The 103605-nt window shown below is 35.8% G+C and carries 80 protein-coding genes, 1 tRNA gene and 1 pseudogene; 23 read left to right on the forward strand and 59 right to left on the reverse strand.

What is annotated here, in order from left to right:
- Window positions 1-290 precede the first annotated feature (290 nt).
- From CQ046_RS15580 to CQ046_RS15590, 3 genes are all read right to left on the reverse strand, one after another.
- Window positions 291-761 carry a hypothetical protein gene (locus CQ046_RS15580; RefSeq protein WP_105703167.1) on the reverse strand — a complete coding sequence of 157 codons (471 nt, stop codon included), beginning with the start codon at window positions 759-761 and terminating at the stop codon, window positions 291-293.
- 66 nt (window positions 762-827) lie between these two features.
- Window positions 828-2189 carry a DUF5458 family protein gene (locus CQ046_RS15585; protein WP_105703168.1) on the reverse strand — a complete coding sequence of 454 codons (1362 nt, stop codon included), beginning with the start codon at window positions 2187-2189 and terminating at the stop codon, window positions 828-830.
- A 19-nt stretch (window positions 2190-2208) separates the two neighbouring features.
- A complete protein-coding gene (locus tag CQ046_RS15590) occupies window positions 2209-2655 on the reverse strand; it encodes a type VI secretion system contractile sheath small subunit (RefSeq protein ID WP_164976673.1) in 447 nt (148 codons plus the stop codon).
- A 342-nt stretch (window positions 2656-2997) separates the two neighbouring features.
- On the opposite strand from CQ046_RS15590, the gene CQ046_RS15595 reads away from it, so the two are divergent.
- On the forward strand, window positions 2998-4044 hold the full coding sequence (locus tag CQ046_RS15595) for a hypothetical protein (RefSeq protein WP_105703170.1): 1047 nt from the start codon (window positions 2998-3000) through the stop codon (window positions 4042-4044).
- A gap of 59 nt (window positions 4045-4103) precedes the next feature.
- Here CQ046_RS15595 and CQ046_RS15600 read toward each other — a convergent pair whose 3' ends face one another.
- From CQ046_RS15600 to CQ046_RS15615, 4 genes are all read right to left on the reverse strand, one after another.
- Window positions 4104-6200: a M13 family metallopeptidase gene (locus CQ046_RS15600; RefSeq protein WP_105703171.1), complete on the reverse strand. Its 2097-nt coding sequence runs from the start codon at window positions 6198-6200 to the stop codon at window positions 4104-4106.
- A gap of 327 nt (window positions 6201-6527) precedes the next feature.
- Window positions 6528-8585: a M13 family metallopeptidase gene (locus tag CQ046_RS15605; protein ID WP_105703172.1), complete on the reverse strand. Its 2058-nt coding sequence runs from the start codon at window positions 8583-8585 to the stop codon at window positions 6528-6530.
- A 266-nt stretch (window positions 8586-8851) separates the two neighbouring features.
- Window positions 8852-12250: a polysaccharide deacetylase family protein gene (locus CQ046_RS15610; protein ID WP_105703173.1), complete on the reverse strand. Its 3399-nt coding sequence runs from the start codon at window positions 12248-12250 to the stop codon at window positions 8852-8854.
- A gap of 83 nt (window positions 12251-12333) precedes the next feature.
- Window positions 12334-13590, reverse strand: a complete 1257-nt coding sequence (locus CQ046_RS15615; RefSeq protein ID WP_105703174.1) for a CinA family nicotinamide mononucleotide deamidase-related protein — start codon at window positions 13588-13590, stop codon at window positions 12334-12336.
- A gap of 114 nt (window positions 13591-13704) precedes the next feature.
- On the opposite strand from CQ046_RS15615, the gene CQ046_RS15620 reads away from it, so the two are divergent.
- Window positions 13705-14178: a hypothetical protein gene (locus CQ046_RS15620; RefSeq protein WP_105703175.1), complete on the forward strand. Its 474-nt coding sequence runs from the start codon at window positions 13705-13707 to the stop codon at window positions 14176-14178.
- Window positions 14179-14219: 41 nt separating this feature from the next.
- On the opposite strand, the gene CQ046_RS15625 is transcribed toward CQ046_RS15620, so the two are convergent.
- From CQ046_RS15625 to CQ046_RS15640, 4 genes are all read right to left on the reverse strand, one after another.
- The gene (locus CQ046_RS15625; RefSeq protein ID WP_105703176.1) at window positions 14220-14759 is read right to left on the reverse strand and encodes a lipocalin family protein; all 540 of its coding nucleotides are present in this window, start codon (window positions 14757-14759) and stop codon (window positions 14220-14222) included.
- Between the two features lie 74 nt (window positions 14760-14833).
- A complete protein-coding gene (locus CQ046_RS15630; RefSeq protein ID WP_105703177.1) occupies window positions 14834-15568 on the reverse strand; it encodes a LytR/AlgR family response regulator transcription factor in 735 nt (244 codons plus the stop codon).
- Window positions 15569-15659: 91 nt separating this feature from the next.
- The gene (locus CQ046_RS15635) at window positions 15660-16076 is read right to left on the reverse strand and encodes a DUF6326 family protein (protein ID WP_105703178.1); all 417 of its coding nucleotides are present in this window, start codon (window positions 16074-16076) and stop codon (window positions 15660-15662) included.
- Between the two features lie 11 nt (window positions 16077-16087).
- On the reverse strand, window positions 16088-16786 hold the full coding sequence (locus tag CQ046_RS15640; RefSeq protein WP_105703179.1) for a DUF4386 domain-containing protein: 699 nt from the start codon (window positions 16784-16786) through the stop codon (window positions 16088-16090).
- Window positions 16787-16976: 190 nt separating this feature from the next.
- Between CQ046_RS15640 and CQ046_RS15645 the strand changes: the two genes are divergently transcribed.
- Complete coding sequence (locus tag CQ046_RS15645) at window positions 16977-17330, forward strand: WG repeat-containing protein (protein ID WP_105703180.1); 354 nt, start codon at window positions 16977-16979, stop codon at window positions 17328-17330.
- Window positions 17331-17355: 25 nt separating this feature from the next.
- Here CQ046_RS15645 and CQ046_RS15650 read toward each other — a convergent pair whose 3' ends face one another.
- Window positions 17356-19149 carry a histidine kinase gene (locus CQ046_RS15650; protein WP_105703181.1) on the reverse strand — a complete coding sequence of 598 codons (1794 nt, stop codon included), beginning with the start codon at window positions 19147-19149 and terminating at the stop codon, window positions 17356-17358.
- Window positions 19150-19283: 134 nt separating this feature from the next.
- Here CQ046_RS15650 and CQ046_RS15655 point away from each other — a divergent pair, with 134 nt between their 5' ends.
- The 4 genes from CQ046_RS15655 to CQ046_RS15670 all read left to right on the forward strand — a co-directional run bounded on the left by CQ046_RS15655 (window position 19284) and on the right by CQ046_RS15670 (window position 24036).
- The gene (locus CQ046_RS15655; protein ID WP_105703182.1) at window positions 19284-20201 is read left to right on the forward strand and encodes an SIMPL domain-containing protein; all 918 of its coding nucleotides are present in this window, start codon (window positions 19284-19286) and stop codon (window positions 20199-20201) included.
- A gap of 184 nt (window positions 20202-20385) precedes the next feature.
- Window positions 20386-21060, forward strand: a complete 675-nt coding sequence (locus CQ046_RS15660; RefSeq protein ID WP_105703183.1) for an SIMPL domain-containing protein — start codon at window positions 20386-20388, stop codon at window positions 21058-21060.
- Between the two features lie 320 nt (window positions 21061-21380).
- Window positions 21381-22982: a DUF4139 domain-containing protein gene (locus CQ046_RS15665; RefSeq protein ID WP_105703184.1), complete on the forward strand. Its 1602-nt coding sequence runs from the start codon at window positions 21381-21383 to the stop codon at window positions 22980-22982.
- 472 nt (window positions 22983-23454) lie between these two features.
- A complete protein-coding gene (locus tag CQ046_RS15670) occupies window positions 23455-24036 on the forward strand; it encodes a Crp/Fnr family transcriptional regulator (RefSeq protein WP_105703185.1) in 582 nt (193 codons plus the stop codon).
- A gap of 33 nt (window positions 24037-24069) precedes the next feature.
- Here CQ046_RS15670 and CQ046_RS15675 read toward each other — a convergent pair whose 3' ends face one another.
- Window positions 24070-25275 carry an NAD(P)/FAD-dependent oxidoreductase gene (locus CQ046_RS15675; protein WP_105703186.1) on the reverse strand — a complete coding sequence of 402 codons (1206 nt, stop codon included), beginning with the start codon at window positions 25273-25275 and terminating at the stop codon, window positions 24070-24072.
- Between the two features lie 116 nt (window positions 25276-25391).
- Here CQ046_RS15675 and CQ046_RS15680 point away from each other — a divergent pair, with 116 nt between their 5' ends.
- Complete coding sequence (locus CQ046_RS15680) at window positions 25392-25772, forward strand: STAS/SEC14 domain-containing protein (RefSeq protein ID WP_034692101.1); 381 nt, start codon at window positions 25392-25394, stop codon at window positions 25770-25772.
- Window positions 25773-25840: 68 nt separating this feature from the next.
- Here CQ046_RS15680 and CQ046_RS15685 read toward each other — a convergent pair whose 3' ends face one another.
- Window positions 25841-27043 (reverse strand): MFS transporter, encoded by a 1203-nt coding sequence (locus CQ046_RS15685; protein ID WP_105703187.1) that lies wholly within the window; start codon window positions 27041-27043, stop codon window positions 25841-25843.
- A 183-nt stretch (window positions 27044-27226) separates the two neighbouring features.
- Between CQ046_RS15685 and CQ046_RS15690 the strand changes: the two genes are divergently transcribed.
- Window positions 27227-28126, forward strand: coding sequence for an AraC family transcriptional regulator (locus CQ046_RS15690; protein WP_105703188.1), 900 nt, complete (start codon window positions 27227-27229; stop codon window positions 28124-28126).
- A 258-nt stretch (window positions 28127-28384) separates the two neighbouring features.
- On the opposite strand, the gene lipA is transcribed toward CQ046_RS15690, so the two are convergent.
- Window positions 28385-29251 (reverse strand): lipoyl synthase, encoded by an 867-nt coding sequence (gene lipA, locus CQ046_RS15695; protein WP_103293508.1) that lies wholly within the window; start codon window positions 29249-29251, stop codon window positions 28385-28387.
- Between the two features lie 116 nt (window positions 29252-29367).
- Here lipA and CQ046_RS15700 point away from each other — a divergent pair, with 116 nt between their 5' ends.
- A complete protein-coding gene (locus tag CQ046_RS15700; protein WP_105703189.1) occupies window positions 29368-30000 on the forward strand; it encodes a hypothetical protein in 633 nt (210 codons plus the stop codon).
- Window positions 30001-30102: 102 nt separating this feature from the next.
- Here the strand turns inward: CQ046_RS15700 and CQ046_RS15705 are convergent, their stop codons facing one another.
- Window positions 30103-30663 (reverse strand): RNA polymerase sigma factor, encoded by a 561-nt coding sequence (locus tag CQ046_RS15705; protein ID WP_105703190.1) that lies wholly within the window; start codon window positions 30661-30663, stop codon window positions 30103-30105.
- A gap of 199 nt (window positions 30664-30862) precedes the next feature.
- On the opposite strand from CQ046_RS15705, the gene tyrS reads away from it, so the two are divergent.
- Window positions 30863-32158 (forward strand): tyrosine--tRNA ligase, encoded by a 1296-nt coding sequence (tyrS, locus tag CQ046_RS15710; RefSeq protein WP_105703191.1) that lies wholly within the window; start codon window positions 30863-30865, stop codon window positions 32156-32158.
- A gap of 47 nt (window positions 32159-32205) precedes the next feature.
- Here tyrS and CQ046_RS15715 read toward each other — a convergent pair whose 3' ends face one another.
- From CQ046_RS15715 to CQ046_RS15725, 3 genes are all read right to left on the reverse strand, one after another.
- Window positions 32206-32745: a hypothetical protein gene (locus CQ046_RS15715; RefSeq protein ID WP_105703192.1), complete on the reverse strand. Its 540-nt coding sequence runs from the start codon at window positions 32743-32745 to the stop codon at window positions 32206-32208.
- A gap of 135 nt (window positions 32746-32880) precedes the next feature.
- The gene (locus CQ046_RS15720; RefSeq protein WP_105703193.1) at window positions 32881-33321 is read right to left on the reverse strand and encodes a hypothetical protein; all 441 of its coding nucleotides are present in this window, start codon (window positions 33319-33321) and stop codon (window positions 32881-32883) included.
- A 363-nt stretch (window positions 33322-33684) separates the two neighbouring features.
- Complete coding sequence (locus CQ046_RS15725; RefSeq protein ID WP_105703194.1) at window positions 33685-34191, reverse strand: outer membrane protein; 507 nt, start codon at window positions 34189-34191, stop codon at window positions 33685-33687.
- Between the two features lie 253 nt (window positions 34192-34444).
- Between CQ046_RS15725 and CQ046_RS15730 the strand changes: the two genes are divergently transcribed.
- Window positions 34445-36466 carry a sensor histidine kinase gene (locus tag CQ046_RS15730; protein ID WP_105703195.1) on the forward strand — a complete coding sequence of 674 codons (2022 nt, stop codon included), beginning with the start codon at window positions 34445-34447 and terminating at the stop codon, window positions 36464-36466.
- Window positions 36456-37094 carry a response regulator gene (locus tag CQ046_RS15735; protein ID WP_105703196.1) on the forward strand — a complete coding sequence of 213 codons (639 nt, stop codon included), beginning with the start codon at window positions 36456-36458 and terminating at the stop codon, window positions 37092-37094. The genes CQ046_RS15730 and CQ046_RS15735 overlap by 11 nt, the downstream gene beginning before the upstream one ends.
- Before the next feature lie 54 nt (window positions 37095-37148).
- Here the strand turns inward: CQ046_RS15735 and CQ046_RS15740 are convergent, their stop codons facing one another.
- The gene (locus tag CQ046_RS15740; RefSeq protein ID WP_228406974.1) at window positions 37149-37580 is read right to left on the reverse strand and encodes a hypothetical protein; all 432 of its coding nucleotides are present in this window, start codon (window positions 37578-37580) and stop codon (window positions 37149-37151) included.
- A gap of 245 nt (window positions 37581-37825) precedes the next feature.
- On the opposite strand from CQ046_RS15740, the gene CQ046_RS15745 reads away from it, so the two are divergent.
- The 3 genes from CQ046_RS15745 (at window position 37826) to CQ046_RS15755 (ending at window position 40435) form a co-directional block, all read left to right on the forward strand.
- On the forward strand, window positions 37826-38464 hold the full coding sequence (locus tag CQ046_RS15745) for an alpha/beta hydrolase (RefSeq protein ID WP_105703198.1): 639 nt from the start codon (window positions 37826-37828) through the stop codon (window positions 38462-38464).
- A gap of 119 nt (window positions 38465-38583) precedes the next feature.
- Window positions 38584-39903 carry a PDZ domain-containing protein gene (locus CQ046_RS15750; protein WP_105703199.1) on the forward strand — a complete coding sequence of 440 codons (1320 nt, stop codon included), beginning with the start codon at window positions 38584-38586 and terminating at the stop codon, window positions 39901-39903.
- Window positions 39904-39907: 4 nt separating this feature from the next.
- Window positions 39908-40435 (forward strand): hypothetical protein, encoded by a 528-nt coding sequence (locus CQ046_RS15755; RefSeq protein ID WP_105703200.1) that lies wholly within the window; start codon window positions 39908-39910, stop codon window positions 40433-40435.
- Here CQ046_RS15755 and CQ046_RS15760 read toward each other — a convergent pair.
- From CQ046_RS15760 to CQ046_RS15770, 3 genes are all read right to left on the reverse strand, one after another.
- A complete protein-coding gene (locus CQ046_RS15760) occupies window positions 40428-41471 on the reverse strand; it encodes a L,D-transpeptidase (RefSeq protein WP_185126198.1) in 1044 nt (347 codons plus the stop codon). The genes CQ046_RS15755 and CQ046_RS15760 overlap by 8 nt on opposite strands.
- A 185-nt stretch (window positions 41472-41656) precedes the next feature.
- Window positions 41657-42493: an XAC2610-related protein gene (locus CQ046_RS15765; protein WP_123906635.1), complete on the reverse strand. Its 837-nt coding sequence runs from the start codon at window positions 42491-42493 to the stop codon at window positions 41657-41659.
- A 10-nt stretch (window positions 42494-42503) separates the two neighbouring features.
- Window positions 42504-42791, reverse strand: a complete 288-nt coding sequence (locus CQ046_RS15770; RefSeq protein WP_105703202.1) for a hypothetical protein — start codon at window positions 42789-42791, stop codon at window positions 42504-42506.
- A gap of 250 nt (window positions 42792-43041) precedes the next feature.
- Between CQ046_RS15770 and CQ046_RS15775 the strand changes: the two genes are divergently transcribed.
- The 3 genes from CQ046_RS15775 to CQ046_RS15785 all read left to right on the forward strand — a co-directional run bounded on the left by CQ046_RS15775 (window position 43042) and on the right by CQ046_RS15785 (window position 48272).
- Complete coding sequence (locus CQ046_RS15775) at window positions 43042-44091, forward strand: AraC family transcriptional regulator (protein WP_105703203.1); 1050 nt, start codon at window positions 43042-43044, stop codon at window positions 44089-44091.
- A 135-nt stretch (window positions 44092-44226) separates the two neighbouring features.
- A complete protein-coding gene (locus tag CQ046_RS15780) occupies window positions 44227-47073 on the forward strand; it encodes a TonB-dependent receptor (RefSeq protein WP_105703204.1) in 2847 nt (948 codons plus the stop codon).
- Window positions 47074-47090: 17 nt separating this feature from the next.
- Complete coding sequence (locus CQ046_RS15785) at window positions 47091-48272, forward strand: phosphatidylinositol-specific phospholipase C domain-containing protein (RefSeq protein WP_105703205.1); 1182 nt, start codon at window positions 47091-47093, stop codon at window positions 48270-48272.
- A 231-nt stretch (window positions 48273-48503) separates the two neighbouring features.
- Here the strand turns inward: CQ046_RS15785 and CQ046_RS15790 are convergent, their stop codons facing one another.
- On the reverse strand, window positions 48504-48830 hold the full coding sequence (locus CQ046_RS15790) for a winged helix-turn-helix transcriptional regulator (RefSeq protein ID WP_105703206.1): 327 nt from the start codon (window positions 48828-48830) through the stop codon (window positions 48504-48506).
- 605 nt (window positions 48831-49435) lie between these two features.
- Here CQ046_RS15790 and CQ046_RS15795 point away from each other — a divergent pair.
- Window positions 49436-54058, forward strand: coding sequence for a T9SS type A sorting domain-containing protein (locus CQ046_RS15795; RefSeq protein WP_165790533.1), 4623 nt, complete (start codon window positions 49436-49438; stop codon window positions 54056-54058).
- A 202-nt stretch (window positions 54059-54260) separates the two neighbouring features.
- Here the strand turns inward: CQ046_RS15795 and CQ046_RS15800 are convergent.
- The 5 genes from CQ046_RS15800 to avs1a all read right to left on the reverse strand — a co-directional run bounded on the left by CQ046_RS15800 (window position 54261) and on the right by avs1a (window position 62315).
- A tRNA-Asp gene (locus CQ046_RS15800) sits at window positions 54261-54334 on the reverse strand.
- Window positions 54335-54846: 512 nt separating this feature from the next.
- Window positions 54847-55065 carry a hypothetical protein gene (locus CQ046_RS15805; RefSeq protein WP_072922725.1) on the reverse strand — a complete coding sequence of 73 codons (219 nt, stop codon included), beginning with the start codon at window positions 55063-55065 and terminating at the stop codon, window positions 54847-54849.
- Window positions 55055-55297 carry an AVAST type 1 anti-phage system protein Avs1c gene (gene avs1c, locus CQ046_RS15810; protein WP_105703208.1) on the reverse strand — a complete coding sequence of 81 codons (243 nt, stop codon included), beginning with the start codon at window positions 55295-55297 and terminating at the stop codon, window positions 55055-55057. The genes CQ046_RS15805 and avs1c overlap by 11 nt, the downstream gene beginning before the upstream one ends.
- Window positions 55294-61122 carry a serine protease gene (locus CQ046_RS15815; RefSeq protein ID WP_105703209.1) on the reverse strand — a complete coding sequence of 1943 codons (5829 nt, stop codon included), beginning with the start codon at window positions 61120-61122 and terminating at the stop codon, window positions 55294-55296. Before CQ046_RS15815 ends, avs1c begins: the two co-directional genes overlap by 4 nt.
- Window positions 61119-62315: an AVAST type 1 anti-phage system MBL fold metallo-hydrolase Avs1a gene (gene avs1a / locus CQ046_RS15820; protein WP_105703210.1), complete on the reverse strand. Its 1197-nt coding sequence runs from the start codon at window positions 62313-62315 to the stop codon at window positions 61119-61121. The genes CQ046_RS15815 and avs1a overlap by 4 nt, the downstream gene beginning before the upstream one ends.
- Before the next feature lie 470 nt (window positions 62316-62785).
- Here avs1a and CQ046_RS15825 point away from each other — a divergent pair, with 470 nt between their 5' ends.
- Entirely contained in the window at window positions 62786-63601 is an 816-nt protein-coding gene (locus tag CQ046_RS15825; protein ID WP_105703211.1) for an HNH endonuclease, read from the forward strand.
- A gap of 184 nt (window positions 63602-63785) precedes the next feature.
- Here the strand turns inward: CQ046_RS15825 and CQ046_RS15830 are convergent, their stop codons facing one another.
- The 26 genes and pseudogenes from CQ046_RS15830 to CQ046_RS15960 all read right to left on the reverse strand — a co-directional run bounded on the left by CQ046_RS15830 (window position 63786) and on the right by CQ046_RS15960 (window position 95297).
- Window positions 63786-65792, reverse strand: coding sequence for a UvrD-helicase domain-containing protein (locus CQ046_RS15830; RefSeq protein WP_105703212.1), 2007 nt, complete (start codon window positions 65790-65792; stop codon window positions 63786-63788).
- Window positions 65773-67680, reverse strand: coding sequence for an ATP-dependent nuclease (locus tag CQ046_RS15835; RefSeq protein WP_105703213.1), 1908 nt, complete (start codon window positions 67678-67680; stop codon window positions 65773-65775). The genes CQ046_RS15830 and CQ046_RS15835 overlap by 20 nt, the downstream gene beginning before the upstream one ends.
- A 103-nt stretch (window positions 67681-67783) precedes the next feature.
- Complete coding sequence (locus tag CQ046_RS15840) at window positions 67784-72949, reverse strand: Eco57I restriction-modification methylase domain-containing protein (protein WP_105703214.1); 5166 nt, start codon at window positions 72947-72949, stop codon at window positions 67784-67786.
- Entirely contained in the window at window positions 72942-73622 is a 681-nt protein-coding gene (locus CQ046_RS15845; RefSeq protein ID WP_105703215.1) for a hypothetical protein, read from the reverse strand. The genes CQ046_RS15840 and CQ046_RS15845 overlap by 8 nt, the downstream gene beginning before the upstream one ends.
- Before the next feature lie 69 nt (window positions 73623-73691).
- Window positions 73692-75671 carry a hypothetical protein gene (locus CQ046_RS23800; protein WP_185126200.1) on the reverse strand — a complete coding sequence of 660 codons (1980 nt, stop codon included), beginning with the start codon at window positions 75669-75671 and terminating at the stop codon, window positions 73692-73694.
- Window positions 75672-75735: 64 nt separating this feature from the next.
- Window positions 75736-76440 (reverse strand): hypothetical protein, encoded by a 705-nt coding sequence (locus CQ046_RS15860; RefSeq protein ID WP_105703216.1) that lies wholly within the window; start codon window positions 76438-76440, stop codon window positions 75736-75738.
- Between the two features lie 11 nt (window positions 76441-76451).
- Window positions 76452-77333, reverse strand: a complete 882-nt coding sequence (locus CQ046_RS15865) for a M23 family metallopeptidase (protein ID WP_105703217.1) — start codon at window positions 77331-77333, stop codon at window positions 76452-76454.
- Between the two features lie 4 nt (window positions 77334-77337).
- Window positions 77338-79326: pseudogene (locus CQ046_RS15870) on the reverse strand (type IV secretory system conjugative DNA transfer family protein).
- The gene (locus CQ046_RS15875; protein ID WP_105703218.1) at window positions 79326-79613 is read right to left on the reverse strand and encodes a hypothetical protein; all 288 of its coding nucleotides are present in this window, start codon (window positions 79611-79613) and stop codon (window positions 79326-79328) included. Before CQ046_RS15875 ends, CQ046_RS15870 begins: the two are co-directional and overlap by 1 nt.
- A gap of 88 nt (window positions 79614-79701) precedes the next feature.
- Window positions 79702-80574, reverse strand: coding sequence for a conjugative transposon protein TraN (traN, locus tag CQ046_RS15880; protein WP_105703219.1), 873 nt, complete (start codon window positions 80572-80574; stop codon window positions 79702-79704).
- Window positions 80575-80578: 4 nt separating this feature from the next.
- A complete protein-coding gene (traM, locus tag CQ046_RS15885) occupies window positions 80579-81793 on the reverse strand; it encodes a conjugative transposon protein TraM (protein WP_105703220.1) in 1215 nt (404 codons plus the stop codon).
- A complete protein-coding gene (locus CQ046_RS15890; RefSeq protein ID WP_105703221.1) occupies window positions 81790-82140 on the reverse strand; it encodes a hypothetical protein in 351 nt (116 codons plus the stop codon). The genes traM and CQ046_RS15890 overlap by 4 nt, the downstream gene beginning before the upstream one ends.
- 1 nt (window position 82141) lies before the next feature.
- The gene (traK, locus tag CQ046_RS15895) at window positions 82142-82756 is read right to left on the reverse strand and encodes a conjugative transposon protein TraK (RefSeq protein WP_105703239.1); all 615 of its coding nucleotides are present in this window, start codon (window positions 82754-82756) and stop codon (window positions 82142-82144) included.
- 10 nt (window positions 82757-82766) lie between these two features.
- Window positions 82767-84101 (reverse strand): hypothetical protein, encoded by a 1335-nt coding sequence (locus tag CQ046_RS15900; RefSeq protein WP_228406975.1) that lies wholly within the window; start codon window positions 84099-84101, stop codon window positions 82767-82769.
- A 1-nt stretch (window position 84102) separates the two neighbouring features.
- Window positions 84103-84933: a hypothetical protein gene (locus CQ046_RS15905; RefSeq protein ID WP_105703241.1), complete on the reverse strand. Its 831-nt coding sequence runs from the start codon at window positions 84931-84933 to the stop codon at window positions 84103-84105.
- Between the two features lie 4 nt (window positions 84934-84937).
- Window positions 84938-85606 (reverse strand): hypothetical protein, encoded by a 669-nt coding sequence (locus CQ046_RS15910; protein ID WP_105703240.1) that lies wholly within the window; start codon window positions 85604-85606, stop codon window positions 84938-84940.
- A gap of 50 nt (window positions 85607-85656) precedes the next feature.
- Window positions 85657-86379, reverse strand: coding sequence for a hypothetical protein (locus CQ046_RS23645; RefSeq protein ID WP_105703222.1), 723 nt, complete (start codon window positions 86377-86379; stop codon window positions 85657-85659).
- Window positions 86380-86389: 10 nt separating this feature from the next.
- Window positions 86390-87043 (reverse strand): hypothetical protein, encoded by a 654-nt coding sequence (locus CQ046_RS15920; RefSeq protein ID WP_105703223.1) that lies wholly within the window; start codon window positions 87041-87043, stop codon window positions 86390-86392.
- Complete coding sequence (locus CQ046_RS15925; protein WP_105703224.1) at window positions 87030-90119, reverse strand: TraG family conjugative transposon ATPase; 3090 nt, start codon at window positions 90117-90119, stop codon at window positions 87030-87032. Before CQ046_RS15925 ends, CQ046_RS15920 begins: the two co-directional genes overlap by 14 nt.
- Window positions 90091-90405 (reverse strand): DUF4133 domain-containing protein, encoded by a 315-nt coding sequence (locus CQ046_RS15930; RefSeq protein ID WP_105703225.1) that lies wholly within the window; start codon window positions 90403-90405, stop codon window positions 90091-90093. Before CQ046_RS15930 ends, CQ046_RS15925 begins: the two co-directional genes overlap by 29 nt.
- A 3-nt stretch (window positions 90406-90408) precedes the next feature.
- Window positions 90409-90729, reverse strand: coding sequence for a DUF4134 domain-containing protein (locus CQ046_RS15935; protein WP_105703226.1), 321 nt, complete (start codon window positions 90727-90729; stop codon window positions 90409-90411).
- Window positions 90730-90845: 116 nt separating this feature from the next.
- Window positions 90846-91382 carry a hypothetical protein gene (locus CQ046_RS15940; RefSeq protein ID WP_105703227.1) on the reverse strand — a complete coding sequence of 179 codons (537 nt, stop codon included), beginning with the start codon at window positions 91380-91382 and terminating at the stop codon, window positions 90846-90848.
- 32 nt (window positions 91383-91414) lie between these two features.
- Window positions 91415-92068, reverse strand: a complete 654-nt coding sequence (locus CQ046_RS15945) for a ParA family protein (protein WP_105703228.1) — start codon at window positions 92066-92068, stop codon at window positions 91415-91417.
- 42 nt (window positions 92069-92110) lie between these two features.
- Window positions 92111-93586, reverse strand: coding sequence for a relaxase/mobilization nuclease domain-containing protein (locus CQ046_RS15950; RefSeq protein WP_317047024.1), 1476 nt, complete (start codon window positions 93584-93586; stop codon window positions 92111-92113).
- Between the two features lie 75 nt (window positions 93587-93661).
- Window positions 93662-94918 carry a hypothetical protein gene (locus CQ046_RS15955; protein ID WP_105703230.1) on the reverse strand — a complete coding sequence of 419 codons (1257 nt, stop codon included), beginning with the start codon at window positions 94916-94918 and terminating at the stop codon, window positions 93662-93664.
- A gap of 22 nt (window positions 94919-94940) precedes the next feature.
- Window positions 94941-95297 (reverse strand): hypothetical protein, encoded by a 357-nt coding sequence (locus CQ046_RS15960; RefSeq protein ID WP_105703231.1) that lies wholly within the window; start codon window positions 95295-95297, stop codon window positions 94941-94943.
- Between the two features lie 1100 nt (window positions 95298-96397).
- Between CQ046_RS15960 and CQ046_RS15970 the strand changes: the two genes are divergently transcribed.
- A complete protein-coding gene (locus CQ046_RS15970) occupies window positions 96398-97390 on the forward strand; it encodes a YhcG family protein (protein ID WP_105703233.1) in 993 nt (330 codons plus the stop codon).
- Here CQ046_RS15970 and CQ046_RS15975 read toward each other — a convergent pair.
- Together CQ046_RS15975 and CQ046_RS15980 are read right to left on the reverse strand one after the other, a co-directional pair.
- Complete coding sequence (locus CQ046_RS15975; protein WP_123906638.1) at window positions 97387-98076, reverse strand: GNAT family N-acetyltransferase; 690 nt, start codon at window positions 98074-98076, stop codon at window positions 97387-97389. The genes CQ046_RS15970 and CQ046_RS15975 overlap by 4 nt on opposite strands.
- Before the next feature lie 36 nt (window positions 98077-98112).
- Window positions 98113-98787, reverse strand: coding sequence for a DUF6904 family protein (locus CQ046_RS15980; RefSeq protein WP_105703235.1), 675 nt, complete (start codon window positions 98785-98787; stop codon window positions 98113-98115).
- 326 nt (window positions 98788-99113) lie between these two features.
- Between CQ046_RS15980 and CQ046_RS15985 the strand changes: the two genes are divergently transcribed.
- Complete coding sequence (locus CQ046_RS15985) at window positions 99114-99587, forward strand: PH domain-containing protein (RefSeq protein ID WP_105703236.1); 474 nt, start codon at window positions 99114-99116, stop codon at window positions 99585-99587.
- Between the two features lie 291 nt (window positions 99588-99878).
- Here CQ046_RS15985 and CQ046_RS15990 read toward each other — a convergent pair whose 3' ends face one another.
- Both CQ046_RS15990 and CQ046_RS15995 read right to left on the reverse strand, forming a co-directional pair.
- Window positions 99879-102560, reverse strand: a complete 2682-nt coding sequence (locus CQ046_RS15990) for a DEAD/DEAH box helicase (protein ID WP_105703237.1) — start codon at window positions 102558-102560, stop codon at window positions 99879-99881.
- A 74-nt stretch (window positions 102561-102634) separates the two neighbouring features.
- Complete coding sequence (locus CQ046_RS15995) at window positions 102635-103480, reverse strand: DNA methyltransferase (protein WP_228406976.1); 846 nt, start codon at window positions 103478-103480, stop codon at window positions 102635-102637.
- Between the last annotated feature and the right edge of the window lie 125 nt (window positions 103481-103605).

Raw genomic sequence — 103605 nt, forward strand, 5'->3', positions numbered from 1 at the left:
ACCCGAATGAGAGGCCGGAAGGTTGTATTTCGTAGGGATAGGTTTTTCCTACCATAGGATTTTGATTCCCGATAATATTTCCTGTCATGACTGATATAATTTATAAACTTCCTGCCGGAAGCTGTTTAAACATATAGTACTTTTCTGATCAGATTGTTGGGGAGAATGAAGAAGTATACCCTCATATAGGATTACATTTTTTTTCATTGTGTTTTTGTGTTGGTTCAAAAACAAAAATAAAAAAAATCATAATATGGTGACATAAAAAAAACTCGGATTACAATTAAAAGTTATTTTTTCTCTACAGAATATACAGGAGCAGCTTTTAACCATTGATATTTCAGGTTCCTGTCTTTGGCTATGAAACGGTAGCCTTCCAGTTTTTTCAGATAAACATACATGGAATCACTATTTTTAATCTTTAATTTATATTGGGATAAAAACAGCATTGGCATATCTACCGTAGAATCTCTTACCGTTTTCAATACTTTCCCAGATTTTACTTTATAGAGAAAGAATGATTTTCCGCGGCCTTTTGAACTGTCTGCCAGCTTTACATCTGAACTTGCAATGACGAGCTCACTGCCATCAAAGCATTCGTCTTTATTCATGATGTATGCTTTTCCTTCCTGACGTTCGTGTGCGAAAAGATCATTTTCATAACTGCCGGGACTTTGGTATTTTTTTTCACAGCTTATCAAAATGATCATCAATACAATGGGCAAACCAATGATAAGCTTTTTATTCATATTCAATTTCATAGGTGTTGGTTGAAAAAAAACCGATGTAAAATTGCATCGGTTTTTGTTATGTAAAGTACGTTGATGTTACTCCTGAGTATATTCTGCATCCCATTCGTTACCATCATCTCCCTTGTGTCCGTCCAATTTAATAACGAAACTTTTTGTAGGGAAATAAGGCGTCATACGGATATCCAGCCACACTCTGTCTTTGTTTACTCTATCCTGCTCGAAACGAACAATTTTGAATTTTTCAATCAATTTGTCCGGTCCTTTGATATTATCAAGGAAGGTTACGATTTGTCTTCTCAAATCGTCTTCGTTTTTAGCATTCCAGTTTTCGAAAGCTCTTCTGTTCAGGAAGTCTAGTAATACTTTGGTTACATAGTCGAATACACGCACTACAGAATACGTCTGCAGACCAATATTGTCTCCTGTAAATAAGGTCTTCGCAGAGAAGGCCATAATTTTTCCGTACTCGTTTACCATGGGTACAAGACCCATTTTTTCTAATTGAGAAATTTCACTTTTCTTCAATTCGAATTTTACAGCGTCTACTTCGTTGATATTACCATGTTTTTTACCTGCTGCTACCTGAGACATCAGTGTTTTATGGATTTTTCCGGCTAATGAAGTGGAAGGTGGAAGCTCTACGTTTTCTTCTTCCCCTACTTCTTCAGCTTTACCACGTCCTACCAGCCAGTTACACGTCATAATAACGTTACTTCTGTGAAGTTCACCTCCGGTAAGATTTGCAGAGTGGAATAAGTCTACAACGTCATCCGGTTTATCAAGGTTGGCGAAGTCTGTAACCATCATTACTTTGTTTTCGTTACAGATTTTTGCCCACTTCTCAATGACTTTGTTTGATCCTAAATATCCTGGTATTGCAAGGATTGAGTAGTTGTCTCTAAGATCAAGACGGTCGTAATAATTTTTGAATTCTTCTGAGATTGCATCAATGAACAAAGGATTATCCAGATCGGAAACCTGCTCAAGGCTTGCATTTACGATACTTACGTTATCCACTTTGTCCAATTCTGTATTTTTGTAGAATTGCGCTACTGTTCTGTAGTTGGTTTCCAACAGACGAACGGCATCCAGTGTATTTTTTAAGTTTGTTTTTAAGTTTTGATCGGCCTGTTGTGCTTTACTCTTGCACGTATCAGCCATTTTATCTGCAGATTCACTCCCTTCTAAAAGGTTCACCCAAAGATTGATCTTCTGAAGAAGTTCTTTTCTTTCGTCTGCTTTATTGCTGTCATTCAGGAAGATTTCTTTTCTTGCCTTTCTTGTTGGGTTCATATTGGCGATACCGTCTACAACGGATTCAACAAAGCCAAAACCTCCCATTTTATTGAGCTCTGCAAGCGGGTTGCCTTTCGGCTGCCCTGAGTGTTGCTGCTGCCCCTGCTGTTGGCTTTCTTGTGCCTGTAATTTGCTATCCATGATTTAATGTAGTCTTTAATTATTTTTCAAGTTCTTGTGCCACTTCTTTCAATACTTCTACGAACGCAGCTCTTGTCTGATCGTTCTCCAGCATGTTGCGTAGAATTTTGTTAGTTTTCAGCTGACGTACTATTTTATTGTACTGCTCCTGTTCCATGCTCAGCTGCTGCAGATAATCTGACTTCTGAGTAAGGCTTTTAGGGGTAAAGTCTCCAAGGTTTTGAAAACGGAATTCTTCTTCTACCATTCCACCATCTTCTGTTTCGTGCTGTACAGATATTGCTGGCTGAAAATGTTTGAAAACGTCTTCCACTGTTTTTAATCCTGTTACGATTTCAGGAGTATAAGACTCTTCTGTTGTAAGTTGGCTTACTATCAGTGATTTATTTTCCTGTATTTCCTGAATAGCTTCATTAGCGTCTACTTTTACCTCGTTTCCGCCAACACCATAATTAAACATTGCCATATTATTGTTATTTTGAGATTTATTAATTTGGTTTGGATCTGTCTTTGAGTAATTTACTGACGAATCAAATAAATTACCAATCCAGTGTTTAAATTTAAAAAAAAACTGTAACATAAAAAATTTTACTAAGATTTTTATTGAATCAACTCTATTTATTTACACTTATTCAACATAAAATCACCATATTACGATATCACTAAGCTATGAAAAAATAAATAAAGTCATTCAAGAAAAAAAATAAAATTTTTAATCGCACTACTCTTATCCTATGAATGTTAAAATAGGAGTTCCTCAGACATTACAAAAAAATATTCTTTATATTTATTAAAAGTGAACAGTGTCATGAAAGATGTAAAAATAGCGTTCAGAAAACCCATATTTCCAGTTTCAGAAGCATTACAGCAGTATTTGGAAAAATACAACAGAACCACCAAAATTAAGTTTCTGTATGAAGATCTCTTAAGATTCAGTGATAGTGTAAGAATTCTGGATAAAGACGGAAAAGATACTTTGTGGCTTGGGGTATTATATCCTGAATTTGAGTTTAAAGAAATAGAGGCTAATTTAAATAAAATTTATACGCTTCTTCATTCTGATGGAGATATTGCTACTTTACCTTATCTGAAAGTGGATACGATTGACTTTTGTACCTTCGGAAACTCTAAACCTTTCCGGGTTCGGGTGAGAAATGTACTTAATGATAATTATACTTATTTTTATATTAAACAGGCTGATGCTTCCCGAATATTCGGATTGGAACTTGAAGATCTGCTTTCTCCCAACCGGATAAACTTTTTGGTTTACAAAAATACTTTGATTGAGGAACATATTCTGGGAATTCCCGGAGATGTTTTTATTCAGAAACATCTATTGAACTGTACAGAACTGGAAAAAGCACAGATTTCCAAGGAGTTTGTGAAATTCAATGAGCGTTGTCTTATTGGTCTTCTTGGTGATATGCGTTCTTATAATTATGTTGTGATTCCCATACACGATTTCGACCAGGTTATTTACAGAATTCGTCCCATCGATTTTGACCAACAAACGTATGAGGGGAATTTGAAAGTTTATCTTCCACAGTATTTCAAAGAAAACAGTCAAATGGTAAATATGGTACTGGAAAAACTGAAGCCAAGTTCTATAGAGCAATACCGTAAGGAGGTACGTTCACAGATCGTAAAAAGAGTGACCAGCAGCCAAAACAGATTTGATGAGCTCATTTCTATTATGAAAAAAGATAATATTGCGCCGGAAGCCAATGTTATAGAATTAAGGACAGCTTTACAAAAACTCACTTATGATGTGAATTTCAAGTATTGTAAAACCATGGGAGATATTATAGAGACCGGAATCAAGTTTGTACTCCGGAATTATAAGAAAGAATATTAAAAGAGAATCCGCTTCAATATGAAGCGGATTCTTTCTTTTCTAACAATTTTCGGGTAAAATTACCAGATTTTTATTCTGTCCTGAGGAGCTTTATACAATTTGTCCCCCGGTTTGATATCAAATGCTTTGATGAATGAATCCTGATTAACCAACGGTCCAAATGCTCTGAACATTCCCGGAGAGTGCGGATCTGTTTTCACCTGATTGATCATGTATTGATCGGTAGCTTTGGTTCTCCAAACGGTTGCCCAGCTCATAAAGAATCTCTGATCCTGAGTGAATCCACTGATCTTTCCAGGGTTTCCTTTATCTTTTAAATACATTTGAAGAGCGTCGTAAGCCACTGCTACTCCACCTAAGTCACCAATGTTTTCACCGCTCGTAAATTTACCGTTTACGAAGCTTCCTTTAACAGGCTCGTAAGCACTATACTGAGCGGCTAACTGACCTACTTTTGCATCGAAGTTTTTACGGTCAGCATCACTCCACCAGTTATTAAGGTTACCATCTCCATCGAAACGTGAACCACTGTCATCAAATCCGTGAGAAATCTCGTGACCGATAACGGCTCCGATTCCTCCGAAGTTCACTGCTGCATCAGCTTTAGGATTGTAGAAAGGCGGCTGAAGGATCGCTGCCGGGAATACAATCTCATTGTTTGATCCGCTGTAGTACGCATTTACAGTTTGTGGAGACATTCCCCATTCTGTTTTGTCAACAGGTTTTCCTACTTTGTCCAGACTTCTCTGATACTGCCATGCTGCTACATTCTGAAGGTTAGAATATAACGTAGCGCCTTCTTTTGGAGATTCTACTTTTAATTGAGTATAATCTTTCCATTTATCCGGATAGGCAATTTTTACAGTAAACTTGGATAGTTTTTCCTGAGCTTTTACTTTGGTTTCAGGAGACATCCAGTCTATATTGGCGATGTGTGTTTTGAATGATTTTAAAAGGTAATCAATATACGTTTCCATCTGCTTTTTAGCTTCAGGAGTGAAGTATTTGTCTACATATAGTTTTCCGAAAGCTTCTCCAAGAACTCCGTTTACAAGAGTAAGCCCTCTTTTGTTCATCGGACGCTGTTCTTTCTGACCCTGTAAATATTTAGCATAGAAATCAAATCTGATCTGTTCTAAGCTGTCGTTCAGGTTGCTTGCATTTCCGTTGATGATATGATATTTCAGATAGTCTTTTAATAATGGAAGATTTTTTTGGGTAATGAACTGATCCATGTTCTGGTAGTATTTCAGTTCTCCGATGATCACCCGGTCTGTATTTACTCCTGCATCTTTCAGATATTTGGCAAGGTCAACATTTTTCACAAGTCCGGATAATTCTGATACGTTTTTAGGGTTGTATCTTAAATTAGCATCTCTGTTCTGCTCAAGCGTCAATAAATAATTGGCAAGCTGTTTTTCAAAGTCTACCACATTCTGTGCTGCCTGAGGAGAATTTTTATATCCTAAAACACCAAATAACTTTCCAACGTAAGTCTGATATTCTGCCAGTGTTTTAGTATTGGCTTCGTTTACTTTCTGGTAATAATCTCTTCCCAATCCCAGATCCGGACCGCCAAGATATACCGCATTCATATTGGAATTCTTCATATCAGCACCTACTCTCCATCCATAGAAGGAGTTGTCTCCTAATTTTGTAGCTTCCAAAAGGTATTTCTGAAGATCACCCACACTTTTAATAGCATCTACTTTGGCAAGATCAGCTTTGATAGGTGCCAGACCTTCTGCATTTCTCTTACTGGTATCCATGAAAGAGGCATACAGGTTCTGGATTTTCTGCCCTTCAGATCCTGCCGGGTATGATTCTGTAAGGATTTTGTTTAAGATATCTAATGAAGCATCATCCACATTTTCTCTCAACGCATTGAAAGAACCCCAATTGGCTTTATCGGAAGGAATCTGAGTAGTTTTCACCCAGTTTCCGTTCACATAGCTAAAAAAGTCATCCTGCGGGCGGACACTGGTATCCATGTACGATAAATTGATTCCCTCTTCTTTTGCTTCTTCTTTTACCGGTTCAGCTACTTTTGCTGTAGCTTCAGTTTTATTGTCTGTCCCTGCAGTCTTTGCTGCACCACAAGAGTTAAGAAATACAATACCCGAAAGGGCAAGTATTCCAATATTTAGCTTTTTCATTAAAGATAATTTTTGATTTTACACAAACTTATCAAATATACAAACTTTAATGATATGTAATGAATGATATTTATATATGGCTGAAAATTGAAGATTTGGATTAAAAATTTAAAATTTAATGTTTACCACCCCGTCAAAAATTCTTTGAATTTTTGCCAGCCCTACGAGGGAGGGGAATGATGGAGGCCGTTATTATAAATATTATTCCCCCGATTACTTATTACTTATTACCCATTATCTATTTTCCCTATTCCCTGCAACCTATTATCCTATCACCCGCTACCTCCTATAAAAACAAAACCGCCCATTGCTGAGCGGTTGTTATTGTTACCAGATTTTGATTCTTTCTTCCGGAGTTTTGTATAGTTTGTCTCCTTGCTTTACATCGAATGCTTTATAGAAAGCATCAACGTTGATAAGTGGACCAAAACTTCTAAAGTATCCCGGAGAGTGCGGGTCAGTTTTCACCTGATTCACCATATATTTCTCACTTGACAATGTTCTCCAAACCGTTGCCCAGCTTAAGAAGAATCTCTGATCCTGAGTGAATCCGCTGATTTTCCCTGGGTTTCCTTTGTCTTTTAAGTACATTTGAAGAGCGTCATAAGCAATGTTTACCCCTCCTAAGTCAGCGATATTTTCACCGTTTGTGAACGTACCGTTTACAAAAGTTCCTTTTACAGGCTCGTATTTGTCATACTGAGAAGCAAGGGCTTTTGTAGCTTTTTCGAAGTTCGCTTTATCTTCCGGTGTCCACCAATCTACCAAGTTACCGTCTGCATCGAACTGTGCTCCTGAATCATCAAATCCGTGGCTCATTTCGTGACCGATAACAGCACCAATACCTCCGAAGTTTACAGCTGCATCAGCTTTAGGATTAAAGAATGGCGGCTGAAGAATTGCTGCAGGGAATACAATCTCGTTGTTTACCGGGTTGTAATATGCATTTACAGTCTGTGGAGTCATTCCCCATTCTGTTTTATCTACCGGCTTACCAATTTTAGCCAAGTCTTTGTTATACTGCCATTCACCAATGTTCTGAAGGTTTTTGTAAAGGTTTCCACCATTGGCTTCAGAAACGATATTTAATTTTGAATAGTCTTTCCATTTGTCCGGATAAGCTACTTTTACAGTAAACTTATTCAGTTTCTGCATTGCTTTTTCCTTAGTTGTAGAAGACATCCACGCTAAGTTGTTGATATGAACAGCAAAGCTTTTCTTTAAATAATCAATCAATTCCACCATCTGAGCTTTTGCTTCAGCTGGGAAATATTTCTCAACATATAATTTTCCGAAAGCTTCTCCTAAAGAACCATTGATCAATTCAAATCCTCTCTTGTTAAGAGCTCTTTGTTCCTGTTGTCCTCTAAGGTATTTACCGTAGAAAGCAAACTTCATGTTTCCTAAGTTTTCGCTTAAGTAAGAAGCACTTCCGTGGATCATGTGGAATTTCAGATAATCTTTAATTACAGGAAGATTCTGAGCATTTACTAGTTTATCGAAGTTCTTATAGAATCCTAATTCACTGATAATTACTTTGTCAGAATTTACTCCTACTTTTTTAAGATATCCCGGAAGATCAACATTTTTTACCAAAGCAGAAAGTTCAGCCATCGTTTTAGGATTGTACTGAAGTGTGTTATCACGACTCTGCTCGTTTGTCAGGTAAGTATTTGCGATGCTTTTTTCATAATTAACGATACCTTTTGCTGCTTCATCAGCATTTTTGTATCCTAATTCTTTTAGCATTGAAGCTACATATTTCTGATATTCAGCAATAGCTTCTGTATTTTTCTCGTTTACTTTCTGATAGTAATCTCTTCCTAAACCTAGAGAAGCATTACCTAAGTAAACAGCATTCATTTTAGAATCTTTAAGGTCTGCATCTACTCCCCATCCGTAGAAAACGTTTTCCCCTTCTTTGGTCACAGAAGTAAGATAGTTCTGAAGATCAGCCATGTTTTTAATAGCATCAATCTTGTTCAGATTTTCCTGAATAGGTTTGATTCCGTCTGCATTTCTCTTCTGCATGTTCATATAAGTAGCATACAGATCCTGAATTTTTTTCCCTTCACTTCCGTCAGCAAATTTATCTTTCAGAAGAGAGTTCAGGATTGTCATGGAATTGTTATCCGTGTCCTCAGCCAGTTTGTTGAAGCTTCCCCAAGTTGGTTTGTCAGATGGAATTTTGGCAGTTTTCATCCAGGTTCCACTTACATAGTTGTAAAAATCATCCTGAGGACGCACTGAAGTGTCCATCAAGCTAAGGTCTAAACCTTTGTCTGTGTTATTCACTGCTATTTTAGCAGCTTTAGCTTGTGCGCTCATAGTAGTTTGAGTGCAGATCCCTGCTATTAAAAACAAAGAAAGCGTTATTTTTTTCATTATGATAACAATTTTTAGAATATGTATGATTTATTTCGTATTTGTTACTTTTCAACGAAACAAATTTAAACAAATAACGTCATAGCATGACAAGAATTTATAATTTAGAAAGTTGGAAGCTGGGAGGAGGAAGCTGGAAGCTATAAGAATCGTAAAAAATGATAACATCACTGTAATTCTATTTTTAAAAGTAGTTTTATTATAGTTCTCAGTAATGATAAAATAAAAGTTACTTCCAGCCTCATTCTTCCAGCCTCCAGCCTTCATTAAGAAGTTGCTATCTCTTTCACATTCCCGGTTCTTTTCAGGAATCCCCAGGACTGCATTTCGCCTTTCAATGCTTTTCTTAAACTTTTAAATAATACAATATACATCAGCCATCTATACCCGAATCTCTGTGGAATAACATACAGGAGATTAATCAGTTTTTCCCGCTGCATGATGAATGCGATTAAAGCTAATGAAGCATCGACCAAAAGGAAGATCAGATAATAGGTAAATATTTTATCTCCGTTTCCGGATAGGATTCCAAAAAACATAATCACATCTGCCAATGGCGAGAAAAATGGTATAATGTATTGGAATAATAAAATATTCGGCATTGCCCAAAGTCCCAATCCTTTATATTTAGGGTTAAGGAAAGTCTGTCTCTGTTTCCAGAACATCTGCATGATTCCGTAGGTCCATCGGAAGCGCTGTTTTAAAAACTGTTTTACGGTTTCCGGAGCTTCCGTTACAGCTATTGCTCTGTTTTCGTTGGCAACCGTATATCCGGCTTTTAATATTTTCACTGTAATATCACAATCTTCTGCTAAAGTATCCGATGAATATCCTCCTGCTTCAATGATCACAGATCTTTTAAATGCTCCGATAGCTCCCGGAATTACGGTAATCGCATTGATGTGAGCATACGCCAGCCTGTCAAAATTCTGGCTTGTTGTATATTCTATAGCCTGCCATTTGGTAAGCCAGTTGACTTTGTTTCCTACTTTCACATTTCCTGCTACAGCTGCTATTTTTTCTTCAGGATTTGAATTTAAAAATCGTGCAATCATATATTTCACCGCATCCTGCTGCAGTTTGGTATCGGCATCAATACACACAACATATTCTGCATCGGTCTGTGATATTCCGAAATTCAGGGCTGTTGCTTTTCCACCGTTTCCTTTGGTGAAAATTTTCAATTTCGGGTGATTCGGAAATGCTTCCAATGCTTTTTCATAAGTAGAATCCTTGCTTCCGTCATCTACCATAATAATATTAAAATTAGGGTAAGTCTGTTTCAATAGATTCTGCAGGGAAGAAACAATATTCACTTCTTCATTATAAGCGGGAACAATGATTGAAACCTTTGGATAGGATTCCAACACCGGAAATCCACCCAGTTTTTTCTCTTTTTTTCTTTCTTTAAAAGCCCAGTATGCCATCAGCAGTAATCTGATCAGTCCTAACACAATGAAAATGGTAAACAATGCAACCAGGAAATGGCTTATTCCGTAGATAACAGTAGCCAATACAAGGTTCAGCTGCATGATATAATACGATCTTGTTTTGGGAACTTCAGGCATGAGCTCACTTCTGCTTTTGTGCAGAATATTGGTCAGATTGGTAAAATGATAGCCTTGTTTCTGAAGAGTAGGAATCAGAATTTTTAAAGCTTTTACGGTTTCTTCTCTGGTATCACCACCCGCATCATGAAGAAGAATGATATTCCCTCTCTCCTGTTTGATTCCGGCCATTACACGCTTTACAATTTCATCTGCTTTTATTCCCGGCTGCCAGTCTTCAGGGTCTATATTTTCTCCGATATCCAGATAGTTCTGCTGTCTTGCCAAAGCAACAGGGATAATCTCTTCTGAAGTAGTAGGCTCAGAATCCGCATTATAGGGAGCTCTGAACAGAATCGTACTGTGTCCTGTGATACATTCGATCAGAAGTCTTGTCAGCTTCATTTCCAGCAAAGCTCTTTCAGGGCTTACTTTGGCCACATTTTCATGAGTAAAGGTGTGATTTCCTATTTCATGTCCTTCACGGTAAATTCTTTTAACGAGTGGAAGATTTTTTTCGGCATTCAATCCTACCAAAAAGAAAGCTGCCGGAACGTGGTATTTAGACAGAATATCCAATACTTGCGGAGTATAGGTTTCATCGGGACCGTCATCAAAAGTGAGGACGAGTTCTTTCTGAGGAGCGCTTCCGTATTTTTTTACTTCATAAGAACTTGGATAGGTAATATAATTTTCGTCTGTGATAATTTTCTCTTTCGGATCAATTTCCAGTGCAATTTTTCCGTCATGAGGCGTATTCAGAACATCTAATACTTCTCCGTCTCCGATGTAATCCACCATGGTCTGCCCTTTTACATTTTCAAGTGTTTTTAAATTCAGCTTGGAGAGGCCAGCGAACGTAAGGTCTTTATCATAGAAATTCCAGACTCTGCTGTCTTCACTTCCGAGTCTCCAGAGTGCGGTTCCAGCCAAAGGATACTCTGAGGAGAAACGCATTGTATTGAAAATAGAAGCTGCATCATTGAAAAATACGGTGTGGGTTAAATTTTTAGAATCGGTATAAGAATAATTTAAATTAAACGTATTGTCATTAAAATCAATAACGGCTTTACTTGCACTAGCTTTGGTAATCGCCTGCATGTAAGTAACGGAGGTATTGTCATCCTTATTGGAACTCCAGTCATATCCATAAGCTCCCAATCCCAAAATGATCTTTTGCGGAGAAACTTGTTTCACGATTTTTCCAGTCTGTTCTTCAATCCATTTTTGAGAAGAAACCGGACCTGCATCACTTCCTGCAGAATATTCGTCATAAGCCATCAGCACAAAATAATCTACATAAGGATTCAGTCTTGGGATATTGTAATCATCGTTATCCGTCATAATATCCATGGTAACCAGCAACTGATTCTTTTTGAAAGTTTCTGAAAGTTCTTTCATAAAGGCAATCAAATTCTCATCAGAATTCAGATTCATATCTTCAAAGTCGATATTAATTCCTTTGAAGTGATATTTTTCACATTGCTGGGTGATCTTTTGAATCAGGTGAGTTCTTTTCTGTGGATCATTCAGAACTTTTACCAGACCTTCTGAACGGAATTCTCTGTCAGAGTTATTACTCAGCATCGGCATCGCAGCAACACCTGTTCTTTTAATTACTTTGTATCCTTCCGGATCCACATTGGTTTTCAAATCTCCTGTTTTGGGATCAAGGAAAAACCATTCCGGAAAAACAAGATTGACGTGTCTGATATTTCTTTTCAGAGACATCAACGACTGGGGATCCCATGCCACATAAAATGCAGACCGGATTCCCCCCGGAAACTGAGCCCAGTTTCGGTTCTGATTTTTGTATCTTTCAGCTCTTGCTTTCTCAATTTTATCGAGACTGGTATGGATTGTTTTTTCAGAAATAAAGCTTCTGAACCCATTATATTCTTTGGAAATTTTATTCTCCTGAAGATAAGGCTTATTGGCTGTAATAACAGCTTTATAGTCTTCTTTAAAAGGAATTTTAGGACTTCTGTCCAGAGTCATCATCAGACCTAAAGCAAGCAGAAGCAGTATTCCTATAAAGATAAAAACACGGCTTCCCCATTGTACACTTTTCCAGCGTTTTTTGCTGCTGGTCTGAAAAATCTGTTTGGAATTTTCCACGATTTTTGAAATTTATTGAAGGGCTTTCAAAAAGTGTGAAAAACTATACTAAAATTAATTAAAAAAAAATTAAAAATAATGTATTATAGTGAACTGTTTACAAGAAGACCTACCAAATCCTGAATCACTTTTTGGGAAACAAAATCCATAAAGTCTACTCTTTCCAGATGGGGCATGTATAATTTTGAGGTAACTTCCTGATCATTAATCCTGATGGTATAGTAAACAGTTCCCACCTCTTTACCATCCTCTCCTTTTCCTGGCCCGGCAACACCCGTTGTAGAAAGGGAGATATCGGTTTCAAACAATTGCTGGCATCCTTTGGCCATTTCCTGTGCCACCTGCTCACTCACTACAGTGAACTCATCCACAGTTTCTTTGGAAACATTTAAAATTTTAATCTTTTTCTCTGTGGCATAGGCTACCATTCCGCCAAGGAAATATTTTGAACTGCCGGAAACCGAAGTAATCATTTTTGCCAGTTCGCCTCCTGTACAGCTCTCTGCGGTCGAAATCGTCAGCTTTCTTTCGGTAAGCATTTCTGCCAGAATGTTTTCAATTTTATCTTCAGTTACAGCAATAACGTGGCCTTCTACCAGAGGAAGCAGTTTTTGTATTTCTTCTTCTGTTCTTTGTTTCAGCTGTTCTTCATTCTCACCTGAAGCCGTCAGACGAAGCTTTACACGAGTTCCAACGGGAAGATAAGATAATGCAATATTTTCTGGAAGTGCCAGCTCCCATTCTTCAATTTTGTCTGCAAGAATACTTTCAGGAATTCCTACCACAGAAACAATTCTGGTATGGATATAATGAAGCTTGAATCTTTGCTGTAAATAAGGAATAATCTGATCTTTGATAAGCGGCTTCACCTCATAAGGAACACCTGGAAGGCTATAGCACAATTTCCCATCCTGTTCCATCATCATGCATGGTGCTGTTCCGTAATGGTTTTGAAAAACGATGGATTTGGTAGGCACAAAAGCCTGTTCTTTGTTTCTCTCCAGAATATCTGCTCTTCCTCTTCTTTCCATATAGCCTTTAAGATGGTTGAAGGTTACCTCATCCAAAGCAATTTCATCATTAAAGTATTCCGCCAGTGCTTTTTTGGTTTTATCATCTCTCGTTGGTCCCAGTCCACCAGTTGTAATCACTAAATCCCCGATTTCAAAGGCTGTGCTTAATGCATTCTTAATGGTTTCAATTTCGTCTGAGATGGTAAGAATCTGAATAACTTTTATTCCTATATTTTTAAGTTCCGTGGCAATAAAATTAGAATTGGTATCTACAGTGTTTCCAGAAAGGATCTCATCACCGATAGTAACCAGAACAGCATTTTCCATATGTTTTTTTGTTGAAAAAAATTCTATGCAAATGACGGAAAATTCTGTGGCAGCGGCAATATAAATTGATTTTTTCTATTTTTGACGAGATTATCTAAAACTACAACAAGAATTATGTCTAAATATGATGATGCTTCATGGCATTATGGTGGTGATTTTCCGGAAGGACTTCCTCAGGAAAATGGGGCAACCCACACAGGAATGTTCCTGAACTGGTGTATTCATAACGATTTGATCTCCGAAGAACTGAAGGAAGATGCTGCAGAGGAAATAGAAAAAGTAAAACGAAGAGAAATTACCGGTGCTGAATTCATTATGGATTCCTGTGACGGGAAATTTTCCGAATATGACCTGAATGAACTGGGAAATCTTTTTGCAAAAGATTATTATGCAGACGATACAGACTTCGGGAACAGATACAGCTCATTTGCTGATGATTATGTGAATCTTTTTGATGGTAAAGCAGAGGAAAATGACTACGAATACGAAACCTTCTATCACATCGAAGACACCTACGAAAACTATGATCTTATGAAACAGGTTATTGCTCACCGTTTTGAAGAATGGAAAGAGTATATTAAAAGTTAAAAAACTAAAAGCGAAGAAATTTTTTTTCTTCGCTTTTTATATTAATTATGCTTCACCCAGATCAGTTCATCGGTATTATAACCGATTTTTTTTGCTTTTTGAATGAAACGCTGACGAATGCTTTCAGGAATATTGGTAGTACGGGAAAGAATCCACAAATATTTTAAACTGCTTCCTGCTACGAGAGCATATTGATAGTCTTCATCAATATCTATGACATTATAACCAGCCCAGATAGGTTTAAAAAATGAAACTTTAAGACGCGCTTCAGTAGGATCTTTTACAAATTTTGCTTCCCCGATGGATTCGTTCCATACTTTTTTAACGTAATCATACCCTTTATTTCTGACCTGAACTGCTCCATCCGGATTTTCAGTATATTCTGCAGTAACATTATCCATATTTTTTTCGAATCTATAATCAAAACGGGCTATCTCATACCATCTGCCAAGGTATTTTTTAAGATCAAAATTCTTTACCGCAGATGCTCCTCTGGGAATCCTCACAGAATAGGAGTTGAAAACGATAAGCCCCAATGCTCCCAACGAAACGGGAAGTATAATTTTATGAATGGTTTTCATGACAGGAATATTTTGGTGGTTATGATAAAAACGTCAAAAATAATGCCTTAAGTCTGTTAAAGATACAATAAATTCTATGAAAATACCTTTAGGAAATTATCTTTAAAGCTTCCTGAAACCTCAATTTCTGTATCATCAGACAGCATTACCGTTCCGCTTTTATGATAAGATTTAACAAATCCTGTATTGATAATATGGGAACGGTGAACCCTCACAAACGGATTTTCCAGAAGGTCATCAAAGTGTTTCAGAAAACGGCATACCATTTTCTTCGAGCCGTCTGTAAGGTATACCTGAGTAAAATTTCCGTCTGCCTGAAGTCTTACGATATCTTCGGTCTTTACGACGTCAAATCCCTGTAAAGTAGGAAGAATGAGCTGTTGCTTTTCCGGTTTTAACTTCAGGTTTTCGAGAAGAATTTTGTTTCGGTTGAGCTCATCTTTTTTCTCAAGACTTTCAGCCACTTTATTGACCGCCAAAATCAATTCCTGAATATCAATAGGTTTTAAAATATAATAACTTGCTGACTTGTTTAAAGCCTGCAAAGAATATTGAGAAAATGCAGTAATAAAGATAGTTTCATAGGAGAAATCTTTGGTGGCTTCCAGCACGTCAAAAGCATTTCCAAAAGGCATTTCAACATCCAGAAAGACTAATTGAGGCTGCTTTTCGGCAATTAAAGGAACGGCTTCTTTGATATTTTCTGCTTCGCCAAGAATTTCCACCTGCGGACAGTATTTGGTCAGATAGTTTCGTAAAACTTCTCTTGCTATGAGCTCATCATCTACAAGTACGGCTTTTATTTTCATTACATCAGATTTTAGGAGGCAGATTGCAGATGCAAATTAGGAATATTTCACCAACTTTACAATCTTGCCCTTAACTATAAGCTTTTAAAGGCTATACTCTCTTCCAGAACCAGGCGTATTTTACGATCAATATTGTAATTATACATTCTACCAATGCAAGGAAAACATAAAACAAATACCAATCTGAAAAGGAAGTAATACCAATAAACAGCATAACTAGAGTAAAAAATGTACCAAAGATGATATTGATAATCCTGTTAACCGCTGGTTTCAGGATCAGAGAAAGAAATACCATTACCGCAGGAATTGACAGAACCACTGAAGCAAGAAACAATTTCGGAGGGGAATCTAATAAATTGGTTCCTTCCACCAGACCGCGTGTCTTTCCAGGAGTATAAAATTCGAAATAATCACCATACAGATAGCATAAAGTAACTGAAGTCCAAAGACCAGCCAGTATGATTTTCACATTAATCTGTATATCTTCAAATTTTGTAGAATTGCTCATGGTTATGATTTTTAATTTTGATTTAAATTTTTATTTCGTACTCCAGCCAGCAGCAACCAAAGACAGGTTCCTATTTCTCCTATCGTTGCCGGTAAAGTGATATAATTTGATATTGAATAGTCTGAAAAATGAGATACTACAGTTCTACCAAAGACATTGATCAGATATCCAAAACATCCCAGCATTAAGAAAACCCCTAAAATCTTTGGCAAAAAGCCGGATTTATAGACAAGATATCCAAAAGGAAAAAGCCATAATCCCCAAAAGACCTGCGCAATTAAAAGCCCTTTGTTATAACTGCTCAGCAAAAGCATCATCTGGGCTTGCAGCTGTTTTACATCAAACACTTTCAAATAATCAGCACCTTCAATAATGGTAAGTACAGAAAATTTGTTTTGGAGGTTAATAAAGGAGATAGGAATACTGATCAGAGCGAGAATAACCATCAGCTTTGCATATACTCCATCCACATTTTTCAGCAATTGATATAATGTGAAAGGAAGTAATGTGAAAGCGATATAACAGATAATACTGCTGGCGATACTCAGCCTGAATAACTGAACTGATGAAGAAATATTTTGAAAAGTCAGTACAGGATTTTCCCATACAATTAGTTTTGACGGAACGTACATTAAGCTGAACAATCCGGTTAGGATAACAATGAGATAAAAAAATCCCGCGAGTCTGGCTGTTTTATTAGGAGTAATCATTTTGGGTTATGTTTTTATCTAATAAGACAATAACTTTTTCAAAATGGTTACAGTTTTTTTAGGTAGCAGGTAGCAGATACAAGCTAAAAGGCATTGTAAAAGTTAAATTTTCATGTATTTATGGAGCTTTTATAATATTTTATTAATTTAGGTTTTCCTAAAACTATAATCATTTTAAACCCAAAACAAGATGAAATCAAAACTTCTTATTCTTTTCTGTATAAGTGTATTCAGCCTTTCTTTTTCACAGATGAAAATATCAGAAAGAGATGATATCAGTAAGATTAATAAAAACTGGAGGATTACAAAAACCATTTCCGGAACCTATGGAATCTCAGATAAAAGCGGGAAAATTATCGTACAGCCGGTATATTCTAAGATTAATAAATTTGGCGAGTATTCCGATGATCTGGCACTTGTAAAAAATATAACTGGAACTTATGGCTTTATTAACCTTTCGGGAGCTGAAATCATTCCTGCCCATTATGAACTGGAGTATATCAAAAAGAATTTTTATGTTTTGAAGAAAAAGTATATCAAATAGAAAACACAGATCAATCTGAATTCAATTATTTCAGATTGATCTGGATGGTTACCAAAACACCGCTGCTATTTTCTTTATCTTTTACAGAGCAGCTGATATCTTTTTTGTAGAGATCGTTCAGAAGCTGAATTCTTTCCAATGTATTTTTCATTCCTCTGCCCTCTCTGGTCTTTTGATGCTGGGTTTTCTGCTTTTTACTTTCTTCGATGCCTATTCCGTTGTCTTCAATAAGAATCTTCAGATGAGATTCATTTTTCTCAAAGCTCAATTTTAAAAATCCTTTGTCAGCTCTGTAACGGAGTCCGTGCCAGACAGCATTTTCCAAAAACGGCTGTAGCAGCATTCCCGGAACCTGAAGATTTTGCATATTCAGATTTTCATCTACCTCAATTTCATAATCGAATTTATCTGCAAAACGTGTTTTTTCCAAAGCAAGGTAGTTCTGAAGAAGATCCAGTTCCTGTTGAAAAGGAATAAAGTCTTCGGTTGAATTTTCCATCACACCACGCATTAGTTTGGAAAATTTTGTCAGATACTGATTCGCTTCCAGTTCATTATTAGTTGCGATAAAGTGATTGACACTATTTAAACTATTAAAAATAAAATGAGGATTCATTTCTCTACGAAGCGACTGAAGGGCTATTTTCTTATTTTTTGTCTGCACCTTTTTCAGTGTTCTGAAAATAAAAATAATTAATCCGGTCAGCAATATCAAAGCTCCGATCAAGGTATAATTGAAAACATTCTTTTTTCTGAGAAGTTCGTCTTTCAACCCTTTTTCTTTTTCCAGCTGTGAAATTCGCTGTTCCGTATCTTCCAGAATTTTATTATCAACAAGACTTCTGTCTTTGGAAACGAGATTCGGAAGTTTTCCCAAAAAGTCTCTGTACAGCTGAACTGAAGCATCTACATTTCCTGAAATGGCATAAAGACTGTCCAGTTTTTTCACACTTCTCTGTGCTTCCAGCGTATGACCTTTGTCCAAAGCAATTCCGTAGGCATTTTTCAAAAGATCCACGGCTTCTTTAGGATCATTTTTCTTAATATAAATATCTGCAAGCTCCTGAATCTGATTGACTTTTTCCTGAGAATTTTCTTTCACGAAATCTTCTTTCAGCACTTTCTTTTTGGCTTCAATAGCTTTCTCGAAATTCTTATTTTCCACATAGAGATCTGCCAGTTTCTGGTTGATGGCAAGAGCTTGCTGAGGAGCTTCTTTTTTGGAAATTTTATACGCTGTATTCAGGTTTTCTTCAGCACTGGAAACATCTTTCTGTCTCAGATTAACATCTGCAAGCTGGCTATAGCTCTCTGCAAGATCACCCTGTTCATTTTCCTTTTTAGTGAGATTAATGTTATTCTGAATCGCTTCTGCTTTAAGTTCGGGTGTGGGAGAAGAAAGTCTTGCCACATCATTAGAATTAACAGCTTTACTTTTTTCACTATAGCTCGCTTGGGCTGCCATACTGTAATTGCTAATGGCTGGTGTTATTTTATTCTGCTTTTCCTGTGACTGGGCTAGTCTTCGGGTAGATTTTTCAATATTGGGCTTGTCATTGAGTTTTTCATATAGCTTTTTTGCTTTTGTATAATACTCTTCACTTTTCGCAAAGTTTCCCCCATTGAAAAATGTTTCTCCAATATTATAGTATGAATCTGCCTGGGCAGGTTCATTTTTGTTGTCCATTGCTTTTTTCAGCTTCTTCGTTTCCACCTGCACTTCTTCCACAGCAGCACTGCTATTAGTAGTGGTTTGGGAATACATTGTATTTCCCAAGAGCACCAGTAAAAAGAGCGTAAAGAGTTTAAGCATTTTCATAAAACAAAGATATACATATATATAGTCTGCTCAAAAACTATTCACCAAGTGAAGTTTCCCATTCACCAAGTTGAGTCTCTGATACTGTGACCGTAAGGCTAAGTTTGAGGCAAAATAATTCAAATTTAAAAATCATGAAAAAACTAACATTTACATTTTGTATCATCGCTGCGTCTTTTTTTAATCTTTCAAAAGCACAGGTGGGAGGAAACCAAATCTACAGAGACAGAAATAACACTGATTATTCCGTTCCCAGAAATCTCACTGAATTTAACAATACCAATAGTTATTTCACTAACGACTCCACACTGATTGTCAATGTAAAAATATTGATGAACAGGCCTGCAGACCGTTACAAAATAACCCTCGGGCTGAATGAGGAAGCTGACACTCCAAAAATTGCCTTGGAGAATATCAATAAGAGAATCAATGGTTTTATCAAAAGAATATCTTCAATGGGAATCAAAAGTGATGCTATTTTTGTGGATTTTATTTCACAAACGAAAGTCTATGATTACAATATCAATAAAGATTCACAGACAACCATCCAGAAAATGAATGGATTTGAAACCAAGAAAAATATCATTATTACAGTAAATAAGCACTCAATGATTGAAAAGCTGATCTCAGAAGCTTCCGATTTTCAGATTTATGATGTGATCAAAGTAGATTATATCAGCAATGATATTGATACCATTCAGGAAGATCTGCTCAAAGAAGCATATGCTGTTTTTGACAAAAAGAAAGAAAACTATTTTAAACTGTTTAAAAAGGAAATTATCGGAAGCCCTACAGCTACATCAGGCTTTACATATGTTTTCCCTAAAAGCCAATATCAGAATTATACGGCTTTTGAAAGTGCGAATGTTACTTATGGATATGACACCAGATATGTAAAGAAGGAAGAAAGAAAATCAAAAACCTTTTATTATGATGGTACAGATTATACCGGTTTTGATAAGGTCATCAATAATGCTGATTCTGAAGTGGGTATACAATATATCATGAACCTCAGCGTAAAATATGACCTGAAAAAGAATAAAGAGAAATAAAATAAAACTCCTCTTCATCATCTTAACAGCTTAAAGAATTTTAGTGGTTCAAAAGTCTTTTTACCTCGTACTTCTTTTTCCAAAGGCTCACCAAGTGAAAACTCCATTTCACCAAGTCTCCCGGATTCCGGTTTCTGATCTGTGTAATTTTACATCAGAATTAAAAATTTAAAAACAGGAAATTATGAAATTGAAACATTTTTTATTAATCGGAATTTTAACCCTTGGAAGCTTTGTAAATGCTCAGGAAGTAAAGAAAAACGCCATTGAAGTAACGGGCGTTGCCGAAATGGAAGTGGAACCGGATGAAATCATCTTCAGCATCGGGATAAAAGCTGATAATAAAAACGATCTGGCAGATAATGAAAAGAAGTTATTTGATATCTTAAAAAATGCAGGAGTAAAGAACGAGGATATTAAATTCAAATCAATGTATCAGAATATCTATTCTAAAACGGCCAAGTTTTCTAAGAACTATCAGTTTAAAGCCAGCACAAAATCAAGTCTCAGCAAAATCTTTGAAGATCTGAACCAAAAATGGGTAAGCAGCCTGAACATTGCAGAGGTAAAGAATACTAAAATTGCAGATTTCAGAAAAGCAGTGAAGATCAACGCTTTGAAAGCGGCTAAAGAAAAAGCTGATTATTTGTTGGAAAGCATGGGCAAAAAAACAGGAAATGCTCTTGAAATTGTAGAAATAGAAGACTATACCAGCGATATGATCATGCCTGCAGCTTATAAAGGAAGATCTTACGGTGTGCAGGTGGAAATGGCTGATGCTCCGGTAGATTTCTCTTTTGATAATATCGAAAACATCAAGCTGAAATACAGCATCAAAACAAAGTACGAAATCCTTTAAAATAACAGATTTAAAAAGACAGTTCCTTCAGGAGCTGTTTTTTTTTGTTCTATGCTATTCGGTTATTAGGTTTCTGACTGAAAAAGAATATCTGTCTATCCATTAACATCTGGTCAACGGTAAAGGCTTCGACTCCGCTCAGCCTGACAATCCTGACAGTATTGAAAATTACATATTAGATTAGCATTATCACACGGAATATATAACCAGATTCTTCCTTATTTTATCATCCACCAAGTGAAACCTTCTGTTCACCAAGTTTCCCGATTTCCAGCCTTAAATAGGGATAATTTTACTTCAGGAATTTAAAATAATAAACGATGAAACGCTTTTTTTTAATATTAATCACCTTTTCGGTTTCCTTTCTCAAAGCACAGGAAATCAGAAAAGAAATTGAAGTAAAACAGGCCACCATATTTTTACAAGGAGCAAAGGTTTTCGGAAGCACAAATGTGAACCTTCAGAAAGGAAGAAATATCGTGAAGATTATCAACCTTCCCAACAACCTGGATGAGAATACCTACAAAATCAATCTTGAGAAAAATACAACGCTTCTTTCTATTACTCCTCAAAGCAATTTTTTGAAAAACGATGAACTGTCGGAGAATGAAAAAAAGCTTGCAATGGAAACCAAAAAGCTCCAAAGACAAGTCAGCCTGCTGAATATCCAAATCAAAAACCTGACGGGTGAGCAGCATATCATTAATGATAATTTAAAAATTTCCACCAATGATAAATCTACACCGCAAGAACAGCTGATTAAGCTTACTGAGTTTTATAGAAAGAGAATGCTGGAAATTGATAATCAGGTATTTCTTCTGAATGAACAGAAAACTGTTCTGGATGAAAGTATTGCAAAACTCAACAACCAGTCTGCGGAAGAGCAAACCCATAAAAATACCAATCGTAAAGAGCTTCTGCTGGAAATTCTTGCCGATCATGAAACGAATCTGAATCTTGGAGTAAGCTATATTGTTTCCGATGCAGGATGGATTCCTTCTTACGACCTGCGTGCCGAGTCTGTGAAAAAGCCTCTTGAGATGGTTTATAAGGGTAAAATTTATCAGAAAACCGGACAAGACTGGAAAAATGTAAAGCTGTTTGTTTCTACCTACAGACCTTCATACAATCAGGACAGACCGATTTTGTCTCCGCTTTATGTAGCTGAATACACGCCATATAACTCTCAGATGGAAATTGCAGGTTATAAATCTAAAAAAGAAATTTCAGCAGCTAATGCGTATCAGATGAGAGAAGATATTGCTGCAAAACCAAGCCAGATTCCGGTAGCTACAGTTTCTGACAGCCAGATGAATGTGGTTTATGAATTGAATTACAATCAGACCATTGTAAGCCAGGAAAAGGAACAATATGTTATCCTGGATAAAAAACAAGTTGATGCTACCTACAAATACCATACGGTTCCAAAACTTAACAACCAGATATTCCTGATGGCTTTTGTGAAAAACTGGCAAAACCTCAATCTCATCAATGGCGAAGCCAATATTTACTTTGAGGATAATTATATCGGAAAAACCAATATTACAAGCAACTATGTAAAAGATGAATTCCCAATTTCGCTTGGAGTGGATGAAAGAATTACAGTCAAAAGAATCAAGCTTGAAGATAAAACCTCTCAAAAAGCAATGAATTCCAATAAATGGGAAACAGAGTCTTATCAAATCAGCATCAGAAATAATACGAAAGAAAATATTGAACTGGAAGTTCTTGATCAGCTTCCGATCAGCGAAAACTCTAAGATTCTGGTTAAAACATTAGACCTTGGCGGTGGAAGTCTTGATGATAAAACGGGAAGTATCTTGTGGAATAAAAACATAGGTTCTGGCAATTCTGAAAAGATTACTTTCTCTTATGAAGTGAAATATCCTAAAGATATACAGATTCAGTATTATAGCAGATAATGCAAAAGAATATTTCTTTAGAAATTAATTTTTCAGCAACGAATAATCCGGCTATTTGCCGGATTATTTGTGAAATAACATACTCTCTAAAATCATATCATATGTATTAAAAAACCGCTTCTCAGGAAGCGGTAAAACACATTTATTACTATCTGGCTATGATGAAAACGTCAGACAATTAATGAAAAAAAATATTTAATTTTTAATAACTTATCAATTGTATTTTTATCAAATACGTTACCAAATATATTTAAACCTATCAATAAAAAAACATATAAAATGAAATATCAAGCATTTATTAACAAAGGATAATTAATTTTTAACATGTGTTAATAAATAAAGATTTTGATAATTTTTTATAGTAAGTTTATTGATTTTTGATAATAGAAGTATTGGAAATCCATATTTTCTCTTACCTAAATGAGACACTATCCATTTTTCTATTTTATATTAGCTTTATAAAAAACAACAAATGATAAAATCTAATGAATTTACGACAGCTTATTTCGAGCAAAATGATTTTCTCGATGACAGAGATAGGGAGAAGCTGCTTGAGATGGCTCAGCTCGTAACATATCCCATGAATAAAATAGTATTACACAAAGGAGAGCAGATAAGCCAGGTAGGGATCATCCTCAAAGGTCTGATAAGAGTGTATGACAAAAATAACAAAACGGTTTGGCTTGCTTACGAAAATCAGCCGTACGGGTCTATGGAAATTTTAGGTCTTCAGCGTTCTTCTACGGTCACCTATGAAACACTGGAAGAAACAACTATGTTTTTGCTTAATTATATTGAGCTTGAGAATGCAATAATAGAATATCCAAATATCGGAAAACTGCTTTTAATGTATTGGAAAAGCACTGCTATGTCTATTTATGGACATTTTCATTCTTTTCTGACATTAACTCCTGAAGAACGGTATTTACAATTGCTTCAACAAAATTCAAAATTAATTTTACGGGTAAAATCTAAAGATCTGGCAACTTATCTGGGAATGCATCCGGTATCATTAAGTAGATTGAAAAAAAGATATTTTATCCAAAATAAATAGTATTTTACACAAAAGAAAAAGAGGTTCAATTATTTATCGTCCAAATTTAAAATATTTTGACAATGGATGTTTTTTATTTTTCATAAACAAAGAAACCATTTCCATCCCTGTTATGGAAAAGGTGATTCCATTTCCTCCAAAACCCAGAACGAAATAACAGTTTTTAAATTTTTGATGTTCTCCAATATAAGGAAGCCCGTCTTTTGTTTCCCCAAAAGTTCCAGCCCAGACAAAGTCAGTGTAAAAATGGTAATCTGGCTTTATTTTGTTTAAATTTTTCAGAATCTCTTTTTCTTTTTTATGAAGTATAGCGTCACGCTTTTCTGCACCATAAAAATCTTCATCTCCTCCACCTATCAAAAGTCTTCCCTCATCAGTAGTTCTCATGTAGAGATAAGGATCATCAGTATTCCAGACTAATGTACTGCCAATATTTTTAAACTTTTTTCTGTCTATTTCAGAAACAACAGCATACGTACTTTTCAGGTTAACGAAGTTTTCTTTCAAAAGGTTTTTGCTCTCATAACCGATACAGTAAATAATCTTTTTTGCTTTGATCTCAAATCCACTGTCTACTGTAATCAGATTAAAACCTTTACGTTCTTCAACTTTTATCATTTCAGTCTTATCAAATATTTTCAATCCTTTTTTTACATTATGCATGAACAGCTCATGAGCAAACTGAAAGGCATCAATACTGGCACCCTGTTTTGATAAAATTCCGCCATAGGTATTCTCAAATTCAAATTTTTCCAAAATATCCTTTGCTTCCAGCCATTCTACATCGAATCCGTTTTGCTTTCTGGCTTCGTATTCTTTCTTCAGCCATTCTGCATCTTTCTTTTTTGAAGCAAAATACAGTGACTTTTTTCGTTTGAAACCAGCTCTGGACTTAGTCAGTTGTGAAAGCTTTTCCAGCGCATCAATTGCTTCGCTGCAGGCTTTATAACTCAGAACAGCCCCTTTTTCGCCTATTTTTTCTGTCAGTTCATACAAAGGAACATCTATTTCGTACTGGAGCATTGAAGTAGTAGCAGAAGTACTGCCATTGCAAAGTTCTCTTTTATCAATAAGAATAGTGGCAAAGCCATCTTCTATCATCTGATGGGCAATCAGGCTTCCTGTAATGCCACCACCTATGATGAGAACATCGCATTCTTCGTTTGATTTTAATGAAGGATAAGATGCTAATAATCCGTTTTTTAAAAGCCAGAAAGGTTCATTTGATTTTAAATCCATATTGATATTTTACATTTAAAATATCAACATTTATACCTTTTTTAACAATTTTCCATTAAATAATGGTTCAATTATTGTTATTTTTTTAAACTAAACCACCAAAAAAAATATTTATTATGATAACAATTATTCCAGAAGCTCCGGAGAATGTTGCAGCATTTAATGCAACGGGAGAGGTAACGAAAGAGGATTTTGAAAGATTGGTAATTCCGCGTGTAAAAGAGAAGGTAGAGCAATTCGGTGAACTCAACTATTTATTGTATTTGGATACCGACCTGGATAATTTTACTGTGGGTGCATGGCTTGAAGATTTGCTGTTAGGATTGAAAAATCTTACCAACTGGAATCGTTCAGCTATTGTTACGGATAAAGAAGGGATCCGTGATTTTACCAGTATTTTTAGTGTTCTGATGCCGGGCGAGTTTAAATCTTTCCCAAAAGAAAATTTATACAATGCTCTCTATTGGTGCAAAAACGGAGATGAAGTAGAGGCATAAAACTTATCTTATAAAAAATCGCCTGTTTCAGTACGAGACAGGCGATGTTATTTTTAAATATTACTCATTTATTTATCGCATGACACACATTCAGCAGCCACTTCTTCTTCATTTTGAGCTTTTGAACCGTACAGGTACATATATCTACTACTTATAACCAGTCCAATAAAGGTCATCCCCACTCCTACCAATGATGGATAGTTGAATGAGTAGCCATATTCTAAAGGAATTCCGCCAAGGAAAGCCCCCATTGCATTGGCAATATTGAAACCTGCCTGCATAAAAGCAGCAGCCATCATTTCACTTTTCGGGGCAGCTTTCATCATCATAATATTGATAGGCGAAGCTATAGACATGGACAAAGCACCGCACATAAATGTCAGTACCAGAGCAATATTTTTATATTCCGCAAGGAAGAAAACGCCTCCAAGAGAAATCATCATCAGGAAGATCAGCAATGCACAGGTTTTTTCTGGTCCCAATTTATCTGAAACAATACCTCCAACCAGATTTCCTACTACCATTCCTGCTCCGGCAAGAACCATCACGTAAGCCATCTGGCTGCTGTTGATTCCGGCAACAATGGTCATTAATGGTGTAATATAGCTTAACCATGTGAACAATCCTCCAAACCCTATCGCTGTAATGGCCAATACCAGCCATGATTGTTTATTTTTAAGGAATTTCAACTCTTCCATGAAATGGGTATTCTGATTGGACTCCATTGCAGGAAGCCATAGCTTTAAAAATAAGATGGCAAAAAGTCCAATAACTGCCACGATAGCAAAATACAGCCTCCAATGGAAGGTATGCCCGATGTAGGTGACCAGAGGTACCATTGCAAGGTTGGCAACCGTGAGCCCCGTAAACATCATGGATATATAAAAGGCTTCTTTTCCCTTTCCAGCCATTCTTGAAGCTACTACTGTTCCTACTCCAAAGAACGCTCCATGAGGAAGTCCGGACATAAAACGGATCACCAACATGCTGTTGTAACCCGGAGCAATAGCCGAAAGACCATTAAATAATGTAAAAAGGATCATGAAAGCCATCAGAACTTTTTTGGGCGGAAATTTTACGGAATATCCAATCAAAATTGGAGCTCCGATAACAACTCCCATTGCATAAGCAGAAATCAAATGTCCTGCTTGAGGAATCGTGATCTGCAATGTTTTGGCAATATCCGGCAACAGTCCCATAACGGTAAATTCCGTAGTTCCTATCCCTAAACCACCTATGGCCAGTGGTATTATTCTTTTATCAATCTTCATTGTATCTAAATCTTTTTCTGAATTAATTTTGTTTCAATTAAAGGATCACCTGAGTGTCTTTATTTTGAAAGTGCAAAAATCGAAAGAAAGTTTGAATTTCACTCCTCTTTGAATGATAAAAATTTGCTCCATATTAACCTTTTTATGTAATTTTAAATTCAGAAACAATCAAATCAGGACAAAATGAAAATCCAGAAAGAAATTATTGAGTTTGAAAAAGGGAAATCATTCAAACTATTTGCCCCTTCTCTGAAAAACTGTTTTTTCTGGCATTATCATCCGGAAATTGAACTTGTATATGTAGAAGCAGTGAATGGAATCCGGCATGTTGGAAAAAATATCTCGGGTTTTACAGACAGTGATCTTTTGCTTATTGGTTCCAATGTACCTCATCTTAATTTTGATTATGGTATTCAGACCGAATGCAAGCAGCTTGTATTGCAGATGCGGGAAAGCTTCCTTCAGGATATCATTCTTCCGGTTCCTGAATTTGAAAATATTAAAAACCTTTTGGAGCGTTCATATCTTGGACTTTCATTTTCCGGAGAAACGAAGAACACAGTAGTAGAAAAGTTGCAGCTCATTAAAGATAAAAATTCCTTTGAATCTCTAATGGGATTGATTGAAATTCTGCAAATCCTCGCCGATTCCACCGAAGTAAAAGAACTCAATAAGGAAGATACCCGAATTAAGTGGTTTCTGAATGATAAAATAAGAATGGGAACCATCTACGATTATATTCACGAAAATTACGACAGAAAACCCAATGTAAATGAAGTGGCTAAAGTGGTGAGCCTTAGTACACCTGCTTTCTGCCGGTATTTTAAAAAGCAGACAAATATGACCTTTACAGATTTTGTCAACAATTATAGAATCAATCAGGCTAAAATATTCCTGCTGAAAGATCAGTCTGTGACAGAAGTTTGTTTTCAGGTAGGTTTTGAAAGTCTTTCTTATTTTAATAAATTATTCAAACAGCATACGGGAGAAACCCCTTCTGAATTTAAGAAGAAACATTTCAGACCGATTGAAATTAATGGAAGAATTGGCGTGATTACTAAGGATACGGCTTGTAATAAATAAATTTTGGCTAAAACCTGATGATTATTTAATATTTTAAGCGGACTAAAGTCCGCTGCTATTGATTCTTTGGTGAGTATTGTATAAACCACCCCGTCAAAAATTCTTTGAATTTTTGCCACCCCTCCGAGGGAGGGGAATGATGGAAGCCGTTATTGTAAAGGTTGCCCTCCGATCCTAACCCCTATAGCCTGCTACCTATCATCTGCCACTTGCCACCTAAAAAACAAAAAACCGTTCATTTCTGAACGGTCTGTATTTTTAGTGAATATGTTTTTCTGCGTGGTAAGAACTTCTTACTAGTGGAGAACTTTCAACGTGTCTGAAACCTAGGCTTCTTGCAAAATCTCCGAACTCATCAAATTCTTCAGGTGTGATAAATTTCTTTACCGGAAGATGTTTTTTAGTCGGCTGCAGATATTGGCCAAGTGTAATCACATCTACGTTGGCATTTCTGATATCTTCGATAGTCTGGAAAACCTCATCTCTCGTTTCACCTAATCCAAGCATAACCCCTGTTTTGGTTCTTCTTTGTCCGGCTTCTTTCAAATATCTTAATACTTCAAGGCTTCTTTCATATTTTGCCTGGATTCTCACTTCTCTGGTCAGACGTTTTACGGTTTCCATGTTGTGAGAGATCACTTCCGGAGCTACATCTACCAATCTGTCAAGGTGTTTTGTAAGCCCTTGAAAATCTGGTATCAGAGTTTCCATCGTAGTTCCCGGAGAAATTCTTCTTACAGCATTTACTGTTTCGCCCCAAAGAATAGATCCCATATCTTTCAGATCATCACGGTCTACAGAAGTAAGAACAGCGTGTTTGATCTTCATTAATTTGATGGATCTTGCCACTTTTTCAGGTTCGTCCCAGTTTACGTCAAGCGGTTTTCCTGTTTTTACGCCACAGAATCCACAGCTTCTTGTACAGATATTTCCTAAAATCATGAAAGTAGCTGTACCTTCACCCCAACATTCTCCCATGTTCGGGCAGCTTCCGCTTTGGCAAATTGTATTTAATTTATATTTATCAACCAATGTTCTCAGCTCTCTGTAATTCTTTCCGGTAGGAAGTTTTACGCGGATCCATTTTGGTTTTTGAACGGTAGTGTCTTGAACTGAATTTTCCATTTCTAAAATTGAAGTTCAAAGTTAAGGATTTTTTAATGGAAAACATCAACCGGATATATTGATGAAACTTATAATTCAAAATTTCATTTGTATATTTATCTCTTCAAAATATCTTTATGAGAAAAATATTCTTCCTTTTATCTGCTATATACGGAACATTTTGCCTTGCCCAAAAACAATTTCAACCTGCAGGTTCTTCGATCATTGAAATGGTAGATGGTGATCTTGATGGTGATAAAATTCCTGAAAAAGTAATTATTTACAATACAAAGGATACTACTGATATGGGAAACATCCGTGAAATCCAGATTCTGAAAAAAGTTAGCGGAGCATGGGCTGTCCTTGAAAAATCCAGAAATGCAGTTATGGAAAGCAATGGCGGAGGTATGATGGGTGATCCTTATGGAGAAACAAAAATAGAAAAGGGTATTCTTATTATTTCTCAAAATGGCGGAAGCAGCTGGAAATGGGATGTTACAGATAAATATAGATTTCAGAACGGGCATTTTGAACTTATAGGAACCTCCTCTACTTCGGGAAGACCCGGTGATTACTGGAAAGAAGTAGACTTCAATCTTTCAACAGGGCAATTAAACTATTCAAAAGAGGTAGAAAATACAGCTGAATATGGTAAATCTTTAAAGGAAACTTATATTAAAAAGGGACTTAAGATCAATCTGCAAAACAGAAATCAGGAAAAACAGCAAAAAATAATTCTTCCGAAAACAAAAGAGGAAGTTTATTTTTAAATTAAGATTGTAAGATTTAGGTTTTGGCTAAAACCAATTTTGAATTTGTATTTTTTAGTAAACGGGTTAAAACCCGTTTCTATTGAATAGGATTTATTGAATTTAATTATCATCAAACTCATTATTTTTCAACAGTTCGGCTAAGACTTTTTTGGCACGCATTACACGTACCTTGGTATTGGCAACGGAAATCCCCAGTTCATCCGCAATTTCTTTGATGCTTTTTTCTTCAAAAAATCTCAGCTTGATAATATCCTGATAGTTGGCATCCAGGGATTCTATTGCTTTGATGATTTTCTTTTGCTCTTCTTCAGAAATCAGAAGTTCCTCCGGAGATTTGGCATATTGATTTTTGACTTCATCCAGATTTTCAACAGTGTCTTCGTTCTCGCGGTTCTTTTTTCGCCAAAAATCAATAACCGTATTTTGGGCAATGGTAAGAATCCAGGTCTTGAGCTGAAAATGAGGATCGAACATATCCAGCTTCGACAATACTTTTGAAAAAACATTCACAGTGATTTCATCGGCATCATTTTCATCCCTCACTTTTTTCATGACAAAAGAGAAAACGTCCACCCAAAAAACATTAATGAGTTTAGTCTGGGCCTTCTGATCTTTATCCTTGGCCTTCTGTATGAGCAGGAATAGCTGTTCGTCGTTCATTAATAACAAATATAGATTATTTGAGGTGAAAAAACAAAGGGGTAAAAAGGTTAATCTGTTCTATTTGTAAAGTGACCGGATAAAAAGTTTTTGGGATATTCTTATTTTGCATTCCTACCCTTTCGTCCTTTTGCTTTTTTACGCTTAATACTTCTGAATTTACTATCTTTGCATCTTAAAATTTTAAAGTTAAAAATCAATGAATTCCTTTATAGAAGAACTGAAATGGCGTGGTCTATTTGCCGATATGATGCCAGGAACCGATGAACAACTGAATAAAGAGGTAACTACTGCATATATTGGTTTTGATCCTACAGCCGATTCTTTACATATCGGAAGTCTTATCCAGATAAAAATTTTAGCACACTTCCAGCTGCATGGGCACAAGCCAATTGCTTTGGTAGGAGGTGCTACAGGAATGATCGGAGACCCTTCCGGAAAATCTGCTGAAAGAAACCTTCTGGATGAGGAAACTCTTTTACACTATGTTGACTGTCTAAAGAACCAGCTTTCAAAATTCTTAAATTTTGAAGGGAATGAGCCCAACAAAGCTGAATTAGTGAACAACTACGACTGGATGAAGAATATTTCTTTCCTTGATTTTGCTAAAAATGTCGGGAAGAATATCACCGTCAACTATATGATGGCTAAAGATTCTGTGAAGAAAAGATTCTCAGGAGAATCGGGTGCAGACGGGATGAGTTTTACAGAATTCACGTACCAATTAATCCAGGGATATGATTTCCTTCACTTATACCAAAACAACAATGTAAAGCTGCAAATGGGAGGTTCTGACCAGTGGGGAAATATCACTACAGGAACAGAATTGATCCGTAGAAAAGCTCAGGGTGAAGCTTTTGCTTTAACTGTTCCTTTGATTACGAAAGCAGACGGTTCCAAATTCGGAAAGTCTGAAAGCGGAGAAAATTATTGGTTGGATAAAAAGAAAACATCACCATACAAATTCTATCAGTTCTGGCTGAATGCTACTGATGAAGATGCTGAAAGATTCATCAAGTTCTATACTTTCTTAGAAAAAGAAGAAATTGAAGCTTTAATTGAAGAGCACAAAACAGCTGCCCATGAAAGAAAACTGCAAAAGAAACTGGCAGAAGAAGTAACGGTTTGGGTACATGGAAGAGAAGAGTATGAAAAAGCACTGAAAGCTTCTGAAATTCTTTTCGGACGTTCTACTGCTGAAGATCTGGTAAGCCTTGATGAGGAAACATTCCTTGAAGTTTTTGACGGAGTTCCTCAAAAAGAAATTGCAAAAGCTGATGTTTTGGGAGTGAATATTGTTGATCTTCTTTCTGAAAAATCAGGCTTTTTAAAATCTAAAAGTGAAGCTCAAAGAGAGATCAAAGGAAACTCAATCTCTATAAACAAGCAAAAAGTAAACGATACTTTTACAGCCAATGAAACGGATCTTATCGATGGCAAATTCTTATTGCTGCAAAAAGGTAAGAAGAGTTACTTTATTGTGAAGGTAAATTAATACTATTATATATAAAAAAGCAAAAAAATAATCCTGATTTTTCAGGATTATTTTTTTATAATAGATGTATTATTTAATTTAATTTTCTTCAATACCTCTCCTATTTTTTGTATTCCTTTCCTTTTTTTAAAATTACCATTAAATTCATAACGAGCTTCAGCGCTAGGAATCAGCCCTATATCTTTTACTTCTTTTACCAAAACACCATCTACATAAATTTGCACTTTTAATGTAGAAGAAATGTCTGTACCATTTGCTTTTGCCTTAATATGCATAGGTATAGCCCATTTATGTTTTCTCGGAACCGCTATACTTGTTTCAGAGAATTCACCACTCGTCCACGTAGTGCCACTAATTCCATTAATAGATATATTCTTTGTTTCTCCTGAAACATGATTTGCATAGCTAATAATAGTGATGGCAGCTCCCTCAGATGCTTCTACTTTATAATACCATTTATGTGCTATTTTCTGTTCAATTTCATCTTCATTACTCTTACAAGAAGTTACTGAAACAAATAAACTTCCTAGTAATAAAGGAAGAAATACTGCTATGATATTTTGAAATACTTTTTTCTGTGTTATCATTTCATTTTATGTAATTGGTGTTAATCAAAAATAATGTAATACTATTCAATAAGTACATTAATATCATTTGATTTTTATAACATAAGAGCCCTATAATAAGACTCTTATGTTAAATTATTTTAATAGTGATCTAGTTTAATTAACCTTAAACTCAACATCATAATCTGCCCTGGACGTAAGAGCTTTTCCGGTTGTTATCACTTCCTTTTTCAAAACACCATCCACATAAATCTGGACTTTCAGTGTAGATGAAGTATTTGCACCGATTGCATCTGCAATAACAGTTTTGGTCCAATTAACACTTTCTCCTACACGTAATCGATTTGTTTCCGTAATTTCAGGACTTGTCCATGTAGTACCACTAACATCTATTTGATTAACCTCCCCTTTTCCATTATGAGTTATATGTGTAATATTAGACCCTGCAGATGCTTCTGCCTTAAACATTATTTTATGGGCTACTTCATATTTTTCTTCCTCACCATGGCAAGAAGTTACTACAGCAAACAAACCTATTAGTAATAAAGGAAGAAATGCTACTGCAATTTTTTGAAATACTTTTCTCTGTTTTGTCATTTTTTTAAATTATATTTAGTTGGTACCTACAAAACAGCCTTTTAATAATTTTATTACAGAGGTCTTTTTTAAAAAAACTTATAATTATAGATTAGAAATCTGAAATAAACTTTGTACTGTTTATAAAATTCATTAAAAACATATTCCATAAAAAACAAATACATATTATTATGGAATTTTATAGAATATTAAAATAATATTAAAAACTAAAAACATGATTACAATCATGTTTTATAAAACTAAAGCCGTGAAATAGATTCACGGCTCTTTTGAGAAAGTTACCATTTTTTAAAAACTTGCTGTCACTGCTGACATCGTATAGGCTATGAAAAAACTGATTTGTATTGAAAATAATAATAGAGTTTAAAATTTATAAGTAAGCCCGGCTTTCCCTCCTGAAGCTATAGATCCTCCCCCCAATTCTACATGTACAGCAAGATTTTTGGTAAAAAAATATCTGCCTCCGATTTGTCCTGCAAAACCAACTCCTGAAGACTTCCCGTCAAAATAATCGAAATCAGATCCGTTATATTTATAGGAAAAAGAATTGTAGGCTAAGGTAGCTCCGGCATATACATCCCATTTATTTGGAATTTTAAGCAAGGTATTGAAATGATAGTTTCCATTTGCCCCTACTCCAAACCAACTCCCCTTAATGTCTCCTGAGTATTTTTCAGTTGCATAGCTTCCTTCTATTCCTACTGTAATATCATTGTGTATAGCGTAATCTACTCCCACAGAAACGGGAAGTCCCCATCCGTTAGCTACTCCTATATCCACATTGATTTGGGCTTCTCCTTTCTGTATTCTCTGTGCATGCATGCTCCCAAAAAGGGAAATCATTCCCAGGATAAAGATTCTCTTTTTCATTCTTAATAGTTTATTTTTTGTTATTGTCTGTTCTGCAAAACTATCAGTGAATTCCACAGAACACAACCCTTAAAAAGACGTATTTTTTTCTACCGATTTTTAGGTATATCATAACATTCACTAAAACTGTATATTTGAAAATACAGACCTAAAATCATAATTTCCAGGTTTATAATATAATTGATGATTTTAATTTTATAATTTTAGGTGGTCTTTCTATGTTTGAATTATCAACAATTATATTGTTAAAGAAATGATCAATAAATATTTGCTTTTACTTCTATTTACTTTGGGAGCACCGTATGTATATGCTCAAAGCTCATATTTTTATTATCTTGAAAAAAAGAACAGTAATTTTGACAGTTTGGTTACAGCTGCTAATCATGAAACTGTAGACACCGTAAAAGCCCTAAAATCCTACCAGATAGCTGCTACTTATTTTACAAGGCAGGATTTAGAGAATTATAATAAATATGTAAAACAGGGTTTAGAAAGTTCCTCCAAAAGTCAGATATACAAAGATATTGGATTATACTATCAGGCTCTCATCCACTTTACAAAACCTGATTTTGCTGCTCTTCTTGAAAAAGATTTTATCCCCGCTGAAGCTGCACTAAAAAAATATAGAAGTACTGAAGCTAAAAGAATAAGAATCATTATGTTTCAAAATTTGTCTCTGTTAAAAGTAATGCAGACCAAAGAAACGGAAGCCATGAATCTTATTATTAACAAGGCCATTCCTATTGCAATATCTATTGGGGATAATGAACTTATAGGTGGTTTGTATAAAAATGTTGCCCTTCTGTTTTATAACTCCCATGACTTTTCAAAAGCAATAGAATACTGTAATCTGGCAGAATTATTTTTAAGCAAATTAAAAAAGCACACTCCCCAATCTAATGGTATAATGGGAGAAGTTCTTTTACTGAAAGCAGAATGTCTGATGAGAAAGGATAAACTACCAGAGGCAAAAATAGAATTGAATAAAACCTACTCAATCATTAAAAACTATCCGGAATCTAATTTTAACTCATTATATTTAAGCAATTTGGGCTATTATCAGATGAAGCAAAAAAATTATCCTGAAGCGCTTAAAACTTTTGATTTAGGTCTACAAAATGCAGAAAAATATAAAAACACCAATATTACGGAAAGGATAAAGCTGTTTAAGCACCAAATCTATCAAGAGCTTAAAAATTTTAAGCAATCGAATAACATTTTAAAAGAAGTCTATCAAAAAACCTCATATAAAAGAACAAAACAGGAGGTTATGAGGGAATTTTTTAAAAATTACACTGCATTAAAGGATACTGCCAAAGCCAATCTCTATGCTACAGAATATATTAATTCTCTGGATAGCATTAATAACATCAGCATTCATAAAAACATTGCCCTTCTGGAAGCTAAATACAGAAAAGCTGAAGATGAGAAAAAAATTGCGTGGCTGTATACTGAGAAGGCAAAGAAACAGATGGAAGTAAGCAAAAAAAACTCGTATTTATGGCTATTAAGTCTTGCCTTATTATCTTTCATCGGTCTTCTTATTTTTCTATATATCATTTACAGAAAAAATAAAAAACTATCTGAGCAAAAGGAAATCAATCTTCAGCAAAAGATAGAAGATATTAAACAAAAAGAAGAATTATCGCTTACCAAAGCAATCCTTGATGGTGAAGAAAGAGAAAGAGAGCGTATTGCCAGAGATCTTCACGATGGCCTTGGCGGTATGCTTGCCGGAGTTAAGATTAATTTTTCAGTCTGGTCTTCCGGTCACCTTAATCCGGAAAAAGATCAGGAGTTTTATAAGATTTTAGGACAACTTGACAACTCTGTAAGTGAGCTCCGGCATGTAGCCAGAAACTTAATGCCTGAATCACTTCTTAATTTTGGTCTGGAAACCGCTTTACATGACCTGTGTGAATTTTACAACAGAAAAAACCTGGAAATTGATTTCCAGGCCATTGATATTGACAAGGCATTACCTTTAAATATCCAGCTTAATATCTACAGAATCGTACAGGAACTATTGGCCAATGCTATAAAACATGCTGAAGCAAGCAGCATCTTGCTTCAATGCTCACAATCCGGTGAAAGTTTTCTGATCACAATTGAAGATAACGGAAAAGGCTTTGATAAAAATATAGAAAAAACCACCAAAAGTATGGGGCTTCGCAACCTGAAAAACAGGGTCAATTATCTGAAAGGAAAAATGGAAATCAATTCTGATCATCAGGGAACAACAATTAATATAGAACTCAACATCCATGGAGAATGAAAAAATAAATATCGTTATCGTAGATGATCATCCTATTGTGATCGAAGGGCTAAGAATGATGCTGAAAAGCCAGCCTTTCTTTCATGTGGCCGGAAGTTTTACATCGGGGGAGGAAACACTCAGCTATATCCGGTCACAAATGGTGGATATTATTCTCCTTGATATTACACTGCCCGATGCTAATGGAACAGAACTTTGCAGAGAAATAAAAAAAATATCCCCCGATACTTCAGTGATTATGTTCAGTAACCGCTCGGAAAGAAGCATTATCATGCAATCTATACAAAATGGAGCGAGTGGCTATCTTCTAAAAAATACTTCTATTGATGAACTTGTCATCTGTATCCGGGGAGCTCTTTCCGGAGATATTGTTTTCTGTAATGAAACCAAGCAAATCATCAGCCGTCCTTCTCAAAATGACATGCCGATTCCCCGGCTCACCAAAAGAGAAAAACAGATCCTGCAAATGGTAGCAGAGGGAAAAACGAGTAATGTGATTGCTGAAGAGTTGTTTCTGAGTCCGCTTACTGTAGATACTCACCGCAAGAATCTCCTACAAAAATTTCAGGTAAAAAACTCTACTGAACTTATCAATCGGGCAATACAGCAACGGATGATTGAAGAATAAAAAAATCCGTCTCAAAATTGAGGCGGATTTTTTATATCAATAATTAAAATAATTTTATGGCTCTAAGAAACTGTAATCGATAGAGGCTACTAATACCCCTTTACCTTTTTTCTTAACTGTTCTGGCAATTTCTCCATCTATGTAAAGATTGATTGTCAATTCAGAATTATCATCCGGCATTGATGCATTAGCATCAAGATTCAACTGTGCCTGGCTGGAATTTACAAAGAATTCCCCACTTGTCCATGGTGAAGTTACCGGTGATTGTGGCGTATTGTAGATCGTATTCTGAGCTGTACCTACTTGTGTTACAACACTTATAATATTTCCTCCGGCTGTTGTTTTTACTTCGAATTGAACAACATGATCCTTGAATTCTTCATCGTCATCTTTTTTACAAGAATTGACAACGGTAATTACAGAAAATAATAAAACGAATAAAAAAGAAAGTCTAAGTAAACTTTTTGAATTGTAAAATTGCTTCATTTCTCCAAATAGATTTTTTAATGTTTCAAATATAAGTTTTTTATTAATATAAAAATAACTTTTATGAAAATTTTCCAATAAAGATTTCCAAATAATATCAAATCAACAAAAATAAAAACACATCTCAAAAATCCAAAAATACACTCCGAAGAATCAATCATTAAACATACAGTATTTCCTTCCGAAGTTCATTGTATGAATAATAAAAGTTAAGATTCTGCATGTAATTTAATTATCTTTGCTGTATGAATTTAGATTATCTAGTAAGAGAGCCGGAAAATATTACTTCCCAAACTCCCATTCTTTTTATGCTTCATGGCTATGGCAGTAACGAGCAGGATCTTTTCAGTTTTAGGGAAACTCTTCCTAATGACTGGATTATTGTAAGTTTCAGAGCTCCGCGTGATACTCAATTTGAAGGATACTCCTGGTATGATATTAATTTCAATGATCCTGAAAACTTTATTGATGTTCCTCAGGCAAAGGAATCTTTAGATGCAGTTCTGGAAAACATATTAAAAATCATCAACCACTATGGTCTTATGGAAAGCAAAGCTCACCTTTGCGGCTTCAGCCAGGGAGGAATATTGTGTTATGCTTTAGCGTTAAAACATCCTGAACTTTTTAATCGTATTGCCTGCCTAAGCAGCTATCCTGAAGAGAAAATTCTGGATGGTATTGTAAAAGATAAAAAGAAACTGGAGGGACTTCGCTTCTTCATTTCGCATGGTACTGATGATGCTGTGATTCCACTTGAATGGGGAAGAAAAGCAGCGGATCTTCTTTACGATCTTAGCTGTTACTTCACTTTCAGAGAATATATGAGCGGGCATGGCGTCAATCAGAAGAATTATATGGATCTGATGGAATTCTTTTCCAAATAAACAGATACCAATTTGAAATAAATCCAAAGAAAAACGCTACTTCATTGTAGTTTATATAAACATTCCAGCTTTTGGAATGTTTTTTTTTATCATAAAGATAATTTCAGTAAATTCAGTAAATGAAATTTAAATTGCTTTTACTGGGATTATTTCTAAGCATTTTTATAAATGCCCAGAATTCTTTTGAGTTGATTAATACTAAAAAAGCGGTTATCCCTTTTCAGTTTATCAATAATCTTATCTTTATTCCCATCAATGTCAATGGTGCGGAGCTTACCTTTTTGCTGGATACCGGAGTCTCGGAAACGATCCTTTTCAGTCTGGAAGATAAGGAACTCAAACTGAGCAATGTTGAAAAAGTTAAATTTTCAGGATTGGGAGGAAGTCGAAGTATTGATGGTTTAAAATCTGACCATAATATGGGTAAAATAGGGAATGTCATGGTGAATACTTCCATGTCTCTTTATATTATTATTGACGAAGAATTTAATATTTCGCCTCACGTAGGAATACCTGTCAATGGAGTTATCGGATATCATTTTTTCAAAGATCACCCTATTTATATAGATTATACATCGAAGAAGATCACCGTATATGAAAGTGCCGATCTTCTGGAAAAGAAAACGAGAAGATTTGAAGAATTTCCAATCACTATTGAGAAAGATAAACCTTACCTATATGGCGGTGTAGAGATGACGAATGAAAAGAAAGATTCAAAACTGCTGATTGATCTTGGAAATAGCGATGCCATCTGGCTCTTCCCTACCCTTATTAAGAATTTTGTTTATAACAGACCTAATATTGATGATTTTCTGGGTCGTGGTTTCAACGGAGATATTTATGGCAAAAGAAGCCGTATCCATAATTTTTATCTTGGAAAATATAAGTTTGAAAAACCTCTTACCGCCATGCCTGATGAATTTTCTATCCAGCATGTCAATTTAGTGGAAAACAGAAAAGGTTCCATAGGTGGAGAAATTATGCGAAGGTTTACGGTAATCTTTGATTATGCCAACAAAAAGCTCTATTTGAAGAAAAACAAATATTTTGATGATCCTTTTCATTTTAACATGAGCGGACTGGATTTTAAGCAGGACGGACTGGAATGGAAGGAAGACAGAGTAAAAATTGAGACCCAAAAATCTGCTATGGTATCCACTGAAGTTTATAAAGATGCTTTTCAGTATAAATTCAGTTTAAAACCCATATTTTCCATTGCCGGGGTAAGAAAAGATTCTCCCGCTTATAAAGCTGGTCTGCAAAAAGATGACAGAATTTTAAGCATCAATGGAGACCAGACCTCGGATATGACGCTGGAAAAAATAGTAGAACTCATGAAATCCAATGAAGGCAGAAATATTAATATGCTCATTCAAAGAAAAACTCAAAAACTTACCCTGAGTTTCGCTTTGGAAGATCCTATACCTTATCAAGAATAACAATATGAATACTGAAGAAAGCACCCTAGACAGAATAAGAACCAGACCCAGATTTAAAATGTTTACTCATCTTACCAAAGAAGAGTATGCTGAAAGTTTGAAAAAATATATGGAAGAGCATAAAGATCAATTTTCAGGCAATATCAATAAAGAAGTTGCTACCATCTGGGTGAAAACAGCATATGACAATTACTGGAAGCCCCGCCTTGCTTTACGGGTTGAGATGGAAGATGAACATACAGCAATACGCGGAGTATTTGGACCAAGTTCAGCGGTGTGGACATTCTTTATGTTCCTGTATTTTTCCTTTTCTATTCTCTGGATGACTTTCTTCACCATGTATTATGTGGAAAAACAAATAAAAAGCGCTGAATACCCTTGGGCACTGAGCGCTTCTTTTATCATGCTATTTTTTATTCTTCTTACTTATATCGCCGCCAGATTCGGACAGCATAAAGGAAAAGAAGAAATGCTTAAATTGAGACAGTTTGCTGAAGAATCTACTCTTCAGTTTGAAAAGAAAATTAGTTAGACTGAGGTTCTATAGGCTTTTCATTTTGGATAGGTGTTGCCGCTGCTCTAGCCGCTTTGATGGAATCTGCTACTTTTTCTCTGTTACTTTGTTCTTTCAGCATTTTCGGAACCTCAGGTTCAAGAAGCTTAGTTAATTCTTCAACAGAAATATTATTAGCATTAGGGTCATCCAGAAGTTTTCTCCACGGTTTTCTTCCGCCCCATTTATAATCCCCGAATACCATTACCGCTGTACCTCTGGCTTTTGTAGTAGCACCTCCGGGATTCAGGATCCAGGTATCTGCATAAGAATACAGCCATTTCGCATCTTTTCTCAGCAATCGCAGACAAGAGTGTGAAGCAGGATATCCGGGAAGTGTATATTCATGCCATCCGATACCTCCTAAATTATGAATATTAAAGTTATAAGGAAGCTTCCATTCGCTGCTCACAGTAGAAATAGCCAGCTCTTTTTTCCAGTTGGCAAAAGTAAGTCCTCTGGTCGTCTGAGCTGCTTTTTTACCCATACTGGTTGGTCCCCATTTCACAAGGCTACCGTTGGAATAAACTCCAAAAGCCTGAATAGGATATGAGAATATGACAAATTTTTTCACCCCGCTCAATACATCCAGCTGCATCGGAAATGGTGAATATGCCATTAATGTTGTATCTATTTTGGCCGGAACAACCAATGTATCGGCATTCCATTTACTTTTAGAATCCAATCTGTTCAATGCTAAAATAGCAGTACGCTCTCCTACACTGTATTTTTTACTGTATTCTGCGTAGATAGAATCTCTCATCTTTTTATCCTTTGGAAGAACAAAAGCATTATAAAAACCATTTTCCTGCATCACAGGCGGAACAGATTCTTTTTTTACCACAGGAACAGAATCTTTCTTTATTGAATCCTTTTCTGCCTCCTGAACTTCGGAAGAAGAAACAGTATCTTTAAAAGTATCACTTATTTTCTCTATTTCCTTTTTACAGGAAACAAGGAACAAAGTGCATAAAAAGGCATAAATAAAGGATTTTTTCACAGATATGTTTTTCATAAATAAATTGGCCGTTTAGTTTGGCTACCCAGTACAAATATCAGACCTAAAATCGAATCCTAAAAGAGATTGTTAAAAATACCGTAAAAAAACGGAGGTTTCATCACTATAAATGAGGAGTTATAGTATATGATATTTAAAATTTCATAGATTTTAAAGGTGTTTTCAGATGCTGACCAGAAACATTATTCTTCTGTCTGTTCTTCTGTAGCAATCCATTCTAAATTCCCGTTTTTACCATAACGGTAGATGTCCTGATGCCACCTTGCTCCTCCCCTGCATCCAGTTGTTAAAAGTTTTTTCTTTTTGTCAACAGTTACATCGCATAGACAAGAACAACTTGAGTGGGAATAATCCGGTTCTTTAAGCTTTTCAAAACGTTTACTTTGCGTATGATACAGATATATATCAAATATTCTGTAAACGCCCATTCCCTCATCAGGAACAGAGAATGCAATGTCATCGTAACCATCAAAATTGTAATCCTCAATGATGCTTTGTCTGGCAAAAGAAGGTTTATCCGGAGACGGAAGTTCTATTGCAGTTTTCTTACCATCAGGATAAGCAATGGTAAAATGATTATTATAAGAATGATTAAACGCTAATACAGCACCATGCAGGAGATACCTGTCACTTCCGTCGTACTTTTCGCCCTCTACCATTCCCAGCATAAATTTTCTGTTGTCTTTTGCTCTGGTATAGGTGATGTTTGAAGCACTATCATCTATCATTTCGAGTGTATAGAACCCATTGATGTTCCCTCCGATCATTTCATTCCAGACATAATAATGAATGTCCGGCTCCCCGTCTCTTCTCCCATCTGTATCTACTTGAAAGCTTTTTATCTGTAAAGGAATGATTTCTTTCTTCCCCGAATATTGCACAAATGCGCCTTTACCTTGCACTCCGTAATACAGCTTCAGTCTGAACTCTTTTGCTTCTCCCACAGATTTCAGGGTAAAAGGCTGTGCTGAGACCAGCACAGAAATCATGATTAAATAGAATAAAAACAAGTTTTTCATCATCATCAGTTTATATAAAAAGATCCAACACAAATCTTACAATCCATAAAAACACAATCAAAAGAAGTATGAAAAACTGAACTTTATTCACATTTTTATTCCCGAATTTCCATACCAGAATCCTGTCTATGATAATCACCAGCAATAAAGGAACTAAACCGAACAGAATATACATTCCGAATAAGGCATCAGGTGCTGATGATCCATTCATCAGAACAATAGCAGCAATCAATCCCGTAATCATGGCGATGATTCCTGCAATAAAAAAGAGGGTCCAGTTTTGAAATTGTTTTTTCATGAATATCAAATATCATTGATGAGTTGTCATGAAACACATATTGAATCTTTCGTAATAAAAATATCCAAAAATCCAGACATACGGCTTATAATTATTAGCTAAAATAACGATAACTACTTAATATACAAAACCGGAAAAACCCATGAAAAACTGCTCAGAATTAACATCTTACTCATCAGGTTGATATTTAATAATTTGTTAAAGAAGCTGTGCGCATATTATCTATAATTTTGGCAAAATATCAGTTATCATGTTATATATCATTATGGTAGTTGTACTACAGGCACTTATCACCATTACTTTACTGATGTCCCTTATCAAAAACAGGGAATCTGTACTGAATATGCTGTTATTGTATATCGGAGTCGTTACACTGGATATGGGCTATGAATATTTCATCATTCAGAAATTCGGTTATGAATCTGTTCTTTATGAAATCCCGGGGAGTCTTCGTGTGTTCAAAGGGCTTATTTTTCTTTACATCACGACACATCTGATTCAGGCAAAATGGAGAGATAAGCTCAAATACCTGATTATTCCGCTAACATTAGTCGTTATTCATCATGCCATTGCTATTTCTGCAAAGATGCTTGACTTTTCGTGGGCAGATCTGGCGATTAAAAGCTATAAATCCTACTTTGTTTATTACAGTTATTATTGGATTGCATGTCTTGTCGTATGTATTTACCTGCTTACAAAGTATCGCAAAAATATTACTCATCCGGCAGCCCGTAATTTCCGTTATCTGGTTTGTTATGTATTGACGGGTGTATTACTTTTCTGGACCGTTTATCAACTAGGTTGGGATACTTTAGTCTATCAGAAGATCTATAGTCTCTTATTTCTGTTCCAGTTCGGGTGGATTTTGTACGTTTATATTTTAACGTACCAGCACAAACTGCAGGAACACCAGAATACATCACAGTTTACCATTCCTAAAGAAACATATCAGTATAAAGACCTTTCAAAAATAGATTTTGAGGCTGTACAAAATGCCATTACCTCTTTCTACAAGGAGAGTCATGATTATCTTGACGAGGAGTTTACTTTAGACCAGCTTTCCGGCTATCTGAAAATAAGCAAAGCCGATTTAAGCATCACATTTAATAAGCATCTTCATTCCAATTTTCACGAATATACCAACAGAAGCCGTATTCAGCACTTTAAACAGATCTTGCTGGAAGATCCTTCAGCCAGTGTTACGGATCTCGCATTTCAATGTGGTTTTAAATCCAAATCTACTTTTTATAAATATTTTAAAAAAGAATTCCACTGTCTTCCCTCTCAGCTTGTTCATTAGTTACAATTATTTAATATTAGCAACTTGTTGATTTACAATACAGTTCACCTCGAACTCAAGATAAGAAGTTGTATAAAATTTAAATGAACTAAAACTTTTGAATGAGCTGACATCTTTGCACCAAACTTTATAAGGATGTCACGAGAAAGACTTTTTTTAACAAAAGCAGCATTTTTTCTTCTTGGGCCTTTGGCCTTTGCTCAAACCACCGTTCACGGAACTGTAATAGACAGTCAGGGAAATCTTCCCAATGCATTGGTGTATATTGAAAACAGCGGACAGAAGGTAACTTCTGATACTGATGGTTCTTTTGTTCTTAATAATATTTATGACGGAAGTTATAAGCTTGTTGTAGAATATAAAGGATATGACAGTGTTTATATTCCCTTCACTGTTGCAGATAAAAAGGAAATAGACCTGGGATTAATTAAATTTGGAGCTAAATTTAAAGAAAACAATCTTCAGGAGGTAGTCGTTACCAGTGTATATAAAGCATCACAGGCCAGAGCGATTACTATGAAAAAAAACTCTAACACAATTACAGAAGTACTTTCTGCCGATGCCATCGGGAAACTACCGGACCGTAATGCAGCTGATGCAGTACAGCGTATGCAGGGAGTTTCTATTGAAAGAGACATGGGTGAAGGACGTTTTGTGGCAGTAAGAGGAACGCCTATACAATGGACTTCTTCTACTCTTAATGGTAACAGAATGCCTAGTGCCAGCGGTGATAATGCCAACCGTGGGGTTCAGATGGATATCTTCCCTTCGGAGCTTATTCAGAATGTCCGTTTGTCTAAAGCTCTTACTCCGGATCTGGATGGAGATGCCATTGGCGGAAACGTGGATTTTATTACGAAAACCTCACCCAATAAAGAAACATTGGCGATAAGTATGGCTTCAGGTTATGTTAACATGTCCAAATCTCCTTCTTACAATACTTCCATCGTCTACGGAAATAAAATTACGGATAAGCTTAAATTCATTACCTCTGCTGTGATCTGGGAGCGTTCTACCGCTATAGACCAAATGAGAAATATTTATAATTACGGACTGAAAGATAAAACAGCTTCTTATTCTATCAACCAGCTTCAGCTTCGGGATTATCTTGCTAACAGAAGAACTTTGGGCTTTAATCTGGGATTGGATTATGAAATAGACAGCCGGAATAAATTATATGCAAAAGCATTATACAGCCAATACAAAGACGGGCAGTCTGTAAGAGAAACCTATTTTAATTTTGACAGTAAAAATGTCATGCTGCAGGCTCGTCATGCTGATTATCTTACGGATCTGTATTCTATGCAGATAGGTGGTAATCATCAGGTAGGACAGCGTCTGGATGTAAATTGGTCTGCATCCAAAGCACGTTCCGAATTTAAGTTCAACTCACCAGATCAGCTTGAAAAAGACCAAAGAGGCTATCCTATTATCAATTTCATGCAACCCATGACCTATGGAAACCTGTCTGCAGACGGAAGAAAATATTTGGCAATGGATGCTCCTGATGGCATTGGAGATACCGAAAAATACACCTTGCCATACAACCAGCAGGCAATAGCTGCAGATAAACTTAAATTGAATCAAATTATCCTGAGTCAGAACCACAACAGTGAGACAGATCTAAGAGGACAGATTGACATTAAATATAAAGCCGCAGATAATTTTGAAATTAAATTCGGAACCAAATACAACAATAAAAACAAAATTGTAGACAGTTCTGTGTTGGTCTGGATGCCTAAATCATCACTGGGAATTCCGGGATCTCCGGTAACCTATTTAAGCGAGCTTGAGCGTGAAGGCTTTCCTTACAAAGGAGGTTTTATGAATCCTTTAGGTAATCCTTACAATGCTGTTATCATCGATCAAATAACCAATGTGCAAATTGATCAGATGTACAATCCCGCTACACAAAATAGCTTAGGACTGATGCAGGTGAGCGGCAAGGACAGCAATTCGAATATTACAAGTTCGTACCGTGGTACTGAAAACGTGTGGGCTGCTTATGTGATGGGCACCTGGAAGATTTCTGATCATCTGCAGATATTAGGAGGCTTCAGAAATGAATACAATGACGTTACTTTCTGGGGCAAAAAAGTAGTATCAGACAAAGACAATAAAACGGAGGACATTAAAGACAATAAAACGTATAATGTAGTCCTGCCTATGGTTAATATAAAATGGAACATCACCAGTGACCGCATCCTGAGACTGGCCTATACCCGTTCCTTTGCCAGACCGGATTTCAACGACCTGAATCCCGGAACCATCGTCAATGATATTACCAATACCATCACTCAGGGAAATACCAAATTGGATCCTACCTTTTCAAACAATTTTGACCTTATGTTTGAAAACTACTTCGGAAAGCTAGATCTGATCACTGCCGGAGTATTCTATAAAGACATTACCAATCTTATTTACAAAGACCAGTCTGTAGTAGATCTGGCCGGAAGAACTTATACTTTCACAGCTCCTAAAAATCTGGAAGGTGCTAAACTCTTTGGTTTTGAATTCGGAATATCCAAACGTTTTGAAAACCTACCAGGCTTTTTGAAAAACATCGGTTTTGAGGGAAATTACACCTATATTTCTTCCAAAATGAATATGCCTGTCTACGAAAACGGTAAACAGACAGGAACAATGTCTACCACAATTCCGAACCAGGCCAAACATATTTTCAATACCATCCTGTTCTATGAAACCAGCAAGCTGATGATCCGTCTTGCCGGAAATTACAAAGGAAATTATGTAAGCGAAATCAGAGCAGCGGCCGGAGCAGATCATTATCAGTATTTTGATAAGAACTTTACTGTAGACCTTTCCACTGCCTATAGTCTTACAAAGAAAGTCCGCCTGTTTGTAGAACTGAACAATATTTTTAATGAACCCAACCGCTATTATATGGGAACCAAAGACCGCGTAGAAAATATTTCTTATTCAGGAATACGCGGACAGCTAGGATTCACTTTCAATTTTTAATCAAAAATTTTATTCATATGAAAAAGTATATACATGGAGCTGCATTGTGTATGACAGCACTGGTACAGGCACAGGATAAATGCCAGAATATAAGAATCAATCAGCTGCAGATTGTGGGAACTCATAATTCGTATGCAAAGCCTGTAGATCCTAAAGTACTGGATTTTGTAACTCCGATTATCAATGGAATGATGCAGAAATACAGCAGTATGATGTCTGAAGATCAAAAGGCTAAATTTAAAGAATATCACCCTTATGGCATGGATCTGAAAGAAGGTCTGAATTATAACCACCCGGACTTTACAGAACAACTCAACGCCAATCTCAGAGGGCTGGAAATAGATGTTTATTATGATCTGGAAGGCGGCAGATTCAGCCATCCTGCAACCTATGAGGTGCTAAAGGCAAAAGGGATCACTGATCTGGCTCCTTTTAATACAAAAGGACTGGATCAGCCGGGTTTCAAAGTACTGCATATGGCAGATATCGATTTCAGAACTCATTATCCCACTTTAAAAGATGCGTTGACTGCTCTTAAATCCTGGTCAGACCAACATCCCGAACACACTCCTGTTTTCATGATGATTGAAGCCAAAGATTCCGGTTTTCCGATTCTTGAAAAAAGTACGAAAGTTCTTCCTTTTGATAAAAAAGCCTATGATGAACTGGACGGGGAGATTGTAAGATATCTTGGAAAGGATAAAATTATCACTCCAAAAGATGTTCAGGGTAAATATAAAACACTCAAAGAAGCTGTAATCCATAATAATTGGCCAAAACTTAGTGACAGTAAAGGAAAATTCATCTTTATGCTTCTTCCCGGAGGTGCCGGAACACTTTCATCCAAAGACAATCCTTATCTTGTGAATGGATCACTAAAAGAAAGAATTATGTTTCTGAATAGTGAACCGGATGATTCTTTTGCAGGGTTTATTCTAAGAGACAACGCTATAGTAAGACAGAAAGAGATACAGGATCTGGTAATGCAGGGGTTTATGGTCAGAACCAGATCAGATATTGAAACCTATGAAGCTAAAACCAATGATTTTACAAGATCTAAAGCCGCTTTCAGCAGTGGTGCCCAGGTTGTTTCCACCGATTTTTTCCGTCCTGGAAATACCTATGGAACACCTTACTTTGTGCAGCCGCCGCAGGGAAAAGATTATCTTAATAATCCGTTAAATTCTTCATGTAAATAACTACCAGGCCGGCTCTGTTCAGAACCGGTCTTTTTATGACTAGTGAAATCTCAAAATTTTGGCTAAAGCCGGATGAAAAACGTTTTTATTAAACGGAAACCGGGCTCCCTTCGGCTATGCTCAGGATAATAGCCCGCCCTATTGAATATCTAAACTCATACCCAAAAACCGGATCTCGAAAATCTGAAATTCATAATTCATAATCTCTCCTCAAACCTCATCATTCTATTGCTATATCAATCCCTCTAATTGCTGTAAAATAGGAATCAGAGACTTTCCCTTTTCAGTAAGATTATATTCTATGTGCAGAGGCTTTTGCTTGATGACTACCCTCTCCAATAAATCCATTTCTTCCAGTTCTCTAAGAGCCGTTGATAATGTCTGTTTATTAGATCCTTCTATGTCGCGCAGCAAGCTGCTGAAACGTAAAGTTGATTGGGAGGCAAGAATAAAAATTTCTAATTTTAACTTACCTGAAAGTGTTTTTAAAAGCTTCTGTACAGGGCATATTTCTGCCCCATCAGCAGAGCTGTTATTAGTCAGATTTTTTTGACTCATTGTGTGTTTTTTTTAATATCGTAACTTTGCAAACATAGTGGTTAATAATAAATTAACATAAGATTAACCACACATTTAACAAAAAAAATTACAAAAAGTACAAAAAACTAAGTAGAAATTTTTCATTAAAAAACATATGTTTTTGTGATATCTCTTCTTAATTTGTTCTGATTATAAGTTTGCATAAAAGTATAATTGATTATCAATTATTTTTAATAAAAAAACTAAAAACCTAAAACACAAATATGAAAAATGAGATTTTTATCTTCAAATCAGGCTATAATATATATTATTCTACCATCCTACTTTTACTCACAATACAACACAGGCCCGAAAACCTGCAATAATTATATTGAAAGGCTTTAATACAAGAACAATTCGGATTATTTATCATGGTTAGCAATAGAAAAATAACGATTGTAAGGAACAGTTGGTTTTCAAAAATGTGCCATAACTGATAATATCGGATTCTTGTGTAGCGGTTACACTACCAAAAGTACATCTGCTTTATTGTATTCTATTCTTTCCTATACTATTGATGATAAGCTATAAAATTTGAATAAAAGTTATTCAAACAGAATCTAATAACCTAAAAAAACATGCGTATGAGAAAAAAATCAATGCTATCAGTCTGGGCTGTATTCTGCTCAGTTGCATCCGTTTATGCTTCGTCACGAGGCGATACGGACCGGCGCTTTTCTAATGATCGGTTTATATTGGAAAGTCGCCTTCCAGTAACCACCCTTACTTATGATCTTGGGCCTGTGATGTCTATTTCACAAAACCTCAATGAAAAAGGAGCGGTTGTTATGAGTGGACAGCTCAACAAACCTGTTACAACCAGCGATGTTCTGATTTCCGTTAAATATCAGAATGCCTTGGGAGAATGGGTTACTGCTTGGTGCAAAACATTATATGCCAGCAATCTGTATAATGAAAACCTTAATGCTACCTTTGAATTACCAGCTTCTGCAAGCAGCGGCACGTATAATTTAAAAGTTGTGCTGAGTTCAGAAACAGATAACTTCTCCGGTATTACGTGGAATAAAGCGGTAAGCCATTACAAATTCGGAGATTATACTGCAGCAACGTGTGAACTGGATGAAAATGAATACACGATACTTTTCACTCCGAAAAAAAATGGGACAGTATTATTTAATCCTAACGGAAGTGTTTCCGGAGTCAAAGACAGGGTAAAATCACAGCATCTGACTAAGAAGCTGGATGATATTGTATTATCCGTTAACGCCAGCGGTACTCTGGATAGCAGCAACCCAAATGCACCTGTGATTAATATAGACAATCCTAATAATCTCGGTACGATTGCCAGCTCACAGAAATACATCTACCAAGGTAGTGACACAAGCCCTTTTGAATTTTCTTATCATGATCCTGTTTATGTATTTGCCGGTAAGTTTTCAAGTTCGGGTTTCTTTATTAACTTCAGTAACTGGTTTTTACCTCCTGAGGAGGGTGGAGAACCCTGGGGTAGAGGATATTTGGATTTTACAAACCCTAATGCTTTAGTGAACAGGTATTACAACCTTTACAATTACATCAACGAGAAACTGACCGACATTATCTCGGATCAGGAGCCTGTAGTTATTGTTGTAAGCAAAATAACAGGTTTCAGGGTATACAAATCTACAGGACAGTATATCACCGTTAATGCATTAAGCAATTATAATACTGTAAATGATTTCGGTTACCCTCCATTATATGACAAACAAAGAGGTCCCGGATCTGAAAATTTCTTTCTGAGCAATACTCCTAAAGCTTCTTTATATGGTATCGGAGCCATCAGAAACAGAAAAGTAATAGCTAACTGGAATGGACCAATGAGACCGCTTTCGGAGGTGGAAGCTGAAATCAAAAAATTCATCAAATATGTAGGTATTTTTGGTAACACAACTGCATATGATTCTGCAGATTGTGCCAATAACTGTTTTACAATTAATTCCGGAGCACTGCCGGATAATACAATATCAGACTGGACAAAAGCTCCTAACAGTTATATTTTCACAGGGAAAGATAACAACGGGAATAATGCAGACGGATTGTATATTCCTGTAAAAAAAGCCTACGAAATGTGGCGAAACGGGAATTATATGAAAGGAGTGGACGTTCCTTCCGGAGTAATTACCGCTGATGTATTGTGGGAAGATACGATGGGACTAATAAAATCTAAGGAAAATTATACATTAGATATTATTGGCTCAGGGGAAACTGCAAAAATAAAAGTACCTATAAACAAGGTAAAAAAAGGAAATGCAGTAGTTGCTTATAAAGTAGATGGACAGGTTTTCTGGTCATGGCACGTTTGGGTAACAGACGATCCTACTAATGGTTCTACCTATAAAAGCTATGATGATGTAAAAAGACAGTTAAGTGATGGTACTGTAGAAACGATTCCTAACTCTGAGTGGGGATGGATGGACAGAAACCTTGGTGCTCTCGGGAACACTCTTAATGGAGATGGATGGCACAGAAACGGAGGTCTTTTATACCAGTGGGGAAGAAAAGATCCTTTTCCATCTTTAACGTATAGTGATGCTACTTTTTATCAGGTAACCGGAAGCGTTGGAAAAGTGATCTATGATGATGCAATACCGAGATTGAAATTTACCAACAGTCCTTTCAATGATTATAAAAACTTTAACGATCTGAGACTGTTTGTCAATAAATCAGCGGCAAATATTACGGATAACATCAGAGCATCGGTTAAAAATCCTTTAAGCCTGATGTATGTGAACGATGATGGTACTGCTACTCCATCTACGTATGGTACTTTGAGTGGTATTCCATACTACTACAACTGGTTTGGGCAGGTACCAGGATTACAGACCAGTGAGTTAAGTAAAGTTAACTTATGGTCAGATAACTCTCAGGGAATACAGGCAACAGATATTTCTGTTCCACAACCATACAGAGATAAGTCCTCTTATGACCCTTGTCCGAATGGATGGAGATTACCTTCCTTATTGGTAGCATCATCCACAAAAAATCTGAGAATGGATTTTACTCCTTTTGGAGCTAAAGTAAACAGTCCGTTATCTGCACTGAATGGCGTTCAGTCTAATATTCCTCCGGGATTATCAAACTTAAAACCATATCTGGCTGGTATAAAAATATATCCTCAATACGGTTTTGATATGACCAATGTTGGAGGTAACAATATCGGAATATTCCCAGGAACAGGATGGATTGGAAGAGGTGCTGCCAGTGATGGAAGATATCACACGAAAGCAACCTTTACAGATCAGCTTGAAACCTATCTATGGACATCTACTATGACAAACTTTGGGGGGTATTCATCAATAGCAAGTGCATTAAGATTAATTCCGTCTGCTGACCAGATTGTCAATAATTACAGACCGGATGCAGCCAATTATCCTAATGTATATGGTCTATACAATTATAAACCAGCTGAAGATTATCCAACCAATAACGCACAAGCATGCAGATGTATCAAAGATCCGTTATTTGTAAAAAATAACTATAATTTTGACACTACTTACTTCACTGAAACTGAAACCTATAAAACAGGATTAGACAATCCTAATACTTATATGGTTACAAAATCTACTGCAGATCAAATTATCTCAGTACCTGTAAGTAAAGCCTTCTCTGTGCAGAGTAATTATTTAGGAAATACCCAAATTCTGAATACAACAAGCTTTAATGATTTAAAAGCGAATGTACTTTGGACGGACAACCCTGCTTTGGTAACACAATTAACCATAGATAACACCTCTTCCAAAGATGGAAACATCAATGTAAAAGTAAATGCTAACCAATCCGGTAATGCTGTTGTTACTTTACACAATGGTTCAATCACTAACCCTATCTATTGGAGCTGGCATATCTGGGTAACCAATACTAATGTAAGTTCTTTTACTCATGTAAATGACACCCCTATTACCACGGATAATTACGTGAATTATACCCAATATGGAACCCTGATGAAAACAGCTACCATGGATAGAAACCTGGGAGCTACCGAAGCAATGCCAAATGCTTATAACCCAACGGTTGCTGCACAGGTAACCCAACTGAACAGTTCACAGGGATTACATTACCAATGGGGAAGAAAAGACCCTCTGCCTATATTCAATAATATCAATGGATCTAAATACAATATTTTCCTTGGTACTACCAATAGCAGTGGTGCTGTAGCCTATTCTACATTCACAGAAGCGAATTATAACTCAAGCAATATTGTGAATTACAATACCTATAAGAGCAGTATTAACGCCGCTGATAAAATAGATGTGAGAATAGAAAAGATTCTGGGATATTCTGTTGCCAATCCATTAAAACTAATGATGCCGGTAACTGCATACCCATATCGTGGAGATAACACTCCTCATTATACACTTGCTTCAGACTGGCTGTTTGATACTCAATATCAAGGGTTATATGATGAAAGATGGGGCTTAGGAGGTAAAAAATCTGTATTTGACCCTTGCCCGAATGGATGGAGAATTCCTGAAGTTCTTGGTAAAGGTACCAACAAAACCTCTCCATGGAGTCTTAAGGGTAATCCTGAAACACTTAGAACTATCGACGGTACAGAAGCCGGTTATTATGGAACTCCTATCTATAGTGTAACTGCACCTAGTTTCTGGGGCAAAACAGTAGGATATGCATTCACAAACAGTTTGTATAACGTAGGAAATTATCCAAAAGCTGTTAGCAGAGGAAGCAGAAGCGTAATGTATGCAGGAGCCATTGGTACTGCTGTTGGTGCATCAGGAGGAGTATGGTATGCTAATCTAAACGGTGAAATGACAGGAAGAGCTACTTATATGTATTTCGATATTTACAGCAGGAATAATGTGAAAAACATGGATATAGATCCTTTCGCTTCTCTAAGCTGCAGATGTGTGAAACAGGAAGACAACGGTACTCCAAGAGGTCCGCTTCCAGGAATTCCTGTAACACCAAACTCAGGAGCTCAGGCCAGAACAGCGTTAAACAAAACTGTTATTGAAGAAAAGGTAAAAGATGACAAAGTAGTTCTTTATCCTAATCCGGTAAAAGATATCCTGTATATTGATGCAAAAGATGATAAAGATTATTATTATCAAATTTATAACATGTCTGGACAGCTGATGAAAGAAGGCAAGTTTAACAACAAACAAACAGATGTTACTTCATTGTTAACCGGAGCTTATCTGGTAAGAATCAACAACTCTGAGACTATTGTAAAAATCATTAAAAAGTAAATTACAATAACACATCTTAAAAGCAATGATGGCCGGAATTTCTTCCGGCCATTTTTATTTTAAATATCTCATCGTGTCATCTTATTTAAAAGCGATACAACCACTCATCGAAATATATATTCTCCATCCTTGTCATTAAGCATCTAAACTTTATCAAAGTCTATAAACAAAAAAAAGCCTTCTATTTCTAGAAGACTTTTTGCGATCCGGACGGGACTCGAACCCGCGACCTCCGCCGTGACAGGGCGGCATTCTAACCAGCTGAACTACCGGATCAATTTTTTTAAAAGAAATTGAGAAAACTTCTGCGATCCGGACGGGACTTGTACTTTTTTAGAAAAAGTCCTATCCATAAGCTTTATGCTGTTCTCTTATTTTGCAGGTCACCGAATAGGTCACTTTTTTAATAAGATTAGGAGCGTTTGTTTTTAACTGGTGTAAATATATGCTTTTTTTTAGTTTTTACAAAAAAAAGACTCTTTTTGACTGCTAGATTTTATTAAAACACAGACTATCAAAGACAAAAATTACTTTCTCTCTTTTTTATTTAAAAAAAATAATGATCACTATAATTAAAATGTCCATGATATATTTGAATGAACAGCATCAAAAAGCTAAAATATCACTTGCTTGGTAATCTAGTTTATTGGTTGATAAATAGTAAAATTTTAATTTAGTACATTCAAGTTGCCATCCTAATAAAAATACTCAACATACCATGTAATTAGTAATTAACCGTGTCGGAATACTTACTAAAATTGATATAATTTTGTGTATTACAGATTACTTTATAAATCTTCAGTATAGTTATCTTTTTCCTCCGCCATCCTAGCAGTTGTGTTTGCTGTTAATGCAATACTTTGTGTGATTGTTCTAAGATTCATTCTTCCATTAGGTGCATACCTTGCTTTTTCAGCCGCATTTAACATCTTAAAATTAGTTACATTAACTTTCTTTTCTAAAAGCAAACTTAAATTTCTTTCCAATTCTCTTCTATTATCTGGCATCTCTACTATTTTTAAATTCTGGTCTGTCAAAATTAGCTAATGAGTTTGCCAATGATCTTGACCGTTCATCTACAGTGATAAAATTTACTCTCTTATTGGGAAGCTTTTTAGTCTTCAGCAAACTCATTATTATTTTATGATCTGGAAGAGATTTAAATGTTCCCTGTTCAATGGATTCAGCTAAAATGTGAATATGTCGCTCAAATTGTTTTCTATTATCTGGGGTAATCATAAATTTAATATTTTTTGTTCGGATATATCGACCATGTAAGAATTATATCCATAAAATATTCTCAGTACTACTTTATATTGAAGTTTGATATTATCAATTTTATCAAGAGGGATAGTTGAGAAATATCCGATATTAGAAGAAATTCCTTTGTTATTATTTCCCCAATTTCTTCCAACTCTCCAAAATTTTGATTTTATATCATTCTGTAAATCTGGTAATATATCCATCACCGTTTCATTTAAAACTGCGGGAACTAAATCACTTCCCGTAACATTCCCTGCATCATCGCATTTAATAAACAATGGGACTATTTTTCCATTTCCACTTTTAGGAATATCTATAGGATATTCATTTTCTAAAAAAGATGGCCAAGGATATGTTGATGCTCTTAGGCCAACTTCAGATAATGGCACCAGATAGCCAACGACATCAATTATTTCCTGCTTATTTCTCTTTATTTCATCTTTGATCACACTATGATAGCTTAAAGGGATTTCTCCATTGATTTTTAATTTTTCAAAATTAAGCTGGCCTGTCTCAAATAAATGCTTTATCTCATTTTCAAAGGACTCGTTATAATTTCTGAAATCTGCATTTAATCTATTCTCTGGAAATATAGGCTGATAGAATCGTAAGATATTCGCGACCTCTTTTCTTGATTTCAAGACTGCACAAGAGTGTACCGCAATATTCAATGCATATTTTAATAAAGTTTCAAAATCAGATACTGATGGAATATTATTATGATCATTAAAGCTTCTATCAATATATCCGCTTGCTTTTTGACAATCTTTTATAGGTAAAGGCAGTAGATTTTCAATACTTGAAATAAGTTTCTCCGCAAACTCTTTGGTTAGTATTCCTAAGTCATTAAGGTCGTATAAAAATTCATCTATAGGCTGTAAATAAGTTTCATCGAAAAAGATTTCTCCACTGCCGATAGGACTCTTGACAAAAGTATCTTCAAATAACTTAATCATATCATCAAAGTTCGGAATGCCCAAATTTTGTTGTTCAATCATAGCATCCAACAGTGAATTTTTTATCATAAAATGCTCCTGCTTCAACGATGCCTCTAAATTATTTTCTAATGCCGATTTAAATTCTTGAGAAAATCCGGCTGGATTTAAATTGGATAACTGATGAATTACGGAAGCCGAAAGTTCTTTCGAAATTTTATATCCACTAGATATTATTTCATCAATCAGCCCTCCAACAACTTTTTCAGGAATAACACTTCCCAACCAAGTTAAGATTTCAATTACTCGATTTTTCACAGTCAGTGATGGATGATTTAAAAACCAAATTAACAAGCCCAATAGTACTTCCTCCTCTTTTACATTAGATTTTTCCTGAGACAGAATGGTAATCCAATCATATTTATTGTAATGTTGCTGCGGAGTTTTTATCATTAAGCCGAGGTGCTCATCAACAGCCTGAAGTATTAATTTTTTTTCATTTTCATCATCACTGTTTTGAAGAAATTTTATTATATGGTCAGCTATAATCCATTCATCATAATAAGGTTCATTAAGAATAAGATTTTTCAAACTTTTTATTAGTTCAGGAGAACTGTTATAGCTTTGAATGTATAAATTTCTAAGATCAGTTATTTTATGAGAATAATTATATGCCCAAACACCATATTTCTGGTTTTGAATTTCTTCTAAAGCATTAGTGATTATTTTTCTTGCCTCACTTTTATTTTCGGTATCAAGTTTTTGCTGCGCATTATTTCTAGCTACAACTAAAGTGTTCAGAGGATCATCAGTATTTTCCTTGGGCCTTGTATCTGTATCAATATGTTCCGTGCTTGATTCCAAATTTGTCATACCTACTTCCTCTAAATATTTTTTAGCAAGCACATGGTTTGATGAACTTATATTACCAAAAAATTCTTCAAGATATTCACTACGATATTCATCATTAAATTCAGACACAATGAATTTAGACCATCTTCTAAAAATAGTATCTAATCTGGAAGAATCAGAATTCTCAAAATTATTTATAATCTTTGCATGCTCTTTTGCATAATCTGCTAGATGATAGTCTGCTCCTAAAATGCATAACTCACTAAGTGCCCAAACAATTAAAGAGTTTTCAGGATCTATATTTTGTATTAATGCCAGCACTGCACTCTGTTCTTCGATTGCGTTTGCACCCAATATATAACCTTCTCCTGTTTCCGGCATATCTACATTAAATGATTCGGCATTATTAATAACAGTACTGTAATCTGGTAATATTAGATATTTAATATATTCCACAGCTTGTTTTAAAAGTCCAATTTTAGTTAGATCGCCCACAAATTGTTCCTGTTGCTGCTTAATATATCTTTGAAAAGTCATCTCTCCGGATGCATAATCCAGATGCGCAGCAAAATTTCTCAAATATGACATATCCCCATTGTGAGGAACAATATTAGATACGGCTGTATTAATGATACCCAATTGATCTTCCTTATACCAGGTAGGACCCATAGATGTATTTATCATTTCTTTAAACACAGATTTTGCCTTATCGTCATTCTGTAAAATAGCGTATAGTTCAATAAGTCTCAACAAATATTCATTTCGCTCCCATCGGTTTTCAACCGTCATTAAAATATGTTCTTCCAGTACTTTTACTACTTTAAATGATGATACATCATGATCCCCATCTCTTGCTAATTCACGAGAAATAACAAATAAACTTTCAATGTACCCTTCAGTGTATAAACCTAACTGATAGTGTTTTTTTTGCAATATTTTTTCAACAAATTCTGAAATTTTATAAGGAAATGCATCGATTAATAGATTTGTAAATTTTTTAAATATTGTAGGAAATAGTTTTTCAGGCAAGGAGTAACTTCTCTGCCAAAAAACTCTATTTCGTAAGTCCGGAACCAACCTATCTATTAGTTCATCCAGCTTTTCTTCCAGTAATTTTATTTCATTTGCATTCTTCTCTACTATAGAACGTTTTACTTTACCGGACAAGAAGCATAAATATCCAAATACTGCTTTCAAGTTTTCTTCCCAATCACGATAAAATCCATACACCGAAAACTCAGGAAATACATTATCATTATTCAAAAAACCAAGACTTTCTTGGTAAATAATAAAATGATGGATATTTTGAGGAGCTAGATCTACTCCATTTTCTTTTCTTATATTCAAAAAATATTGGTTCGGAAATAATTCATTATGAATTCTTTCTATAAGTTCTAGTTTACTCGACCTTCCTACCAGAGCAGATAATAAATAAAAATTATAATCAGAGTGAAAACCGTATTTTTCTGCTACATATTCCAAATCTTCTATCCATAGTGGAAGATTTTCCATTTCTCTTCTATCAGGACTTTTTTCCTGAAATTCCAAAGCGTGAAAAATACTAAGTGATAAAAAGCCACTGACTTTATCATCAAAATTAAACTTAGTCCCTTCCAACTTTTTCGAATATGGTTCCATATTGAACCTCCAAATAAAATATCCGGTATTGTAAGATCCAATTTCGTCTTTAAACGAATGGACGACTTCTTTTGAATTTCCAGAATCTTCGATTATATTAATTACTGTATTCTGAATATATCCAAATTCCCGGAATGCTTTCTCGGTATCTAAATTAGAAGATAATGTAATGGCAGGAAATTTCAACCTTATGTAACGGTTGAATGACTCCATATTATATCCTTTAGCAACAATATCATCACACGTCCGTTCGATCGTATTTAGTAAAATTTCTCCCTCATCGTCTGCGTCATATTCAAAAAATTTCTGCAATAAATAAAGCCCATCACCATCCGACACAGTCAACGTTTTATTCCTGACAACATAGCGAATAGCTTCTTCCGGCTTACCGAGAGCTAGCAAAGCGTTTACGAGAAATATCGCATTCTCACGAAATAATGTATTGTATCTAAAATTTAACCTTTGCGATAATAGCAGCAAGGAAATAACTTTATGTGTTAGGCCGAAATCGGCCGAAATTCCAACAATTTTTTTAACATCAGATAACACTATGTCTGGATTTACGCTGTTTACAGCACATTCATCAATCCAATCTTGACTACATTGTTCAATCGCACTTATTTTACTGTCATCACCTGCATTTGATAAATGATATACTCTTTCAGAAATCCCAAAGTTGGTATGAGGGTTTTTGAGTATAAAATTCCCTATATTTTCATGTATTTGTACTTCAATATCTTTAGATCTTTCATTTACGTAATCTGAAAAAGAGGTATGGTAAATACTTATTGACTCTTCATTCCGCAGTAAATGCTGAATTTTTTGGAAACTTTTCAAAAAATGATGCTTAGTCGAATCGGGTACAATTTCCTTCAGTAATTGTTTATCAATAGAAACCCTTAGCCTCGACAAAGTAGCGGCAAGCCACACTTCGTCTGTCTGGTCATCAATATCTTGCCATACTCTGCTGTAGTAATTTTCAATCTCACCACTAATAACCGGAATTTTATTAATCCAATCATCAATCTTAGTAAGGTCATCTGTCTCCAAAATATAATTAATCAAATATCTGAGGTACAGTGGATGACCTTCTGACTTTTCCGCAAGTTCATTTATCTGAGTCGTTGATAAATTTTTGCCTTTTAATTCTTCCGATACAAACTTTTCAGTATCATTAATCGGCAGCGGAGTAATCTTTATTTCATTATTTGTATTTATTAATACTTGGTAAGAATTGGGAAGCGTCTTACATGACACACAAGAAAAAATAATCTTAAAATTTGAAGGGAGAGGCTGAGGTAATACAGACAGATATTCTTCAATTTTATCTGCGCTCACGTCATCTAAGCCATCTATAATTAAGAATGCTGTTTTTCCTTGTTGCTGAAAATTATTAGATAGTTTTTTTATCGCTTGATGAATATTAAATATTCTGCTACTTTGCGAGTCATCCTGTGTTAGCTTAGGGGGAACCGTGTTATACAGAGAACGGTGGCATACTTCTTCAATCCACCTCATAAAAAAATCAGGCGTTGCTCTTATCTGTGTAGGATACTCTTCATTTTCAGGAACTTTTACAAAAAAGCGGTCAAGTACAATATAGTTATCATTTTGCACTTTCAATTGCGCTGCTACCGTAGTTTTTCCAGATCCAGGACTTCCGGTTAGTAAATAGAAATTTTGTTTTGGCTCGTTTTGAATAACTTTATTGATACTATCAATTACATTCACATTAGGTTTACTTTTGGCAATATCATTTTCTAACGATTGAGGTATTGATATTTCATTGACAGTAGTAAATAAAACGTTATTTCTCTCTAAACATTCGGTAATTCTTTTAATGCTGGTCGCACCGAGAGTCCCTACATTGTCATAACCAATAACTCCCGTCACATATCCATCTATAATCAGCGGAGCTCCCGATAGACCTTCAAAATCACCTAAATCTTTATATTGGTCACATTGAAGATCAACATCCCAAGCATTTTGTTTGGAATTATCAATTCTGGAAACAATTCCATTATAACTTCCTCCAGAGTTAACTCTGATTTTTGGAAACCCGTAAGACTGCCATCTTTGATTATAAGGTATATCAACACTCTTTATAGGCAAAATACTAACATTTGTTACTTCTGAATTAAGCTTTATTAAAGCAACATCACATTCCGGAATCCTTTCAATTATGCTTGCAGAAATTTCCGAGTCATTGATTATAACATTAATATTTTCATTTTCTGGGAGAGAATGATTACATGTGATTAATACTTTTTCTGCACCAGTTGTTCCTACAAAAAATGCAGAGCTTGAACTACTTTCAGAATTGATTTGAAATGTTGCTGCTTCTATTTCTTGAGGGTGTAAAATTCTTTCTATCATAAAGTAATTGTATAAAATGTGTCTTCAAGGTAATGGATTGAATAATTATATTTAAGCATCCAATCTTCATTTTCGAAAAAAATCGAATTCTCAGTTTTATAATTGAAAAATAATTGTCTTTTAAATTTTGTTTTCCTTGTAACGATATGAGCAAGTGTCTCTTTATCAGGATGATTATGCCGTCCTCCATTTGTAGATATTAAATATAACTCTGAGTCTATTTTATTCAAAAGCTCACAACTAATATTTCTAAAACTACCATGGTGTGAAACTTTAATTAAATCAAATATGATGATTCCTTCGCTTTGAAACTCTTCCAGAGACCTGACAATTATATCAGGATGGGCATCAGCTAAAAACAATAATTTTCTTTCTTTAATTTGAAGTACAAAGGCTATAGAACTACCATTGGAAGCCGTATTATCAGCATGATAATTTTTCTCAAGCAATTCTTCAATTGTCAGTTTCTTTTTTGAAATTTGCTTAGGAAATAACTCCGCTTGTTCTTTTTCCCAAGATAAAAGCATCTCAAATGCATCATCATAAAATGATGAGCTTCCTTGAGTATAATTGACATCAAATTTTTTCAACTCGTTAGCCCACAATTTTTTGAGTTTGTCCAGCTTATCATTATTAGGTGACAGAAGGTAAAATGATGCATCATCGTTGACTTTAATTTGTTTTTCATTGTTTACCGAAACAGCAAGCTGATTAAAGTCCGTATTCCAATGATACCCTCCTTTTAAGATTAAAGCACCAACCGTTGTACCTTGTGCTGCGCTGATAATTTTAGATTCTTTCTTGCCTTTATCTTTTGCATAACCTCGTCTGATAATTTGCTGAAGAATCTTATCATCACTTATTTCTGTAGGATCAGGTTCGGCATTAAAAAGATGTCGATAGGTATTATGCCAAATTTGATTAATATCAATGATTTTAGAAGAATTATTACGCCTAAGAAATTCGACTGCTCCCTGTATATGATCTTTATCTATATGTGTAATAATAAACTTTTCTAATACATGACCTTCTCTATTAATTTTTTCCAAGTCTTTCATCAGATGATTCGTAACGGTATCATTATATCCACTGTCGATCAGGATATAAGTTTGATGTGTATCATCGGGATCAAAAAAGCATACCAACAGACAATCTCCATCTTTTGCAGGATATGCCTTAACACTAATGTTCATTATATTTTAAAACTACTAGTTTTAGCTAATTTATGAAAAAGTAAATCTTACTCAATAATTCTGTTTTGTAATTCTAATCCGATCGGATGCTGCTTAGCTACTAAATACAAAACTATTTTTAAAATTATTAAGAACTAAGGAATTATTGATAATCAACAATTTATTCTTTTCCCATAAGTGATATGTAGATTCAGTACTTTCTTTTACAAAATCTTTATATCTAAAATTACAATTTTTTAAACAATAAATGTAAATATCAGGGTAGCAAATATTAATATTTGTAGTGAAAAAATTGAATTTACCTCCCGCCAATAGCTAAACATAAAAAATTCATACTGTCCCAGCAACTTGAATCTATCATTTTTATTTACATAGTAACTATCATAAAAATACCTTCGTCTCGGCTGTAATTTTGTTAACAATTTAAGTGTATATTTCGATTTATTATCGAAATATACATTTTAATATCTATGCAAAAAAATAAAAAGGTTCACAGAAAAAAACTTCCACACAGAGATTTAAAACTTCTTTGGGGATTATCTGGTGGTATTTGTGCTTATTGTAAAAGACCATTTATAGATATGGAAAATTTGACATACACTGTACATCAAGCACATGTTATAGCCAGAAGTGATAAAAGCTTACCTAGCTATAGAGAAATTTCTTTAGAAGAAAAAGACAGGTATGAAAATCATTTTCTTTTACATCCTACATGTCATGAAGAAACTAAATATTTTTCTTTGGAAGAACTTCAAGCAATAAAAGAAAATCATGAAAAACATATTAGAGATACATTGAACGGAACTTACCATCCCTTCCCTATAGGAAAAGGTAAATTTGCAAAATATTCGCATATTACCTATTATCCTATTGAAAAAAGATTTAATCCTTTAAAATCGTATTTATCCATTCTTTTCTCTACAATAATGATCATTTTATTTTTCCTTTATATAATTTATATAGATGCTAAAAAATTTGACACACCATTCTTTCTATGCGTGAGCCTAATTGTATTCAGCTCACTTTTAATAGTAAAAGCGATAAGAGAAATCAAACAAAAACAAATCGAAATAATATATGAAGGAGATTGTATTTTTGCAGGATGTAATGGTAAAGTAAATATTATACGTCCATCACCTATTTGGGACACAATTACTAAACAGACTGTTCCAGAACCGGGAATGGGTATTTGCAATTTTGACCACACTCATACTTTCACTGTTTCACGAAACCTATCTATTTCTAATAGGGGAGACTATCATGATTTTAAAATCAAAATTTCATAAATTAAGGAAGCAATGCCGATCTCTTTATTAAACTATAAAATAACTATTCAATTCTTAATTTTTTAGCCCCCGCGAGGCTAGCATCTTGCTTGTCCTAATCAAAACTCTTTATAAATTTACATCTATTTCCAAAATCTCCTGATCATCAAAAATTGCAATAATTTCTAGCACTATTATACTTCCATTATATTTCAATTATTGTCCATTTTTCTCTATCAATACTATTAAGATGAGAGTCAAACCTTTCTCTACATACTGCAAAGCACAATAAATTTGTAGGTCTCGAGAAACCAACATATGCCATTTTAGAGGATTGTTTGTGGTATTTTTGTGTTTTATTGAAATTTATAAACTTGAATTGGTCAGACAATCTTTGACTTTCATAATTGTTATTTCCATTTTGATAAAATGTTTCAAGGTATAATGTAGCTGTATGTGTTTCTCCCTTTACGGAGTGAATAGTTGAAATGTCTATGTCAAATCCATGGAGATTTAGTTTATTATTAAAATTAGTATTCTGTTGAGTATTTGGGCGACCTTGATCATTAGCAATTGTAGAGGTATTATATATGAAGTCATTAGATGCCTGTATAGATTTATTAAACAGGGCCAAGAAATCTGGAATATATGTCTTTATTGAGGTGTAAACCTCAATAAATTTTCCTTTTACAATACTGATGCTCCAATTGTATAAGTTTCTTTTTAAGGATATATATTCTTCATAATGATTGATCTCAATATAATTTAGAAGTTCACTTTTAGAAAAGTATGCTCCTTCTAATCTCAAAATTTTAATAAGAGCATTTAATATACTTTTTCTAATTGGTTCAAGAGTTTTCTTTTCCTTATTAAAGAGAATCAAATAAGAATCTAAATTTTCGTAATCAATCTTTTGTATTGTGTTTTCAGTTATTAAATCTTCAAAATAACTTTTAATAGCCAATTTATTTATATCATTTGTTTTCTCTTTTGTCCATCCTATGACTTTATATTTATTTTTAGGATGTAACAAAATTTCCCCTGAAGTAATATATGTCTGTATAAGTTCTGAAAATCTAGTAATTACTTGTTGTATATTTTCAATATTGAAAACTAAAAGGTGAGGTTTAAGATTGCTGGTGTCATTTTTTCCTTCAACATTAAAATTTCCTTCTCTGCTTAATGCAAAGCAATTAACTAATTCTGCAATATTTCTAGATAATCGTTGACTCCCATTTATATTTTTAGTCCTTCCATTATCTCTAAGAATCCAAATGTCTTCTAAAGAAACTTCTCCAGTATAAATTGCTTGATTTTTATCTCCAATTCTCTGATATTTTGAAAGATTATTATTGTTATCATAAAAAAATTTTTCAAGCAGATTATATTGATGTATATCTACATCCTGCATTTCATCTACAAAAATAAAATTGAATCGTTGTTGTAAAATACTTTTTATTTTAGGATACTTATATAGATATATTTCAGCAAGTAAATAAGCATCATCGAAATGTAAAATCCCTTTAGAAAGGATTTTTGTTTTTAATGCAATCATCCATTGTTCAACTTTATTTTTTTCATCTATGCTGAAATCTTGCCAATTTTGTCCTCTTCTTGGTTTAGAAATTGTAAGGATTGGTTTGTTTAATCCACTTAATATTTTCAATGAACCGTCTTCAAATAATAGTCTATATTTATAAAGAAGTCCTTCATTAGAGCGGATGAAATATTTTGCAGTATTAGCTTCTTGAATGGTAAATCCGTTTAGATTTACACTTAAAAATTTATTTATTGTTTCATTATAAATTTCATTATCAATTCTAATTATCTTTCTACCGTATTGAATATGATAATAAGGAATTGCTAAAAATTGATCTACAAAACTTTGAATAGTTCCGATAAAATTCGGATAAGAGAATAGTTTAGGACAATATCTACCAATTTTATCCCTTATTTCATCAATTGCAGTATTTGTATGTGAAAGGATTAAAACACCTCTATTATTCGACAAAGGTAATTTTGTTTCTAAAATTAATAATTTAGCGAGAAGAGCGGTTGTTTTGCCACTACCCGGAACAGCTTGAAGATCTATTGTTTCAAAATTTCTTATAAAAGAAATTCTTTCTTCATTAAACGTTTTTCCTTCCGGAAGTAAAATACTCTCAGCATATCTAATATCATCAATGGAAACATTAAACATTTCTTGTGGCATATTTTATTGCATCTATTAAATATTGAATAGGATTATCTTGTAAAAAAATCTCTTCTCTAGAAATAATGTCTGTTTTTAAAAATTGAGAAAAATACATTGCTATCATTGATTTAGAAATTTTCTTTTCATCAATAATAAAATGATACATTATATCAAAAGCAATTTCTTCATTATTTTTATTCAGAACAAAGTTCTCCCATTTTGTTTCATAATCAAGCTCTGATACTGGTTTTATTCCTTTCTTGCTTTCTTTAATTCCGTTGTAATTATCTGCTCGCACCTCTTCTATACATTGCACAATTGATTTAAAAAGTATTTTTCTTAGAGTGGGGTGTAGAGCAATACAATATTCCAATGTCCAAAAATTACTAATAAAAGCTCTGATAGATTGAGATTCTATGTTCGATTTTTTTTGATCTTTAAAATTATCTAAATTATATTCGGTAATAATATTATTTGCTCTTCTTTTATTTTGAGGAATATTATATTTCTCGGCATATTTTATAGGGCGTAAATCCAAATCATTTACTATACTAATGGGAATGTCTACTTGAGGCTCTCTACTTCTTAAGAATATTTTAGAGTATCTTAAAAATGCAGTATTACCAATTGGAATCACAGATACAGAAGAAGATGTTAGGCTATTGTTTATTTCATTTAATTCAAATAATTTATCAGCCAAAGCTGGGATAATAATCTCTTCCGAAATACCTTCGACAAATATCAATCCTTTTGCAAAGAAAAGATTGGATTTGGTTACATCTAAGAATCTTTCAAGGAATGGATAGTCAGATTTTTTGAGTCTAGTATATTTTTCACCCAAAGGAAAAGCATAACTTTTAGTACAAATAATTAGATTTTCAAGTTTTACCTTTGATGCTAAATTAGGGCTATGGGTTGTTAAAATAAGTTGTATATCAGTATGTTGTTGTAATGACTCTATAATTTGCATTTGAGCCTGAGGATGCAGATGTGCTTCTAATTCTTCAACTAAGCCCAATCTTATACCATCCCAATTCAGTTTATTGAGATGTACTAATTCGGAAGACATAAAAAGTCTATTTAGTGTTCCTAATCCTACATTTATCTCATCCTTTACTAATAATTCTAATTTTTCTAATATATTTCTCAGCTTTGCTTCTGTAACTTTTATATCAGTTTCTTTAGTATTATCATAAAAGGATTTTAGATATCTGTCTATCTCATCTTTTAATTCCTTTCCTTTTAAGTCATTTAGTTGTGTTGTCTCATCACTTTTCAACCCTTTAAAATAGAGGGCAATACTTTTATTAAAATCGTTAAAGATATCTATTAAAAGATGATCTCTATCTTTATCTTTAAATGCTTCATGTTTCTCAAAAATTTGTGACAAGCGAGAGGCTTTTTTGGGAATTAATTCTGACTTAGCATCTCGTAAAGGTTTAAGATATGTTGCTTTTAGAAATTCTTTTGCGTCGGAATTTAATGAATATCCCTCTTCTGGCAACCCTGCTTTAAGGTCATAGGTTACAATCTTTTCATTAATTTTTGTTGCCTCAAAGTATACAATAAGTATAGGCTCCGAATTATCTCCTTCTCCTTCCCAAGAAAGCCACTCGGTGAAATTTTTGGCTTCCTCTAGAGATATATCTTTAAATAACAATTCTATTCTAAATTTTTCTGATGCCTCAAAAAAATCATCTCTTTCTGGTTTAATCCATTCCGATGCGTGTGTTTTTAGAGAAAGTTTGATTGCATCTATAATTGCTGTTTTTCCCGAATCATTTTCTCCTATCAGAACATTCAGACCTTTTGTAAAATCTAAATTTAGATTTGGATTATTGATACTAAAAGTTCCATCAGTACCAAATTTTCTAAAATTCCAGAGTTTGAGATTTTGTAAATACATTGTATAATTTCCAATTCTTATATAGTTAAATCTAATATATTAAAAACCATAGAATTATCAAACTTAAATATATGATTAGTATTATAATTTAAAACATTTCAGCTTACCTTTTCCTGATTACAGTCAATACATTTTCTAAATTCGCATTTTCTCTTTGGCTTAACACTTTATCTAAAGCAATTTTAATTTCCATGGTATTAATTGAATTTTCAGTCAGTAAATTATTATACAAAACCCTATTTTCATCTGCCCTTTCTTTTACATAATTTATAAGCTCATTCATTTTGAGCTTCTTTGCTTTTTCCTCTGCATATTTAGATGTTAAATTTGCTTTTATTTCAGGAAGCTCTTCCAACTTTTTATCCAGCTCTGCAATTTTATCTTCAGTGATTTTAGTTTGATGTTCAATTTCTGTAACATTCACTCCTTTTTCAGCTAAATTGTGGATTGCTTTTTGAACTTCCGCTATTGCAAGATCAATCGTTTTTTGGTAAGATGGAAGCTGATTTTTCCAATATTCCGAGTCCTCTCCTTCTTCTTTGGAGTACCCTAAAATCCTGTTATAACTATATTCTGCTTTAGTCACACCCTCCTGAACTTTGATAAAATCTTCGTATTTCCTTAATACAAAGGCACTATCCGCAAGGTGTTTGTTTTTCTCACTTTCAATCCGTTTTTTTATCAGTTCAATTTCAATATTAGCCCTTGTTTCCGGATTGGTAATAATTGATGTTTTAAGTTCCTGGGTACTGATATCCGAAACATCCAATACATCCGCTCCTTTTTTCATCGCTTCTAAATATCTTGCCTGCTTAACCTGCAATTTTTGAAGCATAAAGACATCAATACTGTCATTGGTCAGCATAAAATTGACACGGACATTTTCATTCTTATTTCCCTGTCTCCATATTCGACCTTCTACCTGCCGTAGAGAAGTGAAATTATACGGTAAAGAAAGGAGATACAGATCGGTTGTATTTTCCTGAAGATTCATTCCTTCCTGGATAGCTTCGCTGCCAATAATAATTTTAATTTTCCCGGAATTAAAATCATCCTGAATCTTTAACCTACCCGGTTTACTGGTTGCTCCGGTAATCACTCCTATTTCATCAGGTTTATAGCCAATTTCCTTTATAAGATATTCTTTCAGCTTTGGAAATTCTGCAACGGCTAATTCTGAATAAATAATTTGCCCTAAATCCGGAATGTCTTTTTTATTCTGCCGGATCAGCAGCATCGTCTGCCTTAGCTTCGGAGAATTCTCTATAAATTCCTGTACAGAAGGTTCTTCTCCATCATAATAAATCGACAGATATGGAGAAATGGCAATCAGCCTTGCATTGAGAATATGGGTAAGAATTGCTCCTTTCTCTGTTTCACTAAAGCTTTCATTAAGTAAATCATATTGCTCTTTCGTCAGGTCATTCTGTTCAATTTTATATTCTTTATTGATTTTGTTGGGACGCTTCAGTTCTGGGTTGTCTTCTTCTCCTTTGATGTCAATGAATTCAGAAAGCAGCTGCTGAAACAGAGAATTATTCTTGAATCTACGCACGTTGGCCTTGAATTTCACATCACCTTTGGCATCAATTTCCATATCATTATCTGCCTCCATAAAGGTTTCAAAAAATGTATTGACATTGAAGTAACCGGACTCTTCCAAGCGTTTATTAGCAATCAGGGATAAAATGGAATAATATTCTAAAGGCTTATTGGTGAAAGGGGTAGCGGAAAGCAGTGTTACGTTCCTACCGTCATTCTTGTCCTGAATGTATTGCGCCGCCATCCATGTGTTGATTCCCAATTTGGAAGTCTGCTGGTTCTGGCTCCTGAAATCCGATGCAAATCTCCGGTCTTCTACCCTAACCTTTCCTACGATATGATTGGCATTATGGACTTCATCATACGTCAGATGGTCAAAGCCAAAATCTGCCCAATCATAGATTTTACCACGCTTCATTTTTCCCTCCAGTTCTTTTTCTTTCTCCAGTTCTTTCTGAAAATCTCTTTCGCTAATGGAATTAACACTTTTCAGTTCACTTTCTGAAATGTAAGAAAATCGGGAAGCCAGCTCCTGGGTAATATTTTCAGAAAAACCGATATTATTGAAGCCTTCATAGGTAACGATGGTAATCTCTCCGTCCTTATTATCAAACTTTGAGAGATCATAATCTTTACCCAGATTTCCCAGTACATTTAGTTTGGCATGGGGAATTGTTTCAAAAATTGTTTCCACCCACTGTTTGAGAATACTTTCGTTCGGAACAACAATTAAAGGTCTTTTTGCATTTCCACGTTCCATCGCTTCATGCATGGATAAGATTCCGGACAAAGTTTTCCCAAAACCGACTTCGTGAGCTAATAATCCAACCCCTTTTGTGGTTTGTCTTCCGATTCCCGCTTTCTGAACTTCGGTTAGTTTCAGTTCTCTTCCTTTGAAATTGAGATGAATTTTAGAAAACAACGGAAATTTGGAATAATCAGGAACATGGATATTATTATAGTTTCTATTAAAGTCTTTTACAAAACGCTCTCTTAGTTCATCCGATAACTCTTCTCTCAAAAATTTATAAAACAAATCGTTAGCAGCGGCTTTTCTCCTTTCACGGACGAGAGCATTTCTTTCTTTATCACTTCCCGTAACGGTTTCATTATCCACAAAGCCTCTGACTTCCCACGACGACGATCCCGCAAAGGCATCACTGGGTAAACTGCTTACAAAATCCTTAAATTTCTCCGCAAGTGTATAATTTTCTGTGACCGGCTCTGTGCTTCTTGTCACTGAATTATATCGTAACCTTTCAATAGTCCCTAAATTAAACTGATGAATAAATTCATGGTTAGGACTGATATAAATTTCATCGAGGGATTTAGGCTTGGGTAAAACGCTTTCCAGTAGAGTCTTTTGCTTTTCATATTGATTTTCGGTTCCGCCAATAGCATATTTATCGGCAAAATCTTTTTCTAACTGTTCCAGTTTTTTATAAATATTCCCTTCTGCATAATAAAAATCATGTACCCATTTTCCATCTATGTAGTTAGCAAATTGATAATGCTTTCCTCTATTATGTAAAGTTCCGTCATATGAGGTATCCCTGAAAGCTTCAACCTGTGCGTTAGAAAGATCAGAACTGTTTTGAACCGAAGCATTTACGATTTCATCAGGTTTAAGGAATTGATACTTTAGAACTCCTTTTTTAAGCTCCGGTTTGGTCTGAACTCTATACTCTGTATTTTTTTCATTTTGAGACTGAATAATTTTCTCCGCTTTTTGGAGAATTTCATCAATTTGGCTTTGATCGAATTTCTTTGGCTCGCTGGCAATTTGGGATTGAATTTTAGAGTACTTCTCAATCTCCTTTACTACTGCCGGAGATTTGAATTTTACAGAATTAAGTGATGAAAGTACCTGTTCAACCTTTTCCTGAACTTCAGTAAGATTTATTTCACCAGGCTCAGAATCTGTAATTTTTTCCGGTTGAACCTCCGAAACCTTATTTTGTAAGGTGATTTTAGGTCCCTCTTCAGCTTCCAGGAATAAATCTTCAAAAAGATTCCCGATTCTTTCGGTTTCTTTTTTGCCTCTCAACTGGTCAATTCTTATTAAAGCATCCTCTAAATTTCCATGGATATAGTTTTCCTGACGTCCAAACCGATTGGTTTTCTGCCGGGTTTCACCCAGAATTTTTTCCGGATTAATTTCAAAATAGCTGGAAATATCCGTGGAAATTTTCTGAGGGTCTTTTCTTAAAATAATAATATCCGTACCAATGGCAGTTCCGGCAAAAGCACCGCTGGGCAAGCGGTATCCCTCCATTAATTCGGCATTTTTCAATTGGTCTTGACGGTTGAGCCAACCCGAAGGAAGTACCATCGCCAGAATCCCATCGGGCTTTAAGGAATCTAAAGAACGTTTGACAAAATAATCTTCATATTTTGATATTTTCGGCTCTTCGCCCAAACCTTTGTACAATCCCCGATGGTCTCCGTAAGGTGGATTACCTATAACCAAATCATATTTTTCGGAAAATTCTTTTTTGCCACCCTTCTCATCAATAAATTCAGTTTCAAAGGAACGAAGATGGATATCAGCTTCGGGCTGAAGGATTTTGGCAATTTTTGCTGTGGTCTCGTTGATTTCAAAAGCCGTAATATTGGTTTTTATACCCAAATCTTTTGCTGCATAGAGAAAATTTCCCGTTCCTACACTCGGTTCCAATACCGAAATTTCTTGATGGTTTTTAAACCGGTCTTTAATTAAATTGCGTACAGCATCTACAATCCTTGAATCGGTGTAGTATTCATCTAAAATCCCCCTGCCTTCTTTCGCTGTTCCACCGCTTTTGAACTGCCTGCAAATATCTTTCAGCTCATCTGTAGGGCTAAGATTTTCATTTAGAGAAATTTTGTGATTCCCCGAAACAAAGCAAGCTGCGGAAACCACTTCCGCAACTTGCTCGTTGGTCAGCTTCTGACCGCTATACTTTGAAATGAGAATATCTACATCCTTATTATTTTTATGTGATAAATCTAATCCTGATCTATTGGATAAAGCTCTCCCGGATACGATTCCGCCCACGGAATGTTTTCTTTCTTCATTTCCTTCATCATTCTGCGGTTGTGTTCCGTCAACGGATCTTCCTTCTCCTCTGCTTCCCAAATTGCTCCACCCTGTGCCTGCAAGTCCATTTCCAGCATGGTGGCTGCCCATAGCTTGTCCTCCCGGGTGATTTCCGTTTTGCTTGGATTGGCTGCCTTGGAAAGGCTTTCCAGAATTTCGTTCAGAAAGTTCGGATCCCACGTGCTGAGTGTTGGGAATTCCGTTTCGTTTATTATTAAGGTCTGCATCTTCTGAATTTTTTGGTTCGACTAAAATAGTATTTTTCTTTTGAAGACCTAGTTTGTTTTCTAAATACTCACTTAGGCTTTGATTACCGCTTTCTGAGATTCCGTATAAGGGACGAATGTCCTTTATATTTTTCTCATTCAGGTCGGTAAGAATTTTCAGTGTCATCATATTTCCCGTTCTGTCACCATTCATACAAAGGAATATTTTCCCCTCATAGTTCTGATACCTGTTCATAAACTTTTTGGTATTTGCACCGGAATGAATGGCAACAAGGGTTCTGTTATTATTCTGATTATTTAATTTCAGCAGTTCCAGGAATGAATCCCTGTCCTTACTGCTGTTAAAAACAATCAGTTCATTTTTATTCCCTTCTATTACGGAAATATCATCGATGTTATATGTTAGCTGATTTTCATTCACTTTCCCTTTTTTTTACAAAATGATTAAATTCAAATAGTTCTTTCGCAGTATCATCCCAGTTTTTTCTGGGCAGTAATTGGAGCGTTACAAAAACGTCATCTTTTTTATTATAGGAATCAATACGTTCCAACCGCCCGTGATAGTCTTTTTCGGCATGCCTGTACAGCGAATAAGGTAAAATAGTGTCTGTCGGATAGATGTAAAATCTTGTGTACATCCAGGGAGAATTAATCTCAAATCGTTTGTATTTCTTATGGAATAAAATGGTATCGGATAGGTTTCTTCTGTTCCTGTAGTTCGGAATCCATTCTTTTGAAAACACTGCTCCCTCTTTCTTTTTCCAAACCAGAAGAGGCTTTTGTTTTCTGGAAAGATCAGAAAAGATAAGATCGCGCTCCATCGGGTGAATAGGATAACAAAGTGAGTCCCTGATATAATACACCTGTCTGTTAATCTCAGGAAATGAAAGGTCCGGAACATATTCTATTAGCTGATCGTGAGAATAATTTATTTTCGAGACATGAAAGCTCTGCATATTGTCCAGTCCCTTGGATGCATCAAAATAGACATTGGAAATCAAATCAATTCCGCCTTTCTCGGATTTGATTTCTTTGTGACAGGAACTGATAGTGAAAAGAAAAAGCAGGTATGGCAGTATTAAGTGTATTTTCATATGGGTAGATTTTAAAAAAGCGGCAAATCATCATCAGACTTACCGCTTTCAGATAATAGGTAGGAAATTTTATCGTTTGATGCTTTGCTCTCTTACATTGGCTTTATCATGTTCTCTCTCATCTTCCAAACCCTGTAAAGGTTTGTTGGTATTTATCCTGTTCATATCCATATCATATAGGTTCAGGTTTTTATATTGGGGGTTGAGAACTGCTTTTCCTTCTATAAACCCGTCATCCAGTTCAAATTTCACCTTAACCACGTTTCCTTTTTCCAAAGATTTTATCGTATTCTCCTTATATTCAGGCTTATCAAAGACCAAATTGGATTTTTCTACAATTTCTGCGGTATCAATACCATAGTTTTTATAAAAATTCTGGAAATTATAATTGCCTTTTTCTGTTTTAGGCTCTTTAAAATCAAGCTTAACAAAGGCAGGTTCCACCTGGTCTGTTTTCGGATTGTGAAATTCTATTTTCACGGAACGCCCTTCCAGAAGATTAACGGCCTCTTTAGCAGTAAAGGTGTTTTCTTTGCTCACATAAAAATTGTGGGAAAAACTTTCATCTTTTTCATTTTTCAGCGTTGCCAGGTAAGAATTAAAGAAAACACCTCCATTTTCGCTTTTATTGAATTTCAAAACAAAGTCTACGGTATTTCCGGGCAGTGCCTTATCTGAGACTGCCTTGATTTCAAACTGCTGTTTGGGAGACTCAATACCTTTTTCCAAATCTTCGTGAAGTGTTGAATCTTCGCCAAAGCCAAGGTATTTTAACTGGTCTTTTAGGTATTGAACCTGATCGAATTCTTTTGTTGTTTCCATAATGTTGGGATTTTGATTGTTATTAATTGATTTATGATGAATCAGGGCCAGAAGTCTTTTTATTTCACTACTGGTAAAAGACATAGCAATGATATCATCGTTCACTTGTTCTATTTTATACTGTTCTTTCTTTAGCTTTAATAGATTTTCTAATTCGCCATCGGACAGATTCATTAATTCACTGTTGCTATATCCCTCGATGCTAGTTTCCACATGGGGATTATTTTTCCCTATTTGAGGGGCTTCATAGGTTTTCCTTTCATTATTAGCCTGATCTGCATTAATGGCTTTAATGGTAGCTTTAGTTTCAGCAGAAAACTGATTAGACAGGTCATGCACTAAGACTTTGAATGCATCCGGTGCGCTTTCGACATTGGATTCATGGACCATATGAATATCAAAATTGTATCTGTCAAAAACTGAATAAGCATTTTCTAAAAAAAGGTTATATTTTTCTATCTTTATCTTATAGGATTCCTTTGCTTTCTCATAAAAAGATTCTCCCCTATCATAAGAATCATCCATGAAGTCGTAAAAATCAGGCTGTAGTGGCGGTTCTGTAAAAATGTATGTCAGAACTTCCTTCTTTAACGGTTCATCTCCATTTTGAAGAAATAATGCCAGTTCCAACGTCTTAATAGATTTCGGATGGGTAAAATCAAACATACTTTCCTGCTCTTTTTCATAATATTGAGTAAGCATATCCTTGAGTTCATCAAGCTTCAATTCCCTGTTCTCTGCAATACCTGAATTCTCGGTTACTGGTTCTCTACTTTCAGGATAAGAAGCATTAATTTCATTTTTAGAACTTTTATACTCAAGAATTTTTAAAAACTTGATTTCTTTTGCCGTAAAGACTCTTTCACCATCCTGAAAAAAATGTTCAGGTGATGTATTTTCTTTTTCTTTTACAAAATCTTTATAAGCCCGGGTTAGAGGAGTAATATTCTTATCATACCAGCTTAGATCATTTGTTGTTCGCATAATGCCTGGATCTTGATTGTTAGTAATATGGTCTTGTAATTGTTTCCCTAAATTGATGGGTCGTAAATCAAATGGTTCTGCATCCAGTCCATAATCAAACGTATAGCCGATAGCTTCGCATTCTTTCTGGAAAATCTCACAATCATTATAATCAAGTCCCCGGTACGCCGCTTTTTCCTGCCATTTATCACAGACCGTCTTCAATTCCTCCGGAAGTAGGCTGTAATCTTCAAATAAATCCATTTTAAAATTTTATTTTGAGATTTTTATATATTCTGAAACAGTTTATTAGAGGTATCAATAAGATTTATCTTCTAAACCTTCGCTTTTCTTCTTGCTCCTGCTCCTCTTCTTCTCTCATCTGATTCGCATCTTGATAAAGATCCGGGTCGTTTACATTCAAACTGATATCAGATTTTTCTTTTTGATTAAGATTTTGCTGGGCAAGAATTCCATCAACTGTACTAATCTCTTTGGAGATAATATTCAAATCATTAGTAATTTCTTTAGCGATCTCAGGCGGAAGTTCCGCTTCCAATTTATCGAGGATAAATGCCTTAAACTTTAGTAATTCAAATTTATATCGCGCGGTTTCAGTTGCATCTCTTAGATCAGCAATAATAGCAGTCAATTCCGTTGTATGCCTGATGAAATCAAACTCTGCTACTATGCCGGTGTCCTTATCGAAAATAAAGGCTTTCTTTTCCAGTGCCGGAACCTCCGGTGGCAATTTATTAGAGAGTTCCTTTATGTCAGAATATTCGATTCTCTTTTCACTGTTTTTAAGGATTTCCGAGATGCTTTTATCTCTTTCCAAAAAAATTACTTTTAGTCTGGTATTATCATCCGTGAGCTGAAAAGTTGCCCTTTTTGTATCGTTGTCAGCGACAATAGTGTATCCTTGTAAGAATTTCTGAATATCTTCTGCGCTTAGTTTTTTGGAAAATGTATGATCTTCATTAATAATTCCATATTTTTTCAGTTCGTCTGTGGGTAAATTGCTGTTTTTCATTGTTAATGTATTTAGTAGGGGTTGTATGTTGCTGTCTTAGTATTATGATAGGTTTCCATGAGATGAGTGGCTTTTATTAAATCATTTAAAAAATGAGCGGGGTTAATGCTTTGTCCGAATTCTTTCACCGAAAAATGCAGGTGAGGCCCTGTAGAATTCCCGGTATTCCCGCTTCTTCCCAAGATAAATCCGGCTTTCACGAACTCTCCGGTCCGATAATAAATCTCTGAAAGATGGAGGTAGCTTGTCTCAAATCGGCCATAGTGGAGGATCTTGATATAATTGCCTCCGGTCGCTGACCGGCCCACTGCCGTTACTACTCCGTCCATGACTGCATATACATTTTCATAATATGCTTTCAGGTCAATACCATTGTGCATTTTCCGGTTTCCGGAAATGGGATGAACCCGTGTCCCATAAGAAGAAGTGATCGCCATCTTACCCGCCAAAGGCATTACAACTTTTGATAAAGATTCTTTAGGCTCCTCCACAAAGTCATATAAAGCCGGGGAACTTTGATTTTCTAAAAGATCCATTTGTTGTTCGGCTCTACGCTTGGTGGCCAATAGCAAAGAATCTTTCATTTTTTGAAAGCTCTCTTTTCCAGAATTATTGGTATGCTTGTACTTTTTTAACAGTATTTTTAAAGAATCCAATTCATTTTTTAAATCCGACCTTGTTGTCGTATTGAATATTTTTTTCCAGAAATTTTTCCCATTTTTGGGATCAATAGGTTTCTCTTCTTTTGTAAATTCAACACGGGATTGACTTTCAGGCTTTTGAGGCTGTGCAGGCATTATGGTATTGAATTGGGCAAACGTAAAACTGTTTACCAACAGAAGCATGAAGACCACCATCTTGTAAATTCGGTTGCTAATTATTTTACTCTTCATATGATTATGCTTTTACTGATTCTCTGACAATTAATTCTACTTCCTTATTGATTTTCCTGAAGTTGGTCATTAAGACTTCTTCTTTGCGGTTAACTCCTGCCCTATCCACAAAGGAGTAATAGGAAGGCATGGGCGGAAGTTCCGCTTCCTCTTTTTTAATACTTTTCATATCCAGGTTTATTTTACCGTTCACAGCAGAGGTTTTGTATTCTTCGGTATCATTTTCTTCTCCCTGGGCGATCATCCCCACCATTTCTCCGGTTTTAAGTGCCGCGATTTTTCCGGCAGGAATCATATGGTCCATTTTCTCATTGATACTGGTGGTCGTACCTTGCTGGGAGATGGATTGGGAATACGACTTCTGCTTTATTTTTCCAAATAATTTTTCGAGCCAATCCAAGGTATTCTTATCCCTTGCAGAGCCAGACAGGATATTTCCGACAATGGCAGAAATGGTATCTGCAACTTCTTTCTTATAAAACTGGCGAAGCTGTGGAAGCTCCTGAAGTCCTAACATTACGGCAACCCTGTTGCTTCTTGCCGTAGCCACCACATTATCAATTTTATGGATGTAAATCGTAGGAAATTCATCGGCAATGATTCCTCCAGGGAAGTTGCCTTTTGAATTGATCAATCTTAAAGTCCTATTAAGCACCGAAGAATACAAAGCAGAGTTGATGTCCTGAGTTCCGGGATCGGATGCTAAAATAACAATGGAAGGATTGTTCTGGTCTGTTATTTTGAGTTCCACTTCATCCCCCGAAAACACCCAAAAGCTTTCTTTGGTAGCCAGCCGCGACAGGAAAATTTTCAATGTTCCGACCTGCCCTTCTAATTGATCAAAAGCTTTGTTATCATAGGCGGATTTAAAAGGCGATAATAAAGAATACAATTCTTCATGTCCAAAAAGGGTATCAAAAATTTCCTTGTAGCTTCGGTTCATAAAGGAAAGGATGTGAGGCAGATCCGAGTACTTTCCGTTTTCGTGGGTTGCAAAAAAATAAATGCAGGATGAAAGGAAATTGATCGCTGATTGGGTGAAGAACTGGTCAGCCCCACCTCCGGAACTGGTACTGCCTTTTTGTAAAGAAGACACCATAGCCTCAGCCATTTCCTGTGCTTCTGCTAATGTCTGCACATATTTTTTGGCGAACGGGTTCACCCTTTTGGATTTCTCAACTTCATTGAGGTTAATAACATAAAAATTGTAATTATAACCTGATTCCTTACTTTTTTTGAATAAATAGTGGTAATAAGCGATCTGCGCCAGGTCGGGAAACTTAAAATCGTAAATTATCAGACAAAATCCTTTAGCTATCATCTGCCTGATCGCGGGATTGATCACTCCAAAAGATTTACCGGAACCTGGCACACCAATCACCATCGTCCCCCGGAAAGGATTAATATTCATCCAGCCTTTATTGCTTTTCCCTTTATACCGGAATAAATAAGGAATATTAATCATCATGTCGGATTCTACTAATTCCTGGTTCTGGTCAAAAGATTCTTCCTCGACATTCCATCGGTCTTTTCCCATTTTCTGCTGCATCAGCTTAGAAATGCTGTCAGCTCCCATTTGAAGAACAACCGCTCACAAAAACGATAAAAAAGCATACACAACCTGGTAAAGACTCATTCCGGGAAATATTTTAGGAAGTGAAGGATTTCCGGCTTCACGCTCCCAAACCAGAGAGGAAAACATCATCAGGAGTCCCAATACCATAGGAACTACTATTTCCATAGCAATATTAAGGTCTTTCTTTTTCTTAGCTTTTGTTCCTACAGCCACTAATCCTATCAATAAAAGGGTCGCCAGTTTAGCATTGACAGGAGGATAAATGAAACTCATTCTGGAAAAATTCTTCAATAAGTTGGAAACCACCGGAATATTGGCATGCAGATAAAATAGTGAAGCACAATCCAGCGCTACCACGGCATATACCGCCTTCTGAAGGAAGCCGTAAATCCTGATCTGATGTTGTTGTTCTTGCATTAGGAAAAATTTTCAAAGTATTCATTCAGTAGTTTGTGTTCCTCCAGCAGATTCTTGTGCAGTTTCTGTTGCTGTTGCTGTAATTTTTCATGATCTTCCTGTATTTTAACAAGATTGGCATTTAGCAGATTCAATTGATCAATTAATTGACGTCCTCTTTTTTCAACCTTTTCTAAAATATATGATCGGTTTACCTCTTCAGCTATTTTCTCATACCAATTTTTAAGGATGAGCAGCTGCTCATAGTCCTGTATAAGTTGTTTTCGCTTTTTTTCAAAAATGATCATACCATACAGTAGCAGATCATTGCTAGGATGATTAAGTTTAACTCCATTGTAATTATGGTTATTTTAAAAATTGGAAGCGGAACTTCCGCTAAAAAGTATCGGCTTTTAAAATGTCCGAATAATTGATTCTCATTTCGATGGTTCTTCCCGAGAGCTGCTCTTCGATCAGGCGGATCATCATCACTTTAGAGTTCGGGTAAGTGAATTTTTTGAACACATAGATATTCCGGAAATTCTTCCTGAAATGCTTCTGAGGGTTGAGCTGGAATAATGGGGTCATCTCGATACTTTGGTTGTTGGTCGCCTTATGGATTCTTTTATCCTCTACAGAGAATTTCAAAGCTTCGATATCATAACTTAAGTTGGAATTATTTTTAAAGGTCATATCCAGGAATATATAGTCACTGATGACATAGACATTATTGAGCTGAACACTGAGTCCCAGATTTTTCTCTTCCCGAATCGGATTTTTTTCTGATTTTTTCTGAATAATGTCCATCGCAAATTTTCTCAGCTCAAGGTTTGAGAAAGCCATTGTATCAAACTCGATGGGCTGCATTTCCTCCGGCTGGATATGGATATTGGTAACGATATTCAGGTTTTCAGGAGTTCGGTAAATAGCTTTATACTGGGCTATAAAGGATTGCCCCACCACCGTGATAACGCCGATTTGATCCCCGTTAGAATAATACAGAACAGGATTTTTGGTTTTTTCTTTTTCGGTACCTTCGGGCTTATCGGCAATTTTAACACGAGCAATCTGGGTCGAAGGTAAATCTCCAGTGAGCTGCTGAGTGGAGAGATCCACATATTGGATGGGTTCCGGAGAAATAATATGAAGACTGATACCTCCGGTAATTTCGAGTTCCGGTAAATCCGAAATGAGCTGTTCTTTAGTGGCTGTTTGTGCAGTAAAAAGTTGAGCCGTGAAAATCAGTAATGTGTACATTATAGCTTTCATTAGTTTATTTTTTTTGTTGGTTTTGTGAATCTTTCAATTGTTTTTCGTCAATCAGAAATACATAAGAGTTATATTTCAATTTGGCTTTGTTGGTTTTAATCAGGTTAGCAATGGACTTGGAAGTGGATGTAAACAGTTTAGAGCCAATACTGGTGAAAAATCCCTGTCCGCCCATATCCATCTGCGTTCCCTGTACGGAATTGCTCCCCATTTCCCGAATCATATCCCGGAAAACGCTCTCCGGTACATACAACCCTTTCATGCCGTCGACATCATAAACTGATAAGTTGACAGGGTAGATTTCTCCGTTGGTGAATACGGATACGATACTGAGATTAACCCTTTGCATCGCAAATCCTGAAATCTGCCCATAAAGTATGGAACCTTTGCTGAGCTTTTTGTTACCCACAAAAATGTCCTCCAATAATCTCAGCCGGATCCGACTCCCCAAATATCCCTTGTTGTTTTCATCGATAACTGCTTTGATAAAGCTGTTTTCATTTTCTTTGTAGAAAGCATTGAACTTGTTATTGATGCCGGATTTACTGACATTGAAGGTAGAATTCAGAAATTCTTCCATTTTTTCCTTACTCATTTTCAGCTTTTCCTCTGCTGCCAGTTTACTTTGGTATTCCGGGTCTCTTGCTTTTTCCAAAGAATCCATGACCAGCATCTGCTGTTTCAGGTATTTGACCGGATCGGGATTTTGTTGATGAGTTTGATGAGTTGCTTTTGAATGCTCTGAAGCATAGTCACCTTCCGGTCGTCCGTAAGATTTATCGTTCAGCATCCTGATAATTTCTGAAGACCTTTTGTAATCCCGGTCGTCATTCTGTACTTTTTTAGGGTAATAGTAAGAAGATAAATTTCCTTTCGATTGATACTCGTTTTGCCTTCCGGACACCGCTTTGAGCGAATCTATTTTTCTCTTTTGAGCTAATGACAGCTGGTCTTCGTAGCTGAGCAAGCTGTCCTTTTCTTTGCCCAACCCCTCGAGCATCGTTCTGTTATCTTCTTTTTTGAAAAATGCATCATAGGCATCATTTTTACTCATAATCGAATCCTGCGACTCACCAAGAGAAAGGGAGAGTTCTTTAGGCTTCTCTTTGGGTTGTTCTTCTTTGGCGAACTGGGTTCCTACATAGATAAAAAGCAGCAGGAACGGCAATGCCAGAAGTGGCAGGATGTATTTTTTCTGTTTGAAATCGAGTTTTTTCATTGAGTTTTTAATTTTTGAAATTGGTTAAACAAATATTCAATCCTCAGGCTGTCCCCTTTCTGTAATTGTTTCTGATCTCTTTTTACTTTCAAAGCCTCCAGCTCTTCTACAATCTTTTTCATCTCTTTTTCGTTGTTTACTGCGGGGGTCTGTTCCATCTGGCTTTTGGAATAAAGGACAGGAGGTTTAATGGTAAATACTGTCTCGCTGGGAAAGAAAATTCCCTGTATCAGAGAACCTATAAATGACACTGACAAAAAAATCATCGAATACGTAAAAACCTTTTTAGGGTGATGGACGATCCATTGCAGGCATTTCTGTCCGGCTTGTTTAAATGAAGCATTCATGTTAGTACGAATTTTTGGTTTGATTGGAAATTTCTTCATTATCAAGGATGCGCCAATTTTTAAGGATCACCCCATGCGGGTTATTGGGACTGCGGATAATGTCTTCAAAAAAACCTTCGGTGATAAGCTTTCGGGTAATAACGGATGATTTTCTTGTAATCATCTGTTTTCCGAAAAAGACGAATTTCTTTTGTTCCATATCAAGCTTAACCGAATCGGTATGAATGCTTACCATCGAACTTGAAGCAATGATCTGGTTATAAAAGCCTTTTTCCCTGAGGTTGGTATATTCTTTCTTTCCGCTGTCATCGATGAGATACAATGATTTCTGGATATTATCCTTGATGTAGGTATCGTCAGGCGCCAATGTGAAAAATAACCGGTGAAAAAGCTCAATCTGGGCTTTGTATTCAACAGGTCTGTTAAGTAAAACATCGGTTTGCTTTGCCAGAACCGGCACACCGTTATCCAGAATGTAAATGGATCTTCTGGAATCTTCAATCATTTTATAGGCGAAGAAAAGTCCTGCAATGATAATGAAAACGGCAAAGGCAATGGCTGAAAGTGAAACTATCTTATTCACCTTGATTCTTTGTTCTATATTTTTGATAAGCATTTTTAATTTATTATTTATTATTGCTACTACTGTTATGACCATCGCTGCTATTACGGTTACTGTTCCCACTGCTATTGTTAATACTATTATTACCAGTACTTCTACTGTTATTCATTGCACTGCTCACCCTACCGGATGCAGAACCGGATTTCGCAGATTTTGCAGCTGTTGCAGCCACAGAAGCACCTCCGGTTTTAACAGCCAGAACAGCAGTCTTAGCAGAGCCTGCCATTTTGCCTATGGCACTTTTCATCTTCGTCATGGCTCCGGCTCCTCCTGCTGATACAATGGTATCTGCAATGGTAGGGGTCATTAAAACCCCGATCCCGGTGACGATATAAGCTACGCACGTAAAAAGTTGGTTATAAATCATTCCCGAATTGGTTACATAGACCAGTAGGGCATCTAAATTGGTCACCGTTCCGTTTGTTAAAAGGGTATCATACCTTTCTATTTCCATCATATAGCCGGAAGCGATCAGCTGCTGGCCAATGTTGATGATGGTATACGCCACAAAAGTGTACAGATTGATATTGATGAATTTGGAAACCCAGTTGTAGAGGGAACTTTCAAATCCCGGAACAAGGGCCATACCCACCGCAATCGGACCTAATATAATAAGGATGTACGCCCATATTTTCTGAATAAAGAAAATCAGGTAGACACAAATTCTCAGAACGGAAAGGCAGATAAACTCAATCACTTCAGCAACTAATTTTTGCATCTGGAACTGCATCCTGATCTGCCACTCCTTGATGGGCTGGATAAGTTTATCCAATCCCTCACTGATATCAAACCACGAATCATCAGCATCTTGTCCGGTATTCTCAATAACTTCCTGCTTGGCATCTTCATCTGCTTTGAGCTTGATGATGGCATCGAGCAATTGCTGTTGTTTTTTGAAGCGCTGTACTCTAAGATCATTGACTTCTGATTCTATATCACTGAAAATGCTGATTCCCGGCTCTGCGATGGCTTCAAAGGGAGTCTGTATCAGATTAACAAATCCAGTCCAGTAGATCAGCGTAAATCCAATCAGAATGGGTTTCAGCATCGGGGTAATCTCCCACTCCCGGTCTCCGGCAGCCATCTGCCATCCCATGTATCCGAGGTACATCAGAGACCCTAATCCGCCAATAGCTTTTCCGACCAATGCGGCATCGTTAGCATTGTCCTGAACACTGGTGTCCAGCTTGGTAAATACCTCCATGAACCATTTCTCAAAAGCTCCGTCGCCTTTCAAAAACTGGAGTAAATTGCTGTAATCGCCATCGGTCTGGGCAAAGCCCATTACCGGCAAAAAAAGTGTCAGGAGACACCAGCATAAGGTTACAGTTTTATTCATTTTAATATCGGTTTTTATATTTGAGCATGATGTTTTGAACAACCTGCCTGTCTGATGCAGGACTCCAGGCTGTAGGCAAAGCATAAGGAGAATGATTTTTCAGGATATTTTTATAATCCAGAAGAAGGGTCGTTTTGTTATTATGTTTCCTTAATTCCTGAGCAAATTTTCTCCAACGCAAAAGGGTTTCATGGTACATCAGAAAGCGCTTTCCCCTTGGCATATCCATAGACCGGGACATCGAATATTTTTCTTTGATCATATCCAGCTCCTCTTGAAGCCTTTTTAATGTTCCTATACTATTAAGCGTTTCATAAGTTTGTTGGTCTTTCAGCCTCCATTCCATAAAATTTTGCGGGGTATTCGGAAATTCAGTAATCGGCTTGAGCATCCGTTTATAATACAAGAGCCAGAGAGGATCAGCATCTACGGTAGCAGAAGTCCAATGGGCAAAATCCTGGACACTCCTTTTATAAATGGTATCGGAAGCTGCTTTTATTTTTTTGGCTTCTTCCTCTTCGTATTTCAACTGGGCAAATCGCTGATTCTGTACTCCCGTAGGTTTTAAGGGCCTAATGTCGTCCCCGTCTTTATAATCCCTGTTGATTTTGGGTGCCCACATCCCCCATACCGTGGCATAGGCAAAGTTGGTCTGAACTCCCAGGAAATATTTAGGGTACGGGCGCCAGTCTCCCCAGCTTTCAAAAACCATTCTTTTGTGCTGGGCAACAATGGCAGGGTCATTGAGCCGTTTAACACTTAATTGTGCGGATACGGCGGTGACTACAAGCAATAAGTGCAGCCTGATTAATTTTATAAGTAAATTTTCCATTGTTTTAATTAAAAATGTATTTGTATTTCTGAATAATGTCACTGACAATGGCTCTGTCGATATTGATGTAATTCCTAAGTACAGGGACCTGATAGAGATAGGGGATCTTCTTTGCATTCTGTAGCCGTAAAATGATATAGAGAATATTGCCGTTGATATTCCTGACCCTTGTCAGTACCTTTTCAATGAGCATTTCCCGATCCATAGCATCCATCAGAAAATCTTTGTTTTCATTCAGGATATCCTGCGTGACCTCCTGTTGGAGCTTCAGGGCTTGCTGTCCTATAGCTGCATAATACTTAGAAACCAGCACGGCATATTCCGGATGCTGCACAGATAAATCCAACATGGTTTGGGAGTTGCTGACGATTTTGCCTAAATACTGATAGAGATAGATGAGCTTTTTACTTTGGGTAAGGGCCGAATTAACATTTTTAAGCTGCTGGTAGATATATTCCTGAATGGCAATCACCTGAGCCGTTTTGTTTCTGATCTCGTTATACAGCTCATTTTGCTTTTCATAAGAGTCCAAAAAAGCCTGCTCACTCCCTAAACGAACGCCATGATTGACCGTAATCTGGGACAGCAGTTTATCATTGATCACGATCTGCTGGCTTTTTACGCAAACCGTAGAAAGCAATACAATTCCGAGGGTTAGTATTTTTTTGCTCATATCCTTATTATTTTTTCCATTATGGTATTTGCTAATCTTCGATTTCATTCTTAAAAGGATTTAATGTTCTTCATAATGTTTTCTACCACTTGTTTATCCCTGTTGACGTAATATTGGAAAGCTCTTTTATTGCGCAGTACTTTAGCTTTAATATCCCGTATTTTTAAAAGCATATGGGTGGAATTCCTACTCAGGGTTTTGACTTCACCCAGTGCATAATCCAATAAAATTTTGCGTTCCGATTTTTCCATTTGATTGATCGCTCCGTAAGAGAGGATAATCCCGGTGATCAGGCGGAGTACCATTTGTAAATCATCCACATACTGTACTCCGGAAGGCAGGACTGCTGCAATAGAGTAAGGTGCGGTTTCAATTTCATCAATAATGGCGGCCTGGTTTTGAGTGATCTTACCAATCTCCCTGCTCATCGCAACTCCTGTTGGGATCGCCTGCAAGGCAAATGAAACAATCCTCAGCCTGTCCTGTATTTTAACCACCTTATCCTTGAAGCTGTTCCACTCGTTTTTATTGATGGTTTCAATTCCGGCATTCAGTGTCTGGTTTTGCCGCATTTCTTTTTGCCTGTCATGCTCCTTCATCGTGGCGTTGATTTCCAAATCCATCATTGGAAAGGAAACATTTTCTTTTTGCCAGGCGGGTGTGGACCCTCCTCCGGAAGAAATTAATGCCACATAAACTACCGGAATCAACAAGCTTAGAAAAATTTTCTTTTTGCCTCCATTAAATCGGCGAATCTCATTCTTCGATTTCATCTTAAAAAAATTAAAAATTTCGTTTGTACCGGTTCATAATGTCTTCAACAATGGCTTTATCCGTATTGATATAGCCCGCGAAGGGATTAATGGAGTTCCAGAATCCCAGTCTGTTGGCTTTTTCCAATCGCAGCTTGATAGCCAAAAGCCACAGCTTTAAATTCTTTACATTTCCTAATATGTTATGCAGGATCTTATAACGGTCTCCTGCTGTAGCGAGGTTCAACTCTCCTGAGGTAAGGATGTCCGATACATCGGTTACGATTTTCAGGCTCTGCTCATAGGTTTTTTGCGAGGCTTTAACCCCGAAAATGGCGTACTGAGGATGTGCGGAAGCCAGTTGAACGACATCAGAAGAATATCCGTAGCATTTATTAAGTTCCGTATAAATTTCCTTGACCTGAATTCCATTTTGCAGGGTTCCGGAAACTTCTTTCAAGCCTTTAAGTATTTTATTCTGGATATCATTGGCGGCTACCATCTGGGTTCCTACCCAGGTCTGCGCATCTTTCAGCTTGGAAGTTTCATCGATGACTTCATTCTGCTTGGCTTTCAGGTTTTCTGAATACAGGATCATCGCTGCCGTTACGGTAGGGTCTATGTAGGTGTTTTGGGCATATACTAAACTTCCAAATCCTAAAAAAATTAAACTAAACTTTTTCATAGGTATAGGCTTGTCTGTTGATTAATTCCGAAAGACTGATGTTATGATCTTCTAATTCCTGTGTGAGGATTTTGAAAATATTTTTACCAAGGTTCGTCTTCCGGTTCTTAAATCCGTGGTAGAACGCAAGGACTTTTGAGTCCAAGGGTTTTTGATAGAGGTTCACTAAGGAGACCATGCTTCCCATATCATCCCCGAAGCTTTTCACCTGTTCTGCAAAGATTTCTAAGGCTCTATGATAGTTCCCGTACTCTTGTACGTAATATTCAACAGCCGACTTTTCGGGCTTTTCCGTGGTGTAGGTTAAATATTGCTCAAGGGCCACTTCATTGCCGTAGACTTCTCCCTTAGAACCTCGTTTGAGATAAAATTCCTTGAAGCGGCTTCGCCCGAACTTATTATTTAAGTTGTTAATCGTGAAAATCTTGTTCTGTTCTACTTTATTAAGAGACAATAAAGCCGCTATACGGTCGAAATTGTCCTTGAATTTGGTCTGATCCAGCAGAATAAACGTATCGGAATTGTTGATAATGCTGTCTTTTACGACGGCATTGCCAATGATATCATCCAGTTCCTGCGTAACTACCACCGCTTCGCCCCAGAATTTCCGTACGGTTTTGTAGAGATAGAGGATGTACCCACCCATTAATTTTGAGGCAATAGCCTTCCATGCTTCTTCGATGATCAGGGCTTTGCGACGGTCTTTTCTCAGTCTCATCTTCTGGATGAAAGTGTCCATAATGATGAGCGTTACGATCGGGAAAAGTTTGGGGTTATCCTTGACATTATCGATTTCGAATACGATGAAAGGCTCATTAAAGAGACTATTGTCTCCTTCATTATTTAGGGTCGTCCCATAACGTCCGCCTTTGTAAAAATCCCTCAATACAAATAGGAATGTCCTAAGATTAAATTCCGTCTCTCTGATTTTATGCTTTTTGTTATTCAGGTAAAGAGGCAGGAATTTTTCGCAGTACTCATAGAATCCGTTGAAGGAAAGTTCTTTTATAATGAGCTTTTCTTCCAGCTCCTTAATTTTTTTAATAAGGGCTTTTCTGAACGATTCATTCCATTCTTGAGTATCTTTAGGCTGCTGTATGATTTCATTAGCCTGAATGAGAATCAGCTGAGTCTCATTATAGGCTTTGCGTTTTTCCTGATCACTCAGGGTTTCATAAGCCTCATAGATTGTATAGAATTTCTCGCTGTCATAATCAGGATTATTCAGATTTTTATCGGGATGGTATTCAATAGCGAGTTTTCTAAAGGCTTCTTTCACTTCATCAAAGCCGGCATCGAAAGCAATTCCCAGAATATCATAATAGGTATGTTGTTCTCTCGATTGCTCTTCGTATGCTGCATAGACATCTTCTTCGTGAATATTGTATTTGCTTAAATAGAGTATGAGCTCTTCCGTGGTTTTATTTTTGCACCAATTTGTTCCCGAATGAAAAAAACTGTGATAATATGACATCAGGACATTATCCAGTATGGATTTTTGTGCTGAGGACATCGTCGCATCAGGTCCCTGCCAGATCAAAAAGATCAGGTTGGTCAAAAACTCTATTTTTTCAATATTGAATTCTTTTTTATCCATCAGGAAAGGATTCATCGTAATGGGTTTTTCTTCCGTATACTGGATGTATCTTCCACCTTTGTACCTACAGGTTCCTGAGTAAGAGTCTCCGGTATCCACGATCACGACATCATAATTGTACGTAAGGTATTGCTCCACGATATTATTCATTAAAAAGCTCTTGCCTGAACCGCTGGGTCCCAGCACAAACTTGTTACGGTTATTGATTCTTCCGGTTTTCATCGGTAAATCCGAGGGATCTACTTTTAGGGGAACGCCCTGCCGGTCGGTAAATCTGAGGTAGAAGCCACTTTCTTCGTTCACGGGGTAGCTTTCTTTAAAAAAAAAACATAACGCCGCTTCGCTCGTCGTCATAAACAGGTCATACTCCCTGAGTTCCGTGGCGTTGCCTGGTAGGGCTGCTCGAAATAGCTCCAATTGGTTATAGGCATTTCTTGAAACTATGATCCCCTTGGTAAACAGCTTATTTTCAATCAGAGACTTTATCCCTTCCATTTCTTCCAAAGTGTTTGCTGAAAATAGTAAGGAAAAATGGGCATTAACAATAAGCTGGCCATCTATGGCGATATGATGAAGAAGGCTCTGGATTTCTTCAGCAATAATGGCATTGGACGGGGAATTGTTCGCTGCTCCTTCGTGCTTTTTCTTCTTTTTGTCCAGTTCCCTTTGCTGCTGTGCCTGATGTGGAATGGTAATGACCTGGTTGTAGATAATCGTTTCATAATCTTCCAGCTCATTGATGAAGGTAAAATTATCCACTGCCGTTTCGGCAGCGGCTCCGTTTCCTCCCAGTATGGAATAAGGCTCAATTTCAGAAGGCAGGTCAATGTTTTCAACATCGACATAGGAGATGTTTTTAACAAAGCGGTTGCCGATTTGCAGGTATTCATTGGTACTTCTGATATTGTCAAAAACCGGGGTACCTGAAAACTGCATGGATAAAGCTCCGGAAATATAATACTCAAAATCTTTCTCAAATAGAAATTCCGGTTCACAGTCATTTTGCTTCAACAGCATAAACACCTTCTGGCATTTGTCCCGGAGTTCTTTATAGCTCTTTTCTGTTATATTGCCACCATTCGCTGACCGCCCGTTTTTTTTATTTTTATCATGAATAATATCCGTAAACAGTAATATCGTTTCAATGGTTTTAAAAAGCCTGCCGTCAAAATGCTCGGAATATTTCTGTTGAAGGAACTCCTTGGAAGGTTCGGCTGAATATTTCTTTTTTGCGAAAATATCAAGTTTCTGAACAATTCTTCCTTCCCCGATGATGGATACCACCTGGTTCAGAACCGTATGAAAATGGAGATAATAATCCGGATCTGCCGAATATTGTTCCACCATATTTCTGATTCTGATGCCAATGATGGGGTTTCCGTACTGACCGAAAAGAACATCAAAATCCCAATAGTGATCTTTTCCATAATCATACCCGATGAAAGGAATATTAAATGCCTGTTTTTTTGTTGTTGCCATGCTGTAAAAATCTTTTGCTGTTCAACCTTTTAGGGAAAATGAAAATCTGATCGAAGTTTTTAGTTTTATCGTACAAACCACGCTTATCCTGTCTTTTGAAAATGAAATAAACCCCGCCTCCGGTGGCTGCAAGCCCCAATAAAGAGCCCAGTAATCCAAACCTGGATAAGATAAGCGCGGCTATGACTCCGGCTCCGATAACACCCACCGCATAGAAAATATATTTTCCTTTGAGTCCGAAGAATACAAGAGGCTTTTTGAGCCCCTTGTAGAGGTAGAATCCCATAACTTAAGCAAAGAATGAGGTGACGAATTCCGGAACGACAATCAGAAAGATCATGGCTCCCCCATAACCAAGGATTTCTTTGTTGACATCCTGATCACCGTTAGTCCATTTGTTATACACTCTAAGACCTCCGATAAAGCCGACCAATCCACCCACGGCTTTCAGAATCAGTTTGATGGGATCCCAATAGTCCTTAATGTCATTGGCTGCATTGGAGATGGCTGTTGCTCCGCCCTGGGCAAATACAGGCGTGACAGCAAGAAGAATCATACAGGCAGTCAATATCTTTTTTACTGCTGCATAGCGTTTTAAATTGTTGTTCATAATGATCAATTATTGGTTTAGAATTAAATTTTGTGCTCAGAAATAGGCATAAGAGGTATGCTATCCGTATCTGTTGACAGGATGATATTGGGTCAATTTGGAGTGTTCCTTACTGCTTAAATGACGGAGTGGTAGACCTTTTGGCCTTCATAATTAGCCACCAGCTGAACGGTGGTCTCCGATAAGTTCAAAAGCTCTTTCCAGTGGGACTTTTTAGGCTCAGCCTTTTCCCTTTTAGGATACTCTTCTGCTTTGACATGTATATCCTGAGGTTGGCTTGTATTATCGGACTGGTTCTTTTCTGCCGGTGCCGCTTTGGTATTGTTCGCCGGTGGTGGCATATCGTCAATATCCTGCTCGGCTTCAAATCGTTTTCTCAGCTCTTCCAGATCCGGCTGCTGATCGATAGTTGATGGGTTTGCGGAGTGAAGTTCTTTTTTCAAAAAGGATTTGGGCGTATTGACGTTTTCAACATCTTCAATTCCAATCCGGCTTGGAGGTTCAGCATCAGTTTGTGCAAAACCGCTCAGTGAAAATTCTTCAGTCAGATCGACGTGAGTGATCTTTTCTTTTTTTAAGAAAAGGTCGTACAGGATATTTCCGGCATAATACAGGAAATAAGCTGCTAACAGGATGAGTGAATACTTTATCATATTTTTTATTTTGTTTTTCTTTGGAATCAGCCTTACAGGGTAATTTGTAATGCTTCACTTATTTGTTCAATGATTTCGTTGAATGGCTTTTTTATGGCATATCGCTGCTCATAAGTAAGCTTCCTCGTATTAATGGTCTGCAAGCAGTTCCTTTTATATACAGGGCTTTCAATCAGGGTTCCGTATTTTGAGATCTCGATATCCATCTCCTTTTGATTGAGATATTTATAGCCTTTGTCATATTTGGAGCGGATAAAAATCCTTTCTGCTTCACTTTCCAATAGACCCAGCAGGTTTTTGAAAACCAGGGTCGATTTTACCGATACATCGGAGTATTCAAAAGGGATGATGATAAAATCACTGTAAATAAGCAGGTCACTGTATTTCTGGTCGAGTGTGCCCGCCAGATCAAACAGGAATATTTCTTCGCTTTCCTTAAGGCTTATTATTTTCTCCAGATCTTCAAAAGGCCGTTCTTCTTCATCGTCTCCGATGAGCTCCACTTCATAAAGCATTGGCAGCTCTGAATATTCATCTTCTTTCCATTTGTTGAAAAAAGATTTCTGAAAGTCAAAGTCATATGCTTTAATTTTCCTTTGGGAAACCTCGCAAAGGTAATTAGCAAAGGCAATGGCAAGAGTGGTTTTCCCAGCTCCGCCCTTTTGGGTGGCAAAGGTGATAATCATAGTTTTATTTTGCTATTTTTTAATTGGAAACAGAACTTCAACCTATCGGTTTTTCTTTTTACGCCTTTTCTTATGTTCCTCTTCTCCGGGGTCTTTTCCGGTTCCTCCTGATGATCTGCTGAATTGAAAAATCAAATCATCGATGCTTCTGTTCAGTTCTTTTGCAAGCCTTTCATTTTGGATTACTGAAACCTGCTGGTGATTTTCAGCCGGATTCAGGAATCTTTGATAATCTTTTTCGCCGATCAGCTGTTCCAGCTCTCCTACGTAGTGTAATTTTGAGTGGATAGCATAAAATTTACCGTCTTCGGACTTTATAATGTGAACATCTTTTGAGTCCTGTGTTCTGAGATATTGCTTTACCTCATTCCTCACTGAGCCAAATATTTCTTTATTCTTCCTTTTTTTAGTTTCAAAAAGCATAAAGCTTTTTGGCACATGGTCAGGATTCTGGCGTTTCAAATGCTCTAGTAGAACTTTCTTAGAAGCTTCATCTGCTATATTGTAATCCTTTAAGATTTCAAAAAGCCTTTTGTCAATGACATCGGAAGTGAACTCAAACAGCTCGTTCATTTTCATAATCTCGCTTCCTTTATATATTGATCCTGTCTTATGGTCAATCATCGTATAACCAAAAGGCCTGAGATCTACAGCTGGTATTTCTTTGTTAGAAGTATGGAATACAATATCAATCCCGAAAATATCCCTCAATTTTTTCTGAAGCTCACTCTCAAAGTCAATTTCCGGCTTCCGGTTCTCGTTGTATTTTTCTTCCGGTAATACACCTTCCTGAGCCCTGTGGTCTTCAATCCTGAATACCTTGCAAGAGTACAGTTCTTTGTATTTTAAGAGAATCGCTTTTAGCTGCCACGCCCTGGAATCTTTTTTTTGACTGCTGAAGTTGAGCCCGGCTGCATTAATGGTTTTTTCCCAGGCTCCGTTTTTTAGTATATCTAAAGCACCCTCATCATTTCTATTGGGAGAAAGCCGGAATCCATTTCTTTCTAAAAGCAGTTCCAGTTGCTTAAGAGAACTATATCGGTAACCCAGTAATTTTTCTATTTGCTCCTGTGTACTTAATCCATACAGCTTTTCCATGGTACGGCTTAATGCCTGCTGTGCCTTAAGTTTTTCAAAACTGTCATTAATTTTCTTTCCGGTCTGTTTATTGACACGGGTGGAAACAATATGGACATGATGATTTTCTGTATCATTATGGAACACCACAATAAAAGGCTGCTTTCCGTACCCCAGCTCATCCATAAAATTTTCTGCGATACTGGTAAGCTCTTCTTTGGTATGCTCCCGGAACTTCGTGGAAATCACGGCGTGGAACTGAGGCTTTTTTACCCTTTCATTATTTGATACGGATCTTAAATATTCCCGGACCTCCTGCTGACTGCTGTTTTCATTAACGATGGAAGGAAAATTTTTCATCAACATCAGCTCACCACTCCCCTTCTCTACCTTTTTATCATTATACTGTACTCCGGGAAAGCCGGAACCCGCAGGTTCCATAATTTTTACGATCAATTTTTATGGTAATATTAACCGCTTACTTACGGATTATACTTTAAGGTTTGTTCTCTTATTTTATATGCCTAAAATTTGTTTGATCTGTATTTTTTGTGCCGGGGTTGCTGTCTCGAGAATGGATATGAAGGCCGCTACATTATCGTTAATTAATCCCAGTTTGCCATCCGGTCTTGCAACTACTTTCAGGGTATGAGAAGTATCTGATTGCGGTACCATATGATAGGCAGGATTGAGATTCAGTGTCCCATTGATCTTGAGCCATCGCTCGGCAAAGTCCCCGATGATCAAGCCATTGGTCCAGGAAGCGCTCAGATCAACGACGTTCTCTGTTCCGATAGCTTCGGAAGGAACCAGGCTTGCATTGCTGTGTATGACCAGCCTGTTGTTTACTGTTTCTACAGTATTTACCGTATTGCTGTGCCCGGCTCCTGTTCCGATAAATACATTGTTTTCTCCCTGGATATAGCCTCCGGCCTGCGCCCCGAGCATTACATTTTTGCTTTCCGTCGTAATAAACTGCCCCGAAGACTGACCTATAATGGTATTATAGCTTCCGGTATTCAAACTGTTCAGGGCCGACTGGCCTATTGCTATATTCTTATATCCGGAAGTCAGTTTTGCCAGGGTTGAATTTCCAAGTCCTACGTTCACATTTCCCGTAATAATTTTTCCGGCATTGGAAAGATCATATCCTGAAATATGGCCGATAAAGGTATTGTATGCTCCGGTTGTCACTCCATTCAGACTGTAGCTTCCAAAGGCGACATTCCCTGAAGCAGTGGAGAGCTTCTGCAGGGCTCCGTAGCCGTAAGAAATATTATACGTTCCCGTGTGCATCTGGTTCATATTTCCAAAATACATCGAATAGGTCTGCGGATTCATTCCTAAGGCAGCATCTGTTGTACCTTGCTTTGTGATGGAGCTTCCCGTAAACGAAATATATCTCGGAGCAAAGTTTCCTCTTTCAACTACATCATATAGGCTCCCATAAAGCGGCTCCCATACCGAACCGTCGAAATAGTAATAGGTATTAGGACTTTTGATATGGACAACCTGACCGGAATGTACCGGTGCTGCTTCGGTCACATAGACCAATGCCCCTTTTTGGAAAGCTGTGTACGTATAGGAAGCCAGCTCGCTTCCTTTCACTCTCGGAGCAATAATGCCATCCAATGCTTTGCTTTTATCCGTATTACCGATAACATCAAGGGTTGCTGCGGGGCTGGTGGTATTGACACCGACCTGACCCTGAATATTTCCGGTTGCTGCAAGAAGGAAAAATAATCCTGCGAGATTATATATTAATTTTTGCATATCATTAAATTTGCTGTTTGTTTTATTTTCCGATCATGTAATAGATCTTTTTAAAAATGCTATTCTGTTCTTTTTTTAACTCAATAATCTGATTCAGCTGCCTGTTAAAATAACTTACTTCCGAAGAGGTTATGGCTTTCATTGAATTGACATACCGGGCTACCTGATTGATGTTCGTTTCTATCTTTACAAAAATGTTGTCCTGCTCTTCAATGAAATTCAATACTTTCCGCCTCTCATCATCCAGAATCCTGTTTTCTACTGAATGGATAATTAGACTCGTCAGGGAGATTTGCTTTTCTGAGCAGATTTTCTTCCAGTTGTCTTTTCTGGATTTTTGAATTCTTATAATAATCAGGTCTTCTTTTCCTCTTTCCATTTTCAATTTATCCTATGGTAAAATAACTTTAGTGAAGCTTTATCCGATTTAAACAGCTCTGCGCTTCTTGGCAAGTAAGGGTTAATATTTCCTCTCTGATAAATAACAGAAAAATAAATCTGTGTTTTCATTTTGCTTTCTGATTAAAATTTCTTCTGCAAAATTGGGGCATAAAAATCATGAAAACAATAGTATTCATCGGGCGTGGGCTAAATAAGAACGTGCTGGGCTTATCTGGAATATGTGAAGATTAAAAAAGAATATACTGGGCTAATTTGGAATATTGCTCCTAATTTTCCCCGAAACAAAAAAACAAGTTCCGCTGTTTTTTCTCCTTTTTGCAAAAAAAGGCAAGATCGTCTTTGGAGATACAACTTGAAAAGTTTGTATATACAAAGACACATCTTGCTCTGTAAAGTCGCCCACTTTTTTCAGAGTTCTGAAAAGCTTTCCCACCAAACTATAAAACACTAATAACCAGAATATTGATTTTATTTATATGGTTTTTGCTGTTGAAAGAAAAAACATTGCAAATATCGAAGTGCGGAGAATACACTAACCTGTATCCATTTTACTCAGGGTAAGTAGACAACCTGATACATTTTTACACAGGTTCTGTAAATAGGGTGGATAAAATTTACACAGGTTAGAATAAAACATGGGTAATTTTTACGCAGGTTGAAGCTTTGACAATTAATATTCAAGATCAGAATGTACCTGATACTTTTTTATTCAGGTCTTATAATAAGGTGGATAAAAACTACTCAGGTGAAAAGAAAACATGGGTATTTTTTCACGCAGGTTCCAATTTTTGCCTGCAATTATTTAAGATCAGACATGTACCTGATACTATTTTGCACAGGCGCTACAATAAGGTGGGTAAAATTTACGCAGGTTAAAAGAAAACATAGGTAATTTTTACGCAGGGTCAGCTTTAACCTGTTACTATTTTGCTCAGGTAAGGAATGATATCATATGATTTGTGCAAGCAGTACTTGCACTATTGGAAAACTTTGGATAGCGAAAAAAGTTTTCATAAAGTCTAAAAGAGACCATTAATTAATATGGAATTGAAAAAACAAGTTTTGTATCTTTGAAACATGGCAGAAAAACCTCAAAACTCCAGTAAGACTTTATACAATTCGATTGCACAAATTATTATTGATGCAAAATCTGCGGTTTACAGAAATACTAATGCAATAGTATTAAAAATGTACTGGGAAATTGGTAAGCTGATTATTGAAGAGGAACAAAATGGGCAAAGTCGTGCCCAATATGGAAAGTCTATACTGAAAAACCTCGCCAATCAGCTGACTCTGGAATTTGGAAAAGGGTTTAATGAACGGAATCTTAATAATATGAGAGCCTTCTTCAATTCATTTCCAATTTGGAACGCAGTGCGTACCGAATTGAGCTGGACGCATTACAGGATCATCAGCCGGATTGAAAACCCTGAACACAGATTACAATATATGCTCCACTCCATTGAAGGAAACTGGAATACACGGACGCTGCAACGAAACATTGATAGTCAATACTTGGGAAGACTCTTGAAATTTCCGGAAAGTGACAGTAGAGAAACGTCACACTTTATTAAAGACCCTTATATTTTTGAATTTTTAGGGCTTCCGTCGGATAACTCCCAGACAGAAACCCAAATAGAGTCGGCTCTTATTTCTCATCTTCAGCAGTTTCTTATGGAACTTGGAAAAGGGTTTGCTTTTGTAGCAAGACAGCAGCATATTGTGACTGATACCTCTGATTTTTTCATCGATCTTGTATTTTATAATTATTATCTCAAATGCTTTATTCTGGTAGATTTGAAAACTCATAAACTTACCCATGAAGCTATTGGTCAGATGGATATGTATGTGAGAATGTACAACGATCTGAAAAAAAATGCTGATGATAATCCCACCATTGGGATCATTCTGTGTACGGAAAAAGACGAAACGGTTGTAAAATATTCAGTATTATCCGAAAATAAAAAGCTTTTTGCAAGTAAATACAGAACATACCTGCCTGATGAAAATGAGCTAAAACAACTGATTGAAGCAGATAGAGTAAAACTTGAACTGGATAATATTGATTAATTATTGACATCCTTACTTTGCCACCATGCGTCTTCCAATTTCCATGTATGGCTTCTTACTTCGCTGACTAAGTCAGTCAAATCTCCTGAATAGTCTGTTTTTCCAAGCTTCATTTCAACTTCAGTTTGGATTGCCCATAAACTTCTGCTTAAATAATTGATTTGCTTTCTTAATTCCTGGATTCTGTCTTCTGAAAAACCTACGGTCTTTTGAAAATCAGTATTATAGGTTGAATATCCATCTTTTGACAGAAAATATTCAGTATCGTTTTTTGGCGAGAAACCAAGGTTTAATGCCACTCTCTCTGATGCATTAAAATTAAAATCGATCTGTCCTGCATCAATAGTAATTCGCTGTTCTTGTCTACTTAAAAATAGATGCGGGAGAATTGTATCTTTCATTGCATTTGTAAGATGTCCCTTTCCTCTGTATTCCGGTAATACAAACCAGTGCAGATCTTTCTTCATATCATAAACAGCAGCTACATATGAATTTTCATTATTTTTTATAAAATAAAATGTATCCGGTCCGTCAGAAGATGTTATGCTATCAGTAGGTTTGGGTCTATTTACCCAGACTTTAGCAAGGTCTACAGTAGTGCTTAAGGATTTTCGATAAATGAGACTTTCTGATTCATCATTTTTATTCAAATTCTCTATTAACGATTGTAAAGATATATTAGTCATAGTTATTTTGGGTGTTAATATTGGAAAATGAATGCCTTACCATTCAATCTCATATATAGCATCATCAGCACTTAATTCCAACTCGTCAATAGTACAATTATGTTTTTTAGCTTCATACTTCAGAAAGTTCAGAAAATTTTCATACTCTTTTGATAAAAAAGTGGATGTTTTCATCAATTCAGCTAATCTTCTGAATGAAACTTTTCCACCTTTCATTTCAAAAAAGCTGGCATTTACATGCCTCATATATAAATAGAGGTATTCGTTTCCTGCATAAATACCATCTTCAAGAAAAGGGAGCAGTTTTTTTGCTCCAACCGGATCATAACTGTTCATTGAATGCTCAATCCAATATTCCAGATGCAGAAATATGGAAACATCCTGTTTTGTTGTGTCAACCATTTTCATATTGTACCTGAGAGCAGATATACAAAATAAAATATGTGCCCAGGAAATTTCAAAGCCTAAATATGGAATTTCTTCAAAAGTGAAATGTCCATGAGTTCTTTGCAGCCTGCTCCCATAAGAAGCCTTTCGGATTTCATAGGAAAAACTACTTATAAGCTTATTTTTATCTTCATAGCCTTTAAAATGAAAAAAAGATTCATTTCCCCAAAATTTTGAAATAATATCATATAAATACTCGAGATCATCACGGGTTCCCCATATTTCAATACCTAAGCCTTTTTTGGTTGGTACACTGTAAATCATATGTAGTGCTATTATCAGTTACCGGCAAATCTACTAAAATTGTAAAACAAGAATAAGAATTGGGATTAATTCTTTAAATAAATTTTTTATTTCCAATTCTCAAATATTCAGCTCGCAACCTCTTTTCAAAAACATTTAAAGCCAAAGTCCGGTTATGCTTTTATAAAGGGGTTGCTCCGCTTTTCACAAAAATGCACTCAAACCAAAAGAAGGAATTGCATGTTTGCTGCATGATTTTTCCTTAACTAAATTTTAGATTATCTTCAATAGTTTTTCAATATTTTTCACTAAATTGGGATAGTTTTATTTTAAGAAAAGCTTTGACTATGAATGACTTACCTACTAATTTTAAAACATCTTCCGAATCTGTAAATTATGAAGCGAAAGTCCATTGGATTTCCTATGTTATTCCTGTTTTCTTTATAGTTATTGGTTCTGTAGGAGTTCTCTATTTTCTATTGCTCGGATACAAATTTATGTTGGGATTTATAGGCATTATTTCCCTGTTTCTTATTTTTCTTTTCATAAAAGGGATCATCGCTGTTATTCGGAATAAGAATACTAAAATCTACGTTACAGATAATCATCTTTCATTTACCACGGGGATATTAGGAAAAATACGTTCCGATCTTTCGTTAATTAAGCTTGAGGGAATGCAATTACACCAAAGCTTTCTAGGTAAAACGTTAAATTTTGGAAGCTTAATTGTTACTACTGGGGGAATGACTCACTCATATTTCATTGCAAATCCAATGGAGCTAAGGAATGTTTTGCTTCATTCTCAAAAACGATCCGATTAAAAAATAATTTATTAATTTGAAATTAATTGCTATAAATCAATCTCACAACCTTTTTTCAAAAACATACTCTGCTAAAATGCGGCAATGTTTTTAGAAATAGGGTTGCACCGCTTTTGCAAAAATGCGTTTCCGACCAACAGGAGAAAATGCATTTTTGCCGCCCGAATTTTTCTCAGGCGACAGAAATTATGCAAGTATTTTATCGGTTGAGAATGAAACTTTTTAGATTAAATGAAATGAAGCCCCTCTATTCTTGTTTAATCCATCATACATTCATGGGAAATTGTATTCTCATAGTCCTTTTAAAACATCAATTACACTACTTGCTGTATAGGTATTTTGAACTTTTTTGGTTTGAAATACCATGAAGTATTTATAATTACTGCCAGCCAATTTTTCCCAAGTTTTTCCTAAAGTATTTTTATCTCTGCTGTCATCATTGTCTCTGTCATCTCCTTTCGTTTCCAAGAGAATTTTATTCCCTTTATGAGTATAAATTATAAAATCAGGATAATGGTTGGAACTAAAACCATTTAAAGCAAATCCTTTTCCTCTCTCCAAGTTTCTGTGCCAGAATTTTACATTTTCTAAAGAAGCAATTTCCAGTATCATGCTTTGTTCAAAATTGTTCATAGATGCTTCTTTTTCATATAGAGATTTTGAAATAGGGGTACTAGTATTTAATGGAGTAATGGTATCAGAAAATAAGAAATTCCCTTGTACTATTATGTTGTTGCTATCTATCAGTTTAAAGAATTTCTCTTTAGCATATTCATTAGATAACTCATTGATTTTGTCTTTTATTCTTTTGACATAAATAAAATCATTGTCTATAATATCTCTAATCTGATCAGAAGTCAGATTTTCAAAAACTCTACTTACATATTTTTGCAATTCTTGTTCAGAAATTGGAGTCATATCTCCTAATTTTTTGACAACAATTCCTGTAATTTGTCTGATTTGAGAGCCTTTGGGTTTAGAAAGAATAGAATCAACCAAGAGAGCTTTAGCTTTTGAATTAAGCTTCTTGATGCTGGCCGTACCTTTACTTTCATCAAAATCCACAGCAATAATATCTTTGGAAATTTCTTCGAAAGTAATTTGTGTACTGTAATTGGATAAGATAAAACCATCCAGCAAACTGTTTTTATGCAGAAACTCCCATTTTTCATTCAGTTCTGGAAATAAAGCACTTGTTAAATCATCTTTTTTCTCTATGAAAAATTGTGGAAGTTCAATTTCTTTTGCGAAGTCTTTAAATTCTTTGGCTATTGGAAATTGTTTAGGTTGAGTTTTCATAACTTCTGTAAATAAGGAAGTACTATCATCTATCTCTAATTCATTAACTTTTTGCTCAAATTCAGCTCCTTGTTGTTCAGCTCTTTGGGTAAGTTGAGTAAGAATAGGATTACTTGTTTTTATTTGTTCTAATGTGGTTTCTTCATTGGGATTGAATTCTATTTGGGAAATATCAAACTCCTCATCAGATTTTGGTGTTTCATTTTTAATTTTGTCGTCATTAAATAAACTTCCATTTAATATCTCATTAGGTGTCAATATTACTTCCTCCACAGTTTCCTGTTCAGCATAATAATCATCTTTACTAAATCCTGAGTCTTGTAAGCCTTTTACTATGCTGTCTAAAGTGTCATTGAATTTAGCAGAAGCAGTCAAAACAAAAGACATATTAAGTAATGCCTGATTGTGTTTGATGGTATAAGGTTGCCTTAAAATCCTACCTAAAATTTGTTCAACATCAACCGCAGAAGATTTATCTGCTAAAGAAGCCAATATATATGCATTGGGACAATCCCAACCTTCTTTCAAGGCATTGACGGTAATGATATATCTTACCTGACAGTCTTTAGCCATTAAATCAATTCCTTTCAGTTCATCTATATTACTGGTTTTTATTTTTATCTGCTCTTCTGGGATTTGAAGTTTTATCAATTGTTCCTTAATCTTCCCAAAAGTGGTATTATCTTTTCCTTTTATATTGGACTGTGCCTGAAACAGAATAATCGGTCTAATATATTTTCCAGTTTCTTTTTCTTCTTCTTTTGCCAACAATTCCAACTGCCTTTGTAGATGCAGGGCACTGGTAATTACTTCTTCTTTTTTGTGATGATTATACACAATCACAGGAAGCTTTACCATATGCTCCTTCTTTAAAGATAGAGCATTGACAAAAGAAATAATATTACTATTTTCTTTTGGTGTAGCGGTTAAATCCAATATCAATGAAGGATTTAAGTTTTGCAACATTTCTACACTTAAGGCACTTTCAGCATTGTGACTTTCATCAACTATTACAACTGGGTTTAAACTTCTAATAATATTGATTAAAGCCGTATCATCTGTATCTGGTATTATCAAATCTTTTTCTACAATGGTATCTCTAAAAGGCTCTAAGGCACCATTTTCCTGATAAACCTTTCTATCTTCTTTTTTCTTTTTATCAATCCTTAAACTACTGAAATTAAATACAAATATATTTAATTGTTCCGTAACAGAAGAAGGGTTAAAATTGACTCCTTGTAGCAACTGATCCTTTTCATAAACTTCCACTCTGTTCCCAAAAAGAGTACTAAGTTTTTCTCTATATGGGTGGTTAGGCTTGGACAAATTATTAACCGTTTGCTGTAATAGATTAGACCAAGGAACTAACCAAACAACAGCCTTCGGATTTCCTTGATTAAAATATTTGTTAAGTGTATCCAATGCATTTATAGCTATAAAAGTCTTTCCGCCGGCAGTAGGCACTTTTATTGCAATATGGATAGCACCAGGAACAGTATCTTTATAGGGTTTCATACCTTTATAAGAACCATCTAACTGTGGAGAATAGGGAAATCCTAACTTATCTTCCCAATATTTATTAAATGCTTTGGCTGAATTGTTCTCTGTTTGTAGATAGGTTAGAAATTTCTCCAAATCCTTAATTACTGTATGTTGGTATGGTTTTAATTCCATAAGTCTTACTTTGTCTTTAGTTTATTATTTTCAAATTTGACAGTTACTTCATTTTTAAATAGTTTAACTATTTTTTAAAATCTTGAAATATCCCTTGGTATTTTTTTGAAAATAATATGATACTTATCCATCAACTTTTGGTCAAGCAGACACAAATCTGCATAAATGATATACTGACTGGCTTTTGTTTTCAAGGTTCTCAAATAACTTTCATCTAAAATGGTTAATCTGTCTTTTTTATAGTAAAAATAATATGCAGTGTCATTTCTCTTGCCTAACAAATATTTCTCGTCTTGGCTTCGATAATGTTCTTTGGTCTCTGTGTACCAAACATATTCTTCTATTTTTTCTGTTTCCACGTCTTCATTAAGCAAATCATTTTCTAAGAAAATAGGTTTTCCTAACGTGTAGTAACTAAAATCTCCTCCAGTTCCTTCTACTTCATTATTGTCTTTGCCATAACCATTGATAACTCTTTTTACTCTTTCAGCAGTAATTGTTTCCGCATAATTTTCCATTTCTATCAAAATGAATTTTCTGTTTCCTCCATCTTGTTTGTTTAGATTCAATACTGCATGTGCTGTAGTACCAGAACCAGCAAAGGAATCCAAAACAATAGACTTTTTATCAGTGGCTTGCTGCAAACAATATTCAATCAAATCAATCGATTTAGGGGTAGGAAAGGATTTGTCTTCAAATATTTTTTTCAATTGTAATGTTCCTGCCTCACTTGAAAATTCAGAGCCATGCCAAAATGATTTAGGCTTAATCCTTTTTAAAGATTCTCCGTCACCCAAGAAATCTTTCTGAAAGACATCAAACTCATTACGTGTTTTAACTTTCTTAATTTCTAATTCATCGATTCTATTTAATAAGGTTTCTTTACCCCATCTCCAAGTTCCATTTTCTCCATCGGACAATTTAGGATATATTTCAATATAACCTTGTTTATATATAATATCTATATTGAACTCATCTTGACTTTCTTTTTATGAATTTTTTACAAGCAATAACAATAAAAGCTAAATAATTGAATCCGATCCAG

This window comes from Chryseobacterium sp. MYb7, from assembly GCF_002979455.1.
GTDB lineage: Bacteria > Bacteroidota > Bacteroidia > Flavobacteriales > Weeksellaceae > Chryseobacterium.

Coding starts and splice junctions, on each gene's coding strand:
- CQ046_RS15580 (WP_105703167.1), bottom strand. CDS start 761: ATGAAATTGAATATGAATAAAAAGCTTATCATTGGTTTGCCCATTGTA.
- CQ046_RS15585 (WP_105703168.1), bottom strand. CDS start 2,189: ATGGATAGCAAATTACAGGCACAAGAAAGCCAACAGCAGGGGCAGCAG.
- CQ046_RS15590 (WP_164976673.1), bottom strand. CDS start 2,655: ATGGCAATGTTTAATTATGGTGTTGGCGGAAACGAGGTAAAAGTAGAC.
- CQ046_RS15595 (WP_105703170.1), top strand. CDS start 2,998: ATGAAAGATGTAAAAATAGCGTTCAGAAAACCCATATTTCCAGTTTCA.
- CQ046_RS15600 (WP_105703171.1), bottom strand. CDS start 6,200: ATGAAAAAGCTAAATATTGGAATACTTGCCCTTTCGGGTATTGTATTT.
- CQ046_RS15605 (WP_105703172.1), bottom strand. CDS start 8,585: ATGAAAAAAATAACGCTTTCTTTGTTTTTAATAGCAGGGATCTGCACT.
- CQ046_RS15615 (WP_105703174.1), bottom strand. CDS start 13,590: ATGGAAAATGCTGTTCTGGTTACTATCGGTGATGAGATCCTTTCTGGA.
- CQ046_RS15620 (WP_105703175.1), top strand. CDS start 13,705: ATGTCTAAATATGATGATGCTTCATGGCATTATGGTGGTGATTTTCCG.
- CQ046_RS15625 (WP_105703176.1), bottom strand. CDS start 14,759: ATGAAAACCATTCATAAAATTATACTTCCCGTTTCGTTGGGAGCATTG.
- CQ046_RS15630 (WP_105703177.1), bottom strand. CDS start 15,568: ATGAAAATAAAAGCCGTACTTGTAGATGATGAGCTCATAGCAAGAGAA.
- CQ046_RS15635 (WP_105703178.1), bottom strand. CDS start 16,076: ATGAGCAATTCTACAAAATTTGAAGATATACAGATTAATGTGAAAATC.
- CQ046_RS15640 (WP_105703179.1), bottom strand. CDS start 16,786: ATGATTACTCCTAATAAAACAGCCAGACTCGCGGGATTTTTTTATCTC.
- CQ046_RS15645 (WP_105703180.1), top strand. CDS start 16,977: ATGAAATCAAAACTTCTTATTCTTTTCTGTATAAGTGTATTCAGCCTT.
- CQ046_RS15650 (WP_105703181.1), bottom strand. CDS start 19,149: ATGAAAATGCTTAAACTCTTTACGCTCTTTTTACTGGTGCTCTTGGGA.
- CQ046_RS15655 (WP_105703182.1), top strand. CDS start 19,284: ATGAAAAAACTAACATTTACATTTTGTATCATCGCTGCGTCTTTTTTT.
- CQ046_RS15660 (WP_105703183.1), top strand. CDS start 20,386: ATGAAATTGAAACATTTTTTATTAATCGGAATTTTAACCCTTGGAAGC.
- CQ046_RS15665 (WP_105703184.1), top strand. CDS start 21,381: ATGAAACGCTTTTTTTTAATATTAATCACCTTTTCGGTTTCCTTTCTC.
- CQ046_RS15670 (WP_105703185.1), top strand. CDS start 23,455: ATGATAAAATCTAATGAATTTACGACAGCTTATTTCGAGCAAAATGAT.
- CQ046_RS15675 (WP_105703186.1), bottom strand. CDS start 25,275: ATGGATTTAAAATCAAATGAACCTTTCTGGCTTTTAAAAAACGGATTA.
- CQ046_RS15680 (WP_034692101.1), top strand. CDS start 25,392: ATGATAACAATTATTCCAGAAGCTCCGGAGAATGTTGCAGCATTTAAT.
- CQ046_RS15685 (WP_105703187.1), bottom strand. CDS start 27,043: ATGAAGATTGATAAAAGAATAATACCACTGGCCATAGGTGGTTTAGGG.
- CQ046_RS15690 (WP_105703188.1), top strand. CDS start 27,227: ATGAAAATCCAGAAAGAAATTATTGAGTTTGAAAAAGGGAAATCATTC.
- lipA (WP_103293508.1), bottom strand. CDS start 29,251: ATGGAAAATTCAGTTCAAGACACTACCGTTCAAAAACCAAAATGGATC.
- CQ046_RS15700 (WP_105703189.1), top strand. CDS start 29,368: ATGAGAAAAATATTCTTCCTTTTATCTGCTATATACGGAACATTTTGC.
- CQ046_RS15705 (WP_105703190.1), bottom strand. CDS start 30,663: ATGAACGACGAACAGCTATTCCTGCTCATACAGAAGGCCAAGGATAAA.
- tyrS (WP_105703191.1), top strand. CDS start 30,863: ATGAATTCCTTTATAGAAGAACTGAAATGGCGTGGTCTATTTGCCGAT.
- CQ046_RS15715 (WP_105703192.1), bottom strand. CDS start 32,745: ATGATAACACAGAAAAAAGTATTTCAAAATATCATAGCAGTATTTCTT.
- CQ046_RS15720 (WP_105703193.1), bottom strand. CDS start 33,321: ATGACAAAACAGAGAAAAGTATTTCAAAAAATTGCAGTAGCATTTCTT.
- CQ046_RS15725 (WP_105703194.1), bottom strand. CDS start 34,191: ATGAAAAAGAGAATCTTTATCCTGGGAATGATTTCCCTTTTTGGGAGC.
- CQ046_RS15730 (WP_105703195.1), top strand. CDS start 34,445: ATGATCAATAAATATTTGCTTTTACTTCTATTTACTTTGGGAGCACCG.
- CQ046_RS15735 (WP_105703196.1), top strand. CDS start 36,456: ATGGAGAATGAAAAAATAAATATCGTTATCGTAGATGATCATCCTATT.
- CQ046_RS15740 (WP_228406974.1), bottom strand. CDS start 37,580: ATGAAGCAATTTTACAATTCAAAAAGTTTACTTAGACTTTCTTTTTTA.
- CQ046_RS15745 (WP_105703198.1), top strand. CDS start 37,826: ATGAATTTAGATTATCTAGTAAGAGAGCCGGAAAATATTACTTCCCAA.
- CQ046_RS15750 (WP_105703199.1), top strand. CDS start 38,584: ATGAAATTTAAATTGCTTTTACTGGGATTATTTCTAAGCATTTTTATA.
- CQ046_RS15755 (WP_105703200.1), top strand. CDS start 39,908: ATGAATACTGAAGAAAGCACCCTAGACAGAATAAGAACCAGACCCAGA.
- CQ046_RS15760 (WP_185126198.1), bottom strand. CDS start 41,471: ATGAAAAACATATCTGTGAAAAAATCCTTTATTTATGCCTTTTTATGC.
- CQ046_RS15765 (WP_123906635.1), bottom strand. CDS start 42,493: ATGAAAAACTTGTTTTTATTCTATTTAATCATGATTTCTGTGCTGGTC.
- CQ046_RS15770 (WP_105703202.1), bottom strand. CDS start 42,791: ATGAAAAAACAATTTCAAAACTGGACCCTCTTTTTTATTGCAGGAATC.
- CQ046_RS15775 (WP_105703203.1), top strand. CDS start 43,042: ATGTTATATATCATTATGGTAGTTGTACTACAGGCACTTATCACCATT.
- CQ046_RS15780 (WP_105703204.1), top strand. CDS start 44,227: ATGTCACGAGAAAGACTTTTTTTAACAAAAGCAGCATTTTTTCTTCTT.
- CQ046_RS15785 (WP_105703205.1), top strand. CDS start 47,091: ATGAAAAAGTATATACATGGAGCTGCATTGTGTATGACAGCACTGGTA.
- CQ046_RS15790 (WP_105703206.1), bottom strand. CDS start 48,830: ATGAGTCAAAAAAATCTGACTAATAACAGCTCTGCTGATGGGGCAGAA.
- CQ046_RS15795 (WP_165790533.1), top strand. CDS start 49,436: ATGAGAAAAAAATCAATGCTATCAGTCTGGGCTGTATTCTGCTCAGTT.
- CQ046_RS15805 (WP_072922725.1), bottom strand. CDS start 55,065: ATGCCAGATAATAGAAGAGAATTGGAAAGAAATTTAAGTTTGCTTTTA.
- avs1c (WP_105703208.1), bottom strand. CDS start 55,297: ATGATTACCCCAGATAATAGAAAACAATTTGAGCGACATATTCACATT.
- CQ046_RS15815 (WP_105703209.1), bottom strand. CDS start 61,122: ATGATAGAAAGAATTTTACACCCTCAAGAAATAGAAGCAGCAACATTT.
- avs1a (WP_105703210.1), bottom strand. CDS start 62,315: ATGAACATTAGTGTTAAGGCATATCCTGCAAAAGATGGAGATTGTCTG.
- CQ046_RS15825 (WP_105703211.1), top strand. CDS start 62,786: ATGCAAAAAAATAAAAAGGTTCACAGAAAAAAACTTCCACACAGAGAT.
- CQ046_RS15830 (WP_105703212.1), bottom strand. CDS start 65,792: ATGCCACAAGAAATGTTTAATGTTTCCATTGATGATATTAGATATGCT.
- CQ046_RS15835 (WP_105703213.1), bottom strand. CDS start 67,680: ATGTATTTACAAAATCTCAAACTCTGGAATTTTAGAAAATTTGGTACT.
- CQ046_RS15845 (WP_105703215.1), bottom strand. CDS start 73,622: ATGAAAATACACTTAATACTGCCATACCTGCTTTTTCTTTTCACTATC.
- CQ046_RS23800 (WP_185126200.1), bottom strand. CDS start 75,671: ATGGATTTATTTGAAGATTACAGCCTACTTCCGGAGGAATTGAAGACG.
- CQ046_RS15860 (WP_105703216.1), bottom strand. CDS start 76,440: ATGAAAAACAGCAATTTACCCACAGACGAACTGAAAAAATATGGAATT.
- CQ046_RS15865 (WP_105703217.1), bottom strand. CDS start 77,333: ATGAAGAGTAAAATAATTAGCAACCGAATTTACAAGATGGTGGTCTTC.
- CQ046_RS15875 (WP_105703218.1), bottom strand. CDS start 79,613: ATGATCATTTTTGAAAAAAAGCGAAAACAACTTATACAGGACTATGAG.
- traN (WP_105703219.1), bottom strand. CDS start 80,574: ATGAAAGCTATAATGTACACATTACTGATTTTCACGGCTCAACTTTTT.
- traM (WP_105703220.1), bottom strand. CDS start 81,793: ATGAAAAAACTCGATTTCAAACAGAAAAAATACATCCTGCCACTTCTG.
- CQ046_RS15890 (WP_105703221.1), bottom strand. CDS start 82,140: ATGAATGCTTCATTTAAACAAGCCGGACAGAAATGCCTGCAATGGATC.
- traK (WP_105703239.1), bottom strand. CDS start 82,756: ATGCTTATCAAAAATATAGAACAAAGAATCAAGGTGAATAAGATAGTT.
- CQ046_RS15900 (WP_228406975.1), bottom strand. CDS start 84,101: ATGAATAAAACTGTAACCTTATGCTGGTGTCTCCTGACACTTTTTTTG.
- CQ046_RS15905 (WP_105703241.1), bottom strand. CDS start 84,933: ATGGAAAATTTACTTATAAAATTAATCAGGCTGCACTTATTGCTTGTA.
- CQ046_RS15910 (WP_105703240.1), bottom strand. CDS start 85,606: ATGAGCAAAAAAATACTAACCCTCGGAATTGTATTGCTTTCTACGGTT.
- CQ046_RS23645 (WP_105703222.1), bottom strand. CDS start 86,379: ATGAAATCGAAGAATGAGATTCGCCGATTTAATGGAGGCAAAAAGAAA.
- CQ046_RS15920 (WP_105703223.1), bottom strand. CDS start 87,043: ATGAAAAAGTTTAGTTTAATTTTTTTAGGATTTGGAAGTTTAGTATAT.
- CQ046_RS15925 (WP_105703224.1), bottom strand. CDS start 90,119: ATGGCAACAACAAAAAAACAGGCATTTAATATTCCTTTCATCGGGTAT.
- CQ046_RS15930 (WP_105703225.1), bottom strand. CDS start 90,405: ATGGGATTCTACCTCTACAAGGGGCTCAAAAAGCCTCTTGTATTCTTC.
- CQ046_RS15935 (WP_105703226.1), bottom strand. CDS start 90,729: ATGAACAACAATTTAAAACGCTATGCAGCAGTAAAAAAGATATTGACT.
- CQ046_RS15940 (WP_105703227.1), bottom strand. CDS start 91,382: ATGATAAAGTATTCACTCATCCTGTTAGCAGCTTATTTCCTGTATTAT.
- CQ046_RS15945 (WP_105703228.1), bottom strand. CDS start 92,068: ATGATTATCACCTTTGCCACCCAAAAGGGCGGAGCTGGGAAAACCACT.
- CQ046_RS15950 (WP_317047024.1), bottom strand. CDS start 93,586: ATGGAACCTGCGGGTTCCGGCTTTCCCGGAGTACAGTATAATGATAAA.
- CQ046_RS15955 (WP_105703230.1), bottom strand. CDS start 94,918: ATGCAAAAATTAATATATAATCTCGCAGGATTATTTTTCCTTCTTGCA.
- CQ046_RS15960 (WP_105703231.1), bottom strand. CDS start 95,297: ATGGAAAGAGGAAAAGAAGACCTGATTATTATAAGAATTCAAAAATCC.
- CQ046_RS15970 (WP_105703233.1), top strand. CDS start 96,398: ATGGCAGAAAAACCTCAAAACTCCAGTAAGACTTTATACAATTCGATT.
- CQ046_RS15975 (WP_123906638.1), bottom strand. CDS start 98,076: ATGACTAATATATCTTTACAATCGTTAATAGAGAATTTGAATAAAAAT.
- CQ046_RS15980 (WP_105703235.1), bottom strand. CDS start 98,787: ATGATTTACAGTGTACCAACCAAAAAAGGCTTAGGTATTGAAATATGG.
- CQ046_RS15985 (WP_105703236.1), top strand. CDS start 99,114: ATGAATGACTTACCTACTAATTTTAAAACATCTTCCGAATCTGTAAAT.
- CQ046_RS15990 (WP_105703237.1), bottom strand. CDS start 102,560: ATGGAATTAAAACCATACCAACATACAGTAATTAAGGATTTGGAGAAA.